The organism is Blautia segnis (genome assembly GCF_014287535.1).
GTDB lineage: Bacteria > Bacillota > Clostridia > Lachnospirales > Lachnospiraceae > Blautia_A > Blautia_A acetigignens.
The window spans coordinates 1-91,943 of sequence record NZ_JACOOT010000031.1; the positions used below are offsets into that span (position 1 = coordinate 1).

Consider the following 91,943-nt stretch of genomic DNA (forward strand, 5'->3'; position numbering starts at 1 on the left):
GGCAAAGACAAAAAAGTAGAAAAAACACCATGAAAAAATGACAAAACAGAGAAGCCGCAATCCAGCATAAACACTTGGATTGCGGCCATTTTTAACCTACTTTACCTGCAAAAGTCAGGTTTTGGGGACGCAAGGGAGTATAAGGGTTCCGCCCCATGAACCCATAAAGAAAGGGGCAGGATCATCTCCCGCCCCATCTTGCTTCTGTTATATTTTCGAAAACAGTTCTGTCAATTCAGGATCAGTCTTCGCTGCCGTCATCAAAGCCTTCTGTCTCGATAATGAACTTCACGTTTCCGCTCATGGAATCATCAAGACCTGTGAAGGATGTGTAAGCTGCGTCGTCAGACTGAAGTGCTTCCAGACGATCCAGTACGCTCTGGAAATCATCTTCCATGGTATCTTTCAGTTTCTTGATACCTTCATCGTAGAATTCCTTCTCGCCGTCTTTCAGTTCTTCTGCTCCGTCTTTCAGATCCTTAGCTCCGTCATTCAGTTCCTTAGCTCCATCTTTCAGATCCTTGGCTCCGTCTTTCAGATCCTTAGCTCCGCTCTTCAGATCACTTGCTCCGCTGTCCAGAGTCTTAGCTCCGCTCTTTAAGGAGCTTGTTCCACTCTTCAGAGTCTTGGCACCGTCATTCAGTTCCTTCGCACCGCTCTTTAAGGAGCTTGTTCCGTCTTTCAGAGTGTTTGCTCCGCTTGCAAGATCACTGGTTCCGTTCTTCAGATCACGCATTCCGTTGTTTACGCTGTTTGCTCCGCTTCTTAACTGAGATGCTCCATCTCTAAGATCAGCAGCTCCGCTCTTCAGCTGTGCAATACCAGCTTTCACCTGACCGCTTGCTGCTACCAGAGTACCAGCTCCGCTTACCAGATCACTAGTTCCTGCTGTAAGCTGTGCTGCCCCGCTGTTCAAAGAAGCGCTGTTGGAAGTCAGCTGATTTGCTCCGCTTCTAAGCGCTACGCTGTTTGCTGCAATTGTGCCAACGCCTGTTACCAGCTGGCCGGTTGCCTGGCTGATAGAAGAAAGTCCGCTGTCAAGGCTGCTCTTTGCACTCTTAAGAGTGGTTGCTCCGTCGAGAAGGGCATTTGCGTTTGCATTGTCCTTACCCTGAAGTGCGGTGATTCCGTTTGTAATAGTGTCTTTATTCTTAAGAAGTTCATCAGCACCTGCTGTCAACTGCTCTGCTGCACCAGTTTCTGTCAGCTGCTTGTAGCCAGCCTGAAGCTGCTCGTTTCCTGCGGAAATCTGTTTGGAACCTTCTACCAGCTTGTTTACATCATCTGTCATGGTGGAGATATCTCCAAGTCCTGCTACAAGGCTGCTTACTGCTGTCAGGCTCTCTCTAACCTGTGTACCGCCTTTTTTCAGCTGTGCTGCACCTGTTACAAGCTGGCTGTTGCCTGCTTCTTTCAGCTGTGCAAGACCGCTGTTTAAGTTAGATGCGCCAGTGCTTAAGGTAGATGCACCAGAAGCTGCGCTGCTTGCGCCGTCTGCTACGGAGGATGCACCGGAAATTAATTTGTCTGTCTCACCTTCCAGAGTGCTTACGGAATACTCACCTGCAGAAGTAACTTTTCCAGCTGTATCATACAAACCGCTTGCAAGCGCATTTAATGTGGCCTTAATATCATCTCCATTTGTTTCAGCTGTTACAGATACCTGTGACTGTGCTTCGATATTGCTCAGTTCGCCCTGTGCTGCGGATGCATTGTCTGCACTGCTGTATAATTGTCCTAATGCACTATTGATCAGTGCCGCTGTATTCTCATCCAGGGCAGAAGTATCAATGCTTTCCAAACTTGCAATTGCACTGCCTACAGAACTAGAAACTGCACTGATTTCACCGGATGCAGTACTTGTGGATACACCGGCTGACTGTGCTTCAACACTTGTCTGGATGTTTGCTGCTGCAGCACTAATTTGGTCTGCATAACTATTCATTGCTTCAGATGCAGTGCTGCTAATCTGCTTGATTGCGTCAGAGGTTCCTGTTTTCAGGCTTCCAAGTCCGTCTCTTACCTGAGCTGCACCAGTTGCAACTGCTGCGGTTCCATCTGCAAGACTCTTAGCTCCGTCTGCCACGCTCTGTGCTCCGTCTGCTGCCTCGCCAACCTTTGCCACATACTGTGTAGCTCCATCTGCAAGCTTATCTGCTCCGTCTACATAAGTATTCAGGCTTGCTACCATCTGATCCGGCTGAGCCTTCTCTACATTTACGGCTACCTCTGCCAGCTGAGTTGCTGCCTTGCTGATTCCGGCTGCTGCCTCATCGATTCCAGGTGCCAGCTGTCCAACGCCCTCTACAAGAGCTGTGGTTCCTTCCACATAAGCCTTGGTTCCCTCAGCCAGTGTGCTTGCGCCTGTTACATAAGTACTTACGCCATCGGTAAGCTGAGTTGCACCGTTTACATAAGAGGTAACACCATCTGCCAGCTGATTTCCACCAGCTACGTACTGATTCACACCATCGGTAAGCTGCTGCATTCCTTTGTTATACTCTGTAAGATTGGAGTTTACAGTATCTACACCTGCTGTATAGCTCTGAACACCATCTGCCAGGGAAGCAACACCGCTTGTGTACTGCTGCACACCGCTCTGCAGGGATTTCGCACCGCTGTTTAACTGGGAAGCACCGCTCTTGGCACTTGCAACACCTGCGTCAAACTCATTGTAGCTGGATGCCAGTGTGCTTGTTCCGCCGTACAGGGTTCTGGTTCCATCATAAAGATTCTTGGTTCCGCTGTACAGGGAATTGGTTCCGGAATAAAGCTGTCCAGCACCTGTATTTAAGGTCTTGGCTCCGTCTGCCAACTCAGCGGCTCCATCATCCAGATCCTTGCTTCCATCATAAAGGGTCTTGGTTCCGTTTGCCAGATCTCTGGCTCCGTCGTCCAGTTCCTTACTTCCATCGTAAAGCTCTTTGGTTCCGTCTTTCAGATCTTTGGTTCCGTCATAGAGATCCTTGGTTCCATCATAAAGAGTCTTAGTTCCATCGTAGAGATCCTTGGTTCCATCATAGAGATCCTTGGTTCCATCGAAAAGATCTTTAGAACCGTCTACCAGCTTCACTGCTGCATCATCCAGCTCATCCAGGGAATCCTGAAGATCATCCAGATCCTCGGAGTTCTCAAGATCCAGGCTGCTGAGAAGGTCTGTCACTGCCATGGTGAAGGTATTTCCCATGGTGCAGTCTGTTACGTCAGCTTCCATTGTGAAACCTTCCGGAATATCAATCTTATCAGAAAGATCATCGTTCAGATCCAGGCTGTCCTTCAGGCCAGGAACTGCAACTCCAACAACCATTTCCTTGTCGCCGTCAGAAATGACTTTACCATTATCAATGGTGACATTGGAGAAGTTGTCGGAAGAAAGGATCATTCCTGTTACCATAACAAATGGAGAATAAACTTCTACGTTCTTGTTATCTACCTTTACGGTCTTCTTGGATTTGTTGGTGTAGGAAACCTCCATACGAAGATGTCCGCTCTTGCCTGCGAGCTCATCCGGTGTGATTTCCTGATCGTCCAGGTAATATTTGATCTTCATATCAACAGGAAGTTCTTTATTGGAAGTTCCCTGATAATAAATATCACTGCTGTCTGTATTCCAGGTCACGTTCTCGCCGTCCTGGGTAAAGGTCTCATCACCCTTTACATTCTTAATTCCTTCCAGGTCAGATACATCGGATACATCTCCGTCTGCTGATCCGGAATTCTTCAGCCAGTCAGATACGGTAATATCTTTCACTTCACCTTCTGCTGTGGCATTTACGTATACGGTTTCTTCCTTGGAAACTGCATTCTCTGTATCCTGTGTGGCTGCAAGGATCGGGGTAGTTCCAAGTACGGCAGCCATTCCAGCAGCCATGGTAGCGTTCAGAATTTTTTTATTTCTATTCATCACAATACAACTCCTTATTAAAATCATCGGTTAGTCATCTCTTAGCCTATAGAAGTTATACAACAAAACTGACCAGTAGTCAATATCTGTTTTTTATCCAAATCTTTTCTGGTTTTGATATTGACTTTTGGTCATTTTTGTTTAAAATAAAAATGAATCCACCGTATAACCGTACACAATGAGGAGGAACAGGCATGGGAAAACTGGAGTTAAACAAAATGAGAAAGAAAAGTGCTCTGTACAACACAGCCTTCGAACTCTTTACCACTAAGGGCCTTGCGAAGACCACTATCTCTGATATCGTGGAAAATGCAGGCGTGGCAAAGGGAACCTTCTACCTTTATTTTAAAGATAAATATGACATTCGAAACAAGCTGATCTCACATAAAGCAGGGGAGCTTTTCTCCCAGGCACGGGATGCACTGGAGCAGGCACATGTTACCGGCTTCACCGCACAGCTGCACTTTCTGGTTGACAATATTCTGGACAGGCTGGAGACAGAAAGCGATCTTCTTGGTTTCATTTCCAAGAATCTGTCCTGGGGTGTTTTTAAGGACGCCTTCCAGGAGCAGGCGGACGAGGATGATTTTCCTTTTTTCCAGGAGTATCTGAATCTTCTGGATCAGTCCGATGTACAGTATGACTCCCCGGAGCTGCTTCTTTTTACCATTATCGAACTGGTAAGCTCCACAAGCTACAGCTGTATTCTGCACTCCCAGCCCGTCTGTCTCGCTGAGTACAGGCCCTATCTTCATAAGACTATCGACTGTATTCTGCAGGCCTTTGCCCACACTGACGAGTCAGGGCTTTCCGCAGCGAATATGAATGTAATTTCCGATAAACATTTCGACCAGAATTAAAAAAGACATCCTGAACAAACGCAAAGCATTTTGCTTCACACTTGCCCAGGATGTCTTTTTTATTTAGGTATACTTTCTTTTACATTTTTTCCAGCTTCACCCGAAATGAGATAGTCCGGGGTGTTTCCATTCCGTCGAAAAGAATGGCGTAGGCACTTTTTTCTGTATCTACATCTACGATAGTTCCCGGGCCGAAAATCTTATGCAGGATTTTCTGGCCTATAGGGTAATGGGATGGGGCTTCGTCGGTGAGAAGGCAGCGACTGCTCAGTTCAATGTATTCCCGTGCCTCTTTGATCAGTCCTTCTTCTGGTTTCCGGTCGTATTCCAGAAGATTCTGGTCAATGTCCAGGATGAATCTGGAAGGATATCTTGGGGAGCCATCCAGATTTCGTCCTTTGGCTTCTGAAAGATACAGGCGCTTCTTCGCTCTGGTCATGGCTACAAATGCCAGCCTGCGCTCTTCTTCCATTCCTTCTCTTGTCTTAGTCTTTCTGGATGGGAAAATACCCTCATTCATACCGCATAGAAATACATAGGGAAATTCCAGTCCCTTGGAGGTGTGCACGGTCATCAGCTTCACCTTGTCATGCTCCGGCTGTGCGTCGCTGTTGGAGAAAAGGGCAACATGGGCCAGATAGTGTTCCAGCATGGCTTCCTCCCCACAGGTGGTCTCGTACTCGTAAACAGACTGCTTCAGTTCTGCCAGATTGTCCAGTCTCTCCTGGTTCCCCTCTGTGCGCAGCATTCTCTCATACCCGGACAGATCCAGAACAGCAGAAAGGATCTCTGATACCGGGCGATCCTGATAATTAGCTGCAAAGCTTTCAATCAGCTGGACAAATTCCCCAGCTTTGGTTCCCTTGAAAATATCCTGGTCCAGATTCCGGCAAAGCGCTTCATACAGGCTGCAGGAATTCTCTCCGGCATACTCCTGAATAAACTTCATACGCCGTTCTCCCAAATTTCTCTTTGGAACATTAGCAATCCTCAGAAACGACAGATCATCCCTGTAGGCAATCATCCTCAGATAGCTAAGAGCATCTTTGATCTCCATGCGTCCGAAAAACTGTACTCCGCTGTAAATGGTATAGGGAATTTCTTCCTTGAGAAATACCTGCTCGATGCTTCTGGTCAGGTAATGAGCCCGGTATAATATGGTAATATCTTTGTAAGGAACCCCTTTTTCCTTTAGTATTTTAATCTGTTCTGCCATCCACAGAGCCTCTTTTTCCTGGTTCTCCCCGTGACAGCAGAGCACGGAGCCGCCTGAGGGCAGTGTGGGAATCAGATTCTTTTTCATGCGGAGAAGATTCTTGCTGATCAGGGAGTTAGCTGCCCGCAGAATCTCAGGTGTGGAACGGTAATTTTCCATCATCATAATGGTCTGTACATCTGGAAAATTCCGGTGAAAATCCAGAAGATACTTCACATTGGCGCCGCGCCAGGTGTAAATGGTCTGGTCCGGGTCTCCCACAATAAACAGGTTTTTGTGATAGCCGCACAGAACACACATCAGGCGGTACTGCAGGTCATCAATGTCCTGAAACTCATCGATCATAATGTATTCCAAGCGTTTCTGCCATTTTTGTTTGATTTCTTCGTTATTTTCAAAAATATATAAGGTAAATTTGATAAGATCGTTATAATCCAGGCCGAAGCATTTCTTCTCCTGGTACAGATAGCCGTAAAAAATAATTTCCGATGTCTCTGTGGCCTGCATATATTTCTCATAAATCTGATCAATGGACATGGTGATCATATCCTGATAATACTCTGGCTCCTTATAAAGCTTGCGAATCTCGATCATGTCTCTGGCACTGGAAAAAGTCATATTCCGAAGGGTCAGGCCACGCTCCTCATAGATGATCTTCAGCATGGAATCAATGTCGGAGTTGTCAAGTACCAGAAAGCTCTTGGGATACTGGACTGCGTAGCTCTCCTCCTGCAGGACGGATACGCAGAAGCCGTGGAAGGTATTGATATATCCAGTGTCATTGTCTCCGGTAAGATTGTGGATTCTCTGGCGCATCTCATTGGCAGATTTGTTGGTAAAGGTGACGCACAGAATGTTTCCAGGCAGAATTCCGATCTCATTTACCAGAAAGGCAAACCTGTGGGAAAGTGCCCTGGTTTTACCGGAACCCGCACCGGCGATGACACGTATATATCCTTCTGTAGCGGTTACTGCCTCTGTCTGTGATCGATTTAATCTGTCCAGAATATCCATTTTCGTTCCTCCATGATGTGAGATTGCGTCCTTAAACTGTAAATGTTCTTTTAGTATACCATTCCATAGCATCATATGCAACCATACGTTCGGTTTTATATTTAAATTCTTGCTTTACAAACAGCTGGATTTACCATACTATGGTTATAACAGACTGCCAGAGCTGAAGTCTTTCCTGCTGCTCTGGCGGCACAAAATTTTCGGATTATCATAAACTTAAGGAGAACCCTCACATGAAAGAAAAATTATACACCATTCCCTTAATGGACGCCTTCAAGGCGGATGACGAATGCCCCTTCTGCTTTGTGGAGCGGCAGCTGGAGCAGCACACTATGGACTTTGTTCTCGGGGCCGGAGCCTCTTATATGGAAGATGATGTGCGTGCGGAAACAGATAAAATGGGATTTTGCCGCACCCACTACAAAAAGATGTACGACTATGGCAACCGTCTTGGCACCGGTCTGATCCTGAAGACCCATTTCCAGTACAAAACCAAGGAACTCCATGAGCAGATCAAAATGTTTGCCCCATCCAAGGCTTCTGTTTTTTCCCGTTTCAAAAAAGGAATTGCAGACACAGGCTCTGCAAAGACTTCCCTTGGTGCCTGGGCAAAGGCACAGGAAGAAAGCTGTTATATCTGTAATTTTTACAAAGATACATACGCCCGTTATCTGGACACCTTCTTCGACCTTTTTAAGAAAAATCCGGAATTTCTGCCTCTTTTCAAAAACTGCAAGGGCTTTTGCATTCCTCATTTCGGGGATCTTGTGGAGACTGCGGAAACCGCTTTGTCTGACAAAGAAAAGAAAGCCTTCTACGACATTCTGTTCCCTATGATGGAGCAGAACATGCAGAGACTTTCCGACGATCTGGACTGGTTCTGTGACAAATTCGACTACCGCAACAAGGACGCCGACTGGCGTACCTCCAAGGATGCTCTCCCCCGCGGCATGCAGAAAGCAGCAGGCGGTTACCCGGCAGACGAACCGTATACTATGGACAAATAAAAAGCAAACCGCAGGCTGTACTGAAATTATCTGCACAGCCTGCGGCATTTTTACTACACAAAACATGTTTTCAATCAGCAGCGCTATCATATTATGAATAGCAGCAGCTTTTCATTTAAAACTTTCTCCAGGTATCCCTCTTAAATAAAAGCAGCAGCGGGAACACCTCAAGTCTTCCAGCCAGCATATCAAAGATCATCACCAGCTTGGAAATATAAGAATAGCATCCAAAGTTTCCGGTAGGTCCTACCGCCCCAAGTCCCGGTCCAATATTATTCAAGGCAGCTGTGATCGCCGTAAAGTTGGAAATCATGTCCAGATTATCCAGACTGATCACCAAAAGGGATGTCACAAAAATCATAATATACACAAACAGGAACATATTGGTAGCTCTTACCACTTCGTGAGGAATGGCCTTCTCGTCCATCTTGATCTTCTTCACTGCATTGGGATGCAGGTAAAGCTGCAGCTCCTTGCGTGCGGATTTGCAGAGGATCAGAAGACGGGAAACCTTAATACCGCCGCCTGTACTTCCTGCGCAGGCTCCCACAAACATTAGGATCACAAGTATGGTCTTGGAAAATACCGGCCACACGTTAAAATCCGTAGTGGCATATCCGGTTGTGGTAATAATGGAACCAACCTGGAAGGCTGCCTGCTGGAACGCCCTGCCGAAGCTGGTAAACATGCCTCTTGTGTTAACGGCAATGGCCACAATGGCCAGGCCAATAATCCCAAGGTAATAGCGAACCTCCTCATTCTTGGCTGCCTGCATTACTTTCTTGGAAAGAAGAAGGTAATAGGCATTAAAATTCACTCCAAAAAGGATCATAAACACGGTAATGACAATCTGATTGTAGGTACTGTAGCTGGCAATACTGTCGTTCTTAATACCAAAGCCTCCGGTACCTGCTGTACCAAAGCTCAGGCACAGTGTATCGAACAGCGGCATGCCTCCAAGAAGCAGGAAGACCATCTCCACAACTGTCATCAAAATATAAATGGTATAAAGAATCTTGGCTGTGGACTGAACCTTGGGAACCAGCTTGCTTACAGAAGGTCCCGGGCTCTCTGCTTTCATCAGGTTCATGTGGTAGCCTCCGGTCAGAGGCAGAAGGCAAAGGATAAACACCAGCACTCCCATACCCCCGATCCAGTGGGTAAAGCTTCTCCACAGCAGGATACAGTGGGAAAGTGACTCCACATCGGAAAGAATGCTGGCTCCTGTTGTAGTAAAACCGGAAACGGTCTCAAACAAAGCATCCACCGGATGAGGAATGCTTCCTGAAATCACAAAAGGAAGCGCCCCTGCGATACTAAGTACCAGCCAGCTAAGAGCAACGGTAACCGCACCTTCCTTAGCATGGAAAACTTTATTCTTACGCTTTGTCCTGATAAGGGGAATTCCGATTGCCAGGCAGATGATCATGGTGACCAGAAATGCCAGCCCGTCCTTCTCCCGGTAAATAATCGCGGTAATTCCAGGCAGGAGCATAAAAGCTGCCTCGAAATTAAAGATCCAGCCAAGAATGTAAGATATCATGGAATAATTCATGTCCAGACTCCTTTACTTCGCAAGAATGTCATTGATGTCACGAAGACCTCTGTTGGTGGTAACAATTACTACGCTGTCACCGATTTCCAGGGTATCGTGGCCTCGTGGAATACGGACAGTACCATCTCTGTAAAGGCAGCCAACCAGAAGATTCTTCTTCAGGTTCAGTTCCTGCAGAGTCTTGCCCACAATAGGAGAATGATCGCTGATCTTAAACTCCAGGGCTTCTGCCTTGCCATCCAGAATGTGGTACAGGGTCTCCACATTGCTTCCGATGGAGTTCTGGGTTGCTCTCACATACTGCAGAATGTAATCTGCCGTAATATACTTCGGATAAATGACGCTTCCAATATCCAGGCTGTCAATGATGTCGTCATAGGCCAGACGATTTACCTTCGCTACCAGCTTGGCATTTGAAATGGTTTTTGCAAAAAGGGACAGGAAAACGTTCTCCTCGTCCATATTGGTCAAGGTAACAAAGGACTCTGCACTTCCAAGGCCCTCTTCCAGAAGAAGGGATCTGTCTGTACCATCTCCGTTGATAATGGTGGCATCCACCAGCTCCTCGCTTAAGAACTCACAGCGGTTCTTATCCTTCTCAATTACCTTCACCTTGATCTTCATGGCAAGCAATGCCTTGGTAAGATAATAGGAAATGGTTCCACCGCCTACGATAATGGCATTCTTTACCTGATGGGTCTTAAGCCCGATCTTCTTGAAAAATGCCGCTGCATTCTGCGGTGTGGCAAGAATGGACACCATATCTCCGTTGCGGATGGTATTGGTACCGCCTGGAATGGTGGTAAAATCTTTTCCCTCAATGGCGCAGAAAAGAACGTCACAGCGGAAGTGCTCTGTGATCTCCTGGATACTCTTTCCATCCAGATTGAACTCCGGCATTACCTTGAATTTCAGAAGCTCTACCTTGCCTCTTGCAAAAGTATCGATCTTGATCGCAGAGGGAAAACGCAGCAGTCTGGAAATCTCCTGTGCTGCAGCCAGCTCCGGATTGATGATCATGGTCACGCCAAGGCGCTCCTTGATAAAGCCGATCTCCTTGCTGTAAATCGGATTGCGCACACGGGCAATGGTATGGCAGTGCCCTGTTTTCTGAGCAATCAGGCAGCACAGAAGATTCATCTCATCTGACACCGTAACTGCGATGAGAATATCCGCAGTCTCGATTCCGGCTTCCATCAGGGTATTGATGCTGGCGCCGTTTCCTACAACACCCATGGCATCTACTTCATCTATAATCTCATTAATGGTATCTGCATTGATATCAATCAGGGTTATGTCTGTATCTTCTTCCTGTAATTGCTCTGCAAGGGTACGTCCTACTTTTCCGCACCCAACAATTATAATTTGCATAGTTCCTCCAAATGTATAAAATACTTCATATAAACAGTGCTATTATAGCACTCCTGTATGTTTTTGGAAATAGTCTTTTTCTTACAGTAAATAACGTCATAATTATGGGAAATCCCGGCACAATTTTAGGTGCCGGGATCTCCCTTTTAGAATATGTTATTTTATTTTTTCTATACTGTTTTTCAGATGATTTCTTTGATTTTCGCAGTGAGGGCATCTGCAAGCTGTCTGTGGCCTTCTGCGGTCAGGTGCATGAAATCAATGTGATTCGGGGATGCGCTGATCACCTCATTGGCATCCAGGTAATGGCACCCTGTAAGCTCTGCAACTGCCTTGTACTGCTCTCCAAGGCCTCTTGACTTCTCGGCACAGCCTGCTCCCATGGTTGTGCGCACTGCCGAATGCTCATACTCATCCCCGATATTCTGAGGAGTTACCACCAGGATCTGGGGCTTTTTGTCACGCCAGCAGTCGGTCACGGAAACAGCCTTCTGTACCAGTCTTTTCAGCCCAAGGCCGATGCAGGCTGCAGACGCGCCAAAGCGCTCCTTGGTATCGTTGGTTCCCAGCATGATCACCAGAAGATCTACAGGCTCATGGCTCATCAGACAGGGGTAAATATAATCCAGTCCTGAAAGCCCTTCAAATAATGGATCGTTAAAACAGGTCGTTCTGCCGCTTAAGCCTTCCTCAAGCACCAGATAATCCTCTCCCAGATTTTTCTGAAGAAGGCAGGTCCATCTCTCGTTTTCGTCAAATCTGCCGTCATTCATGGCACAGTAGCCATGGGTATTGGAATCTCCAAAGCATACAATATGTTTCTTCATGCTGTTACCACTCCTTTGTATCCTCTACTGCCTTTCGGATATCATGATAAAGCTCCACAAGCTTCGGATCATCTGTTGCAACCGGAAGGAACGGAAGTCTTGGGTCACCCATCGGGCAGCCGTCCAATGTAATGATTCCCTTCACAGCACCATGCATAGACGGGAAACTGCACAGACGGTAGATCAGAGGCGTTACGATTTCCTGAAGCTGCGCTGCCTTTTCCCATTCGTGGCGATGAATCAGCTCATCCATTTTCAAGTAAAGCTCCGGCATTGCGCCGTAGGTTCCGCCGATTCCGGCATCTGCGCCAAGAAGGCGTCCTGCTACGAACTGCTCGTCCGGACCGTTAAATACGATGAAATCCTTTCCGCCAGCGTGCTTGAATCTTAAAATATCCTGAGCCGGATCTGAAGAGCACTTCACACCTGCAACTCTTTCATTTTCCAGCATTCTGTTAAACAGATTCATAGAAAGATTAAATCCGGTGAGTTGAGGAATGTTATAAATAAAGAACGGAAGGTCTGCTGCTTCTGTGATCTTGGTCCAGTGCTGGTAAACGCTCTCCTCGCTTGGACGGTAGTATACACATGGAACTGCTGAGGTGGCAGCTGCGCCGATTTTCTCGGCATGGGCAGCCAGAATGCAGGAGTGTCTGGTATCCGGGCAGCCTACGTGAACAATAATGTTCATGTCTTTTCCCACTTCATTGACTACGGTCTCTGCGACCAGCATTCTCTCCTCAGTGTCCAGAAGGAAGCCCTCTCCTGTGCTGCCGCACACATACATCTGCTTGATTCCCTTGTCACGGAAATATCTGCACACTGCTTTTATGGCATCTATGTCCACGCTGCCGTCTTTTTTAAAAGGTGTGTTTAATGCAACTGTTACGTTTCTGAATTTGCTCACATCATACTTTGACATAATCCATCCTCTCTTTCTCTTAGCCCCTGTTTTCTACTGCCTTGATAAAGCGTGCGGCGATCTCAAGGGGTCTTGTGATCGCGCCGCCTACTACCACTGCAAATGCGCCTGCTTCCAGCATCTTCACTGCTTCTTCCGGAGAGTGCACACGGCCTTCCCCGATCACCGGAATGTCCACAGTCTGGGAAAGCTTTGTTACAAGCTCATAATCCGGTCCGTCTAACTTCGGGGAATGGCTGGTGTAGCCGCTCATGGTAGTGCCCACAATGTCCATGCCCAGCTTCCATGCACGCACGCCTTCCTCGTATGTGGAAATATCTGCCATCAAAATAGCATCCGGATATTTGGTTCTTACTTCTGTGATAAACTGATCCACTGTCTTGCCGTCACCGCGCTTCATGTCTGTGCAGTCCAGCGCAATCACATCGGAACCAGCCTCCACCAGCTCATCTACCTCCTTCATGGTAGGGGTGATATAGCTTTCAAATCCCGGATATTTGATCTTGATCAGTCCGATTACCGGAAGCCCGGTCTCTTCCTTGATGGCGATCACATCCCGGATGCTGCTTGTGCGGATTGCAGGGGTTCCCGCCTGTTTGGCTGCTCTTGCCATGAGATACATAATGGATTTCTCTTCCACATAAAGAGGTTCTCCCGGCACAGCCTGGCAGGATACGATTACTTTGCCTTTGATGCTGTCAAAAAGTTCCTGTTTTGTCATAAGTGATTCTCCCTTCTGCTGCTTATCAGCCTTTTACAGCGCCCATTGTAATTCCTTTGGTAAAGTATTTCTGGAAAATAAGGAATACGACGATGATCGGAACTGCTGCAAGAGCTGCACCAGCCATAATAAGACCAAAGTCTGTCGCATTCTCAGCCTGAAGCTTGGCAATACCAAGAGAAATAGTAAGGTTGCTGGTACTGCTCAGCATGATCAGCTGCATAAAATAGTCGTTCCATGAATTAATGAATGTGAAAATCGCAAGTGCTCCAACCCCTGGCTTGATCATAGGGTAAGCGATGGCGGTGAATGTTTTCCACTCGTTAGCACCGTCGATCTTGGCTGCCTCCATCATTTCCCCTGGGATTCCCTCGCCAAACTGCTTGATCAGGAAAACGCCGAAGGGCCATCCGACAATGGGCAGGATTACTGCCCAAATCGTGTTATACAGATGAAGGGATGACATTTCACGAAGCAATGGGATTAAGATAACCTGTTTCGGAAGTGCCATGGCACATACGATCAGGGTAAATACAACGGAACGTCCGATAAAACGTTTCTTTGCCAGCGCATATCCGGCCATAGCTGCAGTAAAGCAGGTAAGAAGCATGGATACCACTGCCATGAAAATAGTGTTCAGAAGCCAGCGGATAGCTGCCGGAACTACCGGGCCTGCAAAGGATTTGCCAGTAAAAGGAATTCCGATTTCCCATAACGGTGCGGTCTGTCTGCTGAAAAGCTTCTGATAGTTGGCGGAAACCCATTCCTGGGGCCACCACTGAGGGGTTGGTGCATTGATCGCCATACTGGTTTTGAAGGATCCTGTGATGATCCAGTACAGAGGAAATGCAAATCCGATTGCAAGCAGGGTGATCACAATAACGGAAAATACGCGGTAAACCTTGGAGCCTGTATTGCTTTTCTTTTTCATTTGCTTCTCCTCCTTTCTCAGTCTGACTGTGCAACCTTAAACTGAATACCGGACAGGATGGCAATTGCAATGGCAAGGACTACGCCCATTGCATTTCCATATCCATAGCGGTACAGCTTAAATGCGGTGTGGTAAATGTAGTACATAATGGTATCTGTGCTGTGGTTCGGACCGCCGCTTGTAAGAAGCTGGATCAGAGCGAAGCACTGGAAGCTGTTGATGGTAGTGATAACCAGAATGTAAAGTGTGGTTGGCTTGATCTGCTGCCATTTGATTTTCCAGAAGCACTGCAGCTTGGTGGCACCGTCTACTTCTGCTGCCTCCACAAGGCTCTGGTCTACGTTATTCAGAGCAGATACGTAAAGCACGATGGGCTGTCCCACGGAAGTCGTAAGAAGGATCAGGATGATACAGCCGAGGGCATATCTCTCATCTCCCAGCCAGTTAATGTTCTGGTCAATCAGGCCGGTTGCCTTGCCTACATAGTTAAAAATACCATAGTAATTATTGAACATCCATTTCCATACAACAGTAACGGCTACAGAACCGGTTACAACCGGAAGGTAGAAGATACAGCGGAAAATGGAGCATAATGGGCCGCTTAAGTTATGGATGACAGAGCTTACCCACAGGGAAAAAACACAGACTACCGGAACGGAAACCACTACGATAATGACCGTGTTCCGAAGAGCCCCAAGGAAAACCTTATCCTGAAACAGTTCTATGTAATTGCCAAAACCAATAAAAATATCCTCTCTGTTCATAGTGGAATCAAAGAAACTGGTAATCACGCACTGAACCATGGGATAGATGACAAATCCAAAGAAGAAAATTAAGCTTGGAAGCATAAATGCGTATCCCGCAATGGTCTCTCTTCTTACCAGCGCCTTTGACATACGGCTTTTGTTTGACACGTTGTCTCCTCCTTTTTTCAAAAAAACACCCTTCCCGCACGGAAAATACAGGAAGGGTGCGTGACTTTTAGTTGCAAAGTCTCTTTTTAGTTTTCATACTTAGATGATTCAGATTATTTAGCTGCTGCAGCGTTTGCTGTGGTTACGAATTCTTCTACAGCTTCTGTTACGTCTGCACCGGAACCGATCTGCTGAAGCATGTTCCACCATGCGGTACGAGCTTCTGCCCATCCGCCAACTACCTGATAGTAGTCGCCCATGTACTGGATAAATGTGGAGTACTCTGTCATCAGGTCATCGCCTTCGTAGATATTTCCAAGGTCTTTTACCGGCCAGTAGCTGGAAGCCTTAACGCTCTCTACTACCTGTGTCTCGTCGTTTGCCATGAAATCGATAAATGTCTTGGAAGCTTCAACCTTAGCTTCATCACCATTATCAAATACACCAAAGCCCCAGATACCGCCGCAAAGCTGTGGTTTGCCATCCTCTGCCGGGAATGCCATTGGAAGTACGTCAAAGCTTAAGTTCTCAGCATTATTCTTCTCCTGTGCAACATTCCAGCAGAATGCCATTGCAAGTGTACCGTTGCAGAAAAGATTGATTTCATCTCCGCCTGCGATAGAAGCATCAAAGTTGATTCCATCCATAGAGGAAAGAAGCTCAAGAGCTTTAATGTTCTCTTCGCTGTTAGCTGTGTATTCAGTATGCTCCGGATTCGTAAAGGTTCCGCCGAAAAGATTGTTTACAAGTGCTCTTGTACCCTGGTCACCGCCCTGTCCACTGCAGTAAACAGCACCAACATTCTCCTGACCGAAATCATAAACTGCCTTAACTGCCTTCTGGAAATCTTCTGCTGTCCAGGTACGTGTCTCTTCGTCAATATACTGAAGCGCACCAGCCTGCTCGAAAATGTCTTTATTGATTGCCATTGTATGGGCTGTCATACAAAGCGGATACTCATAAAATACGCCGTCGTTATTCTGGCACGCAGATTCTACTGAATCATAAATGGCTTCTTTCGCTTCGTCTGTCCACAGATCGGAAAGATCTGCCATAAGTCCTCTTGCGCCCCAGTTCGCAACCAGACGCTCCGGTCCTTCCAGAACGATATCAGGAGCCTGTCCGCCTTCGATAGCGGTATTGATCTGATCATCACCATTGGTGTAATCAAGGTACTCAACGGTTACGTTGATCTCTGGATGAGCTTCATTAAAATTGGAAATCATCTGATCAACAACTGCTGAATCTCCCCAGCTTCCTACTGGATAAGTCCACAGTGTAATGTCTGTGGTATCTCCGCCTTCTGCCAGAACGCTCACTGCGTTTAAGGAAACTGCCATGCTAGCTGCAAGTGCAAGTGCCATAACTTTACGGAATTTCATAAATAAACCCTCTCTTTCTTACCTTACCTTCTTCATAAATATTTGATTGTTTTTGCTATTTAGTTTTTGCTATTTAGTTTTTGCTATTTACTGAAAATCTTCCATTGATTCTCAGCCTGTCTCTTTGCCTTGGTGCAAGTCATGTTCCGCATCGGCCTTTTTCATAATGAAAAGGAAAGCCTACATGCCTTACACATCTGGTGCAAAATTTCGTCCCGGGTTTGTGAAATCTCGCTAATGATTATGGTTGTATCATACATTCTTTTGTGCTGTTTGTCAATATATTTTTAAAATAATTTTCATTTTATTTTTATTTTGAAAATATTTTGCATTTTTAAAGCAGCAAAGGTTGCAAATGAAAAAGCCTTTTGTTATAGTTATAATTAACATGAAACGGAAGATTTCCAGGAAGAAGGAGCTTTTTTCCCGGCATCCGGTCAGGAGGCAAGATGCATATCCTGGCTTTTAAAATAAAAAAGAAATGAGGAATTCGGTTATGAAAACCATGGTTCTTGACATTGGCGGAACCGCCATCAAATCTGCAGTTGCCGAAAACGGAGTTCTCAGTGATATCCGTGAGACCCCTACCCAGGCTTCTCTTGGAGGAGAGCATGTTATGGCACTTGCCAAAGAGATTATTGCTTCTTATAAAGAGCACTGGGATTTTGCCAGAATCGGGATCAGCACTGCAGGACAGGTGGACCCGGAAAAAGGCAGCATCATATACGCCAACCACAACATTCCCGGCTATACGGGAACTCCCATCAGAGCCATCATGGAAGAGGCATTCCATGTTCCTGTCTATGTGGAAAATGACGTAAACGCTGCTGCCATCGGGGAGGCACATTTTGGCGCAGGCAGGAGGGAACGTGATTTTGTCTGCCTGACTTACGGAACCGGAGTGGGCGGTGCTGTTTTTACTGACGGCAAATTGTACCATGGAAGCTCTTTTTCCGCTGGGGAACTTGGGGCGCTGATCGTCCATCCGGAGTTTCGCCGTCCTGAAGAAGATATGTACTCCGGCTGCTATGAGAAATATGCTTCCACCACTGCCCTGGTGGCACGGGCTATGGAATATGATCCTTCCATCACCAACGGCAAGCTTCTTTTTGCCCGTATTGAGGAAAAGGAGATTCAGCTGATTGTAGATCAGTGGATTCAGGAAATCGTATACGGCCTTGTTTCCATTATTCATCTGCTCAACCCTTCCTGTATCATTCTGGGAGGGGGCATTATGGAGCAGCCTTATATTCCGGCACAGATTGAGAAGCAGCTGATGTCGGCTATTATGCCAAGCTTTCGCGGGCTTACTATTAAGAAAGCTGAGCTTGGAAACCAGGCAGGAATGCTGGGCGCTTCTATCCTTGGCGATGAAGATTAAACTTACAAAGGAGGATTTGTTTTGGCGAGCAATATTTTAGAATCCATAACTGCACAGTATCATTCCCTGACCCGTTCCGGGAAAAAGCTGGCAGATTATATTTTTGCACATACAGGAGAAGCACAGTATTTCTCCATTTCCACGCTGGCGGAAAACAGCGGCGTCTCCGAAGCTTCCATTACCCGTTTCTGTCATGGGCTGGGGCTTGCGGGATACAATGATTTCAAACTGGCGCTGGCAAAAACAGACCATGTCACAGATATGGGCGAGCTTTCTGATTCTCCCCAGGGAATTGCTTCCGAAGACAGTCTGAATACTATTTTCCAAAAGATCCACAAGGCCAGTGTTTTGTCCCTAAACGAAACCCTGGAACTTCTGGATGAGAACGCCATCAACAAAGCTGTGGATCTTCTGGTGCAGGCGGACCGGGTTTTTTGCTTTGGAAACGGCGGCAGCATGGTAATGGCTATGGAGGCGTGGGCACGTTTTTCCACAGCTACCTCACGTTTTGTCCATGTTTCGGACTCCCATATGCAGATTATGAACACCGCACTTGCCACTTCCCGGGATGTGCTCCTGGTATTCTCCTACTCCGGCTCCACCAAGGATATGGAGGATACCCTGCAGATTGCCAGGGAACATGGGGTTTCCATTATCCTGGTGACCCATTATCCCAATTCAAGGGCTGCCCAGTTTGCAGATGTGGTGCTTCTTTGCGGATACAATGAGGGACCTCTTCAGTCCGGCTCCATTCCGGCAAAGGTGGGGCAGCTTCTGCTGATTGACTGTCTGTTCTACGGTTTCTGCCGGAGAAATCCAGAAGCCAGCGCCGCAGCAAGGTCGGCTACGGCGGAGGCGGTTGCGCGGAAGATGTTGTAGGGAAATGAAATAAAAACAGCCGCTCCAGTGCAGTTCAATCAGCACCAGAGCGGCAAAAACTACATTTCTGCAGACAGAATTTTTTTATAAAAACTTATCTTGCTTCCGGCGCACAGCTTGCTTTGCATGGATTGTCAAAGCTTGGGTTAAATGCGTAGAAATTATTGGCATCCAACTGCTCCTGGATAGAGCGGAGAGCTTCACCGAAACGCTGGAAATGCACCACTTCTCTTGCCCGCAGGAAGCGAATGGGGTCAGCAACTTCCGGGATATTTCGTACTACTCGCAGGATATTGTCATAGGTGGAGCGTGCCTTTTGTTCCGCAGCAAGGTTTTCAAAAAGATCTGTGATCGGATCCCCTTTACTCTGGAACTCACATGCGTTAAATGGAACGCCTCCTGCAGCCTGGGGCCATACTCCGACTGTATGATCAATATAATATGGCCCAAGGCCGGAATTCTCAATTTCTTCCATCGTAAGATCCCGAGTCAGCTGGTGAACGATGGTGGAAACCATTTCCAAATGCGCCAGTTCCTCCGTACCGATATCATTCAGTACTGCCATAGAAGTTCTGTTCGGCATGGTAAAACGCTGGGAGAGGTAGCGCATGGATGCTCCAATCTCGCCGTCGGGGCCACCGTACTGACTCATGATGAACTGTGCCAATTTGGCGTTTGGCGTGGTGATGTTAACCGGATACTGCAGACGCTTTTCATAATTCCACATAAAAGATCACGCTCCTTCCCTTTCCCACGGGAATGGCTGCTGGGACCATTTCCATGAAGTTTCGCAGGTTTTGGATGCGGTGTCTACGGTCAGTGGGCCGTAGTCCTTCGCATACTCTGCCAGCAGCTGGTTACGCCTGTCTGAAACATCTTCAAAAAATGCCAGGGCTTTCTCATCGTCCGGGTGAGTATCCAGATAGAGAAGAATATCGTTGACAGCGAAGCTGACTTCATTGATCTGCTGAAGCAGGCAGCGACGCTTGGAGGTCTGATTTTTCATCATCTTCGAACACCTCGCTTTCCGCAGAATGGCTTGCACAGCTGTGGAAAAATAGTTCCTACAGAAAGGGCGTAGTCAAGGTCATAAGAAGAAGTAAAATTCTGGTATGGCACATAAGCCATAGCTGGAACCAGATGCTTCAGATGGTCATACATATTCTCCTGTGAACGGGAAGAACAGGGACAGTTGGGAGTACTGGAATTGGAAGGTTTCATCATTCCGCAGGTTCTATTATAAGGGCGGCAGCCCGAACGGTTCATCTGATAATTTTCCATGAACAGATCCTTTCAGACTTAGTCAATTCGTTCCCTTTATTTTATGTAGAACCCGTCGGAAATGTTTATGACTTGGGTTTCAGAAAATATACGTGGACAAAATAAATCAGTGCTGGAATCAGAAATACAAGATTGATTCCATTGACTGTAAAGCCAGAAAAAACAGGCGCTTTCAATGAAAAGCCAAGAAACAGGTACAAGGCGCCGCAAAGAGTGCTGGCTCCCCAGTTTCCAAATCCAAGCCAGCCAAGAATTCCTGCAAAGATCAGGCAGAATTCTCTGTAATACATAAGAAACTCTCGCTGGGAAAAGGGAAAGGCATTTCGAAGCAGGTAAAATCCCAGAATAATTTCCAGGATATTCATAATCCGCATCACCTCAAAAACCAGGCTGGTGCTTTTCAGAAGGGAGCAGTTTTCCCATAATTTCACATCTAATTTGTTGGCTGCGCTGATGGCCGCTTTGGTAAAGGTGCCGTTGGTCATAACAATGCAGCGGTCACAGTCGTAATATTTGCCACCGGCGTATACCTCCTGAACTGCCTTGTTTCCAACCGGATAGGAGTAGTATTTGCACTGGATCGCATACTTGGAAAAATGCTTGTAGGCGATGATGTCAACTCCCTGATCGCCGCTTTTCTTAGTGACTTCTACATGGTGAAAACCCTTTCTTCGCAGCATTTGTGCGCATCTGTGCTCATATTTATGTCCGTTCATCTGGTAAAATTCCTTTGTTTCGTGTATGTGTTTCGTGATTTTGTGCAAAAATATCTAAAATCGTTTCACTCTTTTTTCAAATGTATTTCACATTTTTGTCACATTTGTTTCGTATATTATTAACTGTAGAAAGCACCAAGTCTTTCTTAATTTAATATTTTTCTTTTTCATACGCGCCGGTGCGAAAGCACCGGCCTCCTTCCATTTCAGGAGAAATTTTCCACGTTTTTGATAAGATATTTCTATATTACTATATATCCATCAAAAAGTAAACGTTTGCTATCTCATTATTGTTTTAACAACCTTCTTGTTGCTTTGTATTGACATACCAGTATTTTTAAAATAGACTATTCTTACAGTAAATAAAAAGGTAAATCCAATAAGTGTTGGAAATATGACCCTCAATAACGACACAGAAATTACCCATTCTGTAGCACACTTGAGCGCTTAGTCACCGCTATTAGCAAGCTTCCCCAAGAGGGAGACATCAAAAAGTTGCAGGGAACTGACGGTTACCGTTTACGAGTTGGTGATTTTTGTGTAATATTTGATGTGAATGGAATTATTGTTGATATCATTGAAATTGGAAATCGCGGTCAGATTTATAAAGTCAGGATGAACTTTCCCCAGATGCACAGAGGCGTGTGCTCCTGGACTATGCTAAGAATAACAGAATCTTGCTGCTGCCAAATCTCAGGGACATCCTTACCTTGTGCCTGTGACACCTGGGCGGTTTTCTTATCTCATTAAATTCTTTTCATACCCCTTCATAATCAAACGCCGGAATAAAGCTCTCCTTGGCAGTTTCCCCGTCCTGGAAATAGCCGTTTTCGATACCAAGCGCAATCGCTCCGTCTAACACCTTCTCATATTCCCTTCTTGTCACCTTTCGGTTCAGTTCCTGGTATTTCTCCTGTTTGAAAACTGGCGTGTACTGGTTCATTACGCTGATAAAAATATCATTTCCGTAAGTCTCATGCAGTTCCTTCAGCACAGCCAGGGAATTTCTGGTATGTCCCGGCAGAATCAGGTGGCGGACAATGGTTCCCCTTCTGATATAGCCATCCTCCACGAACTGACAGGGGCCAGTCTGGCGAACCATCTCGGCAATGGCGGCACGGGCCTTCTGCGGATAATCCTCTGCATGGGAAAAAGCAGCGGCAAGCTTTTCATTCGCATATTTCATATCCGGCAGATAAACATCCACATATCCTTCCAGCAGCCGAAGGGTTTCCACATTTTCATATCCGCTGGAATTATACACTACCGGCAGCATCAATCCCTTTCTTCTGGCGATTTCCAGGGCGGAAATAATCTGCGGTACATAGTGAGCACCTGTCACCAGATTCAGATTCGCCGCCCCCTTTTGCTCCAGCTCCAGAAAAATATCTGCAAGCCGCTGCACCGTAATCTCTTTTCCGCTGTCCCCAATGGCAATGTCCCGGTTCTGACAGAAACAGCAGCGCAGTCCGCAGCCGGAAAAAAATACAGCTCCGGAGCCTTTTTTACCGGAAATACAGGGCTCCTCCCACATATGAAGAGCGGCACGGGCAGCTCTTATTCTACTGTCCATGCCGCAATAGCCGCGCATTCCCTCCAAACGGTTCACTTTGCATTCCCGAGGACACAAGGTACAATTCTCTAATAATTTCTCATACATCAGCTTATGAATTCTCCTCTCTGATCTTCTCAGTTAGTTCCTGTCCTCCCTGCGCATACCATTCCTGTACAAATGTATCAAAATAGTCCATAGGCTGCTCTCCCATAATCAGCTGAATAAACGCATTTTTTTCCAAAGAGGCTAGTATATTGGGAACTTCACCGTCAGACTCTTCCAGATACTGTCGCTGCAAAGGTTTATAGTTTCCATCTACAAGCACTCCCACAGCAGAAATCCTTGATTTATATGCAGCCCAATCCTCTGCTGTTACATCCTCGCCGCTTAAATATTTTATGCATGCACTGTAATAAGATTTTTCCAATGCGCTTAAATTGCTTTCCTTCTGTGTTCCTGCAATTACACGACGAATATCCTTTGTGACATTGTATATTGCTTCGTTGTAATCCACATTAATTACCAACGGACGGGCAGTAGGATCTACATTCAGGCCAAAGTAGCTGTTAATCTCATCTGCATTTTCCTTATCCTCAAAGCGGCTGTAATCAAACAGTACGCTGACAATCTTCATAATAATTTCGGGATGCTCATAGCCCTTGCGTACCACTACATATTTGTTATCTGAAAAAGAAGTATACACGTTATTTTTTTCCTGATAATCTGCGGTCAGATAATAGGGTTCCCAGTCAGCCTCAGGATCATTCTCAATTTCCTCCATAAGCGGATTGTTTGGAGTCCACCACAGTCCGAAAAATGCTCCGCATTTTCCTTCCACAACAAGATCCCTTAAATTATTCTGAGCCCGAAGCGCAAAATTCTCATCCAATATTCCTCTTTTGTATAATTCACGAAGATAAGCCAGGGCGGATTTCGTTTCCTTTGTCAGGGAACCATAAACGATTTCTCCGTTTTCATCCTTGATCCATCTTCTGGGATAAGCATAAAACTTCTCAAATACAGGCTCCACAGAATAATTCTGACTGGTTACAGAAACTAAATTCGTATCACATACCAGGCCTACAGGCTCTTCCCCTTCTTCAGCTCCCATTCTGTTTTCCTGGAAAGCCTGGATAATATCCATGGCTTCCTCAAAACTCTCCGGCTCCTCAAGACCAAGCTGCTCCATCCAATCCTTTCTAAGCCACAAAAGACATGGACCATGGTCAATCACAGCTTCCGGAAGTGCCATCAGTTTTCCGTCAAAGGTTCCGGCGCCAAGAAGCTGAGAACCATAGCTGTTGTACATAGCTTTAATCCTTGGAGAAGTACAGTTTGCATAAACCTCTGTCAAATCTTCAATAAGGTCATTTTCAACCAGATTATACAAAGTTTCCCTATCACAAACTACCAGCACATCAGGCAAAGTATGATCGTTAACCAGCACATTCACATAATCATTATAACGATCCTCCCGCTCCATATAGATACTCTGGTTCTGAACATTCAGAATTTCTTTTAAGTAGCGGGTATAAGCATTGTCTTCATAAGTATTTCCTTCCGGAAGGTTGGAATTATTAGCGCCGTTCAGCTGACCAAGAGTATAGGTTACAAGCTCCGGATATTTCCCATAAGCAGTGGTAGAAGCTTTTTCCCAGGAATTATCAGAGTCTGCTTTCCCATTATCATCTGAAGTGGCATCGCTGACTGTGCTATTTGTATTACCGGTTATTCTTTCGCTATCCGAACTTTCTGCATTTTCTGCTTTTAGTTCCCCCCAGTGTTTCGATTTTTCATTTTCACTGTTCTTAACTTTACAGCCCCCTAAAGAAAAGGCCATGGAAAAAGCAAGCCCAAAAGCAAGTAGTCTTTTTTTATTCTTCATCTTCCCATCACCTTTCCTTTTTGTCAGTCTGCAAGCTGTTGTCATCTGAATTCTGAAGAAACTTCTTGGCAGAAAATATTTCCTCATCTCTCGTTTCTTTGTCTGCACTTTGACAGGGAATCCGCATTTCTACCCTGGTGCCTTGACCGATCTTACTATATATCCGGATTGCATACCTCTCTCCATAGAGAAGCAGCATTCTGTCATTTACATTCTTAAGTCCGTATCCGGAAACCGGATAGTTTACCAGCTTATCTGCCTCTTCCTGCTTCATTCCCGGACCATTGTCTTCCACTGCAAGAAGTACATCCTCTTTGTCCTTTACAAAGAACAGCTTCAGTATCTTCTCTCCATCTTCCTTCATGTCAAGGCCATGCTCCAGTGCATTCTCCACCACCGGCTGCAAAAGCAGCTTCGGTACAATATCTCCTTTTACCTCAGGATCAATTTCCCACATAACCTGAAACTCATTATCATGCATTACCAACTGAATATCAAGATACGCCTTGATATTCTGAATACAGTTATCAACTGTAACCATATCCTGCCCTTTACTTAGCGCAGTCCGATAAAACATGGATAAGGACAAGGTTACCTTACTGATTTCCTTCTGATGACTGCGGATTGCCATCCAGTTGATAATAGACAGGGAATTATAAAGAAAATGCGGATTGATCTGAGCTGTCAGGGCCTTAAGTTCAAACTCCTTCAACGCAATCTTATTTTCATAAACCTCATGGATCAGACGGTTGATTTCATCCATCATGCTTCGAAAGCTCCGGATCAGAAGTCCAATCTCATCATCTGCATCACTATCTACCGTAACCTCCCGGCTTCCCTGGTTTACGCGGTTCATATTGTCTGTAAGTTCCTCGATCTTTCGGGTAAAAATCCTGGAAAAAGCAAGTCCCAGCACCAGAATGATTATCAGGCAAACTGCAATCAGCGGAATCTCGCTCACCAGAATTCCGGAAACAGAGCTGTTAACTGCTGACTGCAGCTTATACAGGTAAAAATTCCATCCGCAAGATGCATTCCTGCGTTTTACAAAGGCATAATCCTTCTGTCCAGACTCCAGATTTTCACAGGAAACCAACGGCTCCGGCTCATTTGCTTTGGCATTTTCATCTATGAGCAATTCCTTCTGAAAAAGAACATTCCCATCTTCGTCCAGAATAATTCCGCCTGAACCTTCTGAAATAATGTTTTCAAAGGTTTGAAAAATTTTGTTGTAATCCAAGGTAATGCACAAAACTGCGGTCTGCTCTCTTCCCTGATAAATTCGCCTTACTGCTGCTATTTCCGGTCTTTCCCTGTCAACTACCCATTGAACGGAAACGTCCTCTTTCAGATGCTCATACCACCATTCTTTTTCTACCTCGCTTAAAGGCACAAGGGTATACTCATGACGCACCTTAATGCTTTCTGCAAAAAGCTGAATCTGCAGGATTGCATTATGATAGGATTTTGGTACGGTAAGAAGCGGATCTGCCACTTCCGTATATTTCTTATAGGCATAATAATTATCCATATTTTTCTCTGTAATCAGATCTTCGATATCAGGGGAATAGGTTAGATAATTCAAAAGACTGGAAAAAACTTCGATCTGACTGTCCACTCCCTCTCCTGTCTGCTCCAGGATGGAGGACATGTCCTCCATCTCTTTTTCATAGAGCAGGCTGCTCATACGGTCATGGCTGTACCATACCAGCAGGATCATGGGAGCCAGGCTTGCAGTCACAAGAAGAACAATTAATTTGTGACGATATTTCATATTCTGAAATTTACATTTTATTGCTTCCGTTACTCTCATCCTCTTCACCGGTTCCTTTCCGATAGGATTCCGGACTGCATCCATAATATTCTCTGAAGCTTCTGCAGAAATAGGAAACATTCGGAATTCCCACCTGTTCACTAACCTGCGCTACCTTCATATTGGATGAGCACAAAAGCTCCTTCGCCTTTTCCATGCGCACCACACGTATAAAACGGTTCAGGTTCATGCCAGTTTCTTTTTTGAAAATAAAGCTGAGGTAGCCGGATGACAGATATACCTTCTCTGCCAGAGTCTCCAGGCTTAGATCCTCTGCATAATGCTGATAGATATAATTTTTCACAGAAGCTACCTCATCCCTGGAACCGCTCATAGAGCGCTCCAGAAATTCCTCATACTTCTGAATATTCTCCTGTGTAATGGCAAGGATCTGTTTCAGATTCGTGCAGCTATACAGGCGTTCTACTTCATGATCCAGCTTGTACTCTTCTGAAAACTGATTTTCCTGAAACAGCTCCTGAATCACGTTTGAAAAAACAAATTTCACATACATAGCGGAAAAACGGGTGTCATTTTCATATTTCTTTACCAGACATTCAAAATGCTTCTTCAGCTGATCTACATCCTTACGGGAAATATCCTCAGAAATCTTCTCCATTAATCTGGAATCCTGAGTTTCTGCACTTACCGGATGATTCTCATCTCCTTCATTTGTAAATACATGCATATCAGGATGATAAAATTTTTCTTCCATGGTCTGCTCCAGCTGAGCCATAATCTCAGGAAGTGCTTCATGTCCCTCGAATCGGCTGCTTACTGCCAGATGGAAGCTGCCGGGATACTTCTGCTTCAGAAGGTCATACAGATGTTTGGCAACCAGCTGATAGTCGCAGTACACATCGGAAAAGAACAGCACAGATTGTCTGGTATTCAGATTCAGATAAAAAAAGTTTCGATGCAGATCTTCCATAAGCTCCTTATCAATGCTATCTGATACTGTATCAAAAAAGGTTTTATCAGATTCTATAAGAATGGCACAATGCCACTGTTCCCAGCTAGATGCATCCAGAATATCTCCGGCTTTTTTCAGCACTTCTTCATTTCCGGAGTACAGATATGCCTGAAGAAAATACTGAAGAAGAAAGTTTTTTTCCTTCTCAGCCTTCTGTTTCTGAGTTCTTCTGCTTGATATCTCGGCCTTCACCTTATTGATGGTCTTATGAAAGGTATCCGGATCCACAGGCTTTAATACATATTCCTTTACTCCATAGCGCATGGCCTCCTGAGCAAAACCAAAATCACTGTAGCCGCTGAAAATTACTATTGGAATCTCCGGATTTTCCTCACTTACCCTGGCAGCCAGCTCCAAGCCGTCCATATGGGGCATTTTAATATCAGTAAGAAGAAAATCTATTTCCTGGCTGTGTATAATATTAAGCGCCTGTTTTCCATTGGATGCTTCCTGAATCTCATATTCTCCTTCTTCCATGGAAAGAAGAAATTTAATTCCCTCACGTTCGATTTTTTCATCGTCGGCAATTAAAACTCTATACATATATATTTTCTCCGATCTTAGTGAATATAAAGATAGCCCTCTGCATTACTGCAAAGAACTATCTTTATTTTATCATAAAAACTATCTTTATTTTATCATTCCGGTGTCATATTGAAAAGAGAATTCTTCCCGAAAATATAATGAAAAAATCGTCTGTTTTCACAAATCTGAATCAGCCTTTTACGGCTCCTGCAACAACACCTTCAATAATATATTTCTGGCATACCAGATAAACAATAACAATTGGAATAATATCGATCATAATACTTGCCATCATAGGTCCCATCTGTACATGACCGTAGCTTCCACGGAAGTACTGGATTGCCATTGGAATGGTCTTATATTTCTTAATATCCAGAACCAGAGTCGGCAGAAGATAATCATTCCATACCCACATTAATTCCAGAATTGCAGTGGAAATAATGGTTGGTTTCAAAATCGGAATCAGAATTTTAAAGAAAACCTGAAGTGGACTGCAGCCATCGATCATGGCAGCTTCCTCGATCTCAAGAGGGCTTCCTTTTACAAATCCTGTAAACATAAATACAGCAAGTCCGGCACCAAAGCCAAGGTAAACGATGCAGATGGTGTACGGGCTGTTCAGACGAAGTGTATCCGCTGTTTTTGCCAGCGTAAACATAACCATCTGGAAAGGAACAACCATACTGAATACGCAAAGGTAATACAGAACCTTGGAGAGTGTTCCGTTTACACGAACAATGTACCATGCGCACATGGAGCAGCACAGTAAGATCAAAACAACAGACATTACAGAAATTACAAGGCTGTACCAGAAGGATTTCAGGAAATCCATCTGTGTAACACTGGCAACAAAGTTCTGGATTCCATTCCAGGTTTCAGATGTAGGAAGCTGAAATACGCCAGATGTAGTAATCGCAGATTCTACCTTCAATGAGTTAAATAAAATCATGACGATCGGATAAATCCAGATAATTGAAATGATCGTAAGGATTATGGTTGGAATAATACTTTTTTTCTTATCTGCCATTATGCCTGCACCTCCTTAGATGATGTTGAGCGAAGCTGAATCAAAGCGATTACAACAACCAGAACAAAGAATACAACCGCCTTTGCCTGGCCAATGCCTTTCCACTGTGGGCCGCTTCGACCATAGAATGTATCGTAAATGTTCAGAGCCAGCAACTGGGATTTCTTTCCAGGATCTCCACCTGTAAGGGAAAGGTTCTGGTCGAACATCTTGAATCCGTTTGTAAGTGTAAGGAATGTACAAATTGTAACAGATGGCATAATCATCGGAATCTTAATCTTAAACAGAATCTGTGATGCCGTTGCACCATCAATCTGTGCTGCCTCAATAAGATCAGGTGATACGTTATTCAGACCAGCCACATAGATGATCATCATATATCCAATCTGCTGCCACAGCAGAAGGACAATCATTCCAATAAAACCATTTGTTGCAGACAGTTTCAGAAGAGGCTGTCCCCACATGGAAAGCAGACCGTTCAACAGTGTCTGCCAGATATAACCAAGTACAATACCACCAATCAGGTTTGGCATAAAGAATACAGTACGGAATGCATTCGTTCCTTTAAAGCCCTTTGTAAGAGCAAGTGCAATGGAGAATGCCAGCACGTTAATCAGAATACTTGATACAAATGCAAATACAACGGTCAGCCAGAATGCGTGACTGAAATCACCGCCGATCATAATTTTCTTATAGTTGGCAAGACCAACCCAAACTACGTCTTTTACTGTAGTGAATTTACAAAATGAAAGGTAAATTCCCCAGATAAAAGGCCACAGAAAGCCGATAATAAATGCAGCAAATGTGGGTAATACAAATACAGGCCACCATTTTTTCAAAGATTTTCCTACCATCTTCGCTCCTCCTTTTCCCATATAACACTATGAAACTATTTTCAGTGCTTTTCCTTTCCAACAAAATGGGGGAGGCAAGTTCACTGCCTCCCCACCCTGTTCACCATTCTATGATTCTGGAATGTCTTCCTACCATATTATCATATACTGTTGGAAAGATTTATTTATTACTTTGATTATTCAGAAAGAGCTTTCTCTGTTGCCCATCCGTCAACGAATGCAGATACAACATCATCCCACTCACCTGCACCAGCTGCATATGATGTAAGAGCAGTACCAAGACCATTCTTCCACTCTTCAGATGGCATTGTTGTGAAGTTCCATGATACTGGTGTAAGACCGGATTCTGTGTAAGCCTGATCCTGTTTTACAAATACGTTAGTAGGTTCTTCTGCTGTTTTGAAAGGAATTGTGAAGCCCATGTCTTCTCCCATAGCCTTTGTTCCTTCGTCAGAAGTTACACACCAGTTCATGAAATCAAGTGTTGCCTGAATGTCGTCCTCAGAAGCTTCTTTATTTACGCACCAGTAGTTCTCTGTACCGGTTGCAAGTCCTTCGTTTTCATCGTCAACACCGAAGTAAATCGGAATCATAGCCAGCTCATCATCGCTGTATGTCTTGGACAGTTCGCCATACTCCCAGGAACCGTTCTGATAGAATACTGCATCACCGTTGATGAACTCGTTACGGGAATCATCTGCTGTCTTAGCGGAAAGATCTGCTCCATCGCAGGTTGAATCTGTGATGTAAAGATCAAATACAGCCTTGTAATTGTCAAGGTATGTTCCCTTAATAGCATCTGTATCATCGATACCGTCTGCTTTGTATTCATAATAGATTGGCAGGTTTGCAAGATGTGTTTTGAATCTCCAGTCAGAGGATCCATCCATACCAGCGCTTGTGAAAGCACCCTTTACACCCAGCTCATCTTTTCTTGCCTGGATATCATCAGCTACCTTCTTCAGATCTTCAAAGCTCTTGATATCATCTACAGTGTAACCAGCTTTTTCAAGTAAGGTCTTGTTTACGATCAGTCCGTAGGACTCGATTACGTATGCAATACCGTCAACTGCGTCACCGTCTTTTACAGTGTAGGAATCAGAGGTAAGCTGTGAATAAATATCAGTTCCGGACAGATCATAGCAGTAATCTTTCCAGTTCTTAAGTCCTACAGGTCCGTTTACCTGGAACAGTGTAGGAGCATCACTCTTAGCCATCTCAGACTGAAGTGTTGTCTCATACTGTCCGGAAGCTGCTGTAACAACGGTTACCGGAACGCCTGTCTCCTCTGTATATTTAGCAGCTAAGTTCTGCCAGGCTTCATCCTGCTCTGGTTTGAAGTTTAAGTAGTAAACCTTTCCTGCTGCGTCATCAGCCATAACTGGTAATGCCGGTACCATAGAAGCTGCCATAACTGCGCTAAGTCCCATTGCTGCGATTTTTCTCATCTTCATAATTCTTACTCTCCTTTTTTTAAGAATCTGTTTTCTTAAGCTGGTTATATAGTACTGTTTTTTGTATGAAAAAACCATGATAAAAATCCAAGAAACATGTTCATTTTTCAAGAGAGTAAATTTGGTACATGAAATTTTTGTCACAATCTGTCTAAAACGGACGGAAAATTTATTGGAGCATGGTTCTTTTAAACAAAAAGCCATGGCAGCTGGCCACGGACTTTCCTGCAGTTTTGTTATTTTGTTTTCAGTTCAAAAAAGGAGGACTGCAAAAGCAGTCCTCCTCTGGCTTTCCGCAGATGCGGAACAAAGTCATATTCAGGCTTTTCCAACGGATCCGAAGATCTCCATTTTCTCTTTAACAGTAGCTTTGATAGCCTCGAAGCCAGGTGCAAGAAGTTTACGTGGGTCATATCCTTTACCCTGCTCATCCTTGCCTTCCTCGATGTATTTACGTGTAGCTGCTGCGAAAGAAAGCTGGCACTCTGTGTTAACGTTGATCTTGGAAACTCCAAGGTCGATTGCTTTCTTGATCATGTCTGTAGGAATACCTGTACCACCGTGAAGTACTAACGGCATGTCCCCTGTAAGCTGCTGAATAGCATCCAGAGTCTCAAAGCTTAAGCCCTTCCAGTTAGCCGGATATTTACCATGGATGTTACCAATACCTGCTGCCAGGAAATCGATACCAAGATCAGCGATCATCTTGCATTCCTTAGGATCTGCGCACTCGCCCATACCTACAACGCCGTCTTCCTCTCCACCGATGGAGCCAACCTCTGCCTCGATAGACATTCCGTGCTCTCTTGTGATCTTAACCAGCTCTGTAGTCTTAGCAACGTTCTCTTCGATCGGGTAATGAGAACCGTCGAACATAATGGATGAGAATCCAGCCTCAACACATTTCAGGCATCCTTCATAGGAACCGTGATCCAGATGAAGAGCAACCGGAACAGTAATCTTCAGCTCTTCCATCATGCCTTTCACCATACCAACAACAGTCTTGTAACCAGTCATATACTTACCAGCACCCTCAGAAACACCCAGGATAACCGGGGAGTTCAGTTCCTGTGCTGTAAGCAGGATAGCCTTAGTCCACTCAAGGTTGTTGATGTTGAACTGACCAACTGCATAATGTCCAGCTTTTGCTTTTTTGAGCATCTCTGTTGCATTAACTAACTCATACATGATAAAATTCCTCCTATCTTTGGAAACACCTTAACTATTTCCATTGCTTGTAGTTTAGCAGATTTTTTTCAATTCGTCTAGCTATTTGCAAAAAAAATGGATTATTGATTGTTTTTTTCATTTCTAAGCAGCAAAAGGTGTAAAAAAAGAAAAAATAACTTGCAAAATATGCCGGGATTGTATATAATGGAACAGGTTCATGGATGGATTCCCGAGTGGCCAAAGGGGACAGACTGTAAATCTGCTGGCGATGCCTTCGAAGGTTCGAATCCTTCTCCATCCACTACGTATCTCCCGAATATAGTTCGGGAGATCTTTTTGTCTAATACCAAATCTTTTCATATAGAAAAAACTCTGGAACATATCGCCATACATTCCAGAGTCCTTTCACCTTTATGCTTTCTTTCTTAATTTCGAGATCATTTCCACTCCCACGATCAGCAGAACCGGAAATACCAGAGCTGCGAAAATACCGGTTTTCAGGTTATCGTGAAATCTGCTGGAGATCATTCCCACGTAGGTAGGTCCTGAGGAGCATCCCAGGTCACCGGCCAGGGCAAGAAGTGCAAACAGCGCTGTACCGCCCCTTTTCATGGCAGCGGATGCCATACTGAAGGTGCCCGGCCACATAATTCCAACGGAGAGGCCACAAAGCGCACAGCCCAGGAATCCAAGTGCCGGAATAGGAATAAATGCAATCATCAGGTAGGATACAATGCAAAGAGCCGCGCTCCACTGCATAAATCTCTCAAGATTAATCTTGTCCCCGAATTTTCCGTAAAAAGCTCTGGAGCATCCCATCAGCGCCGCAAAGGACAGGGGACCTGCCAGATCTCCCACTGTTTTACTGAAGCCAAAGCCTTTCTCTGCAAGGGCAGATGCCCACTGGCTCACCGCCTGCTCGCTGGCACCGGCACACAGCATCATAAGCATCAGCACCCAGAAAATTTTCATGCTGAACAGCTCTTTCATGGACATTCCCTTCTCTCCCTCTTCCAGAAGGGACGCCATGGGAACCCGTGTAAAGACCGCTGCGTTGCAAAGAGGGACAATGGCCCAGATCACAGCCAGGATCTTCCAGTTGGAAATTCCAAATACAGTAAAAAACAGGGTGGAAACAAGCACAACGCCCACATGTCCCCAGCAGTAAAAGGAATGCAGAAGACTCATAGCCTTCTCCTTATTATCTGTAGGGCATGCCTCCACAACCGGGCTTACCAGCACCTCCAGAAGTCCGCCGCCAGCTGCATACACCAGCACAGCCAGAAACAGGCCCACAAAGGGATCACTCATAACCTCTGGCAAAATGGTAAGCAAAATAAGTCCCAAAGCTGCCAGCAAATGTGCCAAAATCATAGATGCCCGATAACCAATCCGGTCCACAAACCCAATGGACACCAGGTCAATGATCAGCTGCAGACCGAAATTAAAAGTAACCAGCAAGGTAATCTTCTCCAGGGAAATCCCATAAGTCCCCTGAAAAGTCAGAAACAGCAGCGGCACAAAATTATTTACAATCGCCTGCACCACATACCCCACGAAACAGGCCTGCAGAGTTCTGTTATAATTCTCTTTCATCAATTTTCCTCTTCCACAAAAATCGTAGGATTCTCGCATTTATGATACAGCACCATTGCACCAAACGCAGGCATTGGCACTTTGATCACGCCGGCTTTGGCGGTGTATTCGTATTCCTCGGTTGTGTATCCATCCCTGTAGGACAGCATGATTCTTTTCAGCACAGAATCGCGGAGTCTGCTGATTCCGGTCTTCCATACTTCGATTTCTACCTCGCGGTCCTCATTCCGGTTGTTTAAGATCACGATCATTCTCTCATCATGGGAAAATCTTCCGAAGCAAAGTCCCTGATAATCGTTCCACAGGAACACTAAGGAGCCGTTGCTGAGGAATCCGTATTCTTTATGGATCTTGATCATATCCCTGTGGAATGCAATCATCATCTGATCCTCATGTCCCCACGGATAAGTTCTTCTGTTATCCGGATCGGTAAATCCACAGACGCCAGCCTCATCTCCATAATAAACAGTAGGCGCACCCGGCCAGGTCATCTGTACCACAACGCCTTCACGCATCACTGCCGGATTTATATTCTGGGAAGCAGCCTCCGCTCCTGCATAGGAAATTCGTCCTACCCTGCGGTTGGTTCTGGTCAGGAATCTGGAATGGTCATGGTTGGAAAGCTCATTCATGGAAGTATAAAGGGCGGACATATGAAGGGCTCGCATATGAGTCTTCATAGCCCCGATAAAGGCATCACTGTTTCCATAAAGGTCATCCCTGCACTCATCACTGTGCTTCTCCATACCGGTCAGGAACCAGGTCAGCGGCTCCATAAATGCGTCATAGTTCATGACCGTATCCCACTCATCACCCTGCAGCCAGCTCTCCGGGTTGCCGTAATGCTCAGCCAGAATAATGGCATTGGGGTTGGCATCCTTCACAGCCTTGCGGAAATCCTTCCAGAACTGGTGGTTAAACTCATTGCTGTGTCCAAGGTCTGCTGCCACATCCAGTCTCCATCCGTCTACATTGTACGGAGCGGAAACCCATTTTTTGCCAATCTCAAGGATCTTGTCGTAAAGCTCTCTGGAAGCCTCATAGTTCAGCTTCGGCAGTGTATCATGGGTCCACCAGCCATCGTAGGTTGGGTTATACGGCCAGCGGTTCTCATCATAGAAATTAAAATAGTATCTGTAGGGGCTGTCTGCAGAAATATAAGCACCCTTTGGATATCCCTCCTGGTTCTCATAGATCCGCTCTCTGTCCATCCATTTATTGAAAGAGCCACAGTGATTAAATACACCATCCAGGATCACCTTCATGCCGCGTTTATGAATCTCATCTACCAGATGGGCAAACAGTTCATTGCTGGCTTCCAGATTCTTCTTATCTGTCACACGCTTGATAAACTTCTGCGCATGTGCATTCTCGCGGTCCCCTTCATTCAGAAGCCCACCCTCTATATCCTCCACGATCTTGCCGTAATGAGGATCCACGTACTCATAATCCTGAATATCATACTTGTGGTTGCTTGGGGAAACGAAGATCGGGTTCAGATAAATAACATCCACGCCCAAATCCTGAAGGTAATCCAGCTTATCCAGAATACCCTGCAGGTCTCCGCCGTAGAACTCTCTTACGCCCATAACTGCCGGAACCTTGCCCCAGTTACGGACTCTTGATGTGGTATCTCCAATATAGAAATACTCCCTGTCCTCCACATCATTGGACGGGTCTCCGTTATAGAAACGATCCACAAAAATCTGGTACATAACCGCACCCTTGGCCCACTCCGGTGTATCATAATCCGGATAAATCTCGAACTCCAGTCGTTCCTCCGGGTTCATGGAAACACCCTGGTAATTATAATAACAGGTCACCCATCCATAGGTGATCTCAAAATGGTAGCGGACGATCTCCTCTCCCATAATAATAGAAGTCTCATAATAATCAAATCCGTTTGACTTAGCTACACGCTCCATCTGCTGGCGCTTGCCGTCGTATACCAGATAAACCATATCTACATTATTTCGCTTGGTACGGAAACGGATCCTTACTTTCTCTCCTGCCTTAGGGTTTGACGGACAGCGGTAATAATCAGAACCATCGCTAAACAATGCCTCTGTGTTCAAAACCGGTCTCATATTCAAGATATACTGCATTTTTTTCATTACATCTGCATTATTACGCTCCATAACGTCCCTCTTTCATTCTGCACTCATTCATTCTGCATTTATTTTAACTGAAATTCCTGTTTTCCACAACAGTTAAAATTCGGCTTATCCTCCAAACTTCCGTTTATGTTCAAGGCGTTTTCACCAAAGTTTTTGATCTAGCCCCTATACGTAAAAAAGACAGCCGATGAAAGCTGTCTTTTTTGGAGAAGGTATTTCTTCTTATGGGGTGTAGCAAAAACTATATAATGTATTGGGGGGTTTTTACGATGTATATAGTACCATGCGGCAACGAAAAAGTGTGCACAAACTTCACAAAAATTGATATTATTTTTTGTGCATGTTATATACTCTCGTTGTTTTCACCCTGATTTTCCATTGTAAAAAGTGCTTCAAACTCTTCCCGATGTACTTTTTCCTTCTCGAGAAGAAGCTTCGCACAGCCATGAAGAACGTCCATATGCTGGGAAATAATCTTCACAGCATTCTCATGGCATTCCTCAATAATACGGTGGATCTCACTGTCAATGGCCTTGGCCACATCCTCGCTGTATCCGCGGGTATGGGCAAGATCCCTGCCGATAAATACCTCATCATCGTCGTCTCCATAGGAGATCAGACCAATCTTATCAGACATGCCGTACTTGGTCACCATAGCTCTGGCCTCGCTGGTAGCACGCTTGATATCATTGGAAGCACCTGTTGTAATGTCCCCGAAAATCAGCTCCTCTGCCACGCGGCCTCCAAGGAGGGTGGTAATATCCTGGAGCATTTTGCCCTTGGTGTTGAACATCTCATCATTCTCAGGAAGAGGCATGGTATATCCCGCAGCGCCCATTCCGGTAGGAATAATGGAAATGGTATAAACAGGCTCCATATCCGGCAACACATGGAATAAGATTGCATGGCCTGCTTCGTGATAAGCAGTGATGCGCTTCTCTTTCTCAGAGATCACCTTGCTCTTCTTCTCAGCTCCGATGCCGACCTTGATAAAACTGTTCTTAATATCCTTCTGGCGGATAAAAGAATGGCCTTTCTTTGCAGCTGCAATGGCAGCCTCATTCATCAGGTTCTCCAGATCAGCGCCGGTAAAGCCAGCAGTAGTCTGGGCGATCTGCTTCAGATCCACATCCTCTCCAAGAGGCTTATCCTTGGCATGAACCCGAAGAATCTCCTCACGGCCTTTAATATCCGGACGTCCCACTCCAACCTTACGGTCAAATCTTCCTGGACGGAGAATAGCCGGATCCAGAATATCCACACGGTTGGTGGCAGCCATTACAATGATTCCCTCATTCACGCCGAAACCATCCATCTCTACCAGAAGCTGGTTCAGGGTCTGCTCTCTCTCATCATGGCCGCCGCCCATTCCGGTACCACGCTGTCTTGCCACAGCATCGATCTCATCAATGAAAATAATACATGGTGCATGGCGCTTGCCTTCCTCAAAAAGGTCTCGCACACGGGATGCACCTACACCGACAAACATTTCCACAAAGTCAGATCCGGAAATGGAGAAGAAAGGAACTCCTGCTTCCCCTGCAACCGCCTTGGCAAGAAGAGTCTTACCGGTACCTGGAGGGCCTACAAGGATTACGCCCTTGGGGATTCTAGCACCCACTCTGGTATACTTCTGTGGATCCTTCAGGAAATCTACAACCTCCTTCAGTTCCTCCTTCTCTTCCTCAAGACCGGCAACATTCTGGAAGGTAACCTTCTTGTCATCCGGCATGGACATTCTTGCACGGCTTTTGCCGAAATTCATCATCTTGGCATTGGTACCGCCGCCACCGCCTGACATCTGGCGGTTCATCATCATCATGAGAAAAATAATGAGACCGCAGGTAAGGAGCACCGGAAATACAGAGGTGAGAAATACGCTCTGCTTGGGTACATCCTCAATAGCGGGATCCAGCCCGTTCTCACGGAGAAGCTGCTCTGCCTCACTTACATCTGCCACATAAATACGCTTCTGTCCTTCGTCCTTGATGCTTGCGATCACAGAACCTGTAGGAACCTCACTGTTCTGGTGGATCACGGCATCATTCACCTTGCCGTCTTCCAGGGCCTGCTCAAGCTGTCCCAGAGTATAGTCGCTCTGAGTCTGCACCTGATTGTTCAGATACAGATACCCTGCAATCAAAGCTACGATCAGAACAAGATACAAGCCGATTCTGCCTGACTGCTTATTCACTTGTATAATTCTCCTTTCATTCGAACTCTACCACACCGATGTATGGCAGATTTCTGTATTTCTGGGCATAGTCAAGACCATAGCCCACAACAAACTCATCCGGAATATTGAAGCAGCAGTAATCCACATCAACGCCCTCAACCACTCTGCGGTCCGGCTTGTCAAGCAGGGTACAGAGCTTCACGCTGTTGGGGTTACGTCTCTTCAGAACATCCAGCAGATAGCTTAAGGTTCTTCCGGAATCAATAATATCCTCTACAACCAGAACTTCTTTATCCTCAAGAGGCTGATCCAGATCCTTGACGATCTTGACAACTCCGCTTGATTTGGTGTCGTCTCCGTAGCTGGAAACAGACATGAAATCAAGAGTTACCGGTACTGTGATTCTCTTAGCCAGCTCGCACATGAAAAATACACCGCCCTTAAGAACACAGATCATGTGAATTTCTTTGCCCTTGTACGCTTCGCTGATCTGGGCAGCAACCTCGCAGATACGTTTTTCTACTGTTTCCTCATCCAGTAAAACCCTAATTTTCTCACTCATGATTATCTTTTCCTCCTTGGTATTGTATTTCCAATATTCTCCTGGTTCTGGGAGTAATCTTATAGTTCTCGTTAATTCTGCCTCCCACCACCCACAAAACCTCAGATCCGGCCACCAGAAGGGGAATCTTATCTCTTTCTTCTGATGGAATCTTCTCATCTATGAAATAGCGGTTCAGCTTCTTATGGCTTCCCGCCTCATCCACGATCAGAAAATCCCCCGGCCTGCGGGTTCGGATGGACAATTCCTGTTTTATTCTATCATAATCCAGCCATTTCGTATATGCTTTTTCTTCAATCTTCTGGCCCTGATTTAAAATTATTTGGGTAAAAAATGGATTTTCCCTGAAAAAAGTTCTCCCCGGGATCAAAAGCTCCTGCATTTCCGTTGTTTCCAACTGCCTGCTTTCCATCTTTCCAATGAAAATGCCGCCGTAGGTGCGCTGGGCCTTCAGGCCGTAGGGCAGGCTGATCTGCCTTCCCACCTGAAGCGCCAGAAGCCCGGCAGTACTTTTTATATGAACGGCTGTAAAATCCTTTCGCCTGCCTGCCAGCTGCTCAAACACCCCTAACACGCCATAGGAAGACACAACAGGCTCTTTTTGCCAGAATTCTTCCGAAAGAAGCATCCCGTTCTCCCGCTTCTGTCCGTATTTTTCCACCAGAAGAGCGCCCTGGCGGGATAAGTATTCCTCAGCCTGCGCCGCCAGCTGGGCCGTCTCTGCCATATGGCGGATGCTTCCCTGGTTGATCTCATTTTCCAGAAGGGGAAGAATCCTGTGACGGATACGGTTCCGGGTGTATTCCTCTGTCAGGTTGGTACTGTCTGTAATATAAGGTATATGCTCTTCCATTAAATAATTGACAATTTCCTGCTTGTTTAAACACAAAACAGGGCGGATAATGCCATCTCTTACCGGCAAAATCCCCGCCAGCCCTTTCAGCCCGGTTCCCCGGCAGAGATTGTGAATGAGAGTCTCCGCCGCATCGTTCTCATTGTGGGCAAGGGCAATACGGTATTCCAGAGGATTTGCGCCGTCTTCCAGCTTCCTGGAAACAGCTTCTCCCTGCAATTCCCTAAAGTCCTGTTTCGCCCGGGCAAAAGCTTCCTGTCTTACTTTTCTCCCTGTCTCTTCGGTTCCCATCTTCCATTTCTTTGAAAGCTCCAGAACTGGATAATGATAGGACAAAAAAGGAATTCCCCAGCTGCGGCAGGTGTCCTGCACAAGAGCTTCATCCCGGTCTGCCTCCTCCCCGCGGATTCCATGATGTACGTGTACCGCGCACAGGGAAAAAGGAACTTCCTGGCTGTACTTTCTTAACATGTCCAGCATTGCCATGGAATCTCCGCCGCCGGACACACCTGCCAGAACCACATCCCCGTGGTTTATCATATGATGTTCTTCAATATAAGACTTTACTTTATGATACATGATGTACCTGACTTTCCTTTATGCTTCTTACTTCTTCCACATTCCCGCTACCAGAACGGTCATGTCATCTCTTGCGCAGTAATCGCTGTACCCAAGCACCCTCTCCAGAATACTCCTGCTCATCTCCCTTGGCGTCTCCTCGTGGATGTCCATAATGATCTCCTTCATGGTCTCTTCCTCCCGCTCCGGCGGCAGCGCATCCAGCACGCCATCTGTCATCATGATCAGATAATCCCCGTGATACAGCTTCCTTGAGGAGGTCTCGAAATCCACCTGCTGCATCAGCCCTGCTGCCAGACTCTCAGAAGAGATGGCTTCCACCCAGTGATCCCTTTTGATAAAGGTGGCGCAGGCACCTGCCTTCAGGAAATTGCAGATTCCGGTGTACAGATCCACTGCACAGATATCTACTGTAGAAAACATGCCGTCCTGTCCCTTCATCACAAGAGCAGAATTTACCATTTTCGCAGCAGTCTCCTGGGAAAAGCCGGATTCCAGAAACTGTTCCAGCAGTTCTACCACTTTCTCGCTCTCTCTGCTGGCCTCCACCCCAGAGCCCATGCCATCCGAAAGGCACATGACAAACCGCCCGGCTTCTTCCTGCCGGCAAATATAATTGTCTCCGGAAACATTCTCCTGCTCCTTGGTCAGCTTGGCCACTCCGTAAAGCACCTGGTAGCTTACGTCCTCCACAAAATGAACGGTGTGAAATTCCCCGTTCACGATCCGTCTGCCTCCCCTGGCTGCCGCCATTGGCGTACCGAATTCCCTGGACAAAAGCTGAGCCACCTCATTGACGGAAATACATTGTCCGCTCCTTGCCCGCATGGTCAGAAAGATCTGTCTTCTTCCTTCCACCTTATCCATAACCCAGACCTGCTTTACCACAATGTGGCGCTTCCGAAGAAGCTTCTGCAGATCCAGCATCAGGGAGGGCTCAGCCAGGGAAATGTCGTACAAATCATCTGCCACCATGTCCATGATCCTGGACATTTCCTGCAGCTGCTGTGCCACAGCAAGGCGGCTCTCGATCATCCGGTTGTCCCAGATCAGCCGCTGCCTTTCCCTTTGGAAGCCTTCCTTTAAAGCTTCATAATACTGTACAAAGCGGCTGCATACGCTCATCCAGTCGCTCTTTTTCTCCTGTATGTCCTGGGGATCTCCCGCTTCCATGGAGCGGAGCATCCGTTCCGTCCCCCGGTACATTTCCTGTGACTGGCTGCCCCAGCAGATTTCCCGCTGATAGCAGTGACTGCACACATTCTCACAGGCTTCCCGGATAATGGAATCCACCTGCCCGCTGCTTAAGTAATCCTTCCTGTAGGGAAGTCCGTAAAAGCTGTCTGCAAGCTTCCGAAAGGACGCCGCATACCGCTCTACCTTCTCCTTCTGGGGATTTTTCTCCTGCTCAGGCTGCTCTGCCTTCCTGAAACTTCTTCCCCGGAAAAAAGTTTTTGCCATGTCCCGCAGCACCAGCAGCACACTGATCACGAGCATGGCAATCATCCATTCCTGCATATTCTCCCCTCCCCCTGTACAGCCTTATGCCTATTATAGGGGAGCGGTATGAAAATATATGTCAAACACAGACGAACACTTTCAAAAAGTTTTCGTCAGAAAATCCTATCCTTCGTTCCTTCTCTTATGCGGCAGCGGATCAGTTCGCCTCCTGGAAAATAATCTCATTGTCCTTCACAAGGCCTAACTTCTCTCTGGCAGCCTGCTCTGCATATTCATCCGTCTGCATGTATTCCTTCAGTTCCTTGATCTCCTCCGTGCGGGCCTGCTCTTCCTCCAGCTGCTGGGACAGCGCCTCAGCCCTGGTCTCATATCCGGCGAGAGATTCCTTAAGGTCACGGCTCTGCACCATAAGAGACAGAAGCAGTACCAGAACGATCAGAGAAATCCCAAACATTCCAAGCTGATTATACCCTATTGTCTTTTTTCTTTGTTTTTTCCCTGATTTTCCCAACTTTCCTGCCTTTCTTCGTCTGCAAGGGATTTCTGGTACTATTTTTGTACCGATTTGCAGATTGTCTAGCCAAAATTTTACAACTTTTCCCCCAAAATAGCAACCTGTTTGAAAGCTTTTTTGAAAATTTTTTCATAAATCTGACAGGTATTTCCAGGATTTTGTAACAGATCAGCTCGAATGCTGATGCTAAGGTCAGATATGTAAAAAAGGCACCGGACAACAGCCCGAAAAACAGAAAATTCCGGAGAATGCCCTGGTTGGTCTGATAGATTCTAGCAAAAACAAGCATGGTCAGGACCAGCCAGTACAGAATGTCAAAAAGCCCTGAATACGCCGAACTGCGGGAAAAAAGCCGCCTTATGACGCGGATCAGACGGTAGAATAAAAGAAGTCCGGCTCCCAGCACAAAGGACTGCAAAAAAAGCCAGATCTCATACTGAATATAGGTGCTCATCCTTTAGCGGAACATCCTTTTAAGCAGAGGTTCTTCTTTTCGCACAGAATCTTTTGATAAATAGACAAGAGAATCCACATGTCCGGCAAGAGCAGCTTCTCCTTTTTCCAGGTTCAGTCCTTTTACATGAAGCTGGCTGCCCCGAATCTGCAGCCTTCCGTCAGCAGTCTGAAGGAGGATTTCTTTCTCATCGAAAGATACCACGTCCTTCACCCCTGTGACAAATGCTTCCTTCCTGTTATCCAGCGTCAGCCTGTGGGATGTATTTACTGATTTCTCTTCCAAATCCCTCTCTCCCGAATATGTGGGTTCAATGATAATCTATGTGCTTCCTGGGGAAAATATGCCTTACCCCCGGCGAGCCTTTTAAATATAACGGTAAAGATTCTCCACTTCTTCTTTCTTTACCGTTTCCTTCACATCCAGCACTTCCACCTTCACATTGCGGCTTCCAAACTGGATTTCGATGGTATCGCCGGTCTTCACCTGCACGGAAGCCTTGGCCGGCTTGTCATTTACCAGCACTCTTCCTGCATCGCAGGCCTCATTGGCCACTGTCCGTCTCTTGATCAGGCGGGATACTTTCAAAAATTTATCTAATCTCATAATTTACTCCTGTTTCTTATACGACCCGTTCACATGTTCTTTGTCACGCAGGGACAAAAAAAGAGGGAACCGAAAAAGTTCCCCCTGGCAAAAGCCTCCGCTATTATGCGTTTACCATATCCTTTAAAGCTTTTCCAGCTTTGAATTTCGGAGCCTTGGAAGCTTCAATCTTCATGGTCTCACCAGTCTGAGGATTTCTTCCCTCTCTGGCAGCTCTCTCGCTGACTTCGAATGTACCAAAGCCAACTAACTGAACTTTCTCACCTTTTTTCAGTTCTTCAGATACAACGTCGATGAATGATTTTAAAACAGCTTCAACGTCCTTTTTGGACAGATTAGTTTCTTTCGCCATAGCTGCTACTAATTCAGTCTTATTCATGGTGTTTCCTCCTCTAATAATTCTTCTATCTATATATATACCTTTTGCCCTGTATTGTCAAGGTTTTTGCATCAGAAAGGGTACTTTCCAAAGCATTTTTCGGGGAAATCTCCCCATATTTCCTTCTGGGCAATTACCTTGGTCAGCTTCTCTGTATTCTTCCCGGAAATCCACGCTTTATTATGGGAAAAGTAGTAATTTGCCAGTTTCCAGTACTTTTCTGGGTAGGTAAAGCGAATCATCAGGTTCTGCCACTGGGCTCTGGAAATTGGATGGATCTGGTGGTATTTTTCCAGCATCTGGCGGGCAAGGATCACATCCCAACTGTATTTTTCCAGAATTTTCCGCATGAAGCAGTACAGGTCGCTGATCTGGATATCAAAGCAGAAATGTCCGAAGTTGGCGGCGGCTGTTCCATCTCTTCTGAAAAAAACGTTGTGCTGGTTGTACTCTCCATGGCAGACGCAGCCCTCTTTCAGTGCTTCTTCCCGAAGGGCAGCATAGTCAGACTGCTGCAGAAGATTCAGCGCCTTTTCCCCTTTTTCCAGAAACCACTGGACGCTTCCTAAGAATTCCTTTTCGAATAAGGCACTGGCTCCTTTTTTGCGGATAAACTTGCGGATTTTGCGGATCTCACAGTTGTGCTTCTGGTATTCCTCCTCTAAGGAGCGCTCCACGTAGGCTTCCTCCACCGGCATTTTCATGGATTTATGTAGCTTTGCAAGCATCTGCACGCTTCTGAAAATGTCTTCCCGGGATTTGGTGTCGCATTCCCTGCCTTCAAACCAGTTCTGAATGGTATAGGGAATGTTGTCCTTATCTTTGGTGATCAGAGAACCGGTCTGGTTCTCCAGGAAGGTATCCACCTGGCAGCCCTCTTTGGCAAGCTTTTGAAGCAGCTCCTGCTGAAACTGCAGTTTTTTTTCCGAGCCGTGAAATTGTTTCAGGATCAGAAGTCCCTGGTCTGTGCGGCATACAAGTGCACCGCGGGTCCGAGACGCAGACTGGGCTGTGATCCCGTATTGCGTCAGGGTGCTAAGACCATAATCATACAATAAAAATCCCCCCGTTGCTCACAAATCGGACATGTCGCCTGCCGGCGACATCACCATATATGAAAGTCAGCTGTTCCGCGCCTATGGGCGCTCCCACAGCTGCCGACCGCATTCGTAATCCGGGCTATTGCCCTACTTACTCATACGGTCTAGCCCATCCGATATCCAAGAATTCGCTCATGCAAAGCATGGCTCATTCTTGGCTGCCGTCTGGGACTTTCATAGTACATCAGATACCTTCTATCTTATGAGGGGGAGGGATTCGATATTCTAAAATGCAGTGGGGCCAGGTGCCAAAAGCTACGGGGCATCTGGCGGACAGGCTTTAGCGATTCCGGTTGGAAAAAGCCAGCTTCAGAAGAGTTTCTTTCTCATTCAGATCCGGATCCTCCAGAACCTGTTCCAAAAGCTTATGAAGCACCTCGCCCATTTCTTTTCCAGGCTTCATGCCGGCGGCGATCAGGTCGCTTCCGGTGACTGCAAGCCCTTTTAAGGATACGCACTGGCCTTTTTCTACAATTTCTTCCCAGGTCTTTCTCACACCTGCCTGGCGGGCTGCCTTTTCCTGGCCTTTGTAATCACTTTTGGCCTTATTATCCGCATACTGGACTTCCATCCACATAGGGAAAAGATCCTCGCCAATGATATTCATAGCTTTTCTCACATCCGCAGGAACCGGTGCAGGACGCAGGTCATGCCAGCGTACCAGACGGCTTACCTTTGCAATGGTATCGTTGTCGAACTTCAGGCGGCGGAGAATTTTCTTCGCCATCTTTTCCCCAAGCACTGCGTGGGTTTTGAAATGGTCTCTGCCATTTTCATCTGTTGTCCTCACGTCAGGCTTGGCAATGTCGTGAAGAAGCATGGTCAGGCGCAGCACCTTATCCTCCTTTACGTACAAAAGGCTGTGAAGAATGTGCTCTCCTACGTTATAGCAATGGTAAGGCGTATTCTGAGGTGTCTCCATACAGCGGTCAAATTCCAGGAGAAATTCCCTGGTAACACCAGCTTCATAGGCGATCCGCAGGTAATCCGGATGTGGAGAAACAAGAAGCTTCACCAGCTCCACCTGGATTCGTTCCGCGCTCACATGCTTCAGATTCGGAGCCAGAACTGCCAGCCCATTTCTTGTATTTTCCTCCAGGGAAAAGCCGAGCTGGGCAGAAAAACGGACTGCACGCATGATTCGCAGAGCATCCTCTGTAAAACGCTCCAGGGGATCCCCCACGCAGCGGATCACTTTTTTCTCCAGGTCCTCCTGGCCTCCAAACAGATCCACAAGGCCTTTCTTCGGATTATAGGCCATTGCATTGATGGTAAAATCCCGGCGCTTTAAATCCTCCTCAAGGCTTGCGGTAAAGGTCACCTCTTTTGGGTGGCGGCCATCCTCATATTCTCCGTCCACACGGTAGGTGGTTACCTCGAAGCCGTCCTTATCCAGCAGTACCGTCACAGTGCCGTGGGCGATTCCGGTGTCCACTGTTCTGTGAAATAAGGCCTTGACCTGCTCCGGTGTGGCTGAGGTGGTGATATCCCAGTCATTGGGCGTCCTTCCAAGCAGCGCGTCCCTGACGCAGCCGCCAACTGCATAGGCCTCAAAGCCTGCTGCCTCCAGTGTATGGATGATAGTCTCAACTTTTGATGGAATTTCAAATTTCATAGTAATCACCTGCCTCATCTGATAAATCATAATTCCAGACACATTTTTCCTTCTTCACAAAAATTGGGGCAAAATATTTTGCCCCAATACTTTCCAGTGTCTGTATATCTGCACAGGCACTTTCCAGAACTTTTTGTGAATTAATAAGCACGTCCCCAGTAAACCATTTTCTTAGCAGGCTTTCCGCAGCATACGCACACGTCGCTTAAATGCTCCTGCTGGAAAGGCATGCATCTGGAGGTTGCCTGAACATCCTCTTTGATCTTGTCTTCGCATTCGCGGTTGCCGCACCACATAGCCTTCACAAATCCAGGCTTGTTGTTGATGGTTTCCTTGAATTCTTCGTAGTTTGTTGCCACATAGGTATGGGCATCTCTGTGAGCTCTTGCTCTTTCCAGCATTTCCTTCTGCATAGTATCCAGAACTTCCTGTACCTTTGCTGCAAGCTCTTCGAATTTCACTACGTATTTCTCTCTAGTATCTCTTCGGCAGATAACAGCCTGTCCGTTCTCGATATCCTTCGGACCGCACTCGATTCTTACTGGAATACCGCGCATTTCCTGCTCTGCGAATTTGAATCCCGGGCTCTTGTCTGTAGCATCTGTCTTCACGCGGATTCCAGCTGCCTTAAGGATCTGGGTAAGCTCCTCAGCTTTCTCAAGAACGCCTTCTTTTCTCTGCTGGATCGGGATCACAACTGCCTGAACCGGAGCGATTCTTGGCGGAAGTACGAGTCCGCTGTTGTCACCGTGAACCATGATCAGGGCACCGATCATACGGGTAGTCATTCCCCATGAGGTCTGGTGCACATACTGAAGCTGATTGTTCTTGTCTGTGTACTGGATTCCGAATGCTCTTGCAAATCCATCGCCGAAGTTGTGGCTGGTTCCGGACTGAAGTGCTTTTCCGTCATGCATCAGGGACTCGATGGTGTAGGTTGCCTCTGCACCTGCGAATTTCTCTTTGTCTGTCTTCTGGCCTTTGATAACCGGGATTGCAAGTACTTCCTCACAGAAGTCCGCATACAGGTTCAGCATCTGGATGGTACGCTCTTTGGCTTCCTCTGCTGTTGCATGTGCGGTGTGGCCTTCCTGCCATAAGAACTCACGGGAACGTAAGAACGGACGGGTTGTTTTCTCCCAGCGAACAACAGAACACCACTGGTTGTATACCTTCGGAAGGTCTCTGTGGGACTGGATCTCTTTCTGATAGAAATCGCAGAACAAGGTCTCGGAAGTAGGACGTACGCAAAGACGCTCCTGAAGTTGGTCAAGTCCGCCATGGGTAACCCATGCAACTTCCGGTGCAAATCCTTCTACGTGATCTTTCTCTTTGTCCAGAAGGGACTCTGGAATAAACATTGGCATATATACATTCTCTACGCCTGTCTCTTTAAATCTGCGGTCAAGCTCTTTCTGGATGTTCTCCCAGATTGCATATCCTGCAGGTTTGATTGCCATACAGCCTTTTACACTGGTATAGCCGCAAAGCTCAGCTTTTTTTACAACGTCTGTATACCACTGTGCAAAATCCACATCCATGGAAGTGATGGCTTCTACCATTTTCTTCTCTTTTGCCATGATTCTTTCTCCTTTTCTAAAAACTGTTCAGTACCTTCACAGCTGCGCCGCTGCGAACAGTTACTTTTTTACATAAAAAAAGCCCCTTCATCCCTGTATAAGGGACCGAAAGGCTTCGGCGGTACCACCCTGATTAGCAACAGATCTACGCCATAATTCCGCATGCGCATTTCCTGCTGCCCACTTAAGCGTCCCGGTAACGTGGGACATACGCCGTACTTCAATTGCACGGAGCTTGGAGGCCGGTTCCATGATTCACGCACAAAATCCTCACACCATTGTCCTGGAGCCGTATCTGCAAAATCATTTCTGCAAAAGACATGTTCCAGAAGCCGGATTTCTCTCTGAGATTGCTCCTCATGTACTATTCTCTTCATTGCTTTTTCATTATTTAAATAAAATTCCTGGCAGCCATCCGGCAAACATGATCAAAGATGCCAAACAGCTACAACTCCTGTATATTTTATGCGAAATAGTTCCAGGTGTCAAGTACGGAATTTGAAAAAGACGTTTTATTCCTGTTACTGGGCAGGTTGTGAACAATAGCCAGCACAGTAAAAATTAAGCATCTGCTATATTGACACAAGATGAACAAGTCAATATGGCAGATACCTAACTTTTTTCTATACATTCAATGTAATTTTCCGTCCGGTCCTTGTGTACTGGTAATAGCGTACGCCTGCGGCATCCAGCATTCTTTTGGAGGCCAGAACGGATGGGGTGCTTGCATATTTGTCGCAGTCATAGACCAGGGTCTTGATTCCCGCCTGGATGATTGCCTTGGCACATTCATTGCACGGGAAAAGAGTCACATACATCTTGGCTCCTTCAAGGCTGCCGCCCCGGTAATTTAATATGGCATTCAGCTCACTATGGGTAACATACAGATACTTGGTGTCCAGAGGCTCGCCCTCTCTCGCCCACGGAAAGGCATCATCGGAGCATCCCTTTGGAAATCCGTTGTATCCCATGGACAGGATCTTATTGTCCTCGCTGACAATACATGCCCCTACCTGTGAATTGGGGTCCTTGGAGCGCATGCCGGAAAGCATGGCAACACCCATGAAATATTCATCCCAGGTCAGATACCCCTCTCTTTTGTGGGTAGCTGCGTAGGCGGCTCTTGGATCCATCTGCTTGCGGTTTGTATTTTCCATAGAAGCTCTCCTTCCTACTCGGTCTCGATCTGTGCGATTCTGCGGATATGTCTCTCATCTCCGGAAAACGGAGTATTCAAAAATGTATCCACAATCTTAACAGCCAGTCCAGGACCTACCACACGTCCTCCAAGTGCAAGGATGTTGGCATCATTGTGAAGTCTTGTTGCCTCTGCGGTAAAGCAGTCTGTACATACAGCGGCACGAATTCCCTTGATCTTGTTGGCTGTAATGGAAATGCCGATTCCGGTTCCGCATACCAGAATTCCAAGATCACACTCGCCATCCAGAATGCCGTGTGCAACCTTCTTGGCATAAATCGGGTAATCCGTAGACTCGGTGCTGTGGCAGCCATAGTCCTTGTACGCAATCTGTTTTTCCTCTAAATATTTGATGATCTCCTGTTTCAGCTCAAATCCGCCGTGGTCACTTCCTAATGCAACTCTCATTGGTTACTTCCCCCTACGTTTATTATTTTATGGCCGGCTGCTTTTAACAGTCGGTTCATAATTGCCTGTCCCATTTTGGGTGTATAAAAAGCCTCTGAATAAATCTTACTTACCTGACACTGGTCAAATTCCCTTAAAACCTCATACAGATTGTGGGCAATGGTTTCCTCTGCCGCTCTGCTTCCAATGCATTTCACAATTCCATCCGGATACTGGGAAATGGTTTCCTCTGTGGCAATGATTCCTGACTGAAGACCGTTGGCAGCATCTTCTTTTACAAACTGATTGATGGCTTTGATCACTTCTTCTGTGGGGCCTTCCACAATAGCAAGATCTGCCTTAGGCGCATAGTGCCTGTACTTCATGCCTGGAGCCTTAGGACGGATGTTGCTGTCAGGCTTTATCAGCCCCTTGTCCATGCGCACATCTCCAAGAACCTCCTGGAGCATTTCCAGGGAAATATATCCGGGACGAAGCACCACTGGAACCTCCTCTGTAAAATCCACAATAGTAGATTCCAGGCCGATTCCAACCGGACCGCCGTCAATGATCATATCAATGGCATCCCCTAGATCTTCCTCCACATGCTGTGCCGTAGTAGGGCTTGGACGCCCGGAAGTATTGGCGCTTGGTGCTGCCACATATCCGCTGGATGCAAGGATCAAAGCTGCTGCAATGGGATCACTTGGGAAACGCACTGCAACGCTTTCCAGCCCGCCTGTTGTCTCAAGGGGAACCAGATCAGACTTCTCAAAAATCATGGTAAGGGGACCTGGCCAGAACTTTTTGGCCAGAATCTTTGCCTTCTCCGGGACGCTTTTTACAATGGGAGCAAGTGCTTCCATCTCTGCAATATGCACGATCAGAGGATTGTCAGAAGGACGTCCCTTGGCCGCATAAATCTTTTTGGAGGCCATAGGATCCAGGGCATTTCCTCCAAGACCGTAAACTGTCTCTGTTGGGAAAGCCACCAGGCCTCCCCTTTTTAATATTTCTCCGCCTCTGGCAATGGCTTCTTTATCAATGGCCTCTGCCGTCATGGCTACTATTTCTGCTTTCATTTCCATCCAGCTTTCTTTTCGCTGCAGCAGGCTGCAGCTTGTATTTTTCAATATTGGCAGCTGCATGATGCCAGAGTGTACTCCCCAAAAGGCTCTGCACAGCTGCCAGTCCTCATTACTATAACACCAGTTCTTTACCGGTGTCAATCCACCTTCACAATGTAGGTTCCCGAATCCTCATCTATAAATACAATGTCGCCAAGGCTCTGAAGCAGTGCATTATTCAGTGCATCCTCGTATTTCTCCCGTTCCTTGGAGCCTACAAAAATATAGGAAACATCATATTGCTTCAGAAGGGTTCTCACCTGTTCTTCGCTCTCTGAAGTATAAATATTCCGAATATCTGTGCTCTTCACATTCAGGTCTTCCGTGTCATTTCTCCACAGCCACTCATGAACATACCAGCCAAGAATGGTGGGAAGACCAGTGGATGCAGACACACGTTCAAATCCAGTGTAGCTGTCCCCGTTTGCCTCAAGCACCACCGGGGCACCCTCGATATTTTCCTTCAGCCATGTAATTGCAGATACATCCTCCGGGAAATCCGTCTCCAGATATCCAAGGGCATAAAGTCCCTTATAGCCAGATGGATCCAGCACATTTCCAAACCAGGAATTCACGCTTTTTCCGAAATATCCCACTGTCCATACCAGGAAAAACAGGCAGATTCCTGCGATAACTTTAAATATTTTCTGCCTTGTAACCACAAGAAGGCGGTAAATTCCGTATCCCATAGTCAGCCCGAAAAGAATATACGCCTGATAAGTCAGCTTAAACATGGTGTTGGCTCTTGCGTTTCCATTCTCATAAATATCACGCACATATACCAGTTCCGGAATCATCACCAGTCCCATGGCGCAAAGTCCCATGATAATGGCAAACAGGTCTGCCGTGCGCATGGCCTTCATAAGACGGTACAGGCTTTTGTGTTCCATTTTGCGCAGCTTTTCCCAGAGCATTGACACAACAAAGGTGATGGTCAGCACTGCCGGAAGTCCCCACAGCACCATCAGCTGATAGAAATAGGAATGATATTTGGCAATTCCCACACCGTCGATCATGGTATCAAACTGCAGAGTAAAGGGCAGGATTACCAGATAGCCGATGAGATAAATCTCCGCCATCTGCGCAAGAGTCACTGCCAGAATCTTCTTAATCTTGCCCTGGAACCGGATAATATTGGCAAAAAGCACAGTTCCAAGGGTCACCACATAATAGATCACAAAATCCCAGAAGTTTGTCCACTGGAACATTCCAAGAAGCACACTGATCACCAGAAGATGAGGCATCAGAAGCTGCTTCTTCCAGAAGCTTCCATCCTTCATGGAAACCTCTGCGGATACGGTTTTCTTGCGCACGCCCCTTAACCACACATAGAGAAGGGCAATTACAAGAAGTACAAATATAATGTTCACCACATGGGCGTGAAGATCCCCAAGAACAAAGGAGTAACAGGGAAATTCGTGAATGGTCCGGTCTTCCTCCCTGTATGGATTGTATCCAATATAACGGGTCGCATCCGGGAACCAGTAACTGCTCACTTCCTGTCCGGTCAGCTTCTGGATCCAGGGAATGATCTGTGCATAGATCACGTAATGCATGTTTCCCGCAATAGAGACAGCCGTACCTGCGGTAAATCCGGCAATAAACGGAAGACGCTTCTTGATTTTCTCCCCCTTTGGCTGTCCCTTCATGCGATCCACCGTCATCTGGTAAACCAGGGAAAAAGGCATGGCAAAGGCAAGTCCAGCCACAAAAGTACGCATCAGGTTATAGGTAAGCTCCACCTTCGTATGGGAAAGCTTGGTAAGAAAAACGGCAAAGTACTGGCCGCCATAATAATAATTAATGTGCCCTTCTGAATACCACAGATCTCTTGCCGGAAGAACTGTGCTTCTCATCATGGCTTCCATAAATCCATAATCCATAAACTTCTCTGTGCCATATGCGGCAGGGTGGAATCCAGCCACATAAGTCCACAAAAGAAATGCAAGGAAAAAGATCAGTTCTTCCCAGTATACAAGAGAAATCTTCTCTACTGGAAAACACTCAATCTTCTCTTTTGATTCCTTTTTCAGAAGTAAAAAACAAAGAACTGCGCATATCACAGTCACAGCCGCACAGGTGATCCCGGTAAAAGGCACCAGCTTAATGGAAACCAGGAACCATGTGATAAATCCCGCAGCTGCCACAGCCAGAACCTTGGAAAAAATCCAGCCCTTGTCCTCAAAGCGCCAGAACAGCCTGCCAGTCACAGGCATAGCAGCAAAGCCCATCACAGCAGCAAGAAGCCACCAGGTCCAGAAGGTCCACACATCTCCCTTCAGAAGAAAGGCAGATGCTCCAAGCGCCGCTGCTGCCAGCAGAATTTTGACGATCAGTTGTATCTTTCTTTTTTTCTCATTGCTCTGTTCCATAAATTCTGATTCTCCCATCATCTGACTGATAAACCAGAGGATAAGTCTCTGCGATCACATCTTCCCTGCATTCCTTTTCCTCATATGTCATTCTATCCTCATAAAGGATATATGTAATCTGTTCTGCTTCTGCTGTATCCTTCAGTACCTGCGGGTCTGCAGTGGTGTACATCAAAGCTCCCTTTTCTGCACGGTAATAGGTATCGTACCCTGCTGACCATGCATAATAAGGCCATCCCATATACAGCATTACCCCGGCCATGGTCACCTCATTCATGCTGTATTCCGGCGTAAGAAGCAGATCATCCTTCCCAAGATTCTCATCCAGCCACGCAGTCAGATTGCTCTGAAGCTTCACTCCTACGCGGTGGGAGGAATCGTTGTCCTTTAATATTACCACAAAATCATAAATTCCTGTAACCGTAAGGCTAAGGGCAAGAATCACCCCAAGTACCCTGAAGGGCCACTTTTTTCGGAACATCCGGCATACCGCTCCAGCCCAGAAAACCGTGAGAAAGGCGTAGGAAATCATAATATATTTGTGATTTACATTCACATCCGGCGTCAGGGAAACGAAAAATGCAAAAGCAGCCGGAAAAAGAAAGCTTACCGCTGCTGCCCTTTCCATCCTTTTCATAAAAAACAGCAGTACCACAACACCCAGGAAAACAATGCCGCTGATTTCAAACAAATAGGCAGCCACACCAAAAGCGGATTTATCCTCCGCCAGAAATCCCAGATACAAAGACGGAGAAACCACGCTTCCCCACACAAACATCTTGGACTGGATTTCTGAAAACATTACCGTCACCAAAGCCAGGATCACATAATCCAGCTTTCCGTCAGAAAAAGCAGCAAATCCCATTAGGATCAGAAGCCCTGCAATCACTGCCGCTCCATTCCAGAACGCACACAGCCCAAGAAGCATTCCCATCAGAAGCGCCGTCTCCGGCTTCCGGCATTTCCAGGCTTCTTTGGAAGAAATACGGTTCTTCAGCCAGAGGAGCTCCTTCTCCTCATGCGTGCATCCTGCCTCCAGCCATTCCAGGAAAACCCACAGCGCCAGCGCCACGATCAGAAGCCCGAATGCCAGATGCCTCTGATTCAGATACACATTAAAATTCCACAGTCCCCAGTTTTCATTGGCTGTATAGCCAATAAAACTGGAATTAGACGAAAGGGTCTCAAGAAGGTCTCCAGCCTGTATATGCTCATAAGCAAACTGGAAAAAGGCAGTTCCGCTTCTGAAAACCATGAAGCATACAGCCAGAACCCCAGCGCTCATTTTGCCCCAAAACCTTTTGGCCAGGGAATACAGCATCATGAAAAAGCACCACAGTGACAGAATACTCACACTGTTGTATGCAAGGTCAATGGGCATTCCCAGATACTCCAGGTTTCCGGACAGGAACTGAAACATAAAGTGATATTTCACATCCTGTCCGCCAAAATGGGGATACTGGGTAGGAAAATTATTTCCCAGGGAAAAGGACCTCATCATGGCAGTGTGGGGCGCATAATCCCCAAACACAGAAAAGCCGGAATACAGGACGCCGTCACTTATATGAAATACATAATACATAATCCAGGTAATTGCTCCAAGAAGCAGCACAAAAAACAAAATTTCCTTCCACGGCGGCAGCATGGCCTGCAGCTTCTTCTTACAGTCCTTTAAAGCTTCCCTCCTTCTGTAACCAAGGTAAGCCAGAAAAACGGCCGCAGCTGTCATAACGATCAGGTTCGCTCCAAACAGCGGTGTATTAGAGCCTCCATACACGCTAAGCAACCATGCCGCTATGTAAACAGCCCAGGTCAGAAGCAGCACGCCGCATCCATAGGCTGCTGAGAACAGCACCCAGAAAGGCGTAATTCCTTTTTCTTTTATTTTTTGACATGACAGAAGATTTCCGGCAATCTCACGTCCAAGAAGCAGTGCCAGAATCAGATAAACACATCCTAACATGGTATTTCCTCACTTATTTTTTTCCAGTATAGCAGAATCCATGGATTCTGAAAAGTGTATTATTCATGCCTGGGAGGTTAAAGCGTTTCTTCTATGTATTCTTTCACTCCGTCTGCGATCGCCTGGGCCACCTTCTCCTGATATTCCTCTGAGGAAAGGCTGGCTGCCTCCTCCGGATTGGTAAGAAAACCACACTCTACAATATTCAGGACTCCCGGACTTCTCTTTAAGAGATAATAGGTGGTATTTCCCTTGATTTCCCGCGGGCGCTCCACCTCAAGATTCTCGTTCAGCTTCTCCTGGATTTTCTTCGCCAGCGCTTCCCCCTGTGCAGAATCCCGGTAATAGAATACCTGCGGACCCTTTACAGCCGGATCCTCATAGCTGTTCTGGTGAATGCTCACCGTCAATACCGGATCCACCTTTTGTATGAGGAGAATTCGCTTTTGCATGTCCTGGGCTTTCTTGTTCTGGGAATCCTCATCGTAAAGTCCGGTATCTGTTTCCCTGGTCATCACCACTTGATAGCCGTAATCCTCCAGAGCCTTTTTTAATTTCATTCCTATGGCAAGATTGAATTCCTTCTCCTTAAGCCCATCGATCCCGATCATTCCCGGATCAATTCCTCCATGGCCGCAGTCCACCACAATCACCTTCTTCTGACTCATTCTGGCTGACACCGCTGCAGCTTCCCTGGAAAGACAGTAAAAGCATAAGAGCAGAAGACAGCCCATGATCAGTTCCATTGCATGCTTTTTCAACACAAAACACCCCCTGGCACATACATGATTCAGTATATGTCTCAGAGAGTGTTTTTATCATTGGTGTATAAAACTGTAACCGTTCCTTGCCTTCACAGTTACATAAGTCTTACTGGGCAGTACTTCCTGACAGATTGTCTGTAATTACCTGCCAGATGCCGCTGTTCTCAAATCCAAGCTTCCATGCTGCGACGCCTGCAAGATTGTAGGTCTGCACCAGCTTTACCTTGGCTGCGATAGACTGGGCATCCTCGATCCAGATCTGGTAAGTGCAGCCGTCCTTCTCGAAGCTTCCGTAATTCTGGCTTACATCGCTGTCCCAGTATACCTGGGCATTGTTGGTGCTTACCACTTCCTGGGCAGTATCCATGCCGATTGCCTCACTGGATAAGGTACCTGCCTCTGTTTTCCACAGTCTTGTGTAGAATGGAACTGCATTGATCACGCGTTCTGCCGGAACCTCTGCGATGGTATCCTGGATTCCTTTCTCCACCCATGGAAGGGATGCTACGGAACCAGCTTCTTCAGAACCTACATAATGCTCATCATATCCCATTATAATTACATAATCCACCACGCGGCCCTGCTCTGCCCTGTCGTAATGGCTGGTGAAATCCTCCGGTACCGGATTGTCCACTGACAGAACCAGGTTATTCTTGTGGCATTCTATGGAAAGCTCACGAAGGAATTCCAGGAAATGGATTCCCACATCCTCGCTAAGCTGCTCAAAGTCAACGTTGATTCCGTCGATGCCGGCACCAACCGCTGCATTCACCAGCTGTGTGATCAGATTCTGTCTGGAGCTGGTCTTGGAAAGAACCTCATAAGTACTGATATCCTGAGTAAAGTTATCTACCAGTCCCCAAACCTTCAGGCCTCTGTCGTGTGCTGTGCTGACATAATCGATCGTGGCATTATTAATGATATTGCCGCTGTTGTCTGACACATAGAACCAGGTAGGTGAGATCACATTCACCCCTGTCATATTCTGGATAGAATCGGAAAGTCCTGCATTGGCATCTGTGGACATAACCTGATGCCATACCAGATTCACAGGCTGATCCATGGTCAGGTAGGTGTAATCCTCCCCTGCAAATGTACGGTCCATAGTCACAGTCTGCACGTCGCTTACGCTCTTCTTCTCCACGTAACCGATATAGCCATCCCAGGTGGCAACCTGAACCCAGTTTTCCAGTTCTTCCATAAACAGAAGATTATCGCCTTTGTTAATCTTTCTCAGGACTTCCGCCTTGATTCCGCCTCTGTAGCGCACATACGTATCCTTATTTGCAGTTACCACTGAAATGCCGGAAAAATCCTTCTGGATGGCTACACGGTTAGGCTGCTGGTACACATAGGTATCAAGGTCTGTATATCTTTTCACAAAATCAAGGCTGAGATAAGCAGTTCCATCCTTCAGCCATACGTCACCGCCTGCTTCCGAAGATGCAGGTACAGATACCAGTTCTGACGGAGTAGCATAAAGAATCTGCTGTCCTTCTTCATCCCAGTAATAGCGCTGGTTCAGATAGCTGTCTACCACATCAACCGGAAGGTACGGCTGTTCACCGGACATGGCTGCCTTCTCTTCCAGGATCTGTGTGCCAATAATGATCACAGCCTCAGATTCACCTGTCTGTCCGTAATATTCTGTCAAATCCATCTGTTTCTTCGTTGGAATGCGCCGCATGATCAGGGTTGTGACGATTCCGATCACTGCAACCGCAGCAATCAGCAGACCGACTATGATTACAGGATTTATTCTTCGCCTTCTTCTTCGCCTCATATAAATATTATCCTCTCGGTATAAGTCTTTTTCAATGGGAATTGGCCCAAAGTTATTTTTCATTATAGCATACTTTCGTGGAATTGTATTGCAAAATTCGACATTTTACAATTTGTTTACATTATTTATTACCTGTTTATTTTTGCCGGAAACCCTTTCAGTGAAAAGCATGAGTAGGGGGAAACTGCAGTTCCGAAAGGGTCCCGGCTTTAAGGAGTAAAGTCTATGGCTTACAAAACGGATATGCCGCCCCAGGCGGCATCCCATCATGGCTCATCGATTACAAAATCGAAGTCCACACGGGCAATATGCCCTTTCTCATCTTCCGTGTAATCCCGCATATATCCTCCGCCATCTGCAATCTGACAGGCTTTTGCAATGGCTGTGGAGTTACTTGGCTCACCTTCCAGATAAAGGGAAACACCCAACTTCTCATATCCGGCAAGTTCTTCCTCCAGCAATCTGCAGGATTTTTCCTTTCCTGATCGTGATATACGCTTCGTGTCCTATCCTCCTTTCTTCCTTGATGGATCCAGAAAACACCTGAATCATGGTGCAGAAAAAAGAGAGAGACTAAGGCTTCCTTTCATCTTCTGGGAATGGAAACATCGTCTGCAGCAGATATGCTGCCTGATAAATCGACGCTGTTTTTAGAAAAAACTAGATGTCTGTGTTAATACTTAATACGAAACTGTGGTTAGCTGTCCTGCTTATCCGTTGTGAACCCCAGTCCGGTCTTTTTTCTTGTCCCTCATTATACGGATTCCCCAGCCATTATGCAAGAGCTTTTTATGAGTTTATTCTTTTTTCCCGGACTGTTTTGAAAAATTTAATAATTACAGAGGAAATTACCTGTTTTTTTCCTATTGCACTTTTGAAACATATATTATACAATGAGAAATCAAGACATAATGATATTTGATACCACAAAGAACAGGATGTGATCATATGAAAATTGAAAAGATCAGCGATACCCAGATCCGCTGCACTCTTACGAAAGAAGATCTGGACAGTCACCAGATCCGTATCAGTGAGCTTGCCTACGGCACGGACAAGGCCAAGAAGCTTTTCCGGGAAATGATGCAGCAGGCCCAGATTCAGTTCGGCTTTGAAGCAGATAACATCCCGCTGATGATAGAAGCAATCCCGATAAGCGGGGAAAGCGTAGTCCTGATCATCACCAAGGTTGAGGATCCTGAGGAGCTTGACACCCGTTTTTCCAAGTTTTCACCATATAAGAAATCCAAACCGGATGCCCTTCACTTTGACGGGGCTGACAATATCATTGATATTTTCCAGAAGCTTTATGAAGAGACAAAGAAAGCCATCTCCAGCGAGGATTCCTCTGAAAAGCAGAAGAACGCCAGCGCAAAGAACGACCAGGCTGCCTCATCTTCTGGAACTTCTGAAAATGAGGATGATGCCGCGAAGATTTCCGTTAATCTTGTAAGGCTTTACAGCTTCCGTACATTAGATGATGTGATTGCGGCAGCCCATGGGCTGGACGGCTTCTATAAGGGCGTGAATACCCTTTATAAGGATGAGAACGCACTTTACCAGCTGATCGTACATCAGTCTTCCTGCACTGCGGAGGAGTTCAACAAGGTCTGCAATATTCTCTCTGAATATGGCAGCGGGCATGCTTTTACTCCTGCCGGAGAAGCACACTTAAAAGAACATGGAGAACTGATCCTGCGCAAAGCACTGCAGCAGCTCGCCCAAATCTGATAAATAAAAAGGACTGGCATTTCGCGCCAGTCCCTTTTATTTATCACTTAGTATATAACCGAACTACGGTACTATATACTAGAGCGTGTTTGAAAAATCATTCCCGCAATCTGCACGCCCCACTTTGCGGGAGATTTTGCCCGAATTCGGTTGCCGTAGCCCGCTACGGCGCCCTCATCCGGACAAAATCTCCCGCAAATTGTGACGCACATCTTACAGAAAGCCTTTTTCAAACACGCTCTAGCGGCCTGCAAGATAATCGTTCAGCTGCTGGATTAATACGTCAGCATCGATTCCGTGTACCATAGCAGCCTCCTCCAGAGATTCCATCTGAGCGGATGGGCATCCTACACATCCCATTCCGGATGCCATAAGAATACCAGCCATATTCGGATCTAACTGAAGAAGCTGACCAATCAGCATATCTTTTGTCACCTGTGCCATGATCTGTTTCCTCCTTTTTGAATTAAACCGTGGTGTTAATTAACTGTTCCATAATCAGTTTCTCCCACGCTCCACCATTATAATACCAAATGTTCATTTACGCAACCATCACAATTCTAAAACTTTGTTTATAATTTTGTACTTGATATCTTATGCCAGATATATTAGAATGTGGTTATATCCCGAGAGGGAACTAAAGAGATTAAAGGAGGATATCACAATGGCATATGTAATTTCTGATGAGTGTGTAAGCTGTGGAACATGCGAAAGCGAATGTCCAGCAGGAGCTATTTCTCAGGGAGATGAGCATTTCGTAATTGACGCTGATACATGCGTAGAGTGCGGAACTTGTGCTGACGCCTGTCCAATGGGCGCTATCAGCGAGGGTTGATTTTCCGGACAATGATAGCGAAGGGAGCTTCCATAATGGGAGCTCCCTTTTTTTATTTATGCGCTTTGCTTTTCTTTTTCCCACGTTTATCCAGGGCTGCGGCGGCTTCCTTTCTGGCAGACTGCTGTCTTCGGATGGTTTCATCCAGCGAACGCCACCTGTCCTCCCCTTCTTTTTTGGCGTGAAGTTCCTGGGTGATCAGACGCTCCATGATTTCCTGGAATTCCAGGATTTTCGTATCTTCTTCCGTTTCCTTTACGCTCTCCCGCAGTTCTTCTTTAAACATTTCTTCATCCTGCTTTTTGTTTTTGTCCGGCAAAGCGGACTCCAAGAGCTGAATTCCGGACGCTTCTGCCTCACCCTTCGGCTCTGACATGTCTCTTCTTGCGATTTTTGGAAGCAGGTCGTGTATGGCTCTTAGCTGCAGCCCCCGATTCTTCAGTTCCTTAATATTCAAAAACAGCTGAATATCCTCTCCGGTGTAGTAGCGGTGTCCCAGCTCATTTCTGCCGATATGCAGATCCAGCTCGTCCTCCCAGTAACGTAGCACATAGGATTTTACCCCTGTCATCTTCACAGTCTCTGCCACGGTATAGCATTTCTCCATACTACCCCTCCTTATGAGATTACTGTTGTTCACAGCAGCATGAAATTCACTGCTTTTATTATAGCAAAGGCACCTTTAATTGCAAGAAAAAAAGGTCGACATAACCTGCCGGCCTTCGCCAGGAAATGCCGCAGCTGACAGCATTTCCTTATTTTTTCATATTTACAAACTGCGTGTATCTTGGCAGCCATACAAGCTCCACGGTACCAATAGGGCCGTTTCTCTGTTTGGCTATGATGATTTCCGCAATGTCCTTCTTCTCTGTGTCCTTGTGGTAATAATCATCACGGTAAATGAACATTACCACGTCCGCATCCTGCTCGATGGCTCCTGACTCTCGAAGGTCAGAAAGCATAGGCCTGTGATCCGGACGCTGTTCCACTGCTCGGCTAAGCTGGGACAGGGCGATCACCGGCACGCTCATCTCACGTGCCAGAGCCTTAAGGGAACGGGAAATATCGGAAATCTCCTGCTGTCTGGAATCTGAGTGTCCGCTTCCGGTCATCAGCTGAAGATAGTCGATCATAACAATTCCAAGGTTGTGCTCCAGCTTATATTTCCTGCACTTGGACCGGAGCTCGGAAATGGAAATACCAGGCGTATCGTCAATGATCAGGTTGGAACGGCCGATAATATCCGCGCCCTCCACCAGCTTGGTCCAGTCCTCATCCTTCAGATTACCGGTTCGCATGTTCTGGGAATCCACATGGGACTCCATGGCAAGGAGACGGTTTACAAGCTGCTCCTTGGACATCTCAAGACTGAATATGGCAACGGTAACATCCTTGCGAAATGCCATATACTGGGCAATGTTCAGAACAAACGCTGTTTTTCCCATGGAAGGACGGGCTGCGATCAGAACCAGGTCAGAGGCATGCATTCCGGAGGTCTTGTAATCCAGATCCACAAATCCGGTAGGAATACCAGTTACGGACCCCTTCAGCTTGGATGCCTTTTCAATGTTGTTAACTGCATTTAACACAACCTGCTGAATGGGAACAAAATCATCGCTGGTCTTTCGCTGCAGAACATTAAAAAGCTTCTTCTCTGCATCCTCTAAAATCATCTGGGTGCTGTCCTTCTCCAGGTAGCAGGAATTCTCCACTTCCTCATTGACCTTAATCAGACGTCTTAAAACAGCTTTCTCGCTGACGATATTTGCATAATATTTCACATTGGCAGATGTGGGAACCGCAGAAATCAGATCCCTCACATATTCCATGCTGCTGATATCCGGCGGAAGATCCTTCTCTTTCAGACGATTCTGAAGAGTGATCAGATCCACCGGCTTGCCCTCATTGCACAGCTCCACCATAGCATCAAAAATAATTCCGTACTGGCTCTGATAAAAATCGTCGCTGGTCAGAATCTCTGACGCTACCAAAATGGCATCACGGTCCAGGATCATGGAACCGATCACAGACTGCTCTGCTTCAATACTGTGAGGAAGAATCCTCTTGATCAATGCTTCTTCCATTTAGCACAAACATCCTCTCTTACTGCTCCTTATGCCTCTTCCTTTACCCATACCTTCAGGCTTCCGGTTACCTTAGGATGAAGCTTTACAGGTACATTGGTAACGCCAAGGTTGCGGATGGGGTTTGGAAGCACCAGTTTCTTTTTCTCGATGTCAAGGTTCAGCTGTTTCTTGGCAGCTTCGGAAATTTCCTTGGTGGATACGGAACCGAAGGTTCTTCCACCCTCGCCTACCTTCAGGGTAAGGATTACTTCTTTGTCCTCCAGATTCTTTGCAAATACTCTGGCAGCTTCTAAGTTCTCCTGTGCCACCTTCTCCTCATTTGCTTTCTGAAGCTTCAGGTCATTTAAGTTCTTCGGGGTAGCCTCAAGGCCAAGCTTCTTCGGCAGGATCATGTTTCTTGCATATCCGTCGCTTACGTTAACGATTTCCCCTTTTTTTCCAAGGGATTTTACATCCTCTAACAAAATTACTTTCATTCTTTGAATTCTCCTTCCTGATATAACTGATCTATAATTTCTTTGATCATCTGCTCAGTCTCATCTTCTGTTGCCTTCACCTGGGCTCCGGCAATGTTCAGATGACCGCCTCCGCCCATGCGTTCCATCATAACCTGCACGTTCACTTCATCAATGGCACGCGCACTTACATATACCTCATTATTGTATGGAGTCAGCACAAACGAAGCCTTCACGCCGGCGATGTTCAGAAGCTCATTGGCAGCCTGGGCTCCTACTACGGTAGGGCTCTCCAGGCCTTCACTTGGACATCTGCCGATTGCAAAGCAGTTCCGGTAGATCTGAGCAGTCCGTACAACCTCTGCTCTTGCCTTATAGGCATCAATGTTATCACGGAGCATCTTGCGCACTCTCGTAATGTCTGCACCGTTTCTTCGAAGGAATGCAGCCGCCTCAAAGGTACGCACACCAGAGCGGGTAGTAAAGTTATTGGTATCAATGACCATACCTGCGTACAGACAGTCTGCCTCCAGGCTTCTCAGTCTCAGATCATCTGAGAAATACTGAAGGATCTCGGCAACCATCTCACAGGTGGATGATGCATAAGGCTCCACATAGGAAAGCACGGCATTTTGAATGACTTCGCTTCCTCTTCTGTGGTGATCCAGTACGACAATGGTCCTGGTTAAGTACAGAAGATCCTGGCACTCGGTGTAGCTTGGCTTGTTGGTATCTACTACAACCACAACCGTATTATTGTCCACAAGCTCTTTGGCCTGGGCGCAGTCCACAAACATGGAAGGCTCATAATCCGGATTGTTGATATAGCCTGCCATCAGCGGCCGGATGGAAGTAGTGGGATCATTGACCACAATGTGAACCGGCTTTCCAAGGGTCTTGCCTGCACGGTAAATACCGATGGCAGCGCCTAAAGCATCCACATCTGTGATCTTGTGTCCCATAACCACAACCCGGTCCTTGGTGCTCATGAACTCTTTCAGAGCCTGTGCCTTCACCCTTGCCTTCACACGGGTGTTCTTCTCTACCTGCTGGGATTTGCCCCCAAAATAGGTGATGGAATCCCCGTTCTTGATCACTACCTGATCGCCGCCGCGGCCAAGGGCCATCTCGATGGCAATACGGCAGTACTCATAGTTCTGCAGATAGTTGGCACCGTTCAGTCCGATACCGATACTTAAGGTGACAGCCATCTCATTTCCGATGTTCACCGTCTTGACCTCGTCCAGGATATGGAACCGCTGTTCCTTCAAGGCCTCCAGGGAACTCTGGCGCATGATCAGGAAATATTTATCCCGCTCAAGCTTGCGCACAAGCCCGTCGAAATTGGAAAAATACTTGGTGATTTTCCTGTCGATCAGGGCAATCAGAAGGGAACGGCGCACATCCTCCACGCCCTCCAGTGCTTCCTCATAATTGTCCAGATAGGCAAGTGCAACTACCAGCTTGTCATCCTCATTCTTCTGGATGTATTCCTGAAGCTCGGTCTCGTCATAGAAGAACATCGCTACCACGCTGACGTCTGAATCCACATTTTCCAGAATGCGTGCTTCATTTATCACATCCTTCATGGTCACAAGCTGCATGGAAACCCGGTAGATCCGGTCTCCGTAGCTGGTGCTCATCTCCGCGATTGCCTGCTTCTCCGGGATGGGAATGCGCTCCAGTGTGATTTCCGGAAAGATGGTGTTAATATTCTTATTATACATCTGGTCTTTCCCCGTCAGCTGGGAAAATACCTTATTTGACCAGATCATCCTGCCATTGGTGTCCATAATGGCATAGGGAAGTGCCAGATCGTCCAGCAGGCGCTTCTCCAGCGATTCATACTGATTGGCAAAGGCAATCAGGTCATTGAGAATCATCGGGCGATGATAGTGGGTCAGCAAAAGCGCAGCTGCCACGTAAATCACCAGTCCTGCCAGTGACAGAAGTCCTGCCTTCACATTTACTGTAAAAATCAGAACATTCAGAAGAACAAGAAGGATGGTCAGATACAGCGGCCATCTCATAAACCGCTTCATGGACCCTTTGAATTTCAGTTTTTTATTCATAAGTTTATCCTCACTTACAAAAACTCAGATTCCCAGCAGGCAAACTGCCCCGGGAAAATTTTTCGCCTTTGAAGGATAGTATAACAGATTCTTGGATATTTTTCCATAGAAGAGTTTATAAAAACAAAAAAGCCCCTAAATACCAGTAAAACCAGTATTTAAAGGCCTTAAGCGTCTGCATCACTGCATTCAGGAAATTAGTCCTGGATGTATGGCATCATTGCAAGATGACGTGCTCTCTTAACAGCAACAGTCAGAGCTCTCTGATGTTTTGCGCAGTTTCCGGTAATTCTTCTAGGAAGGATCTTACCTCTCTCGGAAACGTATTTTCTTAATTTTGCTACGTCCTTGTAATCGATTTCGTTATTCTCTTTACCACAGAATACGCAAACTTTTTTTCTTCTGCGTCCGCCTCTTCTCTTCATTGGAGAATCTGGTCTTTCGCCTCTATTATTGTAAGCCATGTTGGTTTTCCTCCTGTTTTATTCAGTTTTTAAAGCTGTGCTCTAGTTAAACGGCAATTCCTCGTCAATTCCATCCGGAATGTTCATGAAGCCCTCAGCAGCAGCTCCCGGGTTTGGCATGGAAGCCTCCGGAGCGCTTGTACGTGGATGGGAAGCTGCGTAGCTGTCGCTGGAAGCCTTGCTCTCAGCAAACTCCTGATCCTCCACAACCACCTCTGTGGTGTAAACCTTCTGTCCATCACGGTTGGTATAGCTTCCGGTCTGAATACGGCCTGTTACGGCAATCTTCAGTCCCTGACGGAAATATTTCTCAGCAAATTCCGCTGTACGTCCGAAAGAAACACACGGAATAAAATCCGCACTTGCCTCTCCATCGCGACGGAATCTTCTGTCTACAGCCAATGTGTATCTGGCAATTGCCAGTGCATTCTCTCCTGCGGAATATCTTACCTCAGGATCTCTTGTTAAGCGACCCATTAAAACTACTTTGTTCATTCTTCTTACCTCTCTTAATATGCTAAGTGAACGACCTTTAATGGTGCTCTCTGAATCTGATCATGCAAAAAGATTACGCGTCTTTTCTGACAACTAAGTATCTTAATACGTTGTCCATGATACGTACATGTCTTTCTACTTCTGCCGGACACTGTGCGTCTGCCTCAAACTGAATAAAGTAGTAGAAGCCTTCATGCATTTTCTGAATCTCGTAAGCTAATTTCTTCTTACCCCATTCTTCAACGTCTGTGATAACGCCGTTGTAACGAGTGATGTATCCTTTAGCTTTCTCAACTACTGCATCACGTACTTCGTCTTCAACTTTAGCGCTAACAACTAATGCTAACTCGTACTTGTTCATGCTTGTCTTACCTCCTTATGGTCTGTTGGCCCTTTGCCTGTCAAAGAGCAAGGATATTTTATATATCACGATTTTTGATTCTAACATACTTTTTGTGGACTGTAAAGCATTATTTTTCCTTTTTTTGAAGATTTTTTGTGTTTTTCTCCACCATTTTACGGGGAACCATGATCTGATGCCCGCATCCCATGCACTTCAGGCGGAAATCTGCGCCCACTCGCAAGATCTCCCAGTCCTTGCTGCCGCATGGATGGCCTTTTTTCAAAGTAACGATGTCTCCGATTTCATAAACTTCTGCCATAATCTGACAAACTCCTCTTAAAAACGTTTTATTCTGTGTGTCTCTTCACACGTTTCCAAATACTATTTTTCTGCCTTTTTCACCTGGATCTGTGAAAATACCTGTCCAATAGGCTCCTTGATCAGAAGATCCGCATACCGGTCTCTTGGTGTAGGTGATTTGTTGATCACCACCAGATGCTCACCGGAAAAATAATCGATCAGGCCTGCTGCCGGGTAAACCGCAAGGGAGGTTCCTCCGATGATCAGAACCTGTGCCTGGGAAATAGCCCGCACCGCCTCGCTGATCACACCGTTGTCCAGTCCTTCCTCATACAGCACCACGTCCGGCTTGATCATTCCGCCGCAGGTGCATTTAGGCACGCCCTTTGCATTTTTCATGTAGGCGAAATCGTAGGATTTGCCGCATTTCATACAGTAATTGCGGTATACGCTTCCGTGAAGCTCCAGTACCTTTTTGCTTCCGGCCATCTGATGAAGATTGTCGATGTTCTGGGTGATCACTGCTTTCAGCTTGCCTGATGCCTCCAATTCTGCCAGTTTCAAATGAGCCGCATTTGGCTTTGCTGTGTCACACAGCATCTTGTCCTGATAGAAACGGTAAAATTCATCCGGGTGACGCATAAAAAAGGTATGGCTTAATATGGTTTCTGGAGGATAGTCGTACTTCTGGTTATACAGGCCGTCCTGGCTTCGAAAATCCGGGATTCCGCTTTCTGTGGAAACTCCCGCTCCCCCGAAAAATACAATATTGTCATACTTATCGATCAGTTCCTGCAGTCTTTTTGCTTCCTCGCTCATATGCCATCTTCCTCCAATCCCAGCAGCCTGGCAGGAGAATTTCCCGCCTTGCGCGCCTTTGCATTCCATTTCTCAAAAATCAGTTCTCACTGCTGTCTGTCTTTTTCACCACATCAAGGGTGTCCACTCTTTTTCCCTGAACCACATAACGTGTGGATTCATTGCCCGTACAGGTGGAAAGGGTAACGATCTTATCTTCCACTCCCAATTCTCCCGGCGTGGTCTTAATATCCGAATAAGAAACAATCTTGTTCATGTAGTCCACAAATTCCTGTCCCGGGCCCTTAAACAGCGTGTAGGTATCGCTGTTTACCGCTGTAGTGTACGCAGAAATAATCTCATATCTGTAGTTCTTCTCCGGCGTGAAAATCCAGAAATATTTGCTCTTGTTATAGGCAGAATCGTCCTTGCTGAAATTCTTCAGCTGGCCGAACATGCTGCCGTTTTTCATATTATGTCCGTAAACCAGGGTATTGCAGTCACTGAAGTCAGCCTTATTCTCATAATCAATGAAAATAGTTCCGGCAAAATTATAGTTCTTCTCATAAGTCATATGAAGATACTGGTCATTGTCAGTTCCCCGAACTACCGGATAGCTGACCCCGTCCAGAGCCTCTACATAAATCCAGCCGATCACATCTGTGTTAATGCTTCTTAAAGAATCAAAATCAATGTCCATAGGGGCTTTCAGGGTGGGACCTTCCGGTCCTGCCGGTTCCTGTTCCTGGGCATCCTGATCCGGATCGCGCTCTGTCACTGCCATCTGGGCAATGGCATTGTACTCATCTGAGCCCTTTTTGTACTCTGTGTAAATATGATAAAGATTGTATGCCGCATAGCAGAATATGCAGATTGCTGCGATCAGCACAACCGTAAGCAGCACATCTCCCGCCTTTTTCTTCTTTTTAGGTTTCTTATCTTCCTTCATGGCAACCTCCTTTTTCTCATGAACTTTCTTCCTCTCCAGGGATGCAGTTTCCCGGAACTTTTTCGCACATTTCCTCCCTGTCATTATAAGCGCTGGGAAAAATTCCCGCAACTATCATTCCTGCAGGGAATCCAGAATCGCCCTGCATTCTTCCCGCATGGCATTCTCCTGCTTCTGGTAAAGCAAAAGCCCGCAGTGCCTGAAATAAGCATCGCATCCATGTTCGGAAATAAAAGTACTGGTGCACGGATTCCCGGTAAGCCCGGTCTCCAGAAGCAGCAGCTCCTGTCCTTCTCCAAAGCAGTCTTCCAGAAAGGCAAAGCCCCTCTCCAGCATAGTTTTCGTGCGCTCCAATTCCCTGCCCCGCAGCTCACATTCTTTTTCAAACAGCTGGCGTATCAGCTGGAAGCCTTCCTGGCAGTCCGTCACATGAGCCTCGCAGATCTGAAGAAAATACTCTTCCAGAATCCCGATCTGCTCTTCCTCCTGGCATCTCTCCCGCTCCGACAAAAGCTCTGCCTTCCATTTCGCATCCAGTGCTTTTCTTCTTTCTGCCAGAAACTCTTTCATGGAATCCACACATGTTTGCTCCTGGAAAAAACGCTTCAGCTGTATCAGATTCTGGTGGAGCATCACAGTTCTTACATCCACTTTTTCGAAAGCTGCTGCCTGCTGATCAAGTGCTTCCATTACAAGCTGGGTCAGGGTAAACCGCTCCTCAAACTGCGCCCTGGCTGCCATCTCACAGATCAGCCTGTATTCCTTCTGGGGCACAGTTTCCTCTAGAATTTCCCCTACCCGGTAATCCGTTTTGTACCTTTCATATAGTCTATAATAGGCGGCAAAGTCCCTTGTAATTTCCTCTTTCTGAAGAAACTCGCCAACAATCTCTTCGGATACTTCCACCTGAAGCTCTTCATAGCTTTTGAGAAGCTCCGAAAGGTCCTCCCAGCCTCTGGCAGTCACAAAAAATTTTCCGTCTACCGTGTTTTCCACTATGTAGAAATTCTCTTTTTTCAGAGTCAGATAGGACAAAATGGCGCCGTGGACCTGCCTTTTCCCGGCGTATTCCAGCCACACATCTGTCTGGGCCTGTATCTCAAGCTTTCGCACGCGGTCCAGGGTTACAATGTCAAACTCCCGGACAGACTTGTTGTACTCAGGAGGATTGCCTGCTGCCACAATGATCCACCCCTTCGGCACTTTATGGGTTCCGAAGGTTTTGTTCTGCAAAAACTGGAGCATGGCAGGCGCCAGTGTCTCGGACACACAGTTGATCTCATCCACAAAAAGGATTCCTTCTTTTTTGCCGGTGTGCTCCATGCATTCGTAGACGGATGCGATGATCTCGCTCATGGTGTATTCGGTGATATTCATTTCCTTGCCGCCATAATTTCTGGTGACGATTTTCGGCAGTCCTACCGCGCTCTGACGGGTATGATGGGTGATGGTATAGGCCACGAGCCCAACCTGGCATTCCTCTGCGATCTGCTCCATAATGGCTGTTTTGCCGATTCCCGGAGGTCCCATCAGAAGGATTGGCCTCTGGCGCACCAGAGGATAGGTGTACCCACCCTTTTCGTTTTTTCTCAGATAAGCCAAAAGGGTATGCTTAATCTCATTTTTTGCTTCTTTTATATTCATCGGTTTGCTCCTAACTGATCACCAGCTTGTATGCCCAATTCGGCACATATTTCATATTTTCATTCTTTTTCACAAAGACAAAAGCAGTCTCGTAATCTGGCTTCTGCCCCGGATAAATGCCGTCGCCGTCTGTGAAATAAATCAGGGCTTTCAGGTTTTTCAGTTCCTTTTTCTCCCGTTCTTTCTTTATATAAGTAAAAACAGGCACAAAATCTGTGCCGCTTCGCCCCTGTATCTGCACATTTCGCACGTATTCCTTCCACTCTTCTTCCGAATGGATCACGGACACAGACTGGATGCAGCAGTCGCACTGAATAATGTAGACTTTCATTTTCCGGAAAAAATTCTCTCTTGTGCTGAGAATCTGATAGGTTTCCCCCAGAAACCGCTGCACCAGCTCCCTGGAACAGGAACCTGAGGTGTCGATGGCGATGACCAGCTCCTCCAAGCGGTTTACTTCCTTATACTCCAACGGTTCGATCAGAGGCAGATTTCCATAGTGCTCCATTCCGAAATGATAGAAAATGTAGTCAAAGCTTTCCTCATCCAGCTGGATTTCTTCCCTTGGAAAAGCAAATTTTTTCAGAAATTTCCGGTAGTCATAACGGCTTTTGTAAAGCTGTTCCAGCTCTTCCTGGCGGTTTCCAGGATTGGCACCGATCCGGTGCTTCTGGTGTTCTTTTCCAAGGGTGGTGTAGGTGAGGATCTTCTCCCAGCGGCTTTTCTCCTGCTTTGCCCTCTCCGGATTCAACTTCCACAAAGAATGGTCATCAAATGCAAAAAGCTGCTCCATTTCCTCCTGGGAAAACGGAAGCTTCTCCTGTTCAAGCCGATGGTACAATACCTCCGCAGATAAAGGCCTTCCTCCAAAAAATTCCAAAACCCGGCCACGTAGCTTCTTTTCTTCTGCAGAAAATCCCCACAGATCTTCCGGTATATTTTCCTTTAACAAAAGCTCTGCTGCCAGATCGCAGGCAAGGTTCCACAACCGTTTCTTTGCTTTTTCCTGGGAAAAGGGGTGAAGGTACAGGCAGTGAAACAGAATATGCAGATATCCCCGTTTCAGTGCTCCGGGATTTTTCTCCCAGACACGGATGAGAAACATAGGATCTGCCAGAATCCGGCTTCCGTCTGTGCCGATTCCGTGAATTTCCTGCAGGTCTGTTCTCCTGCTTTTCTCCCTGCTGATCACTTCACAGAAAAGGGCCGCGATTCCCGGTGAAAAAAATGGAAATCTGGCGCAGACTTCGCTGCGGCAGGTATATAAAATACGGCTTCCAAGCTCCCGACAGGCGGATTCTCTGGCATTTTCCGAAGTCCCGGCGCTCTGGGCAGCCTCTGCATTCGTGGACGCCTCTTTTTTCATAACCTCAGAGGGTGAAATCTCTGTCCGTATATCCATATTTACTGTCCTTTAATTTCATCAGCCACACCAGGCTTTCCAGTTTCTGCTCTTTCCTGGCGGTGCGGATAAAGCTCTCCAGTTCATTTATTCCAAACCAGTCCATTCCTGCCAGCTGCTCCATTTCACAGATATTTTCCTGGCGGATCAATTCTTCCATGGCTGGACGTATTCTCCGCTTCAGGTACTGGCTGTATGCGTTTTTTGCTTCTTCTGAAGTCTCTTCTTTTTCCTGAAAAAAGCCTTCCAACGCACAGGACAGCTTCACTTTCTCCTGCCCCGTACTTTTGAATTTCTCGTATAAAAATTCCTGTTCTTTATCCATCGATTCTTTCACGCTCACTTTTTTATGCAGTCTCCCTGCCTGTTATTATAATCCATCCTTTCTTTTCCCACAATGTAAAATTTTCCAATACAGTCCGTCTGCGCCACCCAAATTCCAGCTGAGTTTTCCGCAAAGCGGGGCGTTGGAATGATTTTTCAAACAGACTCTAGCCACCAGCCTGCCTTCCTGTTATAATGAAGAGACCAAGAACAACAGGAGGACTTACTTGTATGGCAAAAAAGAATCTGATCGTCGGACAGTCCGGCGGACCTACCGCAGTGATAAACAGCAGTCTTTATGGTGTGGTTTCTGAGGGAATCCGTCAGGAGGAAATCGGACATGTTTATGGAATGGTAAATGGAATTGAGGGATTTTTGAAAGGCACAGTCCTGGATTTTGAGGAAGCTCTTCCCGGGGAAAAGCTGGAATACCTCACTTACACCCCAGGTGCTTATCTTGGCTCCTGCCGCTATAAGCTTCCCCAGTCTTTGGAGGACCCGGTATACCCGGAACTGTTCCGCAGGTTTGAAGAGATGAATATTGGCTGGTTCTTTTATATTGGCGGAAATGACTCCATGGATACGGTGAGCAAGCTTTCCCGCTATGCAACCATGATCGGCAGTGACATCCGCATTATCGGCGAACCTAAAACCATTGACAATGACCTTGTGCATACCGATCATACGCCTGGATTTGGAAGTGCGGCCAGATATGTGGCTTCCACAGTCCGCGAGATCACCCTGGATGCCAGCGTCTATGAGAAAAAATCCGTAACCATCGTGGAGATCATGGGACGTCACGCAGGCTGGCTGACCGCCGCAGGTGCCCTTGCCCGCAAATATACAGGTGACAATCCTCTTCTTATTTATCTGCCTGAGACAGCTTTTGACACAGAGAAATTCCTTACGAAGGTAAGCAGTGCATTTGAGAAAAACTGCAACGTTGTGGTTTGTGTTTCTGAAGGAATCCACGATGCCAAAGGCACCTTCATCTGTGAATATGACAACTCCGTAGGCACCGATACCTTCGGACACAAAATGCTGGCAGGCTGCGGCAAATACCTGGAAAACCTGGTGCGTGGCCGCCTTGGAGTGAAAGCCCGCTCCATTGAGCTGAATGTAAGCCAGCGCTGCAGCGCTTCCCTTCTTTCTGACACAGACCGGCAGGAAGCTGTTACAGCTGGAATTTTCGGTGTTCAGGCTGCACTTAAGGGTGAGACGGGCAAGATGGTTTCCTTTATCCGCCAGGAAACTCCAGATGGCGTTTACCAGATGAAATGCGGACTTGAGGATGTGAACCAGATCTGCAACGAGGAGAAAACCGTTCCTCTCTCCTGGATTACGGAGGATGGCTCTGATGTGACAGAGGATTTCATCCGCTACGCACGCCCGCTGATCCAGGGAAATGTGGCGCTCCCTATGGGCGAAGACGGGCTTCCGGTTTGCGTATATCGCAAATAAAAAGCACTTCTGTATATGAATATAACACGCTTCATGAATGGCAAACTTGAAATTTGACAAACCATCGAAAACTTTGATTATCCATATACCCAAACAGCACCAGACGAGAGATCACTCCCATCCGGTGCTGTTTTTCATCTTATTCCATTTCTTCCATATTCAATTTTCCGTTCAGATTTTCCCATTTATTTCTCATTCTCAAAAAGTCTGTGATCCACTTCCAGCTTCTCCTGAATCTGGCTGTCATGAATCTTTTCTTCTTTTTTCTCATCCCGTGACTTAGGCAGGATCAGATTCAGACAGACTGCAATGATCGTTGCCAGAACTACAGGAGATTTTCCAAAAATAGTAGTCACCCACGAAGGAAGTGTGGCAAGTGCTGCGTTGGCCTGGGATACGCCTACTCCAAGGGCTGCTGCCAATCCGACAATGGAGGAGTTGCGGTAATCCATCTCAGCGGAAGCCACCAGTTTCATACCGGTCATGGCAATGGATGCAAAAACGGATACTGTTGCACCGCCCAGCACGCACTGCGGAATGGTTGTCAGAAGTGCGGAAAACTTCGGCACAAATCCGGCAATGCCAAGGAATGCAGCTGCAAGTCCCAGAACCCAGCGGTTGATAACCTTGGTGGTGGTTACAATACCTACGTTCTGGCTGTATGTAGCAGTGGGAAGTCCGCCAAATAAAGCGCCGATGATGTTGGTAATACCATACGCCACAATACCGCTCTGGAGTTCCTGATCCTTCGGAGTACGGTTCATGGCACCGATGGTGGTGGCGGAATAATCTCCGATGGCCTGAATGGAGTTGATGGCAAACAGAAGTCCGATGGCAACGCAGGCAGAAATCTCAAAATGCACTCCAAAGTGCATCAGCTGGGGCAGCTGGAACACGCTTGCATTTCCAACACTGGACAGATTCACCATGCCAAAGGGAATGGATACCAGATATCCGGCCAGCATACCGATCAGAATGGAGGAAAGCTTCCAGATTCCTTTTCCAAAATGATTCAGCGCAGTTACAACAGCCAGGGTGAAGAATGCAACCAGCCAGTTCTGCCAGGAACCGTAGTCCGGATTGGAAGTTCCGCCTGCCATATAGTTGATGGCAGTTGGATACAGGGAAAGTCCAATGGTGAAAACTACTGTTCCTGTGATCAGCGGCGGGAAAAATACGCGGATCTTCTTCACCAGAATTCCCATGATAACCGCTACAATTCCACCTACGATCTGCGCTCCCATAATGGTATCAATTCCGTATCCGTCCGCAATGGCCTGCATACTTGGCACATATGCGAAGCTGACACCCATGATCATGGGAAGTCCGGAACCAATCCGAAACTTTTTCCCGATTGGAAACAGCTGGACCAAAGTGGAAAACGCAGCGATCACAAGAGCAGCCTGAATAAGGATGACCTGGTCCTTATTCTCAAGGCCGGCTGCTCCTGCCACAATAATGGCAGGGGTGACACATCCCACGATCATTGCAACTACATGCTGCAGCGCAAGAGGAAGAGCTTCCTGGATACGCGGGATACCATCAGTTTCAAAAATACTGCCTCTCTTCATAATGTTCTCCTGCTTTCTTTTGTTTTATATAGTATACCAAATAGTGGGCGCAAAAACAATTAGATTACCTAAAAATCTTTGTATTATTGTTAACAAAAAAACAAGCTTGTTTTTGTCTATATTTATTGTTTTTGTCTATATTTATAAGAGGCTAATTTCCGGTGGTCTCATGCTCTCACCTACTTTACAAGACCGGAATTGCTTCTGTATTCTTCATTCAGTTCCCGCAGTTCCTTTTCCCCATTAATATACGGCTCATAAAAAGCATCCACAGACCCGCCGCCCAGATTATCACACCCATTGCAAAAATCACACGCACCTCCGCACTGATTCAGCCCCTCCTGGACGATGCGGATTCTCTCTTCTTTTGTTGTGTCTTTGATCAGTATACTTGATATTTCCATAGCTGTTTTCCTCCTGTTTATGATTGCGCTTTATAATTTCCGTATCAAAAAAGCCGGCACATATAGCCGTATTCTTCCTTAAGCATAGCACAAAAGACACTAATGTAAAGCAAAAATATCTTCTCACGTCAACAGTTCAAACGTATGATACAGATCCAGTCTTCCAAATCCCCAGTCCCGGTTGGGATACTGGAGACGGTCTTCTCTTTTGGCGCCGCGGGTGAGGTAGTTTTTGACGCTGGAGCCGGTGAAGAAGGGGCGGTTGCCGCGGATGACGGCCCATTCGAAGAGGAGGGCGGCGGTGCCGGCTGTCTGAGCGGCAGAGAGGCTGGTGCCGGAGGCGTAGCCGTAAAGGCCGTTTAGCTGGGGGACCTTGATCTGCACGCCCGGGGCTGCTACCTGGGGAACCACATTTCCGTCCGGCATAAAGCCCCGGCTTGCCTGCACGTACAGGCTGTTGTCACGGTACTGATAGGCGGTGACGGTAATGCTCTCCAGGGAATCTCCGGGGGCCGTCACGGTATTGTAAGGAGATGGCTCCAGGAAATACGTCTCCTCGGAAATCAGCCCCTGCACAGGCAGCCACATGTGAAAGCTTACATTCTGGTTATCCCTGCCCCGGACAAAAATCCGCCAGATACCAGGCGCAGGCTGGATAAACCGGAAATACACCAGCGTATATCCCGTCTGCCTCTCAATAGACACATAATCGACCTCCACCCTTGTCTCCACAAAAACAAAGGAAAGTTCCTGGGGCACATCTCCAAGTGACGAACTGATATCCAGGATTTCCCCGGTTGGCGACTGCAGAGACAGATTGTAGATTTCCGGAGGTTCTCCCCAGAATTCCATGGTAAAGCCAGGCTCTTTGTTCCCCACGCGAAGATCTGCCCCTGCCTGATTTTCCCGCTCTGACAGCCTGCCTGTATAATGATGCCTTGCGCTGCCCTCATTTCCAGCAGCCACAGACACGGAGATCAGGGAATACGCAGAAGTATAATCCACATATGTACTCAGCGGATTTTTCCCAATATGTGCGCCCTGGCTGCTGCCGATTCCCAGACACACAGACAGAGGCAGCTTCCTCTCATTTGCCATTCGCACAGCGAAATCCATCCCCATCATAATATCATTTTCCTGAAAAAGCTCTGCCTGTGATGGAAACAGATAAAACTCCCGCAAATATTTTTTTGCCTGCTTCACCTTCACAATAATCAGCATGGCCTCCGGCGCCGCCCCGCAAAAGCCCTCCTCAGGGGCATAATTTCCTGCAGCTATGGCTGCCATTCTGGTACCGTGTCCATTTGTATCCAGGGAAGGCACCAGATCCAGCGGATTTTCCGACGCCAGTGCCCGGTCAATGTCACTTTTCCAGAACACTTTTCCATAAGGCACCTCACGCCCGTCTCCATCAAGAGTCTGGTCCCAGATACACAAAATCCTGCTGCCCATTTCATTCTGAAAAAGAGGATTACGGTAGTCAATTCCGGAATCAATAACTGCAATGGCCGTCCCCTGCCCTTTCAGCTGAAGATAAGGATGCTCCTGCAGCCTTGTAATCCCTGACGCCCCAAGGCTTCCAAGATCCATATAAGTATAACATTTTGGAATAAAACTGTAAGAATACGTGTTGATGTTCAGATTTCCCACCTCGGTAAGCGGGGCATAGACCACACCATAGATCGAATTGATTTTCTGAAAGCTAAGACCCGGGACATCGCCCAGGTCTTCCTGAAAATTTCCCATATATTTCACAATAAAATCCGCATACAGCTCATTCTGGGCAGGAGACGCATCCGGCCTTGTCCCTTCTTCCTGAATTCCAACTGTATCTGCATACTCCGGGGATTTTTGCATGTGCTTCCCTCCAGCTTATATTCAGTTAAGCCTATGCAGTTTTTTTGCTTTTATGTCTGTGATTTCCATGAACTTGCTCATGCAGACATGTCTCGTTTCGTTTTGCCGTCCCGGGCATTCTCACTGAAAACAAGAAGCAGGACTATTCCTGCCACGAAAGTAAACAGGGAAATAAACTGTGAGGTAGACAATGCCCCTACACTTCCTCTTGCCAGATCCCCTCTGAAAAACTCCAGCACAAACCTTCCCGCACTGTAAAAAATCAGATAAGCCGCGGCCGTCTCCCCGTCCTTTTTCTGTTTTTTGAGAATAAAAAGCAAAATCCCATAATGAATGAAATCCAGAATACTGGAATAAATCTGGGTGGGAATCAGTGCCACCCCGTTTGGCGCAAAGCCGGAGTCATGAAAGGTAATGGAAAAAGCACTGTTCGTCTCCCTTCCATAGCAGCATCCTGCCAGCAGACAGCCGATCCTGCCAAATCCCTGGGCCAGCGCCACCGACGGCATCAGCGTATCAAAGAACCGAAGAAAATCCAGATTTTTTATCCTGCAGTACACATACGCCGTAAGGATTCCCCCGATAATGCCGCCAAACACAACGAACCCATCCGTCAGGGTATCCCCGAGAAAGCCCGGATTGGCCACAATGCTCTTCCACTCTGTGATCCAGTACAGGATCTTTGCCCCAAGAAAGCCGCCAAGCACGCACCATACCACAAGGTTAAAAACATGTTCGTAAGGAAGTCCCCGCTTTTTGGCTCTGCGTTCTCCCGTAAAGTAAGCTGCCAGTATCCCTACCGCGATCATCAGTCCATACCCGTAAACGGTAAAGGGTCCTATTTTCAGCAATTCATTTTTCATAATAAAGCTCCTCTATCTTCCTGCTCTGCAAAAAAGTTTTTCCAGAACTTCAGAAGTTCCCGGTTTGCCGCATCATTTCTCTCATTGTCTGCTCCGTCCGGGTCACATTCCCCGCAGATATCCACCTGAAGGATTTTTCCGCCGGCCTCTTTAAAATGCCTGGTGACAAATTCCAGTGCTGCCATCATTTCCCCAAGAGTCATATCTCCCTGACTCCAGGTAGTGCTGGCATCCGTTGTACCAAGCACATCTTTATCAATGGAAACATAAAGAGGAAGGTCCGTGGGAATTTCTCCAAGGAAAGAAAAATCCATCACATTCCTTTCCATATTATTCGTTTTTTCGGAATAGCTTTCGTTATTTCGAAAGTCCTGGAGCATCTCCCTTGAGAAAAACTTTACCTTCTCTTTCAGCGGCTCTTCCACCTGACTGTAAGCTTCCTCATCTGGCCCTACAAGCCATACTTCAACCAGATTTTCTGCCTCTTCAATTGCACTTGCGATCCAGCCGCCGCAAGAGAGAAGCCCTCCAAAAGCCGGCAGCTGCATGTCCGTATGATTGTCAAAAACCAGAAGCCGAAAGGGCTCTTTCACTCTCTCAATCCCAATCCGGCTCATATAATGATAATTGCCGGAATCAATAAAATAAATTCCTCCCGCTGAAAATTCCTCCAGCTTTTCCAGAATCTGCGTCTTCGCTTCGTCGTCACAATAGCAGTTTGTTCCGGGAATTTCCCGGACATCCAGCCAGGATACCTTTTCCCCTTCAAAAAACTGCTCTTCCTTATAAATCCCGGAAAAATCCATGATCACAATCTCTGCCATCAGTCTTTCCACTCCTCAAGGACTTCTTCTGCTTCCTCGCTTTCCCCGGAAGCTTCATCTGGAACGGCTTCTGGATTCCCGGCACTTTCCTGGGAAACAGCCCCGTCTGGCTGAACATTTTCTTCTGGAACAGTCTCTGTGTTCTTAGAACTTTCTTCAGACGCCATCTGGCTGCTTACATTCCCTGCATCCGGTGCTGGAGCAGAGGTATTTCCTGTCTCTTCTGTATTCTGTGCAGAAGCCGCTTCTGCCTTACTGTCGTCTTTTTCTTCTGTCTCCTCAGATGGAATCTCCTTTTTCAATCCATGCTTCAGGATCAGATAGAAAATAATATCAAGTGCCCCGTTTGCCACAAAAATCCATCCGGAAACCTGCATGGTAAGACGAAGCTCGCTGAACGGATTCACAAGGATCAGCACGCCAAACCCCACAAACACCAGGCTCTCAATGAGAAACGCTTTCCATGCCCCAAGCTTTCTTTTCCTTAATTTCATGCTTCCACGAAGCATCCAGATACTGTCCACCAGAATGAAGGCTCCCAGCATCAAAGTAAGAAGCTTCACCACCACCTGTGGATTCATAAACAGAAATGCCCCGATCACCAGCACGATCACACCGGAAAAAAGATCCAGAATTGTGGCGTTTTCTTTTTCCAGCACATAGATCACGATGTGGTACAGTCCTGCTCCCACGAGAACCAGGCCAAACACTACCTTACACAGCACATTTACCGTTTCCACAGGCATCAGGGCCAGGCACACGCCCAGCGCTATGTAGAGAATGGAAACCGGAATCTGTCCTTTTAATACTTTCATTTTTTTATCTTCCATAAAGCGCGCTCCTTTATTTCTTTTCGTCAGTATACCTCTTTTAAACTTTTTCGTCCACCCAAAATGCAGGAAAACTTTTTTGCATTGTACAAACCACTGGAATTCGTTATAATAGTAAGCAAATCTGAATTATAATACGTAGGAGAGAGAATATGAAAATCGTATTAGAACACCTCACCAAGCAGTTTCCTGCCCGCGGGCGGAAATCCCGGGAATCGGTTACTGCAGTGGACAATTTCAATTTTGAAATTCCAGACGGACAGCTGATCGGACTTCTTGGCCCTTCCGGTTGCGGCAAAAGCACCACCCTGAACATGATCTGCGGACTTGAAAAACCAACTGACGGCCGGATCCTTTTCGGCGAAGAGGACGTCACAAATCTTCCCCCTGAGAACCGGGGCGTGGGCATGGTATTTCAGAACTACGCCCTCTATCCTCATCTCACTGTGAAGCAGAACATTCTTTTTCCCCTGCAGAACCTAAAGGGAAAGGACAAGCTTTCCAAGGATGAAATGGACCGCCGCGTCCAGAACGCTGCCCAGCTGGTGCAGATCACAGAGCTGATGGACAGACGCCCCTCCGAGCTTTCCGGCGGTCAGCAGCAGCGTGTTGCCATTGCCCGCGCCCTTGTAAAAATGCCCCGGGTGCTGCTCCTTGACGAGCCTCTTTCCAACCTGGACGCCAGACTCCGCCTGCAGACCAGGGAAGAAATCCGCAAGATCCAGCGCGCCACAAAGATCACCACTGTGTTTGTCACCCACGACCAGGAAGAAGCCATGAGCATTTCCGACATGATCGTTGTCATGAAAAGCGGCGTGGTCCAGCAGATCGGCAAGCCCCAGGATGTATATGACAGCCCGGTCAATCTGTTTGTAGCCAGATTCCTTGGCACTCCGCCAATCAATGTATTTGAGGGCGAGATCCGTGGGCAGAAGCTTTATATCGGGGAAAATGCCATCCTGGACGCTCCCGGAATTTCCGATCAGCAGGTATTTGCCGGAATCCGTCCCGAGGGCTTTGTCCTTGACAAAAACGGCCCTCTTTGCTGCCAGCTTGGAGGCGTTGAGGTCATGGGACGTGACATCTCCGTAGTATCCTCCCACGCTGCTTCCCAGGCACCTGCCATCCGCTCCATTATCAGCTCCGAGAGCAGCATTGATCTTTCTTCCAAAACCATCCGTTTTGCGGTGAAGCCAAACAAGATTTTCCTTTTTGGCCGTGAAACAGAAGAAAGGATTTACCTTTAAGGGAGGTTCCTATGAATAAAAGAAATTTAAAAGGCTGGCTCTATCTTCTGCCGGCAATCCTGTTTCTGGGTGTTTTCATGGTATATCCTCTCATTGACGTTTTTATCTACTCCTTTGAAGAGGGCTATAACTCTGCATCCCAGACCTATTACGGGACAGGCGCATACAACTATTCCTATGTGCTTCATGATTCCTATTTTCTTCAGGCAATCAAGAATACCTTTCTTCTGGTAATCATTACTGTGCCTCTTTCCACCTTGCTGGCACTTCTGATTTCCGTTGCCTTAAGCTCCATAAAAGCTTTGAAGAAGCTTTACCAGACCATTTACTTCCTGCCTTATGTGACCAACACTCTGGCAGTTGGCCTTGTTTTTATGATCCTTTTTAAGAAAACAGCTTACTCGGACGGGCTTGTGAACCTGGTCCTTCAGCTGTTCGGGCGCGGTCCCGTTGATTTCATCGACGGACCCTATTGGGCGAAAATGCTGGTTCTGTGCATTTATACCATATGGATCGTCATGCCATTTAAGGTGCTGATCCTGACCAGTGCACTGGCTTCCGTGAACCAGAACTACTACAACGCGGCCAGGGTGGACGGTACTTCCAGATTCCGTATTTTTGTGCGGATCACCCTGCCCATGATCTCACCTACTGTATTTTACCTGATCATAACAGGCTTCATCGGAGCATTTAAGGCCTACAGCGATGCAGTGGCCCTTTTCGGCACAGACCTAAACGCTGCAGGAATGAATACCATTGTAGGATATGTTTACGATATGCTTTACGGCAACGGGGGCGGCTATCCTTCCTACGCATCTGCCGCGGCGATCATTTTGTTTGTGATCGTCCTGACCATCACCTGCATCAATCTGCTGGTGAGCAGGAAGCATGTTTATTACTCATGAAACAATTCGAGGACAAAAAATGGAAAATTCAAACCAGTTTACCAATGAACGCTCTGCTGCCAGACGACATACAGCAGTCAGCGTGATCACTTACATTCTGCTCACCCTGTGGGCGCTGATCGTACTGTTTCCTTTTTACTGGATGGTCCTGACCTCTGTAAAAAGCTACAGTTCCTACAACGCGGAGCACATTCCCAGCTTTTTTACCCTGACTCCGACCATGCAGAATTATGCAGACGCATTTACGGCGGTGCCTCTGGGAAAATATCTTCTCAATACCCTTATTTTCACATCGGCCACCACCGCCATTATGATGGTCGTGATCACCCTCTCCGCTTTTGCTTTTGCAAGGCTTGAGTTCCGGGGAAAAAATCTGGCCTTTACCTTATTTCTCTCCCTGATGATGATTCCAAACGAGCTTGTGATCATCACCAACTTTGTGACCATTACCAACCTGGATATGCGAAACACCTTCCTGGGACTGATCCTTCCCTCTGTCACCTCCGTATTTTACATTTACCTTCTGAAAGAAAATTTCGAGCAGGTTCAGGACGAGCTTTACCGGGCAGCCAAGGTGGACGGCACCTCCGATCTGAAATACCTGTGCAAGGTTATGATCCCCATCTGCAAGCCCACTATGGTGACCATCGCCATCCTGAAGGTAATTGAATGCTGGAATTCCTACGTATGGCCCCGCCTCATCACAGATGACCAGAATTATTACCTGGTTTCCAATGGTATCCAGGAAATCCGTGAGAACGGCTTCGGACGTGAAAATATTCCTGCCATGATGGCTGCGGTTGTGGTAATCTCACTTCCCCTGATCGTTCTGTTCCTGATTTTCCGCAACAAGATCATGGCCGGGGTTTCAAGAGGAGGTACAAAAGGATGATGACGAAAAAACATAAATTTCCAGGGAAAAAGCTTCTTGTTCTGGCGCTGGCTGCTGTCTTAGCGGCAGGACTTAGCGGCTGTCACGGTGCAAAGGAGCAGAGCGCATTTTCCATCCCTGAAGAATTTGATACCTCCAAGAACTATGAAATCACCTTCTGGGCCAAAAACGACACCAACAAAACCCAGACGGAAATTTACAAAAAGGCCATCTCCGATTTCGAGGCCCTGTATCCCAATATTACTGTAGACCTGCGGCTTTACACCGATTACGGCAAGATCTACAATGATGTCATTACCAACATTGCCACAGAAACCACCCCAAATGTGTGCATCACTTACCCGGACCACATTGCCACTTACCTGACCGGAAATGACACGGTGGTTCCCCTGGATGACCTGATGGCAGATGAAAGCTACGGTCTTGGCGGCAGCAAGCTGGAATTTGACTCTGTAAAAAGCGATGAGATCATCCCCCAGTTTCTGGAGGAGTGCTCCTTTGCCGGACATTACTATGCCCTGCCCTTCATGCGTTCCACAGAGGTCTGCTACGTAAACAAAACCTACGTGGAAAAGCTTGGCTACACCCTTCCCGAAACTCTGACCTGGGATTTTGTCTGGGAAGTCAGTGAAAAAGCCATGGAGCAAAATGCAGACGGCACCTACAAGATCAACGGACAGAACGTGCTGATTCCCTTCATTGACAAGTCCACAGACAACATGATGATCGAAATGCTGAAGCAGAAAAACGCGGGATATTCCACAGACAGCGGCGAGATCCAGCTTTTTAACGATACTACTACCGATCTTCTGTACACCATTGCAGATCATGTAAAAACAGGTGCTTTTTCCACCTTTAAGATTTCCAGCTACCCTGCCAACTTTTTGAACGCCGGACAGTGTATTTTCGCCATTGATTCTACAGCAGGCGCTACCTGGATGGGCACTCATGCACCGCTTGTGGATATCAGTTCCGATGCGCTGGTGGACTTTGAGACAGAGGTTATGACCATTCCCCAGTTTGACCCGGAGAATCCCCAGATGATCTCCCAGGGACCTTCCGTGTGCGTGTTCAATAAGAAGGACTCCCAGGAAGTGCTGGCATCCTGGCTTTTCACCCAGTATCTGCTTACCAATGAGGTGCAGACCGCTTACTCGGAAACAGAAGGCTACGTACCTGTCACCAGCAAGGCCCAGGAATCTGACCAGTATCAGGATTATCTTTCCAGAGAGGGCGAGGACAATTCCACCTACTATGATGTAAAAATAAAGGCCTCCAAAACCCTTCTGGAAAATGTGGACCACACCTTTGTCACACCTGTATTCAACGGCTCTGCTTCCCTTCGTGACGCAGCCGGGCAGCTGATCGAGAACGTGACCAAGTCTGTGAGAAGAAAGCAGGAAATAGACGCCGATTACATTGCCCAGCTTTACAGCGATGTCACCTCCCTGTACCATCTGGATCAGATATCCGCGTCGGAAACCTCCGGAAAAGCAGACCTTGGCCCCCTTCCTGTTGAATCAAAGATTCTTCTTGTCAGCCTTGGGGCGGTCTGGTTTTTCATTCTTCTTTATCTGCTTCTGGAAAAAAGGAAAAGCAGAAAATAACTTTCCCCTAATCCCTTGATTTCCTCCTGTTTTCGTTTATAATAAAGGTGGTTGTGCATGCAGCCACCTTTTTTAATAAAATACATATGCTAAAGGCATACCTTTGTGACGTTTCTTGCGTACACACAGAAAGGAGACATTATGAAAAAAAGACTTGTATTACTGATGGCACTCTCCCTTACTTTCGCATTCCCGGGAGCAGTTATGGCAGAGGAGAACACTACTGAAGAGACCACAGAGGCTGCTTCTGATGAGGCTGATGCTTCCGAGGACGCTGATGTGAAATCTGAGGGCGTTATGACTCATGACGAGTATCTCGCTGCTGCAGTGGATGACGAGGTTGTAGTCGAAACTTATGTACAGGCTAAGCAATCCTGGTGGGAAGACAAGGCAACCATCTACACACAGGATAAAGACGGTGCATACTTCATCTACAACATGCCATGCTCACAGGAAGAATACGACCAGCTGGTACCTGGCACCAAGATCAAAGTAACCGGATACAAGGCTGAATGGTCCGGAGAAATTGAAATTGCTGACGTATCCTCCTTCGAGATCGAGGACGGCGAATATATTGCAGAGCCGCTTGATGTAACAGATCTTCTTGGCAAAGATGAGCTGATCGACCATCAGAACGAGCTGGTATCCTTCAAGGGCATGACTGTAGAAGCTGCCGGACAGGATGCAGACGGAAATGATGTTGCATATCTTTACAACTATGATGGCTCCGGTTCTGAAGGGGACGACCTTTACTTCAACGTTTCCCTTGACGGAGAGACCTATACATTTACAGTAGAGTCCTACCTTTGCGACAAGGACAGCGATGTATACAAGGCTGTAGAAGCCCTGAACATCGGTGACAAGATCGACATGGAAGGCTTCCTGTACTGGTATGAGGGCGTAAACCCGCACATCACATCTGTAACTGCTGCTGAATAAGATTCCGGCGCTGTTATACCGCCTTTGCTGCAGCATCCTGCACAGTACATAGAATTAAGCATCTTACACATAACAGGCCTCGGAAACGGCATTTTCTGCTGCTTCCGAGGCCTTATTGATTACGCTTTATTTCACTGTCTCAAAATTTGGAAAGTCTCTCTTCCATTTCGAAATATCCTATCCTTACATTCCGCCTGCATGTTTCCCTACGCAATCCCGATCTTCGTATTCTTATACACATGTATGAAATAAATGATCTCCACCGTTGCCGTAATTCCCCATGAGAAAATGTACAGCAGATACAAAGACGGAATGGTTTTAAAATATGCAAACACCGTGTTGACCCAGATTATTCGGAAAACACAGGAACCCATGATTACGATCACAGTGGGCACAAGGCTTTTTCCAAGGGCTCTAGAAGCTGCTATAGTAGCGTCCATAAAGGCGGAAAATCCGTAGCAGTAGCCCATAATGGTAAGTCTCTTCATTCCCGCATCAATTACCGCAGGGTCGTTGGTAAACAGTCCAAGAAACTGCCTTCCGAAAATAACTAGGCAGATTCCCCCCACCAGCCCGATTCCAAAGGAATAAGCCAGGCTGATCAGATAGCTGTTCTTCACGCGCTTTCTTTTGCCAGCACCGTAATTTTGTCCCATGAAGCTTCCGCAGGCTGTGTAAAAGGCTGCCATGGAATCATAGAGAAGGGCGTCCGCATTTGCAGCTGCAGAGTTGCCGGCTACCATAGTGGCGTCAAAGGTATTCACACCCGCCTGGATAAACAGGTTGGCCAGCTGGAAGATTCCATTCTGAAGTCCTGCCGGAAGTCCGATCTGGATAATGTATTTAGCCATTCTTCTGTTAAATTTCAGTTCTGACATGCGAAGGGCATAATCCCCGCCCATTTTTACCAGGGCGCGCAGGATCAAAAATGCAGACAGGTACTGGGAAATAATGCTTGCCGTTGCCACTCCTGCCACATCCATTTTGCAGATGATCACAAAGAACAGGTTCAGCACAACATTCACCACCCCTGCCGCAGACAGATAATACAGCGGCTTCTTGGTATCTCCAAATGCACTGCACACTGCATTGCCGAAGTTGTACAAAGCAAGAGCCGGCATTCCAAGGAAATAGATCCGGATGTACAGAACCGCTCCCTCCAGCAGCTCTTCCTTGGTATTCATCACTTCCAGAATCCATCTGGAAAAGAGCATTCCAAATGCCAGGACGATCACTCCTGTTCCAAGACTTACCAGAAGAGCCGTATGTATGGTCTGCACCGTACTTTTTTTGTCCTTTGCGCCGAAGTACCTTGCAACCAGAACATTGATACCTCCTGCCATGCCAATGAGAACCCCTGTAAAAAGAGTTACCAGCGTGGTGGTGGAACCTACTGCCCCAAGGGATAAGGAGCCCGCAAACTGCCCGATTACCGCAATGTCCGCCATATTAAACAACACCTGAAACAGGTTCGTCAGCATAAGGGGAATACTGAAAAACAGCATTTTCCCCCAGATGGAGCCTGTAGTCAGATCCTGTCTGTCCTCTTTCATTTCCTTTTTTCTCCTTCATCATCCATATTTTTCTGCGCAAAAAAAAGGCCCCGTGGACCTTTTTTCGCCATCGTTATATGGATTATAACACTGACCTTAAGTTTTGTCATTGTGTTTTATAAATTCTTTTCAGCCTCTTTTTCCAGCAGCTCTTCCATGGTATGCCAGCCAAGAACCGCGCATTTTACACGGGCAGGCATTTTGGAAATATCGGCAAGGGACATAGCTTCCTCAAGGGGTTCCAGTTCATCCCCCTTTGCCTCTCCCTTTATCATTCTGGAAAAAAGATCAGCAAGCTGTAAGGCTTCTTCCTTTGTTTTTCCGATGATCAGCTCCAGCATCATATCCACAGAAGCCTGGGAAATAGCGCAGCCGCTGCCCACAAAGGCACCGTCTGTGATCACGCCGTTCTCTTCCTTCAGTTCCAGGATAATGTCATCACCGCAGCTTGGATTCACTCCCTCAAGAACCAGATTGGCATCCTCCAGCTTCTTTTTGTGCGCCGGATGCAGATTGTGGTCCGTCAGAATCTCATTGTAAAAAGTATTATTCATCATAGCCCATCAGCCTCCTGATATTTTTTACCTGCTCGATTAAGCGAAGCACATCCTCCTCACTGTTGTAAAAAGAAATGCTCGCTCTTGTGGTCACCATCACTCCAAGATGTGCCAGAAGAGGCTGTGCGCAGTGATGACCTGCACGCACATCCACATGTGCTCCGTCCAGAATGGAAGCAATGTCGTGAGGATGTACCCCGTCTACTGTAAAATTCAGGATTCCGTTGTGTTCCTTTGGATCCTGGCTTCCGATCACATGCACATGGGGAATTTTTTTCAATTCTTCCATTGCCAGGGCAGTAAGCGCATTTTCTTTCTCTTCAATAGCTTCAAAGCCAATGGAATTCAGATAATCAATGGCTGCTTTTAAGCCCCACGCACCGCCGCCGTTCACCGTTCCGGCCTCAAACTTATGGGGCAGTTCTGCAAAAACAGCACCCTCGCGGGTAACGCTTTCAATCATTTCCCCGCCAGTCAGAAATGGGGACATGGCATTTAACAGATTCTCTTTTCCATAGAGAACGCCGATTCCCATTGGCGCCATCAGCTTATGTCCGGAAAATGCTAAGAAATCCGCATCCATTTTCTGCACATCAATGGGAATATGGGGTGCGCTCTGAGCGGCATCCACAAGCACTACTCCGCCCACGCCATGAATCTTCTCAATAATCTTTTCCACCGGGTTCACGCGTCCGATCACATTGGAAATATGGGTGACGGCTGCAAATTTCGTCTTAGGCGTAACGGCATTTTCGATTGCCTCATCTGTAAAGCTTCCGTCCATCTCACATTCTAAGAACTTAATGGCAGCTCCTGTCTGTCTTGCCACCATCTGCCAGGGAAGAAGATTGCTGTGGTGGGAATCGATTCCTACCAGGATCTCATCTCCTGCTTTCAGGTTATTTAAACCGTAGCTGTAAGCCACCAGGTTAATGCTCTCCGTGGTATTTCTTGTGAAAATAATCTCACAGGACTTTGCCGCATGAAGGAAATCCCGCACCGTATCCCTTGCTTTCTCGTAGCGGTCTGTAGCCTCCATTCCAAGCTCATACAGCCCTCTTAAGGGGTTTGCGTTATATTTTTCGTAGAAGGCCTTTTCCGCCTCCAGAACAGCCAGAGGACGCTGTGCAGTGGCTGCATTGTCAAGATATGCCACCTGGCTGTCTTTTAAAAGGGGAAAGTCCTTTTTGTAATCTGTCATTGGCGTTCCTCCAGGTATTTCAATGTTTTTTCACGGATGGAAGGCTCTTTGATCTGGCCTGCCACTGCATCCAGGCGGGCTCTTGCAATCATTTTCTCTGCTGCTTCCTTGGTAAAGCCGCGAGACATCAGATAGAACAACGTCTTTTCATCCAGCTCTCCGATGGATGCACCGTGATTTCCTTCCACATCCTCCTCTGCGCAGAGGATCAGCGGAATGGTCTGGTTCACCACGTCGTCTCCCAGCAGAAGTACATCCTCTTTTTCATTTCCCACAGAACCCGGGCAGCCTTTCACAAAATCAATGGTTCCGCGGAAAAGCTTAAATGCCTCGCCGCTTAAAACACCGCTGCTTTCCATCAGGCTCTCGGTCTTTCTGCCATGATGGCGTGCCACATAATTCATATCCAGGCGCTGCTTTTCCTCTCCCAGATAGCCGATGTGGGTTTTAAAGGAACTGGAATCTTCCTTCAGATCCATGTAGGCACCAGAGTAGACTTCTTTTCCGCCCAGCTCCATCTTCACCAGATCTACGGAAGCGTTTTTGCCCAGAATACCGCCGATATCGGAAAATACTTTTGTTTTTTTGTCCATGGTCTGCACAACGGTCAGATCCAGTTTTGCATTTTCTTCTGCGTAAATTTTCAGCTGCAGGAAAAAGGGCTCTGCTTCCTTTTCTTTGGAGGTGCAGTAAACAGCCACATTCATTCTGGTATTTGCTTTTACATAAAGAAAATACCTTCCGTAGCGTCCGTCTGCGGTAAGATTTAAGATTGCCTGGTTTCCTGCCTCTGGATTTTTCTCATCTGTGCACTGGATCACTTCCACCGGGAAATTTTCGCCCAGCTTATCCATGTCTTTTCCAAGGGCTGTTTCTATACTGTCAAAGAGCTGCTTCTCATTCTCATCTGCCTGATGAAGCTCAAGGCCGCTGCCTAAATTTATACCTGCGTGTTTGCCAAGCTGTTCTTCATAGGTTCCTGCAACAGGAATTTTTACATCCGGTACAAATGCTTCATTCATTTTAAGCCGGTTCCAAGTGATTGCCGGAAGCCTGTTAATTGTCATATTCATACTTTTTTCCATATCATTCAACCTCCCTTCCGCGATCAGCCAATACTGCCTTTCATCTCAAGGCGGATCAGATTGTTCATTTCCACTGCATATTCAAGAGGCAGTTCCTTGGATACATTGTCTGCAAATCCGCTTACGATCATGGCTCTTGCATCTTCCTCTGAAATTCCTCTGGACATCAGATAGAACACTGCATCGTCGCTGATCTTGCCGATCTTTGCCTCATGTCCCACATCTGCATCCTTTGTACGGATATCCATAGCCGGAATAGTATCTGAACGGGAAATATCATCCAGCATCAGGGACTGACAGGAGACAGCTGCTTTGCTGTGCTTTGCATTTTTTCCGATGGTTACAGAGCTTCTGAAGGTGCTGATTCCGCCGTCCTTGGAAATGGAACGGGTGTTGATGTAGGAGGAAGTGTTTTCTCCTGTGTGCACCACCTTGGCTCCGGTATCCAGATTCTGTCCTTTTCCTGCAAAGGTGATTCCGGTGAATTCCATGCGGGAATCTTTTCCCTTCAGAATGGTCATGGGATAAAGGTAGGAGGTATGGGAACCGAAGGATCCGGAAACCCACTCCATTACGCCGCCTTCTTCCACAATGGCTCGCTTGGTATTCAGGTTATACATATTCTTAGACCAGTTCTCAATGGTGGAATAGCGAAGTCTTGCATTTTTGCCTACAAAAAGCTCTACGCAGCCTGCATGAAGGTTTGCCACATTGTATTTCGGTGCGGAACAGCCCTCGATGAAATGAAGATCTGCTCCCTCATCTACAATGATCAGGGTATGCTCAAACTGTCCGGCTCCCGGTGCATTCAGACGGAAATAGGACTGCAGGGGAATTTCCACAGAAACGCCCGGCGGTACATAAACAAAGGATCCGCCTGACCAGACTGCGCCGTGAAGGGCGGCAAATTTGTGGTCATTTGGCTTTACCAGCTTCATAAAATGAGTACGGATCATATCTGCGTATTCCCCGTGCATAGCACTTTCCAGGTCTGTGTAAACAACTCCCTGGGCTGCTACCTCTGCTTTTACATTGTGGTATACCAGCTCGGAATCGTACTGGGCGCCAACGCCAGCTAAGGATTTACGCTCTGCCTGCGGAATTCCAAGACGCTCAAAGGTATCCTTGATGTCATCCGGAACCTCGGACCATTTGGCGCTCATCTTGGTGTTTGGACGCACATAGGTGACGATCTGATCCATGTTCAGCTCATCAATTGGCGGTCCCCAGTTGGGAATTTCCATGGAATTATAAATCTGCAATGACTGAAGCCGGAACAGCTGCATCCAGGCCGGGTCATTTTTTTCTTTTGAAATCTGTTCTACAATTGCCGGAGTCAGACCTTCTTTTACCTTATAGGCATCTTTTTCCTCGTTTCGGAAGTCGTACATGCTCCGGTCAATATCCTCTACATAGGTCTTTTCTTTCACGGTTCTTTCACCTCTTCTGCTTCTGATACGAAGCTTTCATAGCCTTCTTCATTGATTCGGTCTACCAAAGAGCCGTCGCCTGTGGCAACGATGTGACCGTTTACCATAACATGGGTGTAATCTACATGAAGAGATTCCAGAATTCTGGTACTGTGGGTGATGATCAGAAGGGCTCCGTCACGGTCCTTCTGGTATTCTTCCACACCTTTGGATACAAGACGGACAGCATCTACATCCAGACCGGAGTCTGTCTCATCCAAAATGGCGAGGTTTGGCTTTAACATCATCAGCTGAAGAATTTCTGCTTTCTTCTTTTCTCCGCCAGAGAAGCCTACATTCAGGCTGCGCTCTGCATAGGAAGGATCCATATCCAGAAATTTCAGATTTTTGTCCAGCTCTTTCTTGAAGTCCCACAGCTTGATATAGCCTCCTTTTTTCTGCTGGATCGCATTTCTGATAAAAGCAGATACGGTAAGTCCCGGCACCTCAAGAGGCTCCTGGAAGGACAAAAACATGCCGTCTTTGGCACGCTTATCTGCGCTTTCCTCTGTAACATCCTTTCCTTTAAAGAGAATGCTTCCTCCTGTAACCTGGTACTTGGGATTTCCCATAAGTACATAGCCCAGGGTAGACTTTCCAGCACCATTTGGTCCCATCAGTACATGGGTCTCTCCTTTATGGATCTGAAGATTTATATCATGAAGAATTTCTTTTTCTTCTACTCTTGCATTTAACTGTTTTATGTTAAGGATTGGTTCTGACATTGTTCTCCTCCTTTAATTCATAGTAAACCAATGGGTTTTATTTGTTTGCTATTATAAATCGGGTTTTTCAAATATGCAAGAGGGTTTGTGAAAAAATTGTTGAGAGATGCAGTTGTTGAGATTTTTTATCATTTATGGAAGGTGGAATAAGAAAATAACTGGAAATGACATGACAAAAGCTCTTGATTCTTCATCAAGAGCTTTCAGAGGTGCCACCCAGATTTGAACTGGGGATAGAGGTGTTGCAGACCTTTGCCTTACCACTTGGCTATGGCACCACATTATTTAATTATTCGCCAAAGCGAATGACTCCAAGGGGATTTGAACCCCTGTTACCGCCGTGAAAGGGCGGTGTCTTAACCGCTTGACCATGGAGCCCTATTGAATCGGGCTTCATGCTCCGATTAAACTCCCCCTGTTGGACTCGAACCAACGACACTTCGGTTAACAGCCGAATGCTCTACCGACTGAGCTAAGGAGGAATAAAGGTTTGCACCTTCAAAACTACATACATGTTACATCCTTGTTCGGAATTTGTCAAGAATCTTTTTTCAACCTTGCGATTGTTGGTCAAGCCCTCACCCGATTAGTAGCAGTCAGCTCCATGCGTTGCCGCACTTCCACCCCTGCCCTATCTACCTCGTCGTCTTCAAGGGGGTTTACTTCTTTCGAATGGGACATCTCATCTTGAGGGGGGCTTCACGCTTAGATGCCTTCAGCGTTTATCCCTTCCG

The 91,943-nt window shown here is 46.6% G+C and carries 83 protein-coding genes, 4 tRNA genes, 1 rRNA gene and 1 pseudogene; 14 read left to right on the forward strand and 75 right to left on the reverse strand.

All coding sequences use genetic code 11. The features are described from left to right. Positions 1-241 precede the first annotated feature (241 nt). Complete coding sequence (locus tag H8S54_RS12865) at positions 242-3,904, reverse strand: YhgE/Pip domain-containing protein (protein WP_186901621.1); 3,663 nt, start codon at positions 3,902-3,904, stop codon at positions 242-244. 194 nt (positions 3,905-4,098) lie between these two features. Between H8S54_RS12865 and H8S54_RS12870 the strand changes: the two genes are divergently transcribed. Continuing rightward, entirely contained in the window at positions 4,099-4,764 is a 666-nt protein-coding gene (locus tag H8S54_RS12870) for a TetR/AcrR family transcriptional regulator (RefSeq protein WP_021924327.1), read from the forward strand. 79 nt (positions 4,765-4,843) lie between these two features. On the opposite strand, the gene H8S54_RS12875 is transcribed toward H8S54_RS12870, so the two are convergent. Beyond that, positions 4,844-6,994: an ATP-dependent helicase gene (locus H8S54_RS12875; protein ID WP_186901622.1), complete on the reverse strand. Its 2,151-nt coding sequence runs from the start codon at positions 6,992-6,994 to the stop codon at positions 4,844-4,846. Between the two features lie 233 nt (positions 6,995-7,227). On the opposite strand from H8S54_RS12875, the gene H8S54_RS12880 reads away from it, so the two are divergent. After that, positions 7,228-8,001, forward strand: a complete 774-nt coding sequence (locus tag H8S54_RS12880) for a DUF6062 family protein (RefSeq protein ID WP_186901623.1) — start codon at positions 7,228-7,230, stop codon at positions 7,999-8,001. Between the two features lie 115 nt (positions 8,002-8,116). Here H8S54_RS12880 and H8S54_RS12885 read toward each other — a convergent pair whose 3' ends face one another. The 8 genes from H8S54_RS12885 to H8S54_RS12920 form a co-directional block, all read right to left on the reverse strand. Continuing rightward, positions 8,117-9,556 carry a TrkH family potassium uptake protein gene (locus H8S54_RS12885; RefSeq protein ID WP_186901624.1) on the reverse strand — a complete coding sequence of 480 codons (1,440 nt, stop codon included), beginning with the start codon at positions 9,554-9,556 and terminating at the stop codon, positions 8,117-8,119. Positions 9,557-9,568: 12 nt separating this feature from the next. Beyond that, on the reverse strand, positions 9,569-10,927 hold the full coding sequence (gene trkA, locus H8S54_RS12890) for a Trk system potassium transporter TrkA (RefSeq protein ID WP_173766413.1): 1,359 nt from the start codon (positions 10,925-10,927) through the stop codon (positions 9,569-9,571). Between the two features lie 182 nt (positions 10,928-11,109). Continuing rightward, complete coding sequence (locus H8S54_RS12895; RefSeq protein WP_186901625.1) at positions 11,110-11,754, reverse strand: SGNH/GDSL hydrolase family protein; 645 nt, start codon at positions 11,752-11,754, stop codon at positions 11,110-11,112. Between the two features lie 4 nt (positions 11,755-11,758). Further along, entirely contained in the window at positions 11,759-12,676 is a 918-nt protein-coding gene (locus tag H8S54_RS12900) for a dihydrodipicolinate synthase family protein (RefSeq protein WP_021924333.1), read from the reverse strand. Positions 12,677-12,695: 19 nt separating this feature from the next. Next, positions 12,696-13,397 carry an N-acetylmannosamine-6-phosphate 2-epimerase gene (locus H8S54_RS12905; protein ID WP_021924334.1) on the reverse strand — a complete coding sequence of 234 codons (702 nt, stop codon included), beginning with the start codon at positions 13,395-13,397 and terminating at the stop codon, positions 12,696-12,698. Between the two features lie 25 nt (positions 13,398-13,422). Continuing rightward, positions 13,423-14,328 carry a carbohydrate ABC transporter permease gene (locus H8S54_RS12910; RefSeq protein ID WP_021924335.1) on the reverse strand — a complete coding sequence of 302 codons (906 nt, stop codon included), beginning with the start codon at positions 14,326-14,328 and terminating at the stop codon, positions 13,423-13,425. 17 nt (positions 14,329-14,345) lie between these two features. Further along, on the reverse strand, positions 14,346-15,224 hold the full coding sequence (locus H8S54_RS12915; RefSeq protein ID WP_117851731.1) for a carbohydrate ABC transporter permease: 879 nt from the start codon (positions 15,222-15,224) through the stop codon (positions 14,346-14,348). A gap of 131 nt (positions 15,225-15,355) precedes the next feature. After that, a complete protein-coding gene (locus H8S54_RS12920) occupies positions 15,356-16,624 on the reverse strand; it encodes an extracellular solute-binding protein (protein WP_021924337.1) in 1,269 nt (422 codons plus the stop codon). 496 nt (positions 16,625-17,120) lie between these two features. Here H8S54_RS12920 and H8S54_RS12925 point away from each other — a divergent pair, with 496 nt between their 5' ends. Continuing rightward, positions 17,121-18,005 carry an ROK family protein gene (locus H8S54_RS12925; protein WP_117851537.1) on the forward strand — a complete coding sequence of 295 codons (885 nt, stop codon included), beginning with the start codon at positions 17,121-17,123 and terminating at the stop codon, positions 18,003-18,005. A 21-nt stretch (positions 18,006-18,026) separates the two neighbouring features. Beyond that, the gene (locus tag H8S54_RS12930; protein WP_117851535.1) at positions 18,027-18,884 is read left to right on the forward strand and encodes a MurR/RpiR family transcriptional regulator; all 858 of its coding nucleotides are present in this window, start codon (positions 18,027-18,029) and stop codon (positions 18,882-18,884) included. A gap of 94 nt (positions 18,885-18,978) precedes the next feature. Here H8S54_RS12930 and H8S54_RS12935 read toward each other — a convergent pair whose 3' ends face one another. From H8S54_RS12935 to fba, 12 genes are all read right to left on the reverse strand, one after another. Then, complete coding sequence (locus H8S54_RS12935) at positions 18,979-19,611, reverse strand: manganese catalase family protein (protein WP_021924340.1); 633 nt, start codon at positions 19,609-19,611, stop codon at positions 18,979-18,981. Between the two features lie 6 nt (positions 19,612-19,617). Then, a complete protein-coding gene (locus tag H8S54_RS12940; protein ID WP_021924341.1) occupies positions 19,618-19,893 on the reverse strand; it encodes a spore coat protein CotJB in 276 nt (91 codons plus the stop codon). Next, a complete protein-coding gene (locus H8S54_RS12945) occupies positions 19,890-20,165 on the reverse strand; it encodes a spore coat associated protein CotJA (protein WP_173766407.1) in 276 nt (91 codons plus the stop codon). The genes H8S54_RS12940 and H8S54_RS12945 overlap by 4 nt, the downstream gene beginning before the upstream one ends. Positions 20,166-20,230: 65 nt before the next feature. Further along, the gene (locus tag H8S54_RS12950) at positions 20,231-20,881 is read right to left on the reverse strand and encodes a restriction endonuclease (protein WP_021924343.1); all 651 of its coding nucleotides are present in this window, start codon (positions 20,879-20,881) and stop codon (positions 20,231-20,233) included. A gap of 757 nt (positions 20,882-21,638) precedes the next feature. Further along, entirely contained in the window at positions 21,639-22,541 is a 903-nt protein-coding gene (locus tag H8S54_RS12955) for a radical SAM protein (RefSeq protein WP_178105299.1), read from the reverse strand. A gap of 4 nt (positions 22,542-22,545) precedes the next feature. Next, the gene (locus H8S54_RS12960) at positions 22,546-24,321 is read right to left on the reverse strand and encodes a type 2 periplasmic-binding domain-containing protein (protein ID WP_186901626.1); all 1,776 of its coding nucleotides are present in this window, start codon (positions 24,319-24,321) and stop codon (positions 22,546-22,548) included. Between the two features lie 7 nt (positions 24,322-24,328). After that, positions 24,329-26,215: a sensor histidine kinase gene (locus tag H8S54_RS12965; RefSeq protein WP_243176818.1), complete on the reverse strand. Its 1,887-nt coding sequence runs from the start codon at positions 26,213-26,215 to the stop codon at positions 24,329-24,331. Next, on the reverse strand, positions 26,106-27,650 hold the full coding sequence (locus H8S54_RS12970) for a response regulator transcription factor (protein WP_186901627.1): 1,545 nt from the start codon (positions 27,648-27,650) through the stop codon (positions 26,106-26,108). Before H8S54_RS12970 ends, H8S54_RS12965 begins: the two co-directional genes overlap by 110 nt. Positions 27,651-27,822: 172 nt before the next feature. Beyond that, positions 27,823-28,659: a carbohydrate ABC transporter permease gene (locus H8S54_RS12975; protein WP_021924350.1), complete on the reverse strand. Its 837-nt coding sequence runs from the start codon at positions 28,657-28,659 to the stop codon at positions 27,823-27,825. Continuing rightward, a complete protein-coding gene (locus tag H8S54_RS12980) occupies positions 28,659-29,513 on the reverse strand; it encodes a carbohydrate ABC transporter permease (RefSeq protein ID WP_021924351.1) in 855 nt (284 codons plus the stop codon). The genes H8S54_RS12975 and H8S54_RS12980 overlap by 1 nt, the downstream gene beginning before the upstream one ends. Before the next feature lie 176 nt (positions 29,514-29,689). Then, positions 29,690-30,967 carry an ABC transporter substrate-binding protein gene (locus tag H8S54_RS12985; RefSeq protein WP_021924352.1) on the reverse strand — a complete coding sequence of 426 codons (1,278 nt, stop codon included), beginning with the start codon at positions 30,965-30,967 and terminating at the stop codon, positions 29,690-29,692. Positions 30,968-31,285: 318 nt separating this feature from the next. Beyond that, positions 31,286-32,155 (reverse strand): class II fructose-1,6-bisphosphate aldolase, encoded by an 870-nt coding sequence (fba, locus tag H8S54_RS12990; RefSeq protein ID WP_117851519.1) that lies wholly within the window; start codon positions 32,153-32,155, stop codon positions 31,286-31,288. A 201-nt stretch (positions 32,156-32,356) separates the two neighbouring features. Here fba and H8S54_RS12995 point away from each other — a divergent pair. Then, positions 32,357-32,438 (forward strand) — tRNA-Tyr (locus H8S54_RS12995). Between the two features lie 110 nt (positions 32,439-32,548). On the opposite strand, the gene H8S54_RS13000 is transcribed toward H8S54_RS12995, so the two are convergent. The 22 genes from H8S54_RS13000 to H8S54_RS13105 all read right to left on the reverse strand — a co-directional run bounded on the left by H8S54_RS13000 (position 32,549) and on the right by H8S54_RS13105 (position 57,784). Beyond that, positions 32,549-33,733: an MFS transporter gene (locus tag H8S54_RS13000; RefSeq protein ID WP_117851517.1), complete on the reverse strand. Its 1,185-nt coding sequence runs from the start codon at positions 33,731-33,733 to the stop codon at positions 32,549-32,551. Beyond that, positions 33,733-35,871, reverse strand: a complete 2,139-nt coding sequence (locus H8S54_RS13005) for a glycoside hydrolase family 13 protein (protein ID WP_021926456.1) — start codon at positions 35,869-35,871, stop codon at positions 33,733-33,735. Before H8S54_RS13005 ends, H8S54_RS13000 begins: the two co-directional genes overlap by 1 nt. A gap of 322 nt (positions 35,872-36,193) precedes the next feature. Then, positions 36,194-38,044, reverse strand: a complete 1,851-nt coding sequence (ftsH, locus tag H8S54_RS13010; RefSeq protein ID WP_117851513.1) for an ATP-dependent zinc metalloprotease FtsH — start codon at positions 38,042-38,044, stop codon at positions 36,194-36,196. 16 nt (positions 38,045-38,060) lie between these two features. Beyond that, the gene (gene hpt / locus H8S54_RS13015) at positions 38,061-38,588 is read right to left on the reverse strand and encodes a hypoxanthine phosphoribosyltransferase (RefSeq protein WP_021926454.1); all 528 of its coding nucleotides are present in this window, start codon (positions 38,586-38,588) and stop codon (positions 38,061-38,063) included. Next, the gene (gene tilS / locus H8S54_RS13020; RefSeq protein WP_117851511.1) at positions 38,581-40,020 is read right to left on the reverse strand and encodes a tRNA lysidine(34) synthetase TilS; all 1,440 of its coding nucleotides are present in this window, start codon (positions 40,018-40,020) and stop codon (positions 38,581-38,583) included. Before tilS ends, hpt begins: the two co-directional genes overlap by 8 nt. Positions 40,021-40,047: 27 nt before the next feature. Beyond that, entirely contained in the window at positions 40,048-41,538 is a 1,491-nt protein-coding gene (locus tag H8S54_RS13025) for a SpoIIE family protein phosphatase (protein ID WP_117851509.1), read from the reverse strand. A 139-nt stretch (positions 41,539-41,677) separates the two neighbouring features. After that, complete coding sequence (locus H8S54_RS13030; RefSeq protein ID WP_243000201.1) at positions 41,678-41,992, reverse strand: FtsB family cell division protein; 315 nt, start codon at positions 41,990-41,992, stop codon at positions 41,678-41,680. Further along, positions 41,946-42,449 (reverse strand): spore cortex biosynthesis protein YabQ, encoded by a 504-nt coding sequence (yabQ, locus tag H8S54_RS19405; RefSeq protein ID WP_021926451.1) that lies wholly within the window; start codon positions 42,447-42,449, stop codon positions 41,946-41,948. Before yabQ ends, H8S54_RS13030 begins: the two co-directional genes overlap by 47 nt. A gap of 3 nt (positions 42,450-42,452) precedes the next feature. Next, positions 42,453-42,734, reverse strand: coding sequence for a sporulation protein YabP (gene yabP / locus H8S54_RS13040; protein WP_021926450.1), 282 nt, complete (start codon positions 42,732-42,734; stop codon positions 42,453-42,455). Positions 42,735-42,815: 81 nt separating this feature from the next. Beyond that, positions 42,816-43,055, reverse strand: coding sequence for an RNA-binding S4 domain-containing protein (locus tag H8S54_RS13045; RefSeq protein WP_021926449.1), 240 nt, complete (start codon positions 43,053-43,055; stop codon positions 42,816-42,818). 103 nt (positions 43,056-43,158) lie between these two features. Continuing rightward, positions 43,159-43,434 (reverse strand): HU family DNA-binding protein, encoded by a 276-nt coding sequence (locus tag H8S54_RS13050; protein ID WP_117851504.1) that lies wholly within the window; start codon positions 43,432-43,434, stop codon positions 43,159-43,161. A gap of 71 nt (positions 43,435-43,505) precedes the next feature. Continuing rightward, positions 43,506-44,489 carry a CotS family spore coat protein gene (locus tag H8S54_RS13055; protein WP_021925032.1) on the reverse strand — a complete coding sequence of 328 codons (984 nt, stop codon included), beginning with the start codon at positions 44,487-44,489 and terminating at the stop codon, positions 43,506-43,508. Between the two features lie 325 nt (positions 44,490-44,814). Next, positions 44,815-46,149, reverse strand: a complete 1,335-nt coding sequence (locus H8S54_RS13060) for a CCA tRNA nucleotidyltransferase (protein ID WP_186901628.1) — start codon at positions 46,147-46,149, stop codon at positions 44,815-44,817. A gap of 140 nt (positions 46,150-46,289) precedes the next feature. Beyond that, on the reverse strand, positions 46,290-47,729 hold the full coding sequence (proS, locus tag H8S54_RS13065) for a proline--tRNA ligase (protein ID WP_021924533.1): 1,440 nt from the start codon (positions 47,727-47,729) through the stop codon (positions 46,290-46,292). Between the two features lie 623 nt (positions 47,730-48,352). After that, on the reverse strand, positions 48,353-48,886 hold the full coding sequence (locus tag H8S54_RS13070) for a deoxycytidylate deaminase (RefSeq protein ID WP_330385686.1): 534 nt from the start codon (positions 48,884-48,886) through the stop codon (positions 48,353-48,355). A gap of 14 nt (positions 48,887-48,900) precedes the next feature. Continuing rightward, a complete protein-coding gene (gene rpiB, locus H8S54_RS13075; protein WP_021924530.1) occupies positions 48,901-49,335 on the reverse strand; it encodes a ribose 5-phosphate isomerase B in 435 nt (144 codons plus the stop codon). Further along, on the reverse strand, positions 49,332-50,396 hold the full coding sequence (locus H8S54_RS13080) for an L-threonylcarbamoyladenylate synthase (RefSeq protein WP_021924529.1): 1,065 nt from the start codon (positions 50,394-50,396) through the stop codon (positions 49,332-49,334). Before H8S54_RS13080 ends, rpiB begins: the two co-directional genes overlap by 4 nt. 143 nt (positions 50,397-50,539) lie before the next feature. Further along, positions 50,540-52,813, reverse strand: coding sequence for a DUF2298 domain-containing protein (locus tag H8S54_RS13085; protein ID WP_243176820.1), 2,274 nt, complete (start codon positions 52,811-52,813; stop codon positions 50,540-50,542). Then, entirely contained in the window at positions 52,797-54,776 is a 1,980-nt protein-coding gene (locus H8S54_RS13090) for a hypothetical protein (protein WP_186901630.1), read from the reverse strand. The genes H8S54_RS13085 and H8S54_RS13090 overlap by 17 nt, the downstream gene beginning before the upstream one ends. Positions 54,777-54,853: 77 nt before the next feature. Further along, entirely contained in the window at positions 54,854-55,540 is a 687-nt protein-coding gene (locus tag H8S54_RS13095; RefSeq protein ID WP_021924526.1) for an N-acetylmuramoyl-L-alanine amidase, read from the reverse strand. A 106-nt stretch (positions 55,541-55,646) separates the two neighbouring features. Next, the gene (locus H8S54_RS13100; protein ID WP_186901631.1) at positions 55,647-57,323 is read right to left on the reverse strand and encodes a glycosyl hydrolase family 18 protein; all 1,677 of its coding nucleotides are present in this window, start codon (positions 57,321-57,323) and stop codon (positions 55,647-55,649) included. A gap of 266 nt (positions 57,324-57,589) precedes the next feature. Further along, positions 57,590-57,784: a hypothetical protein gene (locus tag H8S54_RS13105; RefSeq protein WP_021924524.1), complete on the reverse strand. Its 195-nt coding sequence runs from the start codon at positions 57,782-57,784 to the stop codon at positions 57,590-57,592. A gap of 487 nt (positions 57,785-58,271) precedes the next feature. Between H8S54_RS13105 and H8S54_RS13110 the strand changes: the two genes are divergently transcribed. Further along, entirely contained in the window at positions 58,272-59,051 is a 780-nt protein-coding gene (locus H8S54_RS13110) for an adaptor protein MecA (protein WP_021924523.1), read from the forward strand. 71 nt (positions 59,052-59,122) lie between these two features. Here H8S54_RS13110 and H8S54_RS19060 read toward each other — a convergent pair whose 3' ends face one another. Beyond that, positions 59,123-59,263, reverse strand: coding sequence for a DUF6783 domain-containing protein (locus H8S54_RS19060; RefSeq protein ID WP_334298064.1), 141 nt, complete (start codon positions 59,261-59,263; stop codon positions 59,123-59,125). Here H8S54_RS19060 and H8S54_RS19065 point away from each other — a divergent pair. Next, positions 59,201-59,359: pseudogene (locus tag H8S54_RS19065) on the forward strand (DUF6783 domain-containing protein); the annotation flags it as partial. The gene H8S54_RS19060 and the pseudogene H8S54_RS19065 overlap by 63 nt on opposite strands. Here H8S54_RS19065 and H8S54_RS13115 read toward each other — a convergent pair. Next, positions 59,292-59,495, reverse strand: a complete 204-nt coding sequence (locus H8S54_RS13115; RefSeq protein WP_117851487.1) for a DUF1858 domain-containing protein — start codon at positions 59,493-59,495, stop codon at positions 59,292-59,294. The pseudogene H8S54_RS19065 and the gene H8S54_RS13115 overlap by 68 nt on opposite strands. A gap of 220 nt (positions 59,496-59,715) precedes the next feature. Here H8S54_RS13115 and H8S54_RS13120 point away from each other — a divergent pair, with 220 nt between their 5' ends. Continuing rightward, a complete protein-coding gene (locus H8S54_RS13120) occupies positions 59,716-59,886 on the forward strand; it encodes a DUF362 domain-containing protein (RefSeq protein ID WP_021926804.1) in 171 nt (56 codons plus the stop codon). Positions 59,887-59,938: 52 nt separating this feature from the next. On the opposite strand, the gene H8S54_RS13125 is transcribed toward H8S54_RS13120, so the two are convergent. The 13 genes from H8S54_RS13125 to H8S54_RS13185 all read right to left on the reverse strand — a co-directional run bounded on the left by H8S54_RS13125 (position 59,939) and on the right by H8S54_RS13185 (position 71,238). After that, complete coding sequence (locus H8S54_RS13125; protein WP_021926805.1) at positions 59,939-60,493, reverse strand: helix-turn-helix domain-containing protein; 555 nt, start codon at positions 60,491-60,493, stop codon at positions 59,939-59,941. A gap of 148 nt (positions 60,494-60,641) precedes the next feature. Beyond that, on the reverse strand, positions 60,642-61,970 hold the full coding sequence (gene dnaB, locus H8S54_RS13130) for a replicative DNA helicase (RefSeq protein ID WP_021926806.1): 1,329 nt from the start codon (positions 61,968-61,970) through the stop codon (positions 60,642-60,644). A 29-nt stretch (positions 61,971-61,999) separates the two neighbouring features. After that, positions 62,000-62,449, reverse strand: a complete 450-nt coding sequence (gene rplI / locus H8S54_RS13135) for a 50S ribosomal protein L9 (RefSeq protein WP_186901632.1) — start codon at positions 62,447-62,449, stop codon at positions 62,000-62,002. After that, the gene (locus tag H8S54_RS13140) at positions 62,446-64,500 is read right to left on the reverse strand and encodes a DHH family phosphoesterase (RefSeq protein WP_021926808.1); all 2,055 of its coding nucleotides are present in this window, start codon (positions 64,498-64,500) and stop codon (positions 62,446-62,448) included. The genes rplI and H8S54_RS13140 overlap by 4 nt, the downstream gene beginning before the upstream one ends. A 197-nt stretch (positions 64,501-64,697) precedes the next feature. Next, positions 64,698-64,964 (reverse strand): 30S ribosomal protein S18, encoded by a 267-nt coding sequence (gene rpsR / locus H8S54_RS13145; protein WP_021926809.1) that lies wholly within the window; start codon positions 64,962-64,964, stop codon positions 64,698-64,700. Positions 64,965-65,006: 42 nt separating this feature from the next. Then, a complete protein-coding gene (locus H8S54_RS13150) occupies positions 65,007-65,459 on the reverse strand; it encodes a single-stranded DNA-binding protein (protein ID WP_021926810.1) in 453 nt (150 codons plus the stop codon). A gap of 73 nt (positions 65,460-65,532) precedes the next feature. Continuing rightward, a complete protein-coding gene (rpsF, locus tag H8S54_RS13155; protein ID WP_117851485.1) occupies positions 65,533-65,820 on the reverse strand; it encodes a 30S ribosomal protein S6 in 288 nt (95 codons plus the stop codon). Between the two features lie 109 nt (positions 65,821-65,929). After that, on the reverse strand, positions 65,930-66,121 hold the full coding sequence (locus tag H8S54_RS13160) for a DUF951 domain-containing protein (protein WP_021926813.1): 192 nt from the start codon (positions 66,119-66,121) through the stop codon (positions 65,930-65,932). Between the two features lie 62 nt (positions 66,122-66,183). Beyond that, positions 66,184-66,921, reverse strand: a complete 738-nt coding sequence (locus H8S54_RS13165; RefSeq protein WP_021926814.1) for an NAD-dependent protein deacylase — start codon at positions 66,919-66,921, stop codon at positions 66,184-66,186. A gap of 79 nt (positions 66,922-67,000) precedes the next feature. After that, positions 67,001-67,849 carry a class B sortase gene (gene srtB, locus H8S54_RS13170; RefSeq protein ID WP_173766379.1) on the reverse strand — a complete coding sequence of 283 codons (849 nt, stop codon included), beginning with the start codon at positions 67,847-67,849 and terminating at the stop codon, positions 67,001-67,003. Positions 67,850-67,963: 114 nt separating this feature from the next. Further along, a complete protein-coding gene (locus tag H8S54_RS13175; RefSeq protein ID WP_186901633.1) occupies positions 67,964-69,493 on the reverse strand; it encodes an ATP-binding protein in 1,530 nt (509 codons plus the stop codon). A 10-nt stretch (positions 69,494-69,503) separates the two neighbouring features. Beyond that, complete coding sequence (locus H8S54_RS13180) at positions 69,504-70,895, reverse strand: vWA domain-containing protein (RefSeq protein ID WP_243176821.1); 1,392 nt, start codon at positions 70,893-70,895, stop codon at positions 69,504-69,506. Further along, entirely contained in the window at positions 70,864-71,238 is a 375-nt protein-coding gene (locus tag H8S54_RS13185) for a hypothetical protein (RefSeq protein WP_147342988.1), read from the reverse strand. Before H8S54_RS13185 ends, H8S54_RS13180 begins: the two co-directional genes overlap by 32 nt. A 212-nt stretch (positions 71,239-71,450) precedes the next feature. Here H8S54_RS13185 and H8S54_RS13190 point away from each other — a divergent pair, with 212 nt between their 5' ends. Next, positions 71,451-72,680: a 6-phosphofructokinase gene (locus H8S54_RS13190; RefSeq protein ID WP_186901634.1), complete on the forward strand. Its 1,230-nt coding sequence runs from the start codon at positions 71,451-71,453 to the stop codon at positions 72,678-72,680. Positions 72,681-72,865: 185 nt separating this feature from the next. On the opposite strand, the gene H8S54_RS13195 is transcribed toward H8S54_RS13190, so the two are convergent. The 6 genes from H8S54_RS13195 to H8S54_RS13220 form a co-directional block, all read right to left on the reverse strand. Beyond that, complete coding sequence (locus H8S54_RS13195; RefSeq protein ID WP_117851475.1) at positions 72,866-74,251, reverse strand: uracil-xanthine permease family protein; 1,386 nt, start codon at positions 74,249-74,251, stop codon at positions 72,866-72,868. Positions 74,252-74,430: 179 nt separating this feature from the next. After that, complete coding sequence (locus H8S54_RS13200; protein ID WP_173766375.1) at positions 74,431-74,655, reverse strand: hypothetical protein; 225 nt, start codon at positions 74,653-74,655, stop codon at positions 74,431-74,433. A 123-nt stretch (positions 74,656-74,778) separates the two neighbouring features. Beyond that, the gene (locus H8S54_RS13205; protein ID WP_186901635.1) at positions 74,779-76,512 is read right to left on the reverse strand and encodes a S8 family peptidase; all 1,734 of its coding nucleotides are present in this window, start codon (positions 76,510-76,512) and stop codon (positions 74,779-74,781) included. Positions 76,513-76,589: 77 nt separating this feature from the next. Beyond that, a complete protein-coding gene (locus H8S54_RS13210) occupies positions 76,590-77,375 on the reverse strand; it encodes a prolipoprotein diacylglyceryl transferase (protein WP_186901636.1) in 786 nt (261 codons plus the stop codon). Then, positions 77,372-78,199 (reverse strand): arginase family protein, encoded by an 828-nt coding sequence (locus tag H8S54_RS13215; RefSeq protein ID WP_186901637.1) that lies wholly within the window; start codon positions 78,197-78,199, stop codon positions 77,372-77,374. The genes H8S54_RS13210 and H8S54_RS13215 overlap by 4 nt, the downstream gene beginning before the upstream one ends. After that, positions 78,199-79,029: an HdeD family acid-resistance protein gene (locus H8S54_RS13220; RefSeq protein ID WP_186901638.1), complete on the reverse strand. Its 831-nt coding sequence runs from the start codon at positions 79,027-79,029 to the stop codon at positions 78,199-78,201. Before H8S54_RS13220 ends, H8S54_RS13215 begins: the two co-directional genes overlap by 1 nt. Positions 79,030-79,181: 152 nt before the next feature. On the opposite strand from H8S54_RS13220, the gene H8S54_RS13225 reads away from it, so the two are divergent. The 5 genes from H8S54_RS13225 (at position 79,182) to H8S54_RS13245 (ending at position 84,619) form a co-directional block, all read left to right on the forward strand. Then, on the forward strand, positions 79,182-80,276 hold the full coding sequence (locus H8S54_RS13225) for an ABC transporter ATP-binding protein (protein ID WP_021926826.1): 1,095 nt from the start codon (positions 79,182-79,184) through the stop codon (positions 80,274-80,276). An 11-nt stretch (positions 80,277-80,287) separates the two neighbouring features. Further along, positions 80,288-81,181 (forward strand): carbohydrate ABC transporter permease, encoded by an 894-nt coding sequence (locus H8S54_RS13230; protein WP_186901639.1) that lies wholly within the window; start codon positions 80,288-80,290, stop codon positions 81,179-81,181. 19 nt (positions 81,182-81,200) lie between these two features. Next, a complete protein-coding gene (locus tag H8S54_RS13235; RefSeq protein ID WP_186901640.1) occupies positions 81,201-82,073 on the forward strand; it encodes a carbohydrate ABC transporter permease in 873 nt (290 codons plus the stop codon). After that, positions 82,070-83,680, forward strand: coding sequence for an ABC transporter substrate-binding protein (locus tag H8S54_RS13240; protein WP_330600188.1), 1,611 nt, complete (start codon positions 82,070-82,072; stop codon positions 83,678-83,680). The genes H8S54_RS13235 and H8S54_RS13240 overlap by 4 nt, the downstream gene beginning before the upstream one ends. A gap of 141 nt (positions 83,681-83,821) precedes the next feature. Further along, positions 83,822-84,619, forward strand: coding sequence for a hypothetical protein (locus H8S54_RS13245; RefSeq protein ID WP_186901641.1), 798 nt, complete (start codon positions 83,822-83,824; stop codon positions 84,617-84,619). Positions 84,620-84,825: 206 nt separating this feature from the next. On the opposite strand, the gene H8S54_RS13250 is transcribed toward H8S54_RS13245, so the two are convergent. The 10 genes from H8S54_RS13250 to H8S54_RS13295 form a co-directional block, all read right to left on the reverse strand. After that, positions 84,826-86,172: an MATE family efflux transporter gene (locus tag H8S54_RS13250; RefSeq protein ID WP_186901642.1), complete on the reverse strand. Its 1,347-nt coding sequence runs from the start codon at positions 86,170-86,172 to the stop codon at positions 84,826-84,828. 116 nt (positions 86,173-86,288) lie between these two features. Then, a complete protein-coding gene (sufU, locus tag H8S54_RS13255) occupies positions 86,289-86,729 on the reverse strand; it encodes a Fe-S cluster assembly sulfur transfer protein SufU (protein WP_117851456.1) in 441 nt (146 codons plus the stop codon). Beyond that, the gene (locus H8S54_RS13260; protein WP_186901643.1) at positions 86,719-87,930 is read right to left on the reverse strand and encodes an aminotransferase class V-fold PLP-dependent enzyme; all 1,212 of its coding nucleotides are present in this window, start codon (positions 87,928-87,930) and stop codon (positions 86,719-86,721) included. Before H8S54_RS13260 ends, sufU begins: the two co-directional genes overlap by 11 nt. Further along, positions 87,927-89,015: a SufB/SufD family protein gene (locus H8S54_RS13265; RefSeq protein WP_117851454.1), complete on the reverse strand. Its 1,089-nt coding sequence runs from the start codon at positions 89,013-89,015 to the stop codon at positions 87,927-87,929. The genes H8S54_RS13260 and H8S54_RS13265 overlap by 4 nt, the downstream gene beginning before the upstream one ends. Positions 89,016-89,038: 23 nt before the next feature. After that, positions 89,039-90,445, reverse strand: coding sequence for a Fe-S cluster assembly protein SufB (sufB, locus tag H8S54_RS13270; RefSeq protein ID WP_021926835.1), 1,407 nt, complete (start codon positions 90,443-90,445; stop codon positions 89,039-89,041). Further along, positions 90,442-91,209 carry a Fe-S cluster assembly ATPase SufC gene (gene sufC / locus H8S54_RS13275; RefSeq protein WP_117851451.1) on the reverse strand — a complete coding sequence of 256 codons (768 nt, stop codon included), beginning with the start codon at positions 91,207-91,209 and terminating at the stop codon, positions 90,442-90,444. Before sufC ends, sufB begins: the two co-directional genes overlap by 4 nt. Positions 91,210-91,416: 207 nt before the next feature. Further along, a tRNA-Cys gene (locus tag H8S54_RS13280) sits at positions 91,417-91,487 on the reverse strand. A gap of 28 nt (positions 91,488-91,515) precedes the next feature. Next, positions 91,516-91,587 (reverse strand) — tRNA-Glu (locus H8S54_RS13285). A 31-nt stretch (positions 91,588-91,618) separates the two neighbouring features. Next, positions 91,619-91,691: transfer RNA gene (locus tag H8S54_RS13290), tRNA-Asn, on the reverse strand. A gap of 84 nt (positions 91,692-91,775) precedes the next feature. Continuing rightward, positions 91,776-91,943, reverse strand: a 23S ribosomal RNA gene (locus tag H8S54_RS13295); the annotation flags it as partial.

Excerpts from the sequence above, each read along its gene's own strand:
- H8S54_RS12865 (WP_186901621.1), bottom strand. The coding sequence starts at position 3,904 with ATGAATAGAAATAAAAAAATTCTGAACGCTACCATGGCTGCTGGAATG.
- H8S54_RS12870 (WP_021924327.1), top strand. The coding sequence starts at position 4,099 with ATGGGAAAACTGGAGTTAAACAAAATGAGAAAGAAAAGTGCTCTGTAC.
- H8S54_RS12875 (WP_186901622.1), bottom strand. The coding sequence starts at position 6,994 with ATGGATATTCTGGACAGATTAAATCGATCACAGACAGAGGCAGTAACC.
- H8S54_RS12880 (WP_186901623.1), top strand. The coding sequence starts at position 7,228 with ATGAAAGAAAAATTATACACCATTCCCTTAATGGACGCCTTCAAGGCG.
- H8S54_RS12885 (WP_186901624.1), bottom strand. The coding sequence starts at position 9,556 with ATGAATTATTCCATGATATCTTACATTCTTGGCTGGATCTTTAATTTC.
- trkA (WP_173766413.1), bottom strand. The coding sequence starts at position 10,927 with ATGCAAATTATAATTGTTGGGTGCGGAAAAGTAGGACGTACCCTTGCA.
- H8S54_RS12895 (WP_186901625.1), bottom strand. The coding sequence starts at position 11,754 with ATGAAGAAACATATTGTATGCTTTGGAGATTCCAATACCCATGGCTAC.
- H8S54_RS12900 (WP_021924333.1), bottom strand. The coding sequence starts at position 12,676 with ATGTCAAAGTATGATGTGAGCAAATTCAGAAACGTAACAGTTGCATTA.
- H8S54_RS12905 (WP_021924334.1), bottom strand. The coding sequence starts at position 13,397 with ATGACAAAACAGGAACTTTTTGACAGCATCAAAGGCAAAGTAATCGTA.
- H8S54_RS12910 (WP_021924335.1), bottom strand. The coding sequence starts at position 14,328 with ATGAAAAAGAAAAGCAATACAGGCTCCAAGGTTTACCGCGTATTTTCC.
- H8S54_RS12915 (WP_117851731.1), bottom strand. The coding sequence starts at position 15,224 with ATGTCAAAGGCGCTGGTAAGAAGAGAGACCATTGCGGGATACGCATTT.
- H8S54_RS12920 (WP_021924337.1), bottom strand. The coding sequence starts at position 16,624 with ATGAAATTCCGTAAAGTTATGGCACTTGCACTTGCAGCTAGCATGGCA.
- H8S54_RS12925 (WP_117851537.1), top strand. The coding sequence starts at position 17,121 with ATGAAAACCATGGTTCTTGACATTGGCGGAACCGCCATCAAATCTGCA.
- H8S54_RS12935 (WP_021924340.1), bottom strand. The coding sequence starts at position 19,611 with ATGTGGAATTATGAAAAGCGTCTGCAGTATCCGGTTAACATCACCACG.
- H8S54_RS12940 (WP_021924341.1), bottom strand. The coding sequence starts at position 19,893 with ATGATGAAAAATCAGACCTCCAAGCGTCGCTGCCTGCTTCAGCAGATC.
- H8S54_RS12945 (WP_173766407.1), bottom strand. The coding sequence starts at position 20,165 with ATGGAAAATTATCAGATGAACCGTTCGGGCTGCCGCCCTTATAATAGA.
- H8S54_RS12950 (WP_021924343.1), bottom strand. The coding sequence starts at position 20,881 with ATGAACGGACATAAATATGAGCACAGATGCGCACAAATGCTGCGAAGA.
- H8S54_RS12955 (WP_178105299.1), bottom strand. The coding sequence starts at position 22,541 with ATGTATGAGAAATTATTAGAGAATTGTACCTTGTGTCCTCGGGAATGC.
- H8S54_RS12960 (WP_186901626.1), bottom strand. The coding sequence starts at position 24,321 with ATGAAGAATAAAAAAAGACTACTTGCTTTTGGGCTTGCTTTTTCCATG.
- H8S54_RS12965 (WP_243176818.1), bottom strand. The coding sequence starts at position 26,215 with ATGTTTCCTATTTCTGCAGAAGCTTCAGAGAATATTATGGATGCAGTC.
- H8S54_RS12970 (WP_186901627.1), bottom strand. The coding sequence starts at position 27,650 with ATGTATAGAGTTTTAATTGCCGACGATGAAAAAATCGAACGTGAGGGA.
- H8S54_RS12975 (WP_021924350.1), bottom strand. The coding sequence starts at position 28,659 with ATGGCAGATAAGAAAAAAAGTATTATTCCAACCATAATCCTTACGATC.
- H8S54_RS12980 (WP_021924351.1), bottom strand. The coding sequence starts at position 29,513 with ATGGTAGGAAAATCTTTGAAAAAATGGTGGCCTGTATTTGTATTACCC.
- H8S54_RS12985 (WP_021924352.1), bottom strand. The coding sequence starts at position 30,967 with ATGAAGATGAGAAAAATCGCAGCAATGGGACTTAGCGCAGTTATGGCA.
- fba (WP_117851519.1), bottom strand. The coding sequence starts at position 32,155 with ATGTATGAGTTAGTTAATGCAACAGAGATGCTCAAAAAAGCAAAAGCT.
- H8S54_RS13000 (WP_117851517.1), bottom strand. The coding sequence starts at position 33,733 with ATGAAAGAGAATTATAACAGAACTCTGCAGGCCTGTTTCGTGGGGTAT.
- H8S54_RS13005 (WP_021926456.1), bottom strand. The coding sequence starts at position 35,871 with ATGGAGCGTAATAATGCAGATGTAATGAAAAAAATGCAGTATATCTTG.
- hpt (WP_021926454.1), bottom strand. The coding sequence starts at position 38,588 with ATGAGTGAGAAAATTAGGGTTTTACTGGATGAGGAAACAGTAGAAAAA.
- tilS (WP_117851511.1), bottom strand. The coding sequence starts at position 40,020 with ATGTATCATAAAGTAAAGTCTTATATTGAAGAACATCATATGATAAAC.
- H8S54_RS13025 (WP_117851509.1), bottom strand. The coding sequence starts at position 41,538 with ATGCAGGAATGGATGATTGCCATGCTCGTGATCAGTGTGCTGCTGGTG.
- yabQ (WP_021926451.1), bottom strand. The coding sequence starts at position 42,449 with ATGAGCACCTATATTCAGTATGAGATCTGGCTTTTTTTGCAGTCCTTT.
- H8S54_RS13045 (WP_021926449.1), bottom strand. The coding sequence starts at position 43,055 with ATGAGATTAGATAAATTTTTGAAAGTATCCCGCCTGATCAAGAGACGG.
- H8S54_RS13050 (WP_117851504.1), bottom strand. The coding sequence starts at position 43,434 with ATGAATAAGACTGAATTAGTAGCAGCTATGGCGAAAGAAACTAATCTG.
- H8S54_RS13060 (WP_186901628.1), bottom strand. The coding sequence starts at position 46,149 with ATGAAATTTGAAATTCCATCAAAAGTTGAGACTATCATCCATACACTG.
- proS (WP_021924533.1), bottom strand. The coding sequence starts at position 47,729 with ATGGCAAAAGAGAAGAAAATGGTAGAAGCCATCACTTCCATGGATGTG.
- H8S54_RS13070 (WP_330385686.1), bottom strand. The coding sequence starts at position 48,886 with ATGGAAAATACAAACCGCAAGCAGATGGATCCAAGAGCCGCCTACGCA.
- rpiB (WP_021924530.1), bottom strand. The coding sequence starts at position 49,335 with ATGAGAGTTGCATTAGGAAGTGACCACGGCGGATTTGAGCTGAAACAG.
- H8S54_RS13080 (WP_021924529.1), bottom strand. The coding sequence starts at position 50,396 with ATGAAAGCAGAAATAGTAGCCATGACGGCAGAGGCCATTGATAAAGAA.
- H8S54_RS13085 (WP_243176820.1), bottom strand. The coding sequence starts at position 52,813 with ATGGAACAGAGCAATGAGAAAAAAAGAAAGATACAACTGATCGTCAAA.
- H8S54_RS13090 (WP_186901630.1), bottom strand. The coding sequence starts at position 54,776 with ATGTTAGGATGTGTTTATCTGATTCTGGCACTGCTTCTTGGACGTGAG.
- H8S54_RS13100 (WP_186901631.1), bottom strand. The coding sequence starts at position 57,323 with ATGAGGCGAAGAAGAAGGCGAAGAATAAATCCTGTAATCATAGTCGGT.
- H8S54_RS13110 (WP_021924523.1), top strand. The coding sequence starts at position 58,272 with ATGAAAATTGAAAAGATCAGCGATACCCAGATCCGCTGCACTCTTACG.
- H8S54_RS19060 (WP_334298064.1), bottom strand. The coding sequence starts at position 59,263 with ATGTGCGTCACAATTTGCGGGAGATTTTGTCCGGATGAGGGCGCCGTA.
- H8S54_RS13115 (WP_117851487.1), bottom strand. The coding sequence starts at position 59,495 with ATGGCACAGGTGACAAAAGATATGCTGATTGGTCAGCTTCTTCAGTTA.
- H8S54_RS13120 (WP_021926804.1), top strand. The coding sequence starts at position 59,716 with ATGGCATATGTAATTTCTGATGAGTGTGTAAGCTGTGGAACATGCGAA.
- H8S54_RS13125 (WP_021926805.1), bottom strand. The coding sequence starts at position 60,493 with ATGGAGAAATGCTATACCGTGGCAGAGACTGTGAAGATGACAGGGGTA.
- dnaB (WP_021926806.1), bottom strand. The coding sequence starts at position 61,970 with ATGGAAGAAGCATTGATCAAGAGGATTCTTCCTCACAGTATTGAAGCA.
- rplI (WP_186901632.1), bottom strand. The coding sequence starts at position 62,449 with ATGAAAGTAATTTTGTTAGAGGATGTAAAATCCCTTGGAAAAAAAGGG.
- H8S54_RS13140 (WP_021926808.1), bottom strand. The coding sequence starts at position 64,500 with ATGAATAAAAAACTGAAATTCAAAGGGTCCATGAAGCGGTTTATGAGA.
- rpsR (WP_021926809.1), bottom strand. The coding sequence starts at position 64,964 with ATGGCTTACAATAATAGAGGCGAAAGACCAGATTCTCCAATGAAGAGA.
- H8S54_RS13150 (WP_021926810.1), bottom strand. The coding sequence starts at position 65,459 with ATGAACAAAGTAGTTTTAATGGGTCGCTTAACAAGAGATCCTGAGGTA.
- rpsF (WP_117851485.1), bottom strand. The coding sequence starts at position 65,820 with ATGAACAAGTACGAGTTAGCATTAGTTGTTAGCGCTAAAGTTGAAGAC.
- H8S54_RS13160 (WP_021926813.1), bottom strand. The coding sequence starts at position 66,121 with ATGGCAGAAGTTTATGAAATCGGAGACATCGTTACTTTGAAAAAAGGC.
- H8S54_RS13165 (WP_021926814.1), bottom strand. The coding sequence starts at position 66,921 with ATGAGCGAGGAAGCAAAAAGACTGCAGGAACTGATCGATAAGTATGAC.
- srtB (WP_173766379.1), bottom strand. The coding sequence starts at position 67,849 with ATGAAGGAAGATAAGAAACCTAAAAAGAAGAAAAAGGCGGGAGATGTG.
- H8S54_RS13175 (WP_186901633.1), bottom strand. The coding sequence starts at position 69,493 with ATGAATATAAAAGAAGCAAAAAATGAGATTAAGCATACCCTTTTGGCT.
- H8S54_RS13180 (WP_243176821.1), bottom strand. The coding sequence starts at position 70,895 with ATGGATATACGGACAGAGATTTCACCCTCTGAGGTTATGAAAAAAGAG.
- H8S54_RS13190 (WP_186901634.1), top strand. The coding sequence starts at position 71,451 with ATGGCAAAAAAGAATCTGATCGTCGGACAGTCCGGCGGACCTACCGCA.
- H8S54_RS13195 (WP_117851475.1), bottom strand. The coding sequence starts at position 74,251 with ATGAAGAGAGGCAGTATTTTTGAAACTGATGGTATCCCGCGTATCCAG.
- H8S54_RS13200 (WP_173766375.1), bottom strand. The coding sequence starts at position 74,655 with ATGGAAATATCAAGTATACTGATCAAAGACACAACAAAAGAAGAGAGA.
- H8S54_RS13205 (WP_186901635.1), bottom strand. The coding sequence starts at position 76,512 with ATGCAAAAATCCCCGGAGTATGCAGATACAGTTGGAATTCAGGAAGAA.
- H8S54_RS13210 (WP_186901636.1), bottom strand. The coding sequence starts at position 77,375 with ATGAAAAATGAATTGCTGAAAATAGGACCCTTTACCGTTTACGGGTAT.
- H8S54_RS13215 (WP_186901637.1), bottom strand. The coding sequence starts at position 78,199 with ATGGCAGAGATTGTGATCATGGATTTTTCCGGGATTTATAAGGAAGAG.
- H8S54_RS13220 (WP_186901638.1), bottom strand. The coding sequence starts at position 79,029 with ATGGAAGATAAAAAAATGAAAGTATTAAAAGGACAGATTCCGGTTTCC.
- H8S54_RS13225 (WP_021926826.1), top strand. The coding sequence starts at position 79,182 with ATGAAAATCGTATTAGAACACCTCACCAAGCAGTTTCCTGCCCGCGGG.
- H8S54_RS13230 (WP_186901639.1), top strand. The coding sequence starts at position 80,288 with ATGAATAAAAGAAATTTAAAAGGCTGGCTCTATCTTCTGCCGGCAATC.
- H8S54_RS13235 (WP_186901640.1), top strand. The coding sequence starts at position 81,201 with ATGGAAAATTCAAACCAGTTTACCAATGAACGCTCTGCTGCCAGACGA.
- H8S54_RS13240 (WP_330600188.1), top strand. The coding sequence starts at position 82,070 with ATGATGACGAAAAAACATAAATTTCCAGGGAAAAAGCTTCTTGTTCTG.
- H8S54_RS13245 (WP_186901641.1), top strand. The coding sequence starts at position 83,822 with ATGAAAAAAAGACTTGTATTACTGATGGCACTCTCCCTTACTTTCGCA.
- H8S54_RS13250 (WP_186901642.1), bottom strand. The coding sequence starts at position 86,172 with ATGAAAGAGGACAGACAGGATCTGACTACAGGCTCCATCTGGGGGAAA.
- sufU (WP_117851456.1), bottom strand. The coding sequence starts at position 86,729 with ATGATGAATAATACTTTTTACAATGAGATTCTGACGGACCACAATCTG.
- H8S54_RS13260 (WP_186901643.1), bottom strand. The coding sequence starts at position 87,930 with ATGACAGATTACAAAAAGGACTTTCCCCTTTTAAAAGACAGCCAGGTG.
- H8S54_RS13265 (WP_117851454.1), bottom strand. The coding sequence starts at position 89,015 with ATGGAAAAAAGTATGAATATGACAATTAACAGGCTTCCGGCAATCACT.
- sufC (WP_117851451.1), bottom strand. The coding sequence starts at position 91,209 with ATGTCAGAACCAATCCTTAACATAAAACAGTTAAATGCAAGAGTAGAA.